Below are 112,167 nucleotides of genomic sequence, written 5' to 3'. Positions count from 1 at the left end.
GCTCCCCCGCGGCGTGCGCGTCCTCCACCGCCGGCAGCTGTTCCAGCGCCCGCCCGGTGCGCACCACCTGCGAGGCGGCGGTGTTCAACAGCCGGCAGTGCCCGCGCAACCACGACTGCGCCGTGGCCATCCCGTCCCCGGCGAACGCCCGCTTGCTGTCCGCGACGCGCACGGTGCGGGCCAGCTCGGCGTCGATCCGGTTCCGCAGGGCGACCAGTGCCCGGGTGCGGTCGAGCAGCTGCGGGCCCGACAGGGCCTGCAGCGCATCCTCCGACGGCACCTCCACGACAGCTCCTCCGTACTCGAACGTCTGTACGAAGAATAGCCGTCAAGGAGCCGCCCCGCGACCCGAATCCCCAGGTCAACCGGTTGTCCACAGATCTGGAATCGCTCTTGACGACGGCGGTGGCCAGCACGCGGACGGCCTCGCCCGGCTCCAACGGCACGGGGTGGAGTCCGGGCGGGGCCGAGGATGAAGGCCGCCCCTACCGGGCGCCGACGGTCTCGCTCATCCGGGCCAGCACGTCGGCGTTGAAGGTGTCGGTGGCCTGCACATACGCCCATCGCTTCTGCGCCCGGGCGCCGAACCGCGCCTTCTGCAGGTCCGCGCTCATCCCGTAAAGCACCCGCGAGGTGCCGTGCCGCTGCGCGCTCCGCAGCGCCTGGAACAGCAGCTGCTGGTAGCTGTGGTGGGTCGGCACGAAGGCGTAGTCCAGCCCCACGAACAGCGGCGCGACGTGTCCGTCGTCCCCGGGGACGACGTGCTGGACGGCGAACGCGACCGGTCCGGCCGCCCGGTCGGGCAGGTGCAGGAGGACGACCTCCCAGGCCGGCGACTCCAGGACGGCATCGACGATCCGCCGCGGCAGCGGGAAGACGTTCAGGTCGTACGCACGCGCGTGAACAGAGCGGTACATCCGGTACAGCTCGTCCCGGGTGGACTCGGCGAGCGCCCGTGCTTCCGGACTGCCGCCCCGCAGCACCTCCACCCGGTAGGCGTCCTCCCACGCGAGCACCCGGGTTCGCTGGTGGTAGCGGTGCTTGCGGGTCAGCCCGGCCAGGAACCCCTCGTCGTCGGCGAAGTCGACCTCGCGCACCCAGGTGGGCAGGATCGGCAGCCGCAGCAGTCCCTCGCCGAGCAGGAAGGCGTGCAACTCGTCGTCCCCGTGCGGCAGGTCGCGCAGGACGACGGCGGCGGCGCCGGCGAGGTCCTCCTCCCGGCGGGCGGCCTGGAGGATCAGCCGCAGGCCGCCCTGCCAGTCGCGGCTGCGGTCCAGCCACAGGTGGTCGCCCTCGGTGAGCAGCGACCCCATGCCGATCATCGGCGAGGTCAGGTAGTAGCTGTCGGCGTTCTCCGACCGCCGCCGCTCCACCTCCTGGGAGATCGCCGCCGAGGAGAGCATGTCGTCCTTCCACAGCGCGGTCGTGAAGAACGTGGCCGCGACCGGCGCTCCTGACCGGTCCCGTGCGATCAGGTAGTGGAAGTCCCAGGCGTCCTCGGTCTGGCCTGCGCCGCCCGTGCCGCCGATGTCGAAGACCGACTCGTAGGTCCGCAGCGCGGCGGAGTCGAAGGCGCCGCGGCCGCCGAGGAGCCGGTCCCACTCGACCGTGTCGAGGTCGGCGATCGAGCGGTGGTGCTCCAGCCGGAGCGCCGGCTGCGGAACGGCGTCCGCCTCGGCACCGAGCACGTGCCGGCCGCGCAGCTGGCGGGCGAACGCGCGGTGCAGGTCGGCGACGGAGGCGCCCTCGTCGGAGATCGCGGCGGGCAGGTGCTCGGCCAGGGCGGCCACGATCCCGGCGACGTCGTCCACGGTGTGGTGGGCGGTGATGGTCAGCCTGGCGCCGCTGCGCTTGGCCGGGACGGCGGGGAACGACGCTGTGTTCACGTGGAAGCCCGCCGACCGCAGCCGCTCGACCAGCCGGTAGGCCACCGCTGACACCCCGGCGCCCACGCAGCGGATCGGCGTCTCGGACTCCGACACCACCGGCAGGCCGGCCTCGGCGGCGAGCGAGTTGAACAGCCGGATCCGGTCGAGCAGCAGCTCCTGGCGCTCGTCGATCTCCGGGGTCAGGTGCAGCCGCGCCGAGGCGAGGATCGCGCCCAGCATCGGCGGCTGGACCGGGCCGGAGAAGATCAGCGGCCCGCCGACGCGCAGCACCCGCCCCCGCGTCTCCTCGTCGGGGAAGGTGATCGCCCCGCCGGACGCGGCGAACGACTTGTTCAGCGACGCGGCGACGACGGTGCGCGCCAGCGTGGCCGGGGCGAGGTGCTCCAGCGCATGACCGCGGCCGTGCCGGCCGGTCCAGGAGACCGCGTGCGCGTCGTCGACGTAGAGCCACAGGTTCTCGTGCCGGGCGGCCAGCTCGTCGAGCTCGCGCGTGGGCATCAGATCGGCGTACATCGAGTACAGGCCGTCGGCGGCGTACCAGACCCGCCGGTGCGTGCGGCGGTAGCTCTCGAGCCGCTTCTCGAGGGTGCGCAGGTCGCCGTGCGGGATCAGCTCGACCCGGGCGCCGCCGGCCTGGACCAGCTTCGCGGCGGTCTGCACGGAGTTGTGCACCTGGTGGTCGAGCAGCAGGACGTCGCTGCTGCCGATCAGCGTCGGCATCGCCGCGATGTGCCCCATCGTGGTCGACGGCGTGACGATCGTGCCCCGCCCGAACAGCCGGGACAGCGTCTCCTCGACCTCCCGGTACAGCGGTGCCGAGGCGTAGACCCGGGAGGACGAGAACTGGGTGCCGAAGCGATCCACCGCCTCGTGCACGCCCGCCCGCAGCTCCGGATGCATCTCCAGCCCCAGGTACGAGCAGGAGCCGAAGTTCACCATCCGCCGGCCCTCGATCGTGACGTGCCGGCCGTCGAGCGCGCCGTCCTCCACGTCGTTGTGCAGCAGTCCCCGCCGCACGCCGTCCGACACGACCTCGTCGACCGCGTCCAGAACCTGTTCCGCAGTGGCCACGACAATCTCCCCCTCCGGCTGCCCTCCGACGTCCGTGCCAGCTGTGGGCAGCGAGAAGATCTTCCGCCGCGGATCAGCCGCTGAGGGCCAGTCCTGTGGCGAGCATCACCCCGCTGAGCAGGGTCAGCAGCCCCGTAGCCTGCAGCGCGGCGATCAGCGCCGGCCCCTGGCCGCCGCCCAGGACGGCCCGCGCCGGACGGACGGCGAGGGGTGCGGCCAGCAGGCCGAGCAGGGCCCATGGCCGCGCGACCCCGATGAGGACGACGACGGCGAAGGCGGCCACCAGCAGCCCGACGTAGCCAAGCCGCGTCGCTCGGTCACCGACGACGACCGCCAGCGTCCGCTTGCCGACGGCGGCGTCGCCGGCGATGTCCCTCAAATTGTTGACAACGAGGATGGCCACGATGAGCAGCCCGATCGGCACGGAGGCGGCGAACGCCAGCCCCTCCAGCGAGCGGGTCTGCACGAACGTCGTCCCGACGACGGCGACCAGGCCGAAGAACACGAAGACGAAGACCTCGCCGAGCGCGCGGTAGCCGTAGGGCAGCGGACCGCCGGTGTAGGTCCACGCGGCCGCGATGCAGACCGCCCCGACGGCCAGGAGCCACCAGCTCGACAGCGCGGCGAGGGCCAGCCCGGCGACGCCCGCGACGGCGAAGGCGAGCGCGGTGGCGAGCAGCACCTGCCGCGGCGTCGCCGCCCCCGAGCCGACCAGCCGCATCGGGCCCACCCGGTCGGCGTCGGTGCCGCGGATGCCGTCGGAGTAGTCGTTGGCGTAGTTCACCGCCACCTGCAGGGCCAGCGCGACCACGAGCGCGAGCAGGGCGGGGACGAGCCGGAAGCCGTCCAGCGCCGCGGCGGCGCCGGTGCCGACGAGCACCGGGGCCACGGCGGCGGGCAGGGTGCGCGGGCGGGCGCCGGCCAGCCACTGGGCGGGAGTCGCCATCACGCGCCGATCGCCATCGCGACGGCACGCCGGTCGGGCTTGCCGGTGTGCAGGGTCGGCACGGTGGCGATCACGTGCAGTTCGCGGGGCGCGGCGGGCCCGCCCAACCGGTCGGCGACCCACGGCCGCAGCGCGGCCAGCGACGGCTCGGCGCCCGGCGCCGGGACGACGGCGGCGACCACCCGCTGCCCCCACTCGTCGTCCGGCCGGCCGAACACCACCGCGTCGCGGACGTCGGCGTGCTCGCGCAGCGCTGCCTCCACCGCCTGCGGCGCGACGTTGACGCCGCCGGTGATCACCACGTCGTCCAGCCGGCCGTGCACGGTGAGCCGGCCGGCCTCGAGGGTGCCCGCGTCGCGGGTGCGGAACCAGCCGCCGGCGAACGCCTCGGCCGTGGCTGCCGGGTCCAGCCGGTAGCCCAGCGCGAGCGTCGGCCCGGCCACCTCGATCCCGCCCTCGGCCACCCGCACGCGGACGCCGTCCAGCGGGACGCCGTCGTAGACGCAGCCGCCGGCGGTCTCGGTCATGCCGTAGGTGGTCACGACCGCGACGCCCGCGGCGCGCGCCCGCGCGAGCAGGGCCGCGTCGGTGGCCGCGCCACCGGCCAGGACGGCGTCGAACGCCGCCAGCGCCCCCGGCTCCTCGTCGAGGTGGCGGCGCAGCTGGGTGGGCACCAGCGCGGTGTAGCGCCGCCCCGCGGGCATGCGCTCCAGCGCGGCGGCCAGCGTCTCGCCGTCGCCGAGCACGGTCGGACGGCGCCCCGCGACGACACCGCGGCAGAGCACCTGCAGGCCGGCGATCGCCGAGGCAGGCAGCGCGAGCAGCCAGGACCCGGGCCCGCCGAGCCGGTCGAGCGTCGCCTCGGCCGAGGCGGTGAGCGCCGCCGCGGACAGCAGCACGCCGCGGCCGTCCCCGGTGGAGCCGGACGTCACGACGGCCAGGTCGGCGCCGTCCTCCAGCGGTTCCTCCGGGCGGAGCACCGCGCGCGCGGCCTCGACGGCGGCCAGCGGACCGGCGGGGAGGACGGCGAGCGGTGCGTCGCCGGCCAGGCAGGCGCGCACGGCGGGCTCGACCGACGTCCGGATCGCGTCCTCGGAGCGGCCGGGCGCGGGGACGAGGGTGAGCTGCCGGGCCACGAACGGCAACCCTACGTCGCTGCCGAACCAGGGCGGGTCTGACGGATCTCCAGCCTCGGTAGCGCCGACCGGGCCGCGGGGCGTCCGCCTGGACGTCGCTCCCATCGGCATGGATCCGTCTGACCCGCCCTAGGCTGGCCGCCGTGACTGCCACGGCCGACCCTGAGCTGTCGGCCGAGGTCTACCGCGTGCCGATGCGCACCCGCTTCCGCGGAATCGACGTCCGCGACGGGGTGCTCGTGCGCGGGCCGGCCGGCTGGGGCGAGTTCTCCCCGTTCTGGGACTACGACGTCGCCGAGAGCCGCCGCTGGTGGGCCGCGGCGGTCGAGGCGGCGGTCGACGGCTGGCCGGCGCCGGTGCGCGACGCCGTCCCCGTCAACGTCACCGTGCCCGCGGTCGACGCCGAGCGGGCGCACGCGATCGTGGCCGCCTCCGGCTGCCGCACCGCCAAGGTGAAGGTCGCCGAGCCCGGGCAGACGCCGGCCGATGACCTCGCCCGCGTGGAGGCGGTGCGCGACGCGCTGGGACGGGGCGGCGCGATCCGGGTCGATGCCAACGCCGCCTGGGACGTCGACACCGCCGTCAGCCGGATCAAGGAGCTGGACCGGGTGGGGCTCGAGTACGTCGAGCAGCCTTGCGCGTCCCTGGCGGAGCTGGCCGGCCTGCGCCGGCGGATCGACGTCCGGATCGCCGCCGACGAGGTGGTCCGCCGGTCGGCCGACCCGCTGGCGGTGGACCTGCGTGAGGCCTGCGACGTCGTCGTCCTCAAGGTGCAGCCGCTGGGCGGGGTGCGGGCGGCGCTGCGCGTGGCGGAGGCGCACGGCCTGCCGTGCGTCGTGTCGAGCGCGCTGGAGTCCTCGGTCGGCATCGCCGCCGGGGTGGCGCTGGCCGCGGCGCTGCCGGAGCTGCCGTTCGCCTGCGGCCTGGCCACGGTCGCGCTGTTCACCGCGGACGTCACCAGCACGCCGCTGCTGCCGGTGGACGGCGCCCTGCCGGTGACCCGCCCGCAGCCGGACCTGCTGGCCGAGGTGGCCGCCGACCGGGAGACCGCGGCGCGGTGGCGCGCCCGGCTCGAGGCGGTGCGGGCCGCGTGAACCCGTCCACCGCGTTCGCCCGCGTGCTCGTCGACGAGATGCTCCGGGGCGGGGTCACCGACGCCGTCCTGGCCCCGGGCTCGCGCTCGGCCCCGGTCGCGCTGGCCTTCGCCGCCGCCGAGCGGGCCGGCCGGCTGCGCCTGCACGTGCGCATCGACGAGCGGACGGCGGCCTTCCTCGCCCTCGGCCTGGCCAAGGCCTCCGGACGCCCGGTGCCGGTGCTGACCACCTCCGGGACGGCGGCGGCGCACCTGCACGCCGCCGTGCTGGAGGCCGACGCCAGCGGGGTGCCGCTGCTCGCCCTCACCGCCGACCGCCCGCCGGAGCTGCGGGCGACCGGCGCCAACCAGACGATCGAGCAGGCCGGGATCTACGGCGGCGCGGTGCGCTGGGCGGTCGACGTCGGCGTGGCCGAGGCCGGGCGGGAGGCGGCGCAGAACCGCGACTGGCGCTCGGTGGCGGCGCGGGCGCTGCTCGTCGCGCGCGGGGCGCTGTCGGCCGACCCGGGCCCGGTGCACCTCAACCTGCCGCTGCACGAGCCGCTGCTGCCGGACGCCGAGCCGCCCGACGAGCCGGCCGGCCCCTGGGCGGGGCGGGACGAGGGGCGGCCCTGGACCGAGGCCGCCCCCGCGCCGGTGGCCGTGCGGTCGGCGCCGTCGGGGGTCGCGCGCACCCTCGTGATCGCCGGCGACGCCCCCGACGCGCTGGGCCGGTCGGCCGCGGTGCTCGCCGACACCAGCGGCTGGCCGGTCGTGGCCGAGCCCAGCAGCGGGGCGTGGGGCGCGTCCGGCGCGGTCCGGAGCGGGGCCCTGCTGCTCGGGGCCGCGGCCTGGCTGGCCGAGCACCGGCCCGAGCGGGTGCTCGTCGTCGGGCGGCCGACGCTGTCCCGGCCGGTGTCCGCCGTCCTCGCCGACCCGTCGGTGCGGGTGGAGACGGTGGCGGCGCGCCCGCGCTGGGCCGACGCGCCGCGCAGCAGCGAGCTGGTCTCCCTGGGGACGTCGGTCGACCCGCCGGCCGGCCCGATGGCCGAGGGCTGGCTGGACGACTGGCGCGACGCGGGCGCGCAGGTCGGCGCCGCGGTCGACGCCGTCCTCGATGCCGCACCCGTGCTGACCGCGGCGCGGCTGGCCCGCGACGTCGTCGCCGCCCTGCCGCCCGGCGCCCTGCTGGTGCTCGGCTCCTCGACGCCGGTGCGTGACGTCGACCGGCTGGCCGCGCCGCGCGGCGACGTGACCGTGCTGGCCAACCGCGGGGTCGCGGGCATCGACGGCACCGTCTCCACCGCCGTGGGCGCCGCGCTCGTGCACGACGGGCCGGCGGTCGCGCTGATGGGCGACCTCACCTTCCTGCACGACCTCACCGGCCTGCTCGCCGGGGAGGGGGAGCAGCTGCCCGACCTCACCGTCGTCGTCCCGGACAACGACGGCGGCGGCATCTTCGCCCAGCTCGAGCCGGGGGAGGAGCGCTACGCCGCCGACTACCGCCGCGTCTTCGGCACGCCGCACGGGCGGGACCTGGTGCCGATCGCGCAGGCCCTGGGCTGGACGGCGACGGCCGTCTCGGTGGCCGAGGAGCTGCCCGCCGCCCTGGCGCTGGGCGGGCCGCGCGTGGTCGTCGTCCGCACCGACCAGCGCGCCGAGGCCGACCTGGCCCGGGAGCTGCGGGCGGCCGCCGCCGAGGCCCTGCGCTAGCCGCCGCAGCCGACGGCGGACGCCGGGCGGGGGCTCAGCCCTCGAGGGCGGCCTGGAAGGCGGCGAACTTCGCCTGGGTCTCGGCCAGTTCGGCCTCGGGCTGCGAGCCCGCGACGATGCCGCAGCCGGCGAACAGCCGGGCGGTGCACGGGTCCTCGGCCGACACCTCCGCGCAGCGCAGCGCCAGGCCGAACTCACCGTCCCCGCGGGCGTCGAGCCAGCCGACCGGGCCGGCGTAGCGGCCGCGGTCCATGCCCTCGAGCTCCCCGATCAGCGCCACCGCCTCGCGAGTCGGCGTGCCCCCGACGGCCGCGGTCGGGTGCACGGCGCCGATCAGCTCGAGCAGCCCGGCCCGGCTGTGCCGCCGCTGGATCCCTCGGACGTCGGTGGCCAGGTGCCGCACGTTGGCCAGGGCGAGCAGCTCCGGCTCGTCGGGCGCGGTGAGGGACGCGCAGTAGGGCTGCAGCGCCCGGACCAGGGAGTCGACGGCGAATGCGTGCTCGGCGCGGTCCTTGGCCGAGCCCAGCAGCGCCGCGGCCAGCCGCTCGTCGTCGGCGCCGGCGCCGCGCGGGGCGGTGCCGGCCAGCACCCGCGCGGACAGCTCCCGGCCGGTGCGGCGCAGCAGCAGCTCCGGGGTGGCGCCGAGCAGGCCGTCGACGGCGAAGGTCCAGCACCCGGGGAAGCGGCCGGCGAGCCGGCGCAGCAGCAGCCGCGGGTCCAGCGGGACGTCCGAGGTGACCAGCAGGTCGCGGGCCAGCACGACCTTGGCCAGGTCGCCCGCGGTGATCCGGCGCACCGCGGTGGCGACGGCGGCGCACCAGCTGGCCGGGTCGAGCGCACCGTCGGCGTAGCGCAGCCGCAGCGGCGCGTCGTCCGCCGCGGCCCGGGGCGCGGCCGCGAGGGCCCGCCGCGGGTCGGCGCCGTCCGTCGTCGTCACCCAGCCGACGCCGTCCCGCAGGCCGACCACGACCTGGGGAACGACGAAGACCGACGTTCCCACTGACGGGTCGAAGGCGATGCCGGCGAACAGCACCGGACCCGAGCCGGGGACGCCGAGCCGGTCGTCGACCCGCGCGTCCGCGGTGTACGCCGCCCACCACTCGGCCGCCTCGGCCAGCGCGCGCGGGCCGGAGACCTCCAGCCGGGCGGCCTCGCCCCAGCCGACCAGCCCCTCGCCGTGGCGCACCCAGGACAGCGCGCCGTCGGCCGGCAGCAGGTCGAGCAGGGCGGCGGAGTCGTCGATCCGCAGCGTGGCGAACGCGGGCGCGGCAGTGCCTGGAGAGCTCACGGCCGCCGCAGTCACCGCCCCAGCCTAGGAGCCCCGGTAGCGTCGCCGCCGTGGGAGACCGGGGAGACACCGAGCACACGGAGGGCTTGCGGGCCGGCCTGGACAAGGAGCCGGCCGAGGTCGCGGCCATGTTCGACCGGGTCGCCCGCCGCTACGACCTCACCAACACGGTGCTCTCCGGCGGGCGCGACGCCGCCTGGCGGCGGGCCACCCGCGAGGCGCTCGACCCCCGCCCCGGGCAGGTCGTGCTCGACGTCGCGGCGGGGACGGCGGTCTCGACGGTGGAGCTGGCCGCGGGCGGCGCCACCGCGATCGCGCTCGACTTCTCCCAGGGCATGCTGCACGCCGGCGCCGACCGCCCGGTGCCGAAGGTCGCCGGCGACGCCATGGCGCTGCCGCTGGCCGACGAGAGCGTCGACGGCGTGGTCATCTCCTTCGGCCTGCGCAACGTCGCCGACACCGACGCCGCGCTGCGCGAGTTCCGCCGCGTCACCCGGCCCGGCGGCACGCTGGTGGTCTGCGAGTTCTCCAGCCCCACGTGGGCGCCGTTCCGGACCGTCTACACCGAGTACCTGATGCAGGCGCTGCCGCGCATCGCCCGCGCGGTCAGCAGCAATCCCGAGGCCTACGTGTACCTGGCCGAGTCGATCCGCGCGTGGCCCGACCAGCCGGCGCTGGCCGGGCGGCTGCAGGCGGCCGGCTGGGCCGACGTCGGCTGGCGCAACCTCACCGGCGGGGTCGTGGCCCTGCACCGCGGCCGCCGCGCCTGAGCCCGCGTCACGCGGCGGGGCACTCCGGCAGGCCGAGACCGCCGCGGTCGTCCGCGTCCACCCACACCTCGGACAGGTAGCCCAGGCCGCCGTCGGGCAGCGGGACCCCGTACCAGAGGGTCGAGGAGTAGAGGCCGGGGTTCGCGTCGTCGGCCGTCGTGGAGTCGTCGCCGTTCGTCGTCCGGTCGCCGGCGACCTGGCAGGAGACGGTCACGCGGTCCGACGTGCGGTACTCCGGGCCGCCCTCGACGGCGCAGCCGCGGCTCTTGCAGTAGATCTCCGGCCGGGTGGACAGGTAGGCGGTGGTGTCCTCGCGCATGGCGGTCGCCCCGTCGGTGACGACGTTGTGCACCACGACCTCCTCGCCGTCCGCGGCGGCCGCCGACGCCGACGGCGCCGCCGCGCTCGGGGCGGCGTCCGCGTCGTCGGTGACGTCGCCCAGCAGCAGGCCGACCAGGACGCCCATCGCCACGAGCAGCACGGCGGCCGCGGCGAGCAGCCAGGGACGGCGCCCCGCGGAGCGGTCCTCGCCCGCCTCGGGCGGTGCCGCGGACCGGTCCGGCGCCGCGGGGGCGTCCGGAAAGGTGTCGTGCCAGCGCCGCGTCCACTCCTGCGGATCGGAGCCCAGCGCCTGGACGAGCGCCTGGACGACCTCGAGCGAGGGTCGCGAGCGCCCGCTCAGCGCCGCGGACAACGTGGAGTCGCTGAAGCCGGTGCGCTGCTGCAGCACCCGCAGCGTCGGGTTGCCGGCTTCCGTTCGCAGCGTCCGCAGCGACCGCGCGAAGTCGGCGGCAGGCGACCGATCAGTCGGATCGATCGCGCGTTCAGGCCGGCCCATGGTGCCCCCGTGGCGGATATGCCGTTGTCCGGTTGTCCGGGCATGTCTATCCGAGGGTGCGCCTGCGTGGCCGGAAAACGGACGTTTCGTTACCAATTTCCCCATGTCTCCCGCCCTGACCCGCGGGAGACGGGCCATGCGGGGGCGGACGGCGGCGCGATTTCCGCGCCGCCGTCCGGCGCCGCTGCCCGGCGGTGCGGGCGGGACTAGCGTCGGTCCATGACGATGCCGCCGCCGGAACCGCCGGGTGGCCCCCAGCCGCCCACCCCGATCGACCCGCTGCCGCCGCCGGAGCCCGCGCCTCCCACACCGGTGCCGAATCCGACCGACCCGATCGCACCGCCGCCCTCCGGCCCGCAGCCGGTGTAACCGGGGAGCCGGCCATGGGGCGGCGCAGGCCCTTCGCCGACCGGCGCGAGGCCGGTCGCGCGCTCGGCGCGGAGCTCGCCGCGCGGCTCGGCGACGACACCGGCGAGGTCGTCGTCCTCGGGCTGCCCCGCGGCGGCGTGATCGTGGCCGCCGAGGTCGCCGGCGCCCTCTCCGCCCCGCTCGACCTGGTCGCCGTGCGCAAGCTCGGGCTGCCCTGGCAGCCGGAGCTGGCCATGGGTGCGATCGCGGCCGCCGGCGACGCGGTCGAGGCGGTGCGCACCGAGGCGGTCCTGTCCCGGGTCGACGTCGACCCGCAGAGCTTCGAGGCCGTCCGGCAGCGCGAGCTCACCGAGCTGCGCCGCCGGGAGGCGGCCTACCGGCACGGCCGGACGCCGGTGCCGCTGGCCGGCCGCACCGTCGTCGTGGTGGACGACGGGCTGGCCACCGGCGCGACGATGCGCGCCGCCGTGGCCGCCGTCCGCCGCTCGCAGCCGTCGCGGGTCGTGGTCGCGGTGCCCGTCGGCTCGCCGCACACCTGCGCCGACCTCGCGCCGCTGGTCGACGACGTGGTGTGCCTGTGGTCCCCCGACGCGTTCTCGGCCGTCGGCCAGGGGTACGCCGACTTCTCCGCGACCAGCGACGACGAGGTGCGCGCCGCGCTCGGCGCGGCCTTCAGCGGCTGAGCCCGTCCGGCGGCTGCCGGGGTGGTTCCCGGGGGTCGGTGTTCCCTGCGACACATACGGGCCTAGACTCGGGACGGCGGACTTTGTGAACCTTTTCACAAAGTCCCGGGACCCTCAGTGCCGGGAAGGGGTGTGCGGTGCCGACGACCGACGTGTCCGGCTCCGGGCAGTCGCGCGCCGACGTGCTGGTCGTCGGCGCCGGCCCGGCGGGCTCGGCCGCGGCCTGGACCCTGGCCACCGCCGGCCTCGACGTCGTCGTCCTCGAGAAGGCGCTGTTCCCCCGCGAGAAGGTCTGCGGCGACGGCCTCACGCCGCGCGGGGTCAAGGCGCTCGACGACATGGGCATCGACACCTCGCCGGCGGCCGGCTGGGTCCGGCACAAGGGGCTGCGCGTCTTCGGCGGGGGGCAGGTCGTCGAGGTCGACTGGCCGACGCTGGACCGCTGGCCCGGCTACAGCCTCGCCCGCCCCCGCCGCGACCTCGACGCCATGCTGGCCCGGCACGCGGCCGCCGCCGGCGCGCGCGTGCACCACGAGGTGACCGTCACCGAGCCGCTGCTCGACGACGCCGGCCGCGTGGCCGGGGTCCGCGCGCAGGCCGGTCCGGGCAAGGAGCCGGTCACCTGGCGCGCGCCGCTGGTCGTCTCCGCCGAGGGGCTCTCCGGCCGGCTGGCCAAGTCCCTGGGGCTGGTCCGCCGCGAGGACCGCCCGCTCGGCGTCGCCGTCCGCCGCTACGTCGCGACCCCGCGGACGCACGACGACTACCTCGACATCTCCTTCGACCTGTCCGCCGACGGTCCCGACGCCGACTCGATGCCCGGCTACGGCTGGTCGTTCGGCATGGGCGACGGGACGGCGAACGTCGGCTTCGGCCTGCTCGACACCCGCCGCGCCGCCAACTCCGACCACCGCGCGGTCTTCCGCCGGTGGCTGACCACGCTGCCGCCGGAGTGGCAGCTCGACGAGCAGCACGCGGTCACGCCGGTGCGCGGCGCCGGGCTGCCGATGGCGCTGCACCGCGGGCCGGCCTACACCCGCGGGCTGCTGCTGGCCGGCGACTCGGCCGGCACGGTCAACCCGTTCAACGGCGAGGGCATCAGCTACGCGATGGAGACCGGGCGGATGGCCGCCGAGACCGCCGTCGCCGCGCTGGCCCGCCCGGCCGGGCCGGCCCGTGAGGCGGTCCTGCGTGGCTACCCCGACCGGCTGCGCGCCGAGTACGGCGCGCACCACCGGCTGGGCACCGTCTTCCTCGCCCTGCTGGCCCGCCCCGACCTGGTCCGCTTCGCCACCGCGCACGGGCTCAAGCGGCCCGCGCTGGTCCGCGGCGCGCTGCGGCTGATGGGCAACCTGTCCGACGGACGGCGAGGTGACGGCGTCGACCGCGCCCTCGACGTCCTCCACCGACTCGCCCCGGCGGTTTGACGTGGTCCATCTCACACGCCGGATACATGTCGACACGCTGGGTGCAAGCGCGGCCGTTTACCGGAACGTGATCGACCTCACCGTAGGGTGCCGCTGATGCTCTCGACCTACGTCCCGATCCTCGGGCTGTTCGCGCTCGCCGCCGCGTTCGCGCTCTTCTCGGTGACCCTCGCGCCGTTCGTCGGGCCGCGCCGGTACAACCGGGCCAAGCTCGAGGCCTACGAGTGCGGCATCGAGCCGGTCGACCAGCCGCTCAGCGGCGGGCGGTTCCCGGTCCGCTACTACCTCACGGCGATGCTCTTCATCGTCTTCGACATCGAGATCGTCTTCCTCTACCCCTGGGCCGTCGCCAACGACGCCCTCGGGGTGTTCGGGCTGGTCGAGATGGTCGTCTTCATCGCCACCGTCTTCCTCGCCTACGCCTACGTCTGGCGTCGCGGCGGGCTCGACTGGGACTGAGAAGGGGCACTCACGATGGGTCTCGAGGAGAAGCTCCCCGGCGGCGTCCTGCTGACGAGCGTCGAGAAGCTCGTGAACTGGACGCGGAAGTCCTCGCTGTGGCCTGCCACCTTCGGTCTCGCCTGCTGCGCGATCGAGATGATGGCCACCGGCGCCGGCCGCTACGACCTGGCCCGGTTCGGCATGGAGGTCTTCCGCGCCTCGCCGCGGCAGGCCGACCTGATGATCGTCGCCGGTCGGGTGAGCCAGAAGATGGCGCCGGTCCTGCGCCAGATCTACGACCAGATGCCCGAGCCGCGCTGGGTGCTGGCCATGGGCGTGTGCGCCAGCTCGGGCGGCATGTTCAACAACTACGCGGTCGTGCAGGGCGTCGACCACATCGTGCCGGTGGACATGTACCTGCCCGGCTGCCCGCCGCGGCCGGAGATGCTCACCGACGCGATCCTCAAGCTGCACCACAAGATCATGAACGAGCCGCTCGGCCCGAAGCGGGCGCGCCAGCTGGTCCGCGACCAGGAGGACGGCACCGCCAAGGACCTCCTGGTCGAGATGCCGTCGACCGTGCGCGCGAACAAGGAGCTGCGCCGCGCCTACGAGCAGGCCGCGGCCGAGGGGCGCACCGGCCAGTTCCTCATCGAGGAGCGGAACGGCAACGCCGTCCTGCTGCCCGAGGAGCGTCCCACGGGCCTCGGAAAGGCCTGGCGATGACGACAGGTCCCGGAGTCGAGCAGGAGGTGCAGCGATGACCGGCCCCGGCGACCGCAGCGGGCGCGAGGAGGCCTCGGAGGGCGCCACGGCGCCCGGCGGTGGCTTCCGCAAGGGCGCGTTCGGCGTCAGCGGCAGCGGTGACACCTCCGGCTTCGGCGGGCTGGTCCGCGTCGAGCCCGGCGGCGCGGTCGCGCTGCACTCGACCGACCGGCCCTACGGCGGCTACTTCGACGAGGTCACCGACGCGCTGATCGAGGCGGTGGGCCAGGCCGTCTACGACGCGGCAGTGCTGCGGGTGCTGGTCGACCGCGGCGAGATCACCTACTTCGTCGTCCGGGAGCACCTGCTGACACTGGTGCAGGCCCTCCGGGACGACGAGGCGCTGCGCTTCGAGCTGCTCTCCAGCGTCTCCGGCGCGGACTACCTCGACAGCGGCGGCCCGGCGGCGACGCCGGAGCGCCCGCGGCTGCACGCCGTCTACCACCTGACCTCGATGACCTACCGCCGGCGGATCCGGCTGGAGGTGGCGGTCACCGCCGAGGACCCGCACGTCCCCTCGGTCACCGGCATCTACCCGACGGCGGACTGGCACGAGCGCGAGACCTACGACATGTTCGGGATCGTCTTCGACGGTCACCCGGCGCTGACCCGGATCCTCATGCCCGACGACTGGGACGGCTTCCCGCAGCGCAAGGACTACCCCCTCGGCGGCGTCCCCGTGGAGTACCACGGCGCGACGATCCCGCCGCCCGACACCCGCCGCGCCTACCGGTGACCGGGGAGAACTCATGACCACGACATCCGATCCGTACGCCGGCTCCTACGACACCACCGAGGGCCGCGTCTACACCGTCACCGGCGGCGACTGGGACACCACGCTCGGCGCCGACCCGATCGACGCCGAGCGGCTCGTCGTCAACCTCGGTCCGCAGCACCCGTCGACCCACGGCGTGCTGCGGCTGGTGCTCGACCTCGAGGGCGAGACCGTCACCAAGGCGCGGGTGGTCATCGGCTACCTGCACACCGGCATCGAGAAGAACACCGAGTACCGCACCTGGACGCAGGGCACGACGTTCGTGACGCGGATGGACTACCTCTCCCCGCTGTTCAACGAGACCGCCTACTGCCTGGCCGTCGAGAAGCTGCTCGGGGTGGAGGCGCCGCCGCGGGCGCAGACGATCCGCGTCCTGGTCATGGAGCTCAACCGGATCGCCTCGCACCTGGTCGCCCTGGCCACCGGCGCCATGGAGCTCGGTGCGCTCACCGGCATGACCAACGGCTTCCGCGAGCGGGAGATCGTCCTCGACCTCCTCGAGGAGATCACCGGCCTGCGGATGAACCACGCCTACATCCGCCCCGGTGGCCTGGCCCAGGACCTGCCCGAGGGCGCGGTCGAGCACCTCCGCGAGTTCCTGCGGATCATGCCGGCGCGGGTGGCCGGCCTGCACAAGCTGCTCACCGGTCAGCCGATCTGGCAGCGGCGCCTGAAGGACGTCGGCTACCTCGACGTCACCGGCTGCGTCGCGCTCGGCGCCACCGGACCGATCCTGCGCGCCGCCGGCCTGCCCTGGGACCTGCGCAAGGTGGAGCCGTACCTGGGCTACGAGACCTACGACTTCGAGGTGCCGACCGCCGACACCTGCGACGCCTGGGGCCGCTACCTGGTGCGCGTGGCCGAGATCAGCGAGTCGCTCAAGCTGATCGAACAGGCGCTCGACAGGCTCGAGCCGGGTCCGGTCATGGTCGAGGACAAGAAGATCGCGTGGCCCGCGCAGCTGTCCCTGGGCGCCGACGGCATGGGTAACTCCCTCGACCACGTCAAGCACATCATGGGCCAGTCGATGGAGGCCCTGATCCACCACTTCAAGCTGGTCACCGAGGGCTTCCGGGTGCCGGCCGGGCAGGTCTACGTGCCGATCGAGTCGCCCCGCGGCGAGCTCGGCTACCACGTGGTCAGCGACGGCAGCACCCGCCCGTGGCGCGTGCACGTGCGCGAGCCCAGCTTCGTCAACCTGCAGGCGACGGCCGCGATGAGCGAGGGCGGCATGATCGCCGACGTCATCGCCGCGATCGCCTCGATCGACCCGGTGATGGGTGGTGTTGATAGGTGAGTGCGCTCCCCGGATCGGCCGAGGGGACGGCGGTCACCGGGCTCGACTCGAGCCCGGTCGAGCCCGCCCCCGCGGACCTGCCGGAGATCCCCGAGCGGGCCCGCGCCGAGGCCGCCGAGATCATCGCCCGCTACCCGGTGCCGCGCTCGGCGCTGCTGCCGATGCTGCACCTGGTGCAGAGCTACCAGGGCTACGTCTCGCCCGAGGGCGTGGCGTTCTGCGCCGGGCAGCTCGGCCTGACCAAGGCCGAGGTGGGCGCGGTCGCGACCTTCTACACGATGTACAAGCGCCGCCCCACCGGCCGGCACCTGGTCAGCGTCTGCACCAACACGCTGTGCGCCGTCCTCGGCGGGCAGCGGATCTTCGACGCGCTGTGCCAGGACCTCGGCGTGCACCACGACGAGACCGCCGCCGACGGCTCGATCACCCTCGAGCACGCGGAGTGCCTCGCCGCCTGCGACTACGCGCCGGTGGTCACCGTCGACTACGAGTTCTACGACCAGCAGGACGTCGAGAGCGCCCGCGCCCTGGTCGCGGCGCTGCGCCGCGGCGAGAAGCCGCACCCCACGCGCGGCGCCCCGCTCACCGACTTCCAGGGCATCAGCCGCCAGCTCGCCGGCTTCTCCCAGCACGCCGACACCGCCGCCCGCGACGCCGCGATCGACGCGCCCGGCGAGCTCGGCCCGACCCTGGTCGGTGTGCGGCTGGCCGCACAGCGCGGGGAGGCGGCGCCGTTCCTGCCGGGCGCCGACAACCCGGACGACCCCGCGCACACCCGGCTCGTCGGCGAGCCGCGCGCCGCCACCGGCCCCCATGGCCCCGTCCAGGACACCGCCGCGAGTTCGCGACCGGTGGGTGGGACGGGGTCCTTCCAGGGGCAGACCCACGACAAGGAGGCCGCCGACGCGCGCGTGGCCGCGGCGGACACCCTGGCCGAGCGCTCCGGCGCCGCCGGGGCGCACCCGCAGGCGCCCGAGCCGGCGGGCCGGGAGCTCGCCGACCGCGACTCCGGCACCGAGACCCCCGCAGGCACCGAGCCGGGCACCTCCGGCCAGGGCCCGCAGAAGGAGGCCTGAACCCCGTGCCCCTCACCCCCGTGCTCACCTCCCGCTGGGACGCCGACCGGTCCTGGCGGCTGTCGACCTACGAGTCCCTCGACGGCTACGTCGGCCTGCGCACGGCGCTGACGATGACGCCGGACGAGCTGGTCACGGTGGTCAAGGACTCCGGGCTGCGCGGCCGCGGCGGCGCCGGCTTCCCGACCGGCATGAAGTGGAGCTTCATCCCGCAGCCGAAGCCGGGGGAGACCCCGACCGGTCCGGCCGCGATGCCCAAGTACCTCGTCGTCAACGCCGACGAGGGCGAGCCGGGCACCTGCAAGGACCTGCCGCTGATGATGGCCGACCCGCATTCGCTCATCGAGGGCGTGATCATCGCGGCCTATGCGATCCGGTCGCACTTCGCCGCCATCTACGTGCGCGGCGAGGCGGTGCACGCCCACCGCCGGCTGGTCAGCGCCGTCGAGGAGGCGTACGCGGCCGGTTACCTCGGCCGCGACATCCTCGGCTCCGGCTACGACCTGGAGCTGGTCGTGCACGCCGGCGCCGGCGCCTACATCTGCGGCGAGGAGACCGCGCTGCTCGACTCGCTCGAGGGCTACCGCGGCCAGCCGCGGCTCAAGCCGCCGTTCCCGGCGGTCGCCGGCCTCTACGGCGCGCCGACGGTGATCAACAACGTCGAGACGCTGGCCAGCGTCCCGTTCGTCGTCCGCGGCGGCGCGGACTGGTTCAAGGAGTTCGGCCCGGAGAAGTCGCCCGGCCCGAAGATCTACTCGCTGTCCGGCCGCGTCGTCCGGCCCGGGCAGTACGAAGCCCCGATGGGGACGACGATGCGCGAGCTGCTGGAGATGGCCGGCGGCGTCCGCCCCGGGCACGAGCTGAAGTTCTGGACGCCGGGCGGCTCCTCGACGCCGTACTTCACCGCCGAGCACCTCGACGTCCCGCTCGACTTCGACTCCGTGGCCGCGGCCGGCTCCATGCTCGGCACCACCGCGCTCATGGTGTTCGACGAGACCGACTCGATCGTCGAGGCCACCCTGCGGTTCACCGAGTTCTACGCGCACGAGAGCTGCGGCAAATGCACCCCGTGCCGCGAGGGCACCTACTGGCTGGTCCAGATCCTCGAGCGGCTGGTCCACGGCAAGGGGACGGCGGCCGATCTCGACCTGCTCGTCGACACCTGCGACAACATCCTCGGCCGCTCGTTCTGCGCGCTCGGCGACGGCGCGACGAGCTGCATCGCCAGCTCGCTGAAGTACTTCAAGGACGACTACGTCGCCCTGCTGCCCCCGGAGGAGCAGGCCCGGCTGGGCCGCTCGCTCCCGATCGAGCCGGTGAAGGTCGGAGCCGCATAGTGGCCGAGCTTGCGAGGACATCGACGAGCAGAGTGACCGAGGGCGCTGGGACGAAGAGCGCCAGCGAGGAGACCCAGTGACCGTCCAGCCCACGTCGCCGGTCCCTGCGCCCGCGGTGCCCCCCGGCGCCCCCGGCCCGCACACCCCGCCGGACGCCGTCCACTGCGTCATCGACGGCTTCGACGTCGCCGTCCCCAAGGGGACGCTGATCATCCGCGCCGCCGAGATGATCGGCGTGCAGATCCCGCGGTTCTGCGACCACCCGCTGCTCGAGCCGGTCGGCGCCTGCCGGCAGTGCCTGGTCGAGGTCGAGGGCCAGCGCAAGCCGGTCGCCTCCTGCACGATGCCGGTCACCGAGGGCATGGTCGTGAAGACCCAGCTCTCCAGCCCGGTCGCCGACAAGGCGCAGCAGGGCACGATGGAGCTGCTGCTGATCAACCACCCGCTGGACTGCCCGGTCTGCGACAAGGGCGGCGAGTGCCCGCTGCAGAACCAGGCGATGAGCAACGGCCGCACCGAGAGCCGGTTCATCGACGTCAAGCGGACCTATCCCAAGCCGCTGCCGATCTCCTCCCAGATCCTGCTCGACCGCGAGCGCTGCGTGCTCTGCGCGCGGTGCACCCGCTTCTCCTCGCAGGTGGCCGGCGACCCGTTCATCGAGCTGTTCGAGCGCGGCGCGCTGGAGCAGGTGGCGATCTACGAGGACGAGCCGTTCGAGTCCTACTTCTCGGGCAACACCACGCAGATCTGCCCGGTCGGCGCGCTGACCAGCGCCGCCTACCGGTTCCGCGCCCGGCCGTTCGACCTGCGCAGCGAGCCCAGCGTCTGCGAGCACTGCGCCTCCGGCTGCGCCCAGCGCACCGACTACCGGCGCGGCAAGGTGCAGCGGCGGCTGGCCGGCGAGGCCCCCGCGGTCAACGAGGAGTGGACCTGCGACAAGGGGCGCTACGCGTTCCGCTACGTCACCGCCAACGAGCGGCTGACCACGCCGCTGGTCCGCCGCGACGGCGTGCTGGAGCCCGCCTCCTGGCCGGAGGCGTGGGCGGTGGCCGCCGAGGGGCTGCGGCGGGCGCGGGCCTCCGGCGGCGTCGGCGTCCTGCCCGGCGGCCGGCTGACCCTCGAGGACGCCTACGCCTACGCCAAGTTCGCCCGCCTCGCGCTGCACACCAACGACGTCGACGCCCGAGCCCGCGCGCACTCGGCCGAGGAGCTGGCGTTCATCGAGGCGGAGGTCGCCGGCACCGGACCGTGGACCGGCGGGGTCACCTACGACGATCTCGCCGCGGCGCCGGCGGTCCTGCTCGTGGCCTTCGAGCCCGAGGAGGAGTCGCCGATCGTCTTCCTGCGGCTGCGCAAGGCGGTGCGCAAGGGCGGCCTGACGGTCTTCGACCTGGCCCCGTTCGCCACCCGCGCCGCCGAGAAGCTGCGGGCCACCGTGCTCACCACGCTGCCCGGCGCGGAGGCGCGGTCGCTGGCCGCCCTCGCCGACGGCACCTGGGGCGGCGCGGCGGTCGACGCGCTGCGGCAGCCCGGCGCGATCGTGCTGGCCGGCGAGCGGCTGGCCGAGATCCCCGGCGGCTTCTCCGCGGTCGCCGCGCTCGCCCGCGCCACGGGCGCCCGCGTCGGCTGGGTGCCGCGCCGGGCCGGCGAGCGCGGCGCGGTCGAGGCCGGCGCGCTGCCGACCCTGCTGCCGGGTGGGCGCAGCGTCGCCGACCCGGTCGCCCGCGCCGACGTCGCCGCCCGCTGGGGCGCCGACCCGGCCGACATGCCGGCCACCCCGGGCCGCGACACCACCGGCATCCTCACCGCCGTCCGGGACGGCGAGCTCGCCGGCCTGCTGGTCGGCGCCGTCGACCCCGCGGACCTGCCCGACCCGGCGCTGGCCGCCGAGGCGCTGCGGGCGGCGGGCTTCGTGGTCAGCCTGGAGCTGTTCCCCAGCGCGGTCACCGAGGTCGCGGACGTCGTCCTGCCGGTCGCGGCCGCACCGGAGAAGGCCGGCACCTACCTGGACTGGGAGGGCCGGGCCCGCCCGTTCGACGCCACGCTGCACGGCACCGGGCCGCTGCCCGACGGCCGCGTGCTGCAGGGCCTGGCCGACGAGCTGGACGTCGACCTGCGGCTGCCCGCGGTGGAGACCGCCCGCGCCGAGCTCGCCTCCCTGGGCGCCGCCCGCACCGGCGAGGCCGCCGTCCCCACCGTGGTCGCGCACGCCGGCGCCGAGCTCGCCGAGGACGAGGCGCTGCTGGCCTCGTGGCGGCAGCTGCTCGACGTCGGCACGCTGCAGCGCGACGAGCCCGAGCTGGCCGGCACCGCCCGCCCGCCGGTGGCCCGCCTCGGCAAGGACGCCGCCCGCCGGCTCGGCCTGGCCGACGGCGACCGGCTGACGGTCACCGGGCCGGCCGGCGCGATCAGCTTGCCGGTGCGGATCACCGAGATGCCCGACCAGGTGGTCTGGCTGCCGATGCGGGCGCCGGGCAGCGAGGTCCGCGCGCAGCTCGGCACCGGCCCCGGCGGCGTCGTGACGCTCAGTGCCGGAGGTGCCGCGTGAACGTCCTCGCCACCGCGAACCAGCCGACGCTCGAGGACTTCGGGCACGACGTCTGGTGGATCGTGCTCATCAAGATCGTCGGGATCTTCGTGGTCCTCGTCGTGATGACGCTGTTCGCGATCGTCTTCGAGCGCAAGGTCGTCGCCCGCATGCAGCAGCGGGTCGGCCCCAACCGGGTCGGCCCCCGCGGCTACCTGCAGAGCCTCGCCGACGGCCTGAAGCTGGCGTTCAAGGAAGACATCATGCCGGCGCTGGCCGACAAGCCGGTGTACTTCCTGGCGCCGGTCATCGCCGCCGTCCCGGCCTTCCTCGCCTTCTCGGTCATCCCGCTGGGCCCGACGGTGAGCCTGTTCGGCCACCGGACGCCGCTGCAGCTCACCGACGCCCCGATCGGCGTGCTGATCGTGCTGGCCTGCTCGGCGATGGGCGTCTACGGCATCGTGCTGTCCGGCTGGTCCTCCGGCTCGACCTACCCCCTGCTGGGCGGCCTGCGCAGCGCGGCGCAGATGGTCAGCTACGAGATCGCGATGGGCCTGTCGATCGTCGCGGTGTTCCTCTACGCCGGCACGATGTCGACCTCGGAGATCGTCGCGGCGCAGGCGAACGGCAACCAGCTGAACTTCTTCGGCGCCACGCTCACCGGCCCGAGCTGGTTCGCCGTCCTGCTGCCGGTCTCGTTCGTCATCTACTGCATCGCCGTCGTCGGCGAGACCAACCGCGCGCCGTTCGACCTCCCCGAGGCCGAGAGCGAGCTGGTCGGCGGCTTCCACACCGAGTACTCGTCGCTGAAGTTCGCGCTGTTCTTCCTGGCCGAGTACATCAACATGGTCACCGTCTCCGCGCTGGCGGCCACGCTGTTCCTGGGCGGCTGGCGGGCGCCGTGGCCGATCTCGATCTGGGACGGCGCGAACACCGGCTGGTGGCCGATGCTCTGGTTCTTCCTCAAGGTCGTCGTCGCGCTGTTCGTCTTCATCTGGCTGCGCGGCACGCTCCCGCGGCTGCGCTACGACCAGTTCATGCGCTTCGGCTGGAAGGTGCTCGTCCCGGTCGCGCTGCTGTGGATCCTCGCCGTCGCCACCATCCGCACCATCTCCCGCGAGGCGAACCTGCAGACCGGTGAGGTCGCGCTCTACGTGGGCGTGCCGATCGCGATCGTCGTGCTGGCCGCGCTGCTCGTGGCCGGGCGGGTCAGCAACGCCGGCGCCCGCAAGATGGCCGCCGCCGCGGCGGCCGGCTCCGTGCACGCCACCGAGCCCGAACCCGAGCCGCAGGTGCTGCCGCCCACCGGGCCGCGGCGCCGGGCGACGGGTGCGCCCAGCCGATCCGAGGGCGGGTTCCCGATCCCGCCGATGGACCTCGTCGTGCCGCCGTCCCCGCGGCTGCGCAGCCGGGAACCGGTCGGGGCCACCCCGCGCCCGGACGGCGCGGTCGTGAGCACCGGCCGGCGCGGCACCTCCGTTGCCGAGGAGGGCGACGATGACCGATAACACCCCCGCACGCCGCAGCGGCGGCGAGGTCGCGCGCCCGTCGAAGGACGGGCGCCCGGGCAAGCGCAGCATCCTGCCCGCGCCGGGACAGGGCTTCGGCGTCACCTTCGCGCAGATCTTCAAGAAGGTGACGACGGAGGAGTACCCGTTCGAGCCCAAGGTGACCAAGCCGCGCTACCACGGCCGGCACGTGCTCAACCGGCACCCGGACGGGCTGGAGAAGTGCGTCGGCTGCGAGCTGTGCGCCTGGGCCTGCCCGGCCGACGCGATCTACGTCGAGGGTGGCGACAACACCGAGGAGGAGCGCTACTCGCCCGGTGAGCGCTACGGGGCCGTGTACCAGATCAACTACCTGCGCTGCATCTTCTGCGGGCTGTGCATCGAGGCCTGCCCGACCCGCTCGCTGACGATGAGCAACGACTTCGAGCTGGCCGACGACAACCGCCGCGACCTGATCTACACCAAGGAACAGCTCATGGCGCCGCTGCTGCCCGGCATGGAGGCCCCGCCCCACCCGATGCGGCTGGGCGACGACGAGAAGGCCTACTACGTGCGGGAACCGCAGGCCGGGTCGGCTGCCGACGCCGTCGGGGTGGAGTGGGCGGGTGGAGCCACCGTGGGGGAGACGGTATGAACGTCCTCGCCGCGGCGGCCGCCGACACATCGGTCCAGCTGGGGGACGGCGAGGCCGTCGTCTTCTGGATCCTCGGCCCGCTCGCCCTCCTCGGCGCGCTGGGCATGGTGTTCGCCCGCAACGCCGTCCACTCGGCGCTGTTCCTCGTCGTGACGATGCTCTGCCTGGGCGTCTTCTACGTGACGCAGGAGGCGCCGTTCCTCGGCGCGGTGCAGATCATCGTCTACACCGGCGCGATCATGATCCTCTTCCTGTTCGTGCTCATGCTGGTCGGCCGCGACTCCTCCGACTCGGTCGTGGAGACCCTGCGCGGGCAGCGGGTGGCGGCCACCGTGCTGGGCATCGGCTTCGCCGGCCTGGTCGGTGCCGGGATCGCCGAGGCCACCCGGGACACGCCCGTCACCGGGCTGGACGCCGTCCAGGGCGGCGACGTGAACAACATCGAGGCGATCGCCGCGCTGCTGTTCACCCGCTACCTGCTGGCCTTCGAGGTGACCAGCGCGCTGCTGATCACCGCCGCGGTCGGGGCCATGGTGCTCGCGCACATCGAGCGCGAGCCCGGCACCCGGCGCACCCAGAAGGAGCTCTCGCGGGCCCGGTTCCTCACCGACCGGCCGCAGACGTTCCCCGGCCCGGGCGTCTACGCCCGCGCCAACTCGGTCGCCACGCCGGCCCGGCTGCCCGACGGCGGCTGGGCGGAGAGCAGCTTCGCCACCGGCATCGAGCCGGTGGAGGTCGAGGAGCTGCCGCGGCCCACCGGCCGCCGGCAGCTCGGCAGCCCGGACGACGCGCTCGGCACCCTCGAGGGCACGCCCAGCGCGATCCCCGGCGGCACCGGCGGCGGCAACCTCGACCAGGGGGAGTCCCGATGACGCTGAGCTACTACCTGGTGCTGGCCGCGATCCTGTTCACCATCGGCGCCGTCGGCGTCCTGGTGCGGCGCAACGCGATCGTCGTGTTCATGTGCGTCGAGCTGATGCTCAACTCGGTCAACCTGACGCTGGTCACCTTCGCCCGCGCGTCCGGCACCGTCGACGGCCAGATCATCGCGTTCTTCGTGATGGTGGTCGCCGCCGCGGAGGTCGTCGTCGGCCTCGCGATCATCATGTCGATCTACCGGACCCGCCGGTCCGCCTCGGTCGACGACGCCAACCTCCTCAAGTACTGACCGGGGTCTACCTCATGGAGAAGCGACGTGCCTGACGCGCTGCCCGCCACCGGGCTGCTCGCCGCCTCCTGGCTGCTCATCGTGCTGCCGCTCGCCGGCGCCGCGGTGCTGCTGCTCGGCGGACGGCGCACCGACCGCTGGGGCCACCTGCTCGGCTGCGCCACGGTGCTCGCCGCGTTCGTGCTCGGTCTGCTGTGCACCTTCCAGGTCGCCGACCTGCCCGAGCGCTCCGCGAACCTGGACCTCTACACGTTCATCTCGGCCGGGAACCTCGACATCCGGCTGGGGCTGCTGCTCGACCCGCTGTCGATGGCGTTCGTGCTGCTGATCACCGGGGTCGGCTCGTTGATCCACATCTACTCGATCGGCTACATGGCGCACGACCCCGGCCGCCGCCGGTTCTTCGCCTACCTCAACCTGTTCGTCGCGGCGATGCTGCTGCTCGTCCTCGGCAACAGCTACCTGGCCCTCTACGTCGGCTGGGAGGGCGTCGGTCTGGCGTCCTACCTGCTGATCGCGTTCTGGTACACCCGCCCGGCGGCGGCCACCGCCGCCAAGAAGGCGTTCATCATGAACCGCGTCGGCGACGTCGGGCTGGCGATCGCGATCTTCATCATGTTCGCCCAGCTCGGGACGACGTCGTTCGAGGGCGTCCTCGGCAACGTCGGCCTGCTGGCCGGGGGCGTGGTCACCGCCCTCGGTCTGCTCCTGCTGCTCGGCGCGTGCGGCAAGTCCGGCCAGTTCCCGCTGCAGGCGTGGCTGCCCGACGCCATGGAGGGCCCGACCCCGGTCTCGGCGCTGATCCACGCGGCGACGATGGTCACCGCCGGCGTCTACCTCATCTGCCGGTCGGCGCCGATCTACGACGCGACGCCCACCGCCCGCACCGTCGTCCTGGCCGTCGGCGCGATCACGCTGCTCATCGGCGCGATCAGCGGCTGCGCCTACGACGACATCAAGAAGGTGCTGGCCTGGTCCACGGTCAGCCAGATCGGCTACATGTTCCTGGCCGCGGGGCTGGGCCCGGTCGGGTACGTGGCCGCGCTGGCGCACCTGTACGCGCACGGCTTCTTCAAGGCCGGGCTGTTCCTCGGCGCCGGATCGGTCATGCACGCGATGAACGACCAGGTGGACATGCGCCGCTTCGGCGGGCTGTGGAAGAAGATGCCGGTCACCTTCTGGACCTTCTTCGCCGGCTACCTGGCGCTGATCGGGCTCATCCCGTTCTCGGGCTACTGGACCAAGGACGCGATCGTCGAGGCGACCTTCGACCGCGGCGACGCCTGGGGCTGGGTCCTCGGCGGGGCCGCCGTCCTCGGCGCCGGGCTGACCGCCTTCTACATGACCCGGCTGATGATCATGACCTTCTGGGGCCGGCCGCGCTGGGACGAGGGCGTGCACCCGCACGAGTCGCCGGCGGTGATGACGCTGCCGATGGTCGTGCTCGCCGTCGGGTCGGTCGCGGCCGGCTTCCTGCTCGTCCAGGCCTTCCCGCTGTCGGACTGGATGGCACCGGTGTTCGGCGAGCCGGAGGAGGCCGAGCACGTGATCGCGCCGCTCACCTTCGGCATCGGCATCACCGTGGTGGCCCTGCTGGGCGTCCTGCTGGCCTGGCTGTTCGTCGGCCGCCGCGAGGTGCCGGTCGTCGCGCCGGCCCGCGTCTCGCCGCTCGTGCGGGCCGCCCGCCACGCGCTCTACGGCGATGCGATCAACGAGTCGCTGTTCATGCGCCCCGGCCAGTGGCTCACGCGGGCACTGGTGTTCTTCGACAACCGCGGCGTGGACGGCGCGGTCAACGGCCTCGCCGCGACCATGGGCGGCTCCTCCGCACGGCTGGGCCGGCTGCAGACCGGCTTCGTCCGCAGCTACGCGCTCGGGATGCTCGGCGGCGCCGTGATCGTCGCCGGTGCGCTGCTGGCGGTGACGGCCGGATGAGCGGGCTGACTTTCCGAAAGGGCGCAGATCGTGGCTGACTTCCCCTGGCTCGTGCTCATGATCGTCGTGCCGGCGGTGGCGGCCGCGGTCCTCCTCGGGTTGCCGAAGGGGCGGGAGGAGCTGGCCAAGCAGGTGACGCTGGGTGTGAGCCTGGTGGTGCTGCTGCTGGCGGTGCTCGCGACGGCCGCCTTCGACCCGGACGGCGACCGGTTCCAGCTGACCACCTCGGTCTCGTGGATCCCGCAGTTCGGGGTGGACTTCGCGCTCGGGGTCGACGGCATCGCGCTGTCGATGCTGCTGCTCATCGGCGTCCTCGTGCCGCTGGCCGTCCTCGCCTCCTGGCGGGACACCTCGCCGGGCAACCGGTCGATGCGCACCTTCTTCGCCTGGCTGCTGCTGCTCGAGGCGGCGATGGTCGGCGTCTTCGCCGCGACCGACGTCTTCCTGTTCTACGTCTTCTTCGAGGCGATGCTCGTCCCGATGTACTTCCTGATCGGCAGCTTCGGCGGGCCGCGCCGGCAGTACGCCGCGATGAAGTTCTTCGTCTACAGCCTGGTCGGCGGCCTGATCATGCTGGCGGCGGTGATCGGCCTGTTCGTGGTCAGCAACAGCCAGCTGGGTCAGGGCACGTTCGCCTTCGACGCGCTGCGGCAGCTCGACATCGACCCGGGCGTGCAGAAGCTGCTGTTCCTCGGCTTCTTCGTCGCCTTCGCGATCAAGGCGCCGCTGGTGCCGCTGCACACCTGGCTGCCCGACGCCGGTGCCGAGGCGCCGATCGGCGGCGCGGTGCTGCTGGTCGGCATCCTCGACAAGGTCGGCACCTTCGGGTTCATCCGCTACTGCCTGCCGCTGTTCCCCGACGCCTCCCGGGACTTCGCGCCCTGGGTGCTCGGCCTGGCCGTCGCGGGCATCCTCTACGCCGCGCTGCTGGCGATGGGGCAGAGCGACATGAAGCGGCTGATCTCCTACACGTCGGTCTCGCACTTCGGCTTCATCGCGCTGGGGATCTTCGCCTTCACTACCGAGGCGGCCACCGGCGCGGTGCTGTACATGGTCATGCACGGCATCACCATCGCGCTGCTGTTCCTGGTGGTGGGCATGCTCATCAGCCGCGGCGGCTCCCGGGACATCCGCGACTACGGCGGGGTGGCCCGGTTCGCGCCGCTGCTGGCCGGCAGCTTCCTCGTCGCGGGCCTGGCCACGCTCTCGCTGCCCGGCACCAACAGCTTCGTCAGCGAGTTCCTCACGCTGCTGGGGGCCTTCCCGGTCCGGCCGGTCTTCACGGTGATCGCGACCGTCGGGATCATCCTGGCCGCGATCTACGTCCTGCTCATGTACCAGCGGACCATGCACGGCCCGCCCAAGGGCGTGCTGCTCGAGCCCGACGACGTGACCCCGCGGGAGGCGGCGGCGCCGGCCGGCCACGGGGCCACCGCGGTCCTCGAGGCGCCCGCGGCCACCCCGCGCCTGCGCGTCGCGGACCTCGACCGCCGCGAGCTCGCCGTCGTCACCCCGCTGATCGCGCTGATCATCGCCCTGGGCGTCTACCCGCAGCCGCTGATCGACCTGATCCGGCCCGCGGTGAGCGCCACGATGAGCGACGTCGGCGCGCCCGACGGGATCACGCCCTCCACGACCGACGCCGCACCGACCTCCGAGCGGGGTAACTGATGCCCGACATCTCCGCGCCGACCATCTCCGTGGCGGCCCTGGCGCCGCTGCTGTGCGTCTTCGGCGCCGCCTGCGTCGGCGTGCTGGTCGAGGCCTTCGCCCCCCGCCAGTCCCGGCACACGGTGCAGGTCGCCGTGGCGCTGGTCGGCACGCTGGGCGGCCTGATCGCCACCCTGCTGCTGGCCGGCACCCGGGAGGTCACCGCCGGCGGGGCGCTGGCCGTTGACGGCGCCGGGCTGTTCCTGCAGGCGGTGCTGACCGCGCTGGGCGTGCTGTCGATCCTCATGTTCGCCGAGCGGTCGCTGGACCCGGCGCGATCGGCGTTCGTCGCGATGGCCGCCGTCCCCGCCGGCAGCCCGCGCGACCGGGAGCTGCTCACCGAGCCCCGCGTGCAGACCGAGGTCTACCCGCTGGCGACCTTCGCCCTCGGCGGCATGATGCTGTTCGTCACCTCGAACGACCTGCTGGTCATGTTCGTGGCGCTCGAGGTGCTCAGCCTGCCGCTGTACCTGATGTGCGGCCTGGCCCGGCGGCGCCGGCTGCTGTCGCAGGAGGCGTCGGTCAAGTACTTCCTGCTGGGGGCGTTCGCCTCCGGGTTCTTCCTCTACGGCCTGGCGCTGGTCTACGGCGCCACCGGCAGCGTGCGGCTCTCGACGATCCGCGCGGCGGCGACCGCGGACACCGGCATCCTGCTCGTGCTCGGCCTGGCCCTGCTGATCGTCGGCCTGATGTTCAAGGCCAGCGTCGCGCCCTTCCACACCTGGACGCCGGACGTCTACCAGGGCGCCCCGACGCCGGTGACCACCTTCATGGCCGCCTGCACCAAGGTGGCCGCGTTCGGCGCGATCCTGCGGCTGCTCTACGTCGGCTTCGGCACCAGCGAGTGGACATGGCGGCCGATCATCTACGGCATCGCGATCGTCTCGATGGTCGTCGGCGCCGTCCTCGGCCTCACCCAGACCGACGTCAAGCGGATGCTGGCCTACTCCTCGATCGCGCACGCCGGGTTCCTCCTCACCGGCGTGATCGGCCTCGGTGGCTCGGGCCTGTCGGCGACGCTGTTCTACCTGCTCACCTACGGGGTGACGACGGTCGGCGCCTTCGCCGTCCTCACGCTGGTGCGCGACGGCGACGGGGAGGCCGGGCACCTCTCCCAGTGGGCCGGGCTGGCGCAGCGCTCCCCGGTGATCGCCGCGGTGATGACCCTGTTCCTGCTCTCGCTGGCCGGCATCCCGCTGACCGCGGGCTTCACCGGCAAGTTCGCAGCCTTCCGGGCGGCGGTCGAGGTGGGGGCCTGGCCGCTGGTCGTGGTGGCCGTGCTGGCGAGCGCGGTGGCCGCGTTCTTCTACCTGCGGGTCATCGTGCTCATGTACTTCTCGCCGCCCGCGGCAGACGGCCCGACCGTCGGCGTGCCCGGCCTGGCGACGACGATCGTCCTGGCGATCACCGCGACGGCGACACTCGTCCTGGGGATCGTTCCCGGGTCCGTTCTCGATCTGGCCGATCGGGCGGCTAGATTCGTCGGTTGATGACCGGAGCCCGCACCGCCCTCGACGGCGGCACCTCCGCCGAGCTCAGGCACCGGATCTCCACGCCGGCGTCGACCATCGGCCCCTGGCTGCCCGACGGCGCCCTCGGCGAGTCCCTCGCGGAGGGGCTGGCGCGAGTGGAGTCGGCGCTGATCGGCGCCGTCGGCAGCGAGCACCCCTTCGTGAGCGAGGCCGCCGGCCACCTCATGGCCGCCGGCGGCAAGCGGTTCCGGCCGATGCTGGCGCTGCTGGCCGCGCAGCTCGGCGACCCGACGGCGCCCGACGTCGTCCGCGCCGCGGTCGTGTGCGAGCTGACCCACCTGGCCACGCTCTACCACGACGACGTCATGGACGAGGCCGCCCTGCGGCGCGGGGCGCCCAGCGCGAACAGCCGGTGGGGCAACAGCATCGCGATCCTCACCGGTGACCTGCTCTTCGCCCGCGCCTCGAACCTGCTGGCCGACCTCGGCCCCGACGCCGTGCGCATCCAGGCGCGCACCTACGAGCGACTGGTGACCGGGCAGCTGCGCGAGACCGTGGGCCCGCAGGCGGGCGAGGACCCGATCGCCCACTACCTCGAGGTGCTGGCCGACAAGACCGGCTCCCTGGTGGCGACCTCCGCCCGCTTCGGGGCCGCCTTCGCCGGCGTCGACGAGCCGCTGGTGGCCGCGCTGACCGCCTTCGCCGAGGAGGTCGGGGTGGCGTTCCAGATCTCCGACGACCTGCTCGACATCGTCAGCGCCGACGGCGCCTCCGGGAAGGCGCCGGGGACCGACCTGCGCGAGGGCGTGGCCACCCTGCCGGTGCTGTTCGCCCTGGCCGGCGACGACCCCGCCGAGGCGCGGCTGCGCGAGCTGGTCGCGGGCCCGATCACCGACGAGGCCGAGCACGCCGAGGCCCTGGAGGCGCTGCGCTCCTCGGCGGCCCTGGCCCGCGCCACCGCCGTCCTGGGGGAGTACGCCGATCGGGCGAGGGAGCGGCTCGCCGTCATCCCTGCGGGTGACGTCCGGGACGCCCTCTCGGCACTCTGTGACTATGTCGTGACCCGCACCAGCTGACCGTCGCGCATCCTGGGTCCATGCGGACCGTTTTCGCGCTGGTCGGGGCGGTGCTGGTGCTCGCCGGGTGCACGGCCGGATCGGACTCGGGCAGCGCGGCCGCGGGGACGACGAGCGCGCAGCCGCCGCCCACGTCCGCTCCGCCCGCCGCGCCGGCCCTCGACGTGACCGCCGTGGCCGACGGCCTCGACCACCCCTGGGACGTCGCGCAGGCGCCCGACGGGACGCTGCTGTTCGACGAGCGCGGCGGCGGGCTGACCGCCGTTCTGCCCGACGGGTCGGTGCAGGAGGTCGCCGCCGACTTCGACGACCTGTTCGCGCGCGGCGAGACCGGCCTGATGGGTCTCGTCCTCGACCCTGCCTTCGCGGACAACCGGCGCTTCTACACGTGTCAGGGGCGCCAGGCGGGGGAGACCCCGGACATCGCCGTCATCGCCTGGACAGTCGACGACGACTGGCGCAGCGCCACCCGCGTCGATGACCCGCTGCTCGGCGGCATCCCGGTCAACGGCGGCTCGGGCCGGCACGGGGGCTGCCGGCTGCGGTTCGCGCCCGACGGCGCCCTGCTCGTCGGCACCGGCGACAACGCGAAGGGCAGCAACCCCCAGGACCGCGACACGCTCGCCGGCAAGGTCCTGCGCATCGACGCCGCCACGGGCGACCCGGCCGAGGGCAACCCGTTCCCCGGCCCCGGGCCGTCGGCGTTCGTGCTGAACTACGGCCACCGCAACGTGCAGGGCCTCGCGATCCGGCCCGGCACCGACCAGATCTACAACGTCGAGCAGGGCACGTCCCGCGACGACGAGGTCAACCTGCTGCAGCCCGGCGCCAACTACGGCTACGACCCGAACGGCGCCGACGGCAGCTACGACGAGAGCGTGCCGATGACCGACCCGGGGATCCCCGGCGCCGTCGCAGCCGTGTGGTCGTCGGGCCCGGAGACGATCGCCACCTGCGGCGGCACCTTCCTCGACGGCGAGCAGTGGGGCGCCTACGACGGCCTGATGCTGGTCGCCGTCCTCAAGGGCGAGGGCATCCTGGCCCTCCGGCTGGCCGACGACGGCACCCTCCAGGAGCAGTTCCGGCTGCCCGAGTTCGAGGGCACGCACGGCCGGATCCGCACCGTGCAGCTCGGCACGGACGGCGACCTGTACGTCACCACCGACAACGGCGACGACGACCAGGTCCTCCGGGTCACGCCCCGCGGCTGAGCGGTTCCGTCCCCCGGACCGGCCGGTCCTTTGGTCCCGTTCCCGCGGGGTTGTTGGGCCCTGTGACCCCGATCACAACGCCAGGAGCGTTGCGGCCGTACCGGTCACTCGGCCGCACCGTCGGCCGGCTCTGAGGGGGAAGCAATGAAAGCTGCACGTCTGCTCGTCGTACCCGCCGCTGGGGCGCTCCTGTTCAGCGGGATGGCCCCCGCGGTGGCCGACCCGGGCGGCCACGGCGGGCGCGTCCAGGCCGAGGTCGTCAGCATCGACGACACGGCGCGGGCCAACCGCGACGGCGACGAGGTCTGGGTGAAGTTCACCTACAAGTGCCGTGGGGACGACGACCGCATCAAGACCACGGTCAGCCTCCGCCAGGACGGCGCCCGCTTCCGGACCTCGTTCTACGGCGATCTCTACTGCAACGGTCACCGGCAGACCGACACCGTCGGGCTGGCCCAGCGTGGGAACAGGGACCTGGAGAACGGCCGCGCCGACGCGACCGTGTCGTTCGACACCAACCGCCGCAACCTGGACTACCTGACCGAGTCGGTCCAGGTCAGGGGCGTGCGGCACCACGACAACCGCGACAACCGCGACAACAACAACCACCACAACTACTGACGCCCGCGGATACTCCTCAGCCGGCCAGCAGCGACCGACGCCACGAACCAGCAGGGCCCGCCTCCCCTTCGGGAGGCGGGCCCTGGCGCTGTCGGGTCTGGGGCTGTCGGGTCAGGCGGAGACGGTCCAGGTGTCGCCACCGGCGAGCAGGCCGGCGAGATCGCCCGGCTCGGCGGTCCGCGCCTCGTCGAGCTGGTCGGCCATCATCCGGTCGTAGGCCGGCCGCTGCACGGCGCGGAAGACGCCCATCGGGGTGTACCGGAGGTCCTGGCTGGAGAGCCGGGAGAGCGCGAACGCGTAGGACGGGTCCTGCCGGTGGGCGTCGTGGACGACGATCTCGGCCCGGTCGACCTGGCTGGTCTCGGCGATCCGCAGCCCGCCGAACTCGTCGCGGACCACGCAGGAGGCGCCGTCCGGGCCGAAGACCAGCGGCTCGCCGTGCACCAGCGGGATCGTCCACTGCGGACCGGTGGCCGGGTCCTTGAGCAGCTCGAAGGCGCCGTCGTTGAAGATGTTGCAGTTCTGGTAGATCTCCACCAGCGCGGTGCCCTGGTGCTCGGCGGCCTGGCGCAGCACCTCGGTGAGACCCTTGCGGTCGGAGTCCATCGCGCGGCCGACGAAGGTGGCGTCCGCGCCGAGGGCCAGCGAGACCGGGTTGAACGGGTGGTCCAGCGAGCCCATCGGCGTCGACTTGGTCACCTTGCCCACCTCGGAGGTGGGGGAGTACTGGCCCTTGGTCAGCCCGTAGATCCGGTTGTTGAACAGCAGGATCGTCAGGTTCACATTGCGGCGCAGCGTGTGGATCAGGTGGTTGCCGCCGATGGACAGCGCGTCGCCGTCGCCGGTGACCACCCAGACCGACAGGTCGGGGCGCGCGGCGGCCAGGCCGGTGGCGATCGCCGGGGCACGGCCGTGGATGGAGTGCATCCCGTAGGTGTTCATGTAGTACGGGAAGCGCGACGAGCAGCCGATCCCGGAGACGATGACCATGTCCTCGCGGGCGATCCCGAGCGAGGGCAGGAAGCTCTGGACCGCGTTGAGGATGACGTAGTCACCGCAGCCCGGGCACCAGCGCACCTCCTGGTCGGTCTTGAGGTCCTTGGCCTTGAGCTCGGTCTGCTTCTCGCCGGCGCCGGTCGCGGCGGCGATGGGATCGTTCCCCGGCAGGCCGAGGTCGACGGTGGTCACTTCGTGCCTCCAGTGAGGGCGGCGGCAGGGGTTCCAGCGGTGGCGGAGTCGATGGCGCCCTGCAGGACGGCGGCGAGCTCGGCCGCGCGGAAGGGCAGGCCGCGCACCTGGGTGTGGCTCTCGACGTCGACGAGGTACTTCGCCCGCAGCAGCAACGCCAGCTGCCCGAGGTTCATCTCGGGGCAGATCACGCGGTCGTAGCGGGCCAGGACCTCGCCGAGGTCGGCGGGCATCGGGTTGATGTGGCGCAGGTGGATCTGCGCGATCGACCGGCCGGACTGGCGCACCTGCCGGCACGCGGCGCCGATCGGGCCGTAGGTGGAGCCCCAGCCGATGACCGCGACCCGCGCGTCGCCGTCGGGGTCGTCGACCTCGGTCGGCGGCACGGTCGCGGCGATGCCGTCGACCTTCGCCTGCCTGGTGCGGGTCATGAAGTCGTGGTTGTCCGGGTCGTAGGAGATGTTGCCGGTGCGGTCGGCCTTCTCCAGCCCGCCCACGCGGTGCTGCAGCCCCGCCGTCCCCGGGATGGCCCAGCTCCGGGCCAGCGTCTCGGGATCGCGCGCGTAGGGCAGGTACTCGCCGTCCTCGCCGTTGGGCTCGGTGGCGAACTCCACCGTCAGGTCCGGCAGCGACTCGACGTCCGGCACGGCCCACGGCTCGGCGCCGTTGGCCAGGTAGCCGTCCGACAGCAGGATCACCGGCGTGCGGTAGGCCAGCGCGATGCGGGCGGCCTCCAGCGCGGCGTCGAAGCAGTCGCCCGGCGATCGCGGCGCGATCACCGGCAGCGGCGCCTCGCCGTTGCGGCCGAACATCGCCTGCAGCAGGTCCGACTGCTCGGTCTTGGTGGGCAGGCCGGTCGACGGGCCGCCGCGCTGCACGTCGACGACGACCAGCGGCAGCTCGAGCATGACCGCCAGGCCGATCGCCTCGCTCTTCAGCGAGATGCCCGGGCCGGAGGTGGTGGTGACGCCCAGCGCGCCGCCGAAGGAGGCGCCGATCGCGGCGGAGACGCCCGCGATCTCGTCCTCGGCCTGGAAGGTGCGCACGCCGAAGTTCTTGTGCTTGGACAGCTCGTGGAGGATGTCCGACGCCGGCGTGATCGGGTACGCGCCGAGGAACACCGGCAGCCCGGAGCGCTGGCCGGCCGCGACGATGCCGTAGGCCAGCGCCTGGTTGCCGGAGATGTTGCGGTAGGTGCCCGGCGCCATCGGGGCGGGCTTGACCTCGTAGGAGACGGCGAAGGCCTCGGTGGTCTCGCCGTAGTTGAAGCCGGCGCGGAACGCGGCGATGTTGGCCGCGGCGATCTCGGGCTTGCGGCGGAACTGCCGCTCCAGGAAGCGGATCGTGCCCTCGGTCGGCCGGTGGTACATCCACGACAGCAGGCCGAGCGTGAACATGTTCTTGCTCCGCTCCGCCTCCTTCTTGCCCAGGCCCGAGTCGGCGAGCGCGTCGAGGGTCAGGCTGGTCAGCGGCACGCTGACCACCTGCCAGCCCTCCAGGGAGCCGTCCTCGAGCGGGTTGGTGGCGTACCCGACCTTGGCCAGGTTGCGCGGGGTGAACTCGTCGGAGTCGGCGATCAGCAGGCCGCCGCCGGGCAGGTCGGCCAGGTTGGCCTTGAGCGCGGCGGGGTTCATCGCGACCAGCACGTCCGGGGCGTCGCCCGGGGTCATGATGTCGTGGTCGGCGAAGTGCAGCTGGAAGCTCGAGACGCCGGGCAGGGTTCCCGTGGGGGCCCGGATCTCGGCGGGGAAGTTGGGCAGCGTCGACAGGTCGTTGCCGAAGGACGCCGTCTCGCTGGTGAACCGGTTACCGGTCAGCTGCATACCGTCGCCGGAGTCGCCGGCCAGCCGGATGACCACGCGGTCCAGGGCGACGACGTCCTTCACCAGGCCGCCGTTCGTCGCGCCGTTCGTCGAGCCGTTGGACGTGCCGACCGCCGTCGCGGGCTCGTCGGGCAGGGTGCTGCCAGTCATCAGTGGTCCACCTCCACCGGGCGAGGTTACGTGCGTGTGTCCACGCCTGGTTGTGCAACCCGACACGCCGTACCCACGACCGCTCGAACGAATGGCCGTTCCGGCCGTCGTCGGGGCCAACCCGTCGGGGGGACGGCGTCATTCCCGCCGGGAACGGCGGTCCCGGTGGTCGCGTTGGTCCGGGCGTGCAGCGCTGGAGCAACGGACTCAAGACCGCCCTGCTGCTGGGGCTCATGGGTGCACTCATCCTCGCCGCCGGCGCCCTGATCGGCGGTCGCGGCGGCCTCCTCATCGCACTCGTGATCGCGCTGGCGGTCAACGGCTTCGCCTACTTCAACTCCGACAAGCTGGCGCTGCGGGCGATGCGGGCCTTCCCGGTGACCGAGACCCAGGCGCCGCAGATCTACTCGATCGTCCGGGAGCTGGCCACCGAGGCCCGCCAGCCCATGCCGCGGCTCTATGTCAGCCCCACCGCGGCGCCCAACGCCTTCGCCACCGGCCGCAACCCGCGCAACGCCGCCGTCTGCTGCACCCAGGGCATCCTCGAGCTGCTCGACCGCCGGGAGCTGCGTGCGGTGCTCGCGCACGAGCTCTCGCACGTCTACAACCGCGACATCCTGATCAGCTCGGTGGCCGGGGCGATGGCGACGGTCATCACCTACCTGGCGCACATGGCGATGTTCGCCTCCCTCTTCGGCGGCCGGTCCGACGACCGCGAGGGCGGCAACGCGCTCGGCAGCCTGCTGCTGATCGTGCTCGGCCCCATCGCGGCCGGCCTGGTGCAGATGGCGGTCAGCCGCAGCCGGGAGTACCAGGCCGACGCCTCGGGCGCGCGGCTCACCCAGGACCCGCTGGCGCTGGCCAGCGCCCTGCGCAAGATCGACCGCGGGACGGCGATCCGGCCGCTGCCGCAGGACGACCGGCTGGTCACCCAGAGCCACCTGATGATCGCCAACCCGTTCCGAGGGCAGGGCCTGGCCTCGTGGTTCTCGACTCACCCGCCGATGCCCGAGCGGATCAGCCGGCTCGAGCGGATGGCCAAGGAGCTCGGGCAGTTGTAGCTCGTCCCGGCGGTCAGGTCGCGGCCGGGCCGGGCGTCCCCGTGGCGGGGCGCTCTGCACCGGCCGCCCGGGGCTCCGGGATCGGTGGGCGTGGCGGTCCCGGCGTGCCGCGGAACGCCGCCACCGCGTCGAGCAGGTTGGGATAGATGCGCTCCGGCGGGATCCAGCGGTCGAGCCCGTGCACCCTCAGCAGGGCGAGCAGCGACGCGTCCGCGCGCGCCAGCGCGATCGTGATGTCGCGGGCCCGGAGGTACTCGCAGAGGCCGCGGAGGCTGAGCCCCGCCGAGTAGTCGATGTCGCTGATCGCCGACGCGTCCAGGATCACCCACCGCACCGGGTCGGGGGCGTGGTCGACGAGGGCCTCCACGTCGTCGACGAACCGGTTGGCGTTGGCGTAGAAGAGCTCGGCGTCGTACCGGAAGACGAGCAGCCCGGGCTCGCTCTGGTGGCCGGGCGCGGCCGACTGGTACGTCGGAGCCCCGCGCATCACCCCGATCACGAAGTCCTTGGGGCGGTACTGCCGCCGGATGATCTCGAGGATCGAGATCACGACCGCGAGGACGATGCCCTGCTCGACGCCCCATGCGAAGACCACGACGCCCGTCACGACGGCGATGACCAGCTCGCTGCGCCGGCGCGCCCCCACCCGGCGCAGCCCGGCGACGTCGATCAGGTCGACCCCGACGACGAAGACGATGGCGGCCAGGACGGCCTCGGGCATGTCGGCGAGGGCGGTGGTGAAGAACAGGGCGACCAGCAGGACCAGCCCGGCCATGGTCAGGTTGGCCACCTGGGTACGGCCCTTCTGGCCGTCGAGGATCTGCGTCTTGGTGGGGCTGCCGTTGACCACGAACGTGCCGCTCAGGCCGGCGGCCAGGTTGGCGGCGGACAGCCCCACGAGGTCGCGGTTGATGTCCACCCGGTCCCCGCGCCTCATCGCGAAGCTGCGGGAGGTGGCCGCGCTCTGCGCGATGATCAGGACGAAGCACGAGACGGCCACCGGCAGGACGGCGCGCAGGTGCTCGACCGTGATCCCCGAGGGCAGCCCGAGCGGCGGGAGGCCGCTGGGGACGCTGCCCACCACCGCGACACCGTGCGCGGCGGCATCGGTGGCCGCGGAGACGACGATCAGCCCGACGACGGCGACGATCGCCCCCGGCACCCGCCGCACGAAGCGCCGGAACCCCACGATGATCGCGAGGGCGCTGACGGCGAACGCGGCGGTGGTCCAGGAGATCCCGGTCAGCCCGGTCAGCCAGGCCCACTGCTGCTGGAACCAGTTGCCCGACCCCTTCGGGATCCCGAGCATCGCCGGGATCTGCCCGGTGAGGACGGAGATCCCGACCCCGGAGAGGAACCCGACCAGCACCGACGCCGACAGGAAGTCACCGAGGAAGCCCAGCCGCAGCAGGCGCGCCAGGATCAGCAGGACGCCGCAGACCAGGGCGGTCAGGCTGCAGAGCGCGACCCACTCGGGCGACCCGGGAGTGAGCCCCGAGACGCCGCTCGCCGCGAGCAACGAGGCGAGGATCGCCGCGGTGGCGGAGTCGGCGCCCACGACGAGCAGCCGCGAGGCACCGAGCAGGGCGAACGCGGCGGTCGGCAGGATGACCGTGTAGAGGCCGGTGACCACGGGCGTCCGGGAGATCGTGGTGTAGCCCATCACCTCCGGGATCGCGACCGCGGCGAGGGTGAGTCCGGCGGTCACGTCGGCCGCGAGCCAGGACCGCTGATAGCCGCGCAGTGCCACCGGGAGAGGGCGCGGCATCCGGTGCGTGCGCCACGCCGCCGGCGCGTGTCCGGCCGTCGGGGTCGATCCCATGAGTCGTCCTCGTGCGTCGGCGCTGCCCGTGACACCCCCCGGACGAGGCTGCGACGGGGGAGTCGCCGGAACATCGTCCCGCGGGGGTGAGTCGGACGCCGCGGGCCGCTCCGGGGCCCCTGACGGGACTAGCGTCGCCGCCATGTGCGGCGGCGACGACGCGGTCACGACCGCGGCCCCCCGGCCGGCACCGGGACCCGCGGTGGACCCGATCGCCCTGGAGCCGGTCGACGAGGTCGTGATCACCACCCTGGTCGACAACGTCTTCGACGGGCTGCTCACCGGTGGCGACCGGGTGGCCCGGCCCTCGCTGGCCACCGGCCGCGTGGCCGCGCCGCAGTTCGAGGGCGGCCTGACCGCGCCGGGGTTGCGCGCCGAGCACGGCTTCTCCGCGCTCGTCACGGTCCGCCGGGGGACGTCGCGCACCACCCTGCTCTTCGACACCGGCATCTCGCCCGACGGCATGACCGAGAACGCCCACCGGCTGGGCATCGACCTGGGGGGGGTGCAGGGCGTCGTCCTCAGTCACGGGCACTTCGACCACGCCGGCGGCGTGGCCGGTCTCGCGGCCCGGCGGGGCGGCCTGCCGATGACCGTGCACCCGCTCGTGTGGACCCGTCGCCGGCTGGCGGTGCCCGGAACGGACGCCGTCGAGCTGCCGACGCTCTCCCGGCGCGCGCTCGAGGGCGACGGATTCGAGGTGGTCGAGCGGCGGCAGCCGTCGCTGCTCGTGGACGGCTGCGTGCTGATCACCGGGGAGGTCGACCGGACGACGGACTTCGAGCGGGGCATGCCGCCGCCGCACCAGGCCTGGGACGGCGCGGACTGGCGGCACGACCCGCTGGTGCTCGACGACCAGGCGCTGGTGGTGCACGTCCGCGACCGGGGGCTCGTCGTCCTCACCGGGTGCGGCCACGCCGGCGCGGTCAACACGGTGCGCCACGCGATGCGGCTGACCGGCGTGGACCGGCTGCACGCCCTCCTGGGCGGCCTGCACCTGTCGGGCCCTGCCTTCGAGCCGATCATCGCCCCGAGCGTGGCCGCCCTCACCGAGCTGGCACCGGACCTGGTCGCCCCCGGGCACTGCACCGGCTGGCGGGCCCAGACGGCCCTCGCCGCGGCGCTGCCCGACGCCTTCGTGCCGAGCAGCTCCGGGACGCGCTACACGCTGGCCGCCTGAGTCCCCGCGCTGCCGGACGGCCGCAGAGGCTCGTGGAGGTAGCGCTGGACGGTCGCCCCGACGTTCGCGGCGATCACGTTCGGTGGCATCGCGTCGAGGGGAGGTAGCGCCAGGACGAAGCGGGTCAGCGCCAGGCCGAGGATCTGACTGGCCACGAGGGCCGCGCGCTGCGGCGCCTCGGCCTCGTCGGTGACCAGGCGGCGCAGCGCGGGCACGAGCTGGCGGGCGAAGAGCTCGCGCATGCCGGCCGCCGCGTCGGCATCGCTGGCGGCGGAACGCAGCAGGCTCAGCAGCACCTGGCCCTCCAGGGTCCCCGCGTCCCACCGGGAGAGGAAGTGCTCGACGAGGCGTTCCCCGTGCTCGTCCGCGGGCCCGTCGGCGAGGTCGGGGATGCGCAGGTCGATGTCCATGGCGGCGGCGAACAGCCCGGTCTTGGAGCCGAAGTAGCGCACCACCAGGGCCGCGTCGACCCCGACGTCCCGGGCAACGGCCCGGAGGGACGCCGAGCGGTAGCCCTCGGCGGCGAAACGGGTGCGCGCCGCGGCCAGGATCGCGGCCTTCGTCTCCACCGCTCCGCGCGTCCGGGTCACGCCGGCCAGGCTATGTCAACACCCGTTGACCTCGCCAGGCGGCCGCGTCTACCCTGCGGTCAACACTCGTTGACTTGGGGGTGTGCCATGAGAATCCCGTCGGCCGCAGTCGGCAGTCTCGCCTGGCTGGTGGTGGCCCCGGGCACCGTGTGCGGCCTGGTGCCCTGGCTGATCACCGGGTGGCGGCGACCCGGCGATCCGGTGCCGTGGGTCGACGCCGTCGGCGGGCTCCTCGTCCTGGCCGGTGCGGCGGTGCTGGTCCACGCGTTCGTCGCCTTCGCCTGGCACGGGCGGGGGACACCCGCGCCGGCGGCGCCGACCGAACGGCTGGTCGTCACCGGCGCCTACCGGCACGTGCGCAACCCGATGTACGTCGCGGTCGAGGCGGTCGTGCTCGGCCAGGTGCTGCTGTTCGCCAGCGGGGGACTGCTCGCCTACCTCGTGATCATCAGCATTGCCATGGCCGCGTTCGTGCACGCCTACGAGGAGCCCACGCTGCGCGAGGCCTACGGCCCGGCGTACGACGAGTTTCGCGAGAACGTGCCCCGCTGGCTACCGCGCGTCACTCCCTGGAGGGGAGCCGACCACGGCGCCGCTCAGCGGTAGTTGTCGAACTGCAGCGCGACGTCGAGGTCCTTGCCGCGCAGCAGCTGCTGCACCGCCTGCAGGTCGTCGCGCTTCTTGCCGCTGACCCGGAGCTGATCGCCCTGGATCTGCGCCTGCACGCCCTTCGGGCCCTCGTCGCGGATGATCTTCGCGATCTTCTTGGCCGTGTCGGACTCGATGCCCTGCTTGATGCGGGCGCTGATCTTGTACGACTTGCCCGAGGACTGCGGGTCGCCGGCGTCCAGGGACTTCAGCGAGATCTTCCGCTTGACCAGCTTGTCCTTGAAGACGTCGAGCGCCGCCGCGACGCGCTCCTCGGTGTCGGCCTGCAGGACGACGGCCTCCTCGCCGGACCACGCGATGCTGGCGTTGGTGCCGCGGAAGTCGAACCGCTGCGTCAGCTCCTTGGCCGCCTGGTTGAGGGCGTTGTCGACCTCCTGCCGGTCCACCTTGCTCACGACGTCGAAGGACGAATCGGCCATGGTCTTCCTCCCGCTTCGGGGGGACGCGCCCTCGGGGCCTCGAAGGCGTCGTCGCCCGTTCTTGTACGCTGCTCCGGTACCACCGCACGGCGGGTTGCCCGAGTGGCCAAAGGGAGCGGACTGTAAATCCGTCGGCTCAGCCTACGAAGGTTCGAATCCTTCACCCGCCACGCCTCGGTACGACGGCCCCCGACCGGTTCCGGTCGGGGGCCGTCGCCGTTCAGGGGATCGTCGGGGCGCGGGCACTGGCGACGGCGGTGCGCTCCAGTGGCTCGCCGCCGAGGAAGAGCCAGCCGAAGGCGATGTCGGCGTAGCGCGTGCACCGCACGGTCACCTCCGCGCCGTCGGTCTCCGCCGACCACGCGTCCAGGCGGGTTCCGCCGTCCGCCAGCTGGTCGGCCACGGCCGCCTGCGCGGCCGCGCGGGTCAGCGGCAGCTCGGTGCCGACGCCGGTGGCGTAGACGGCGGCCTCGTCGGCCTGGTCCGCGGCGGCCAGGGCGGCGCCGTCGCAGATGGACTGCACCTCCTGCTGCTCCAGGAAGGCGTCGGAGGCGGCGATGGCGCCGAAGGCCATGAGCGCGGCGACGGTCCAGCAGACCAGCACGAAGGGCAGGCTCGAGCCGCGCTCGCCTTGTTGTTCCGATACCGCCCCGTCCGGTCGCACGCGGGGCAGCGTAGATCATCTCCGTCGTCGTCCACAGTCTGTGGACGACCGCTGTGGACGGTGTGGACGACGGAGCCCCGGCCGTGGCCGCCCGCGGGAAGGCCTGTGGACGGCGCCCCCGCGGCCGTGCTCCGCGCCGCCACACTCCGGCGCATGACGATCGAGGTGCCGCCCGAGCAGCTGTTCGCGCTCGCCGACGCGCTGCGCGCCCAGGGCGAGGAGGCCGGCGAGGTCGCCGTGCGGCTGGCCGGCGTTCCCGCGGTGCCGGGGCGGCTGGGGCCGGCCGTCGAGGCGTTCCTGGAGGCGCACCGCACCGCCGGCACGGCCGTGGCGGGGGAGCTGCACTGGCTCGGCTCCACGGTGGCCGCCGTCGCGGACTCGTGGCTGGGGCTCGACCGCCTCCTCCTGCCGACGCGCGACCGGGCGGTGCCGCGGTGACCGCGCCCCTGCCCGTGCCGCTCGACCAGCCGGGCGATCCCGCCGCGCTGGCCGACCTCGGCGCCGCCGTCACGGGGGCGGCCTTCCGCACCGGGGTGCTGGCGGCGCACCTCGCCGGGCCGGCGTCCTCGGCGCCCGGGTGGCTCGGCGCCGACGCCGCCACGGCCGCGGAGCAGGTGACCGCCGTGACGGCGCTGGCGCGCGAGCTGCACGGCTCGCTGACCACGGCGGCCGACCGGCTGGCCGTGCACGCGGCGGTGCTCGACGACGTCCGCCGGCGGATCGCGGCGCTGCAGCGGGCTCAGGAGGACGACTTCGCCGCGCTCTCGGCCCGCGCGGTGGCGCTGGCCGACCCCGACGCGCTGATCCCGGCCGTGGAGGAGCTGGCCGCGGCCGAGGCGGCCCGCCGCCGGGAGCACGCGGCCCTGCTGGCCGAGCTGGACGCCGATGCGGCGGCCACGGCGGGCACGCTCGCCCGCGCGGTCACCGGCCTCGGCGGGACGGGAGCGCCGGGGCAGGAGGCCCGGGTCCGGGTGCGCCTGGCCGCCGTCCTGCCGGGCTGGGGCGACGGCGAGCTCGGCGCGCGCGGCTGGTCGGCCGCGGCCGGCCTCGGCGGCCCCGCAACCGCCGAGGAGATCGACCGCATCGCCCGCGAGGACCTGCCGTACGCCGCGAGCCCCGCCTACGCCGGGGCGCTGCTGGCGAACCTCGGCGTCGACGGCGTCCGCTACCTCCTCGTGGTCCTGGGGCGGGAGCGGTCGCCGTCCCCGGAGCTGGCCCGCTTCCTGGCGACGGCCTTCGGGGCCGCCCGCGTCCCGGAGTCCGGCGCGGGGCCGCTCGCGGACGTGCTCGCGGCCGGCTACGTCGACGCCGCCGACCCCGACGGCGTTCCCGACCAGGTGGCCGCTGGGCTCGCCGCCCTGCTGACCGCCGTCCCGGCCTCGGCCGGCGGCGTGCGGGCGGGGACGGCGGCCGGGTGGGGGGAGCAGATCCTCGTCCGCGAGCGCCGACAGGGGGTCTCCGCCGCCGACCGGCTCGGGTTCGTGGGCGGCGACCCGGTCGAGGCCGTCCTGCAGCGCGTGGGCGCCGATCCCGCGGCCGGCGCCGTCCTGCTGCGCGAGCGGGAGACGTGGGACGCACTCCTCGCCCGCCGCTGGACCGACGAGGGGGAGGCGCTCGCCACCGTGGTCGAGGCCGCGGGAGCCGAACCGGGCCCGGCGGGGGACGCCGCCGTCCGCGCCGGGCTGGCGGCGCTCGGCCACGGCCTGTCCCCGGAGGGCTCGGGCACGTGGACCGTGGACCGCCAGACCGCGGCGCAGGTCGCGCCGGCGCTGGGCTCCGCCGTCGCGGCGCACGCCGGGGTGGTCGCCGGCCTGCTCGGCGCCGCCGGGGCGGGCCACCCGCTCGCGCTGCCCGACGACGAGGTCCTGCGCGGGCTGGGCCACCTCACCGTCGACCCGGAGGCGGCCGACGCCGTGCAGTCCGCGCTCGACGCCGGGACGGCGACGGCACCGCTCGACCTCGCGGGCTCCAGCCCCACCGAGCCGCTCGACGCCGTGGCGGTCCGGAGTGCGCTGGTGGCCGTCCGGGAGTACGGCCAGCGGCTGGACCACGCCCTCGACGGGTTCGCGGCCATGACCGCGGCCGTCGACCGCCAGTTCACCTTCGACGTCACCGTCCGGTTCGCGGCCTGGGCGTTCGACCAGGTCGTCGGCCGGAACCCGGCCGGCGAGCTGGGAACCGCGATCCTCGACGCCGGGGTGGACGGCCTGGCGGCGCTGCTGGACGCCGACGGCAGCTGGGAGCTGCCCCCGGACGACGGGCTGGTGTTCGGCCGGGAGGACGCCGCCGCGGCCGCGCTGGCGCTCGCGCCGGCCGACGACCCGGGGGTGGCGGTGGAGGTCGGCCGGCAGGCGCGGGCCGCCTTCGACCGCGCGACGCGAGCGCTCGGCGCGCCGCGACCGCCGGACCCCGAGGCCGACATCCGCGATCTGCTGCACGAGGACGATCAGAGGGACCTGCGCCACGCCTACCTCGAGCAGATGCCGCACGGTCCGCGGTGACACGCCGTGTCCGGCAGTTGCGGAGGCAGCAGGCGCGCGTTCCCAGGATGACACCGGTGTCTTTCCGCACGTGCGAGGGGTGGCACGTCGGGGGAGCGCAGGTCGGCCGTCGGGGTGGGGGTGTTCCAGCTCACACCGCCTCCCCCAAATTGGTGACTTGCCGTCTGTCTCGCATTACAGAAAGTGACGGCGCGACTGTGTGTCACTCGACCGTGATCATCGGTGCTTGTCCCGATGGGGTGACGGGAAGCAATGTCTCCGGCGCGGTCCGTACCGAACGACGCTCTGCCCCCGCGCGTGGGTGACTGCCGCACCATCGCGGTCGTTCATGCCTGAGGAGGCGTCATGAGCAGCACACAGCAGCGCAGTGGCCGGTGGAGCCGGTCGGGTCGGTGGAGCCGGTCGGGTCGCTGGAGCTGACCCAGCCCTGCTGAAAGCAGGCCCACGAAGGGGGCAGGTGGTCGTCCGACCGCCTGCCCCCTTCGAGTTGCAAACGCATGGTTGCGGGGCGTAACGCTGTTAGCCTCGGCGCGGTTTTCTTCCCCCCTCCCCCCAGAAACGGGTTCCGTTGGCCGAGCCGGAAATGTGGGCGCCCCCGCGCGCCCACCTGCTGCGCAATCCGTGGGGCGCCGCCGCGGTCGCGGGCGCGCTTGCGGTGCCCGCGCTCGTCTTCGTCCTCGGGGCCGCCCGCCAGCCGCTCGAACTCTTCCCGCTGCTCGGTGTCTTCCTCGTCTTCCTGGCCACCGAGTCGATCCCACTGCACTTCGAGTTCCGCAAGCAGACGTTCTCCTGGTCGGCCAACGAGCTGGCGATCATCGTGGGTCTGTACGAGGTCGGTGGCGCGTGGAGCGTCGCGGCGCGGCTCGCGGCGGTCGCGATCGTGCTGGTGGTCCAGCGCTACTCGGGGGCCAAGCTCCTGTTCAACCTCGCGATCGCGGTCATCGAGCTCGGTGTCGCGGTCGCCGTGCTCTCGGTGCTGCGGGTCGAGGACCTCTCCTCCCCGATCACCTGGCTGTCGTACCTGCTCGCCACGGTCACCGCCGACGCGGTCGGCGCGCTGCTCATCGCGATGGCCATCACCCTGACGCAGGGCTATCCGGGGCGCGCGCTCTGGGCGACGCTGCTCATCCCGATCGTCGTCGTCGCCCCGATGTCGGTGATCGTCGGCCTCGGCGCGCTGATGCTGCTGCACCAGACCCTGTGGTCCTGGCTGCTCCTGCTGCCCGTGCTCACCTGCCTGGGCCTGCTCTACCGGCGCTTCGGCCAGGTGACCCGCGAGGGCGACAGCCTCGAACGGGTCTACGAGTTCGCGCGGCGGGTCGAGCAGATCCCGGCCGACGAGGACGGCGCCCGGCAGATCGTCCTGGCCGTCCGCGACCTGCTCAACGCCGAGCGCGTCGCCCTCTGGCTGCCGCCCTACCTCGACGAGGAGCCGCGGCTGGTCGTCGCCGCCGAGGACGGCGCCGTCTGGTACGACGGGCCGGGCGATCCCGACGACTTCTTCCGTCGCCGCGCCGTGGACGCCGCCGCCGAGGGGCCGGTGCACGCCTCGCTGGCCCGGGGCGACGAGCAGGAGGCGGCCGCGCTGGGTCGCCGCAACGCCTCCGACCTCCTCGGCGCCGCGGTGGTCACCGCCGCCGGTGAGCCCGGCTACCTCGAGGTGTGCGACCGGCGCAGCGACGTCGTCAGCTTCGGGGAGGGCGACCGCGCCGCGCTGGAAAGCATGCTCACCCACGTCAACGCCGCGATCCGCCAGCAGCAGCTGCTGACGCAGATCCGCTACGACGCCGACCACGACCGGCTCACCGGCCTGCCCAACCGGCAGCGGCTGGCGGGGGAGATCGACGCGCTGCTCGCCGCCGACCCGGTCGCCGCGCGGGTGGGGCTGATCCTCGCCGCGCTGGACAACTACACCGAGGTCACCGACACGCTCGGCCACGCCGCCAGCGACGAGCTGCTGCTGGTGACCGCCGGCCTGCTCCGCGAGCACGCGCCGCCGCAGGCCCTGCTCGCCCGGATGGAGGGCGAGCAGTTCGCCGTCCTGCTGCCGGGCCTGTCGCTGGCCGCCACCGAGCGCGCCGCCCGCCGGCTGCGGGAGGCCGCGTCCACCCGGGCCCGCGTGGCGGGGCTGGACCTGGAGGTCACGCTGTCCATCGGCGTGGCCGCCGCCCCGGTGCACGGCACCGACGCCGGCACGCTCATGCAGCGGGCCGACGTCGCCCTGCTGGCCGCGTCCGGCTCCAGCGGCGTCGCCAGCTACCACCCGGTGCTCGACCAGCAGAGCCTGCGCCGGCTGCAGCTGGGCACCGAGATCGAGCAGGCCATGGCCGACGGGCACATCACCGTCGTCTTCCAGCCGATCATCGACGCCCGGACGTCGGACATCGTGTCCGTGGAGACGCTCGTCCGGTGGGCGCACCCGCGCTACGGCGCGATCCCGCCGGACGACTTCATCCACCTCGCCGAGCAGATCGGCCGGATCGGCCCGCTCACCGACCACGTGCTGGACCTGGCGCTGGCGCGCTGCCGCCGGTGGCTGGACCAGGACATCGCGCTGTCGGTGGCGGTCAACCTCTCCGCCCGCTGCCTCACCGAGCCCGACCTCGTCGAGCGGGTGCGGCGGGCGCTGCGCCGGCACGGCGTGCCGGGGGAGCTGCTCACCCTGGAGCTCACCGAGGGCAGCGTGATCGACGACACGGTGCGCAACAGCTCCGTGCTGGCCGACCTGCACTCGCTCGGCCTGCGGCTGTCCATGGACGACTTCGGCACCGGCTACTCGTCGCTCTCGCAGCTGCGTCAGCTGCCGATCGACGAGGTGAAGATCGACAAGTCCTTCGTGCTGGGGATGTCCACCAGCCAGGGGGAGTCGTTCATCGCCCGGTCGATCATCGAACTGGCCCACAACCTGGGGCTGCGGGTGGTCGCGGAGGGCGTCGAGGACGAGCTCACCCGCAACCTGCTGGCGGAGATGGGCTGCGACAAGCTCCAGGGCTTCCTCGTCAGCCGCCCGCTGCCCGACGAGCGGCTGGAGAGCTGGCTGCTGGCGCGCACCGGCGTCCGGTCCGCCGCGCCCGGCGCCACCCACCGCCGGCTGTTCGTCCGCACCTGAGAGCCGGCGGCGGGTCCCTGCAGGGCGGCCGAAGGCGTCAGGTAGAGTCTTCGACGGCTCCTCGGAGCACGCCCCTTTAGCTCAGTCGGCAGAGCGTCTCCATGGTAAGGAGAAGGTCTACGGTTCGATTCCGTAAAGGGGCTCTGGACAACGATCACGGCGGTGTAGCTCAGCCAGGCAGAGCAAGCGGCTCATAATCGCTGTGTCACCGGTTCAAATCCGGTCACCGCTACTTCCCACGGACCCCCTCGGGGGTCCGTCGTCGTGTCGGCAATCCCGCCGGCACGCGGGTCGCCCCGGGCGGCCCGACCGACAAGGCTAGGAGCACACCGTGGCAGCCACCGACATCCGTCCGAAGATCACCCTGGCCTGCCAGGAGTGCAAGAACCGCAACTACATCACCCGCAAGAACCGGCGCAACGACCCCGACCGGCTCGAGCTGAAGAAGTACTGCCCGCACGACCGCAAGCACACCGTGCACCGCGAGACGCGCTGACGCGTCCGGAGCGGGAGCGGAGGGCGGGAGCATGGCGCTGGACCCAGGACTGGTCGGGCGCAGCTACCCGCCCTCTGCCGTCTACGAGGTCGGGCGGGCGAAGATCGCCGAGTTCGCCGCCGCGATCGGTGACCCCGACCCGGTCTACCGCGACGCCGAGGCGGCCCGGGCGGCCGGCCACCCGGACGTCATCGCGCCGCCGACGTTCGCCATCGTGGTGAGCCTGGAGGCCGCCACCTCCGTGCTCGACGACCCCGACGTCGGCATCGACTACAGCCGCGTCGTGCACGGCGAGCAGAAGTTCGCCCACCACCGCCCGATCCGCGCCGGCGACCGGCTGGTGGCACGGACGACGATAGAAACCGTCAGGCACGTGGGTGGAAATGATCTGCTGACGACCCGCGTCGACCTCGCCACCGAGGACGGCGAAGCGGTGTGCACCGCCACCTCCATGCTCGTCGCGCGCGGTGCGGCATGACGCTCGAGGTGGGCGCCGAGCTGCCCGAGCAGACCTTCCCGGTCACCCGCGCGGACCTGGTCCGCTATGCCGGCGCCTCGGGGGACTTCAACCCCATCCACTGGAACGAGCGGGTCGCGACCTCGGTGGGTCTGCCGAACGTGATCGCGCACGGCATGTTCACGATGGCGCTCGCCGGCCGCGCCGTCACCGCCTGGGCCGGCAACCCGGCGGCGCTGGTCGAGTACCACGTCCGCTTCGGCCGGCCCGTCGTCGTCCCGGACGACGAGACCGGCACGACGGTGACCGTTCGTGGCAAGGTCGCCGCCGTGCTCGACGACGACCGCTACCGCGTGGACCTCACCGTCACCAGCTCCGGCGAGAAGGTCCTCTCCCTCGCCCGGGCCGTCGTCCACCTGCCGTGAGGCCACTGCGGGGCCTCTCGCTGGCCGCCGCACTGCTCGCACTCCCCGGCTGCACGTCGTTCGTCGAGGGCATGGCCACCGCGGCCGCCCCCGCGCCGACCACCGCACCGGAGGACGGAGCGTTCCGCTGCCCCGCCGAGCGGGCCGAGCCCGACGCCGACCGGCCGGTCGTCGACCTGGACTTCCGGCTCGCCGACGACGGCGGGAGCGTCACCGGCACCGAGACGGTCACCTTCACCCCCGACCTCGTCACCGACCGGCTGGTCTTCCGGCTCGTGCCCAACGGGCCCGGCTCCGCCGCGGCGGGCAACCGGCTCACGGTCGACGGGGTCCGGGGGGACGACGTCGACGAGGGCCGCTACGTCGCCGCGGAGGGCGCCGACCCCGGCGGCCTCTACGAGGTGCGGCTGGACGACGAGCTGGCCGCCGGCGACTCCACCGAGGTGGAGCTGGACTTCAGGCTGACCCTGGGGCGGGGCGGGTTCGACCGGTTCGGCACCGCCGGCGGGCTCTCCTGGTGGGCCAGCGGCGCCCCGCTCTTGGCGTGGGAGCCCGGCGTGGGCTGGGCCGAGGACCCGTTCGTGCCGCTGCTCGGCGAGACCGCCAGCAGCCCGGTCGCCGACACCACGATCAGCGTGTCGGTCCCGGAGGCGCTGACCGTGCTGATGACCGGCGCCCAGGAGCCGCCGTCGGCGCCGGTCGGGGGCCGGCGCACGTGGACCTCGGCCGAGCCGGTCGCCCGCGACGTCAGCGTCGCCGTCGGCTCCTTCACCACCGAGGAGCGCACGACGCCCGACGGCGTCCGGGTGACCGTGGGCGTGCTGCCCCGCGGCGACCTCGAGGTGGGGCGGCTCGCCGACTGGACGCTGGCGGCCATCGCCGAGCTGGAGGCGCGCTTCGGGCCGTTCCCGTACCGGACGCTCAGCGTGCCGCTGCTGCCGGACTTCGGCGGCGGCATCGAGTACCCCAGCAGCATCCTGCTGGCCGCGCCGAGCCAGCAGGTGCTGGTCCACGAGGTCGCGCACATGTGGTTCTACGGGATGGTCGGCGACTCGCAGTTCCGCGACCCGTGGCTCGACGAGGCCTTCGCGACCTACGCCGAGTCCGTCGACGACTCACCCAGCCCGGCCGGCATCGACCGGGCGCTCGAGCTGCCGGGGGAGGTCGGCGGCTCGATGGCCGACTTCGGCGACGACGGCGAGTACTTCTCCACGGTCTACGGCAAGGGCGGGGCCGCGTTGCTGGCCGCGCGCGACGCCGCCGGCGCCGAGGCGTTCGACGCGGCGATGCGCTGCTACGTCGACGCCAACGCGTGGACGATCGCCACGCCGGCCGACGTCGCCGCGGCCTTCACCTCCGTGCCCGCGGCCCGCGACGTCCTGCTGCAGGCCGGAGCGCTGCAGCAGGACGACCTGCCGGATTGAGGACCCCGATGCAGGGGCCTAGCCGGCCGAGCCCAGCAGCCGCTGCAGCCGCGAGACGCCCTCGATCAGGTCCTCGTCCCCGAGCGCGTAGGACAGCCGCAGGTACCCCGGGGTGCCGAACGCCTCGCCCGGGACGACGGCGACCTCGGCCTGCTCGAGGATGATCTCGGCGAGCTCCACCGTGTCCTGGGCGGTCCGGCCGTTGACCGGCCGCCCGAGCAGTCCCTTCACCGACGGGTAGACGTAGAAGGCGCCCTGCGGCTCGGGGCAGGCCACGCCGGGGATCTCGCGCAGCATGCCGACGATCGTCTGCCGGCGCCGGTCGAAGGCCTCCCGCATCGTGGCGACCGCGGACAGGTCGCCGGTGAGCGCCGCGATCGCCGCGGCCTGCGAGACGTTGGCGACGTTGCTGGTCGCGTGCGACTGCAGGTTGGTGGCGGCCTTCACGACGTCGGCGGGGCCGAGGATCCAGCCCACCCGCCAGCCGGTCATCGCGTAGGTCTTGGCGACCCCGTTGACGACGACGCAGCGGTCGGCGAGCTCGGGCACGAGCACGGGCATCGACGGGGCGCTCACCCCGCCGTAGGTCAGGTGCTCGTAGATCTCGTCGGTGAGCACCCACAGCCCGTTGTCCAGCGCCCAGCGGCCGATCTCCTCGACCTGCGCGGCGGGGTAGACCGCGCCGGTCGGGTTGGACGGCGAGCAGAACAGCAGCGCCTTCGTGCGCGGGGTGCGGGCGGCGTCGAGCTGGGCGGCCGAGACGAGGTATCCGCTCTGCTCGTCGGCGACGACCGGCACCGGCACGCCGCCGGCCAGGCGGATCGCCTCGGGGTAGGTGGTCCAGTACGGCGCGGGCAGCAGCACCTCGTCACCCGGGTCGAGCATCGTGGCGAACGCCTCGTAGACGGCCTGCTTGCCGCCGTTGGTGACCAGGATGTTGGCCGGGGTCGCGGACAGCCCGGAGTCACGGGCGGTCTTGGCCACGATGGCCTCCTTGAGCGCCGGCAGCCCACCGGCGGGGGTGTAGCGGTGCATCGCCGGCTGGCGGCAGGCGGCGACGGCGGCCTCGACGATGTAGTCCGGCGTCGGGAAGTCCGGCTCCCCGGCGCCGAAACCGATCACCGGCTTGCCGGCCGCCTTCAGCGCCTTGGCCTTCGCATCGACGGCCAGGGTCGCCGATTCGGTGATCGCGGCGATGCGGCGGGAGACGCGGCGCTGCGCGGGCGGCAGCTCGGACAGGGCGGACTCCGAGGAGGAGACGGCGGTCATGCGCTCATGGTGTCAAAGATGGGTGCCGACCCGCCCGCGAGGACCGCAGTCCGGCGGGCGTTGGCTGTCCTGGGAGACGGTCCCGTACACTGGCAGCACTGGGGCAGTTGACCCCGCCACCGGCGTGCCCCGGATCCTTCCTCGGGCCCGCGCTGTGGTGGCGAGGTGTGCCGTCCCGGGCCCTGGGCAGGGCACTAGGGGTGTAGCTCAATTGGCAGAGCAGCGGTCTCCAAAACCGCAGGCTGCAGGTTCAAGTCCTGTCACCCCTGCTCGTGCCGTCGGTCCTCTCCGGCGACCAGCACGCGCCCACAGCACGACCCGCAGGACACAGCACGGCACCGACAGACGGCCCGCCTGGGGCGGCCACCACGACGAGGCGAGCGAGGCGCAGTGAGCGACGAGAAGCCGGGGCGCGACGACGACGCGGCCGTCTCCGACGCCGAACTGACCGACGAGCAGCTCGACGCGGACGCTCCCGGCGTGGACGACGCCGCCGAGCTGGAGGCCGCCGAGGCCGAGGTCGCTGCCGAGGCCGAGGACGACGAGGACAAGGTCGTCGCCGGGCGCCCCGGTCGCCGGCGCGGCCGGATCACCGCGGCCGACGACGACGAGGACGACGAGCCGGCGGTCCCGAGCCGGCGGGCGGCGCGCGAGCGGACGTCGTCCCGCCCGGCCGCCCGTGCCGGATCGGGCACCCGGTCCCGCGCGGCCGCCGAGAAGGCCCGGGCGGGCGAGGTCCGGCAGCGGCGGAGCCTGCGCCGCTTCCTGCGCGAGGTGGTCGCGGAGCTGCGCAAGGTCATCTGGCCGGGCCGCCGCGAGCTGATCACCTACACCACCGTCGTGATCGTGTTCGTCGCGTTCATCGTCGCGCTGGTGGCGGGCCTGGATCTGCTCTTTGCCAAGGGAGTGCTCGCCGTCTTCGGCTGAGCGCCCCGCGACCGAACGTCCCAGACAAGGAAGAGATCTCCGTGACCGACCCCCGCGAGCCCTTCGACACCGACAGCGCCGTCGAGGCCACCGACCTCGACGACGCGCGGTTCGACGTGCGCGGATCCGTGGACATCGACACCGACGCCGGTGAGCCCGGCACGGCGGAGAGCTCCAGCGACACCGCCGACCTCGACACCGCGACCGAGGTCGCCGACGCGACCCCGGAGATCGAGGGCGGCGACCCCGACAGCCTGGTCACCGACCCGCTGGTGGCGCCGGCCCCGTCGAGCGACGACGGTCAGGTGGAGGAGGAGGACGGCGACCCCGTCGAGGCGATGCGCAAGAAGCTGCGGATCCTGCCCGGCGACTGGTACGTCGTGCACTCCTACGCCGGCTACGAGAACAAGGTGAAGACCAACCTCGAGGCGCGGATCCAGTCGCTGGACGTCGAGGACTACATCTATCAGATCGAGGTGCCCACCGAGGAGGTCACCGAGATCAAGAACGGCAAGCGCGCGCAGGTCAACCGCAAGGTCCTGCCGGGCTACCTGCTGGTCCGCATGGAGCTCAACGACGAGTCCTGGGGCGCGGTGCGCAACACCCCCGGGGTCACCGGCTTCGTCGGCGCGACCTCGCGCCCCTCGCCGCTGACCATCGAGGAGGTCGTCAAGATCCTCGCCCCCGCGGTCGCGCCGCAGGCCGCGAAGGCCGCCGAGGCCGCCACCACCGGTGGCGCCGCCGCGGCCGCGACCACGACCGCCGTCGTCGAGTTCGAGGTCGGCGAGTCGGTCACCGTCATGGACGGGCCGTTCGCGACCCTGCCCGCGACGATCAACGAGATCAACGCCGAGCAGCAGAAGCTGCAGGTGCTCGTCTCCATCTTCGGCCGGGAGACGCCGGTCGAGCTCTCGTTCAACCAGGTCAGCAAGATCTGACCCGGTTCCCAGCACGCGTCTCAGAGCACTCACCAGAAGGAAGTCATGCCCCCCAGGAAGCGGTTGACCGCGGTCATCAAGCTCCAGATCAACGCCGGTGCGGCCACCCCCGCGCCGCCCGTGGGTCCGGCGCTGGGCCAGCACGGCGTCAACATCATGGAGTTCTGCAAGGCGTACAACGCCGCGACCGAGTCGCAGCGCGGCAACGTCATCCCGGTCGAGATCTCGGTCTACGAGGACCGCTCGTTCACCTTCGTCACCAAGACCCCGCCGGCCGCGCGCATGCTGCTCAAGGCCGCCGGCGTCGAGAAGGGCTCGGGCGAGCCGCACAAGACCAAGGTCGCCACCGTGACGCGTGACCAGGTCCGCGAGATCGCGCAGACCAAGATGGCCGACCTCAACGCCAACGATCTCGACCAGGCCGAGAAGATCATCGCCGGCACCGCCCGGTCGATGGGCATCACCGTCACCGGCTGAGCGTTGCACCACCCGGACCCCGACGGGTCCGGTCCAGCACCTGTGGGAGGGCCGCGCCAGGCCCGCGCACCACATGAACTCCCGGTCACCTGAGCCGGGGGAGAGGAATCACCATGGCGAAGCACGGCAAGAAGTTCCGCGCCGCGGCCGAGAAGGTCGACCGGGACAACCTGTACTCCCCGCTCCAGGCCGCCTCGCTGGCCAAGGAGACGTCGCCGACCACCTACGACGCCACCGTCGAGGTGGCCATGCGGCTCGGCGTCGACCCGCGCAAGGCCGACCAGATGGTCCGCGGCACGGTGAACCTGCCGCACGGCACCGGCAAGACCGCCCGCGTCATCGTGTTCGCGACCGGTGACAAGGCCGCCGAGGCCGAGTCCGCCGGCGCCGACGTCGTCGGCTCGGACGACCTGATCGAGCGCATCCAGGGCGGGTTCCTGGACTTCGACGCCGCGATCGCGACCCCCGACCAGATGGCCAAGGTCGGCCGGATCGCGCGCATCCTCGGTCCGCGCGGCCTGATGCCGAACCCGAAGACCGGCACGGTGACCCCGGACGTCGCCAAGGCCGTCAACGACATCAAGGGCGGGAAGATCAACTTCCGCGTCGACAAGCAGGCGAACCTGCACCTGGTCATCGGCAAGACGTCGTTCCCCGAGACCAAGCTGGTCGAGAACTACGCCGCCGCCCTCGACGAGGTCCTGCGGGCCAAGCCGGCCGCGGCGAAGGGCCGGTACCTGAAGAAGGTCACCATCTCCACGACGATGGGCCCGGGCATCCCGGTCGACCCGAACCGCACCCGCAACCTGACGGTGGACGAGCCGTCCGCCTGACCGACGCGCGCCAGTGGCCCTCTCCCCTCGCGGGAGGGGGCCACTGGCGTGTGTGCGTCCCCTGGCCGGCCGCCGGACCGCCGCCGGACGCGTGTACCCTTGTCGACGTTCCCCCCAAGACCGCTGGTCGTCGCACGTCCGCGTGTGATCGAAGGTCCCGGAGCTCCGGGCGGCCCGCGCAGGAGGACGGTTCGATCGACGGGCGCCGTGCGCCCGTCCCTCGCCCCGTGCGTCCTGCGCCGGGGCGTTCCTCGTCTCCGGGGGCCGATCACCCGCTCTCGCGCTTCCTCCGGTGGTCGCCCGACCGACGAGAGGAGGCCCATGCCCACGCAGGCCAAGGCCGCCGTGATCGACGAGATCACCGAGCGGTTCCAGAAGTCCAGCGCGGCCGTGCTCACCGAGTACCGCGGGCTGACCGTGGCCCAGCTGACCCAGCTGCGCCGCTCCCTCGGTGAGGGCAGCAGCTACGCCGTCGTCAAGAACACCCTGACGAAGCGGGCGGCGGAGGAGGTCGGCTACGCCGACCTCGCCCCGCTGCTCACCGGCCCGACCGCCATCGCCTTCATCGAGGGCGACCCGGTCAACGCCGCCAAGGCCATCCGCGACTTCGCGCGCGCCCACCCGCTGCTCGTCGTCAAGGGCGGCGTGGTCGAGGGCCGCACGGTCGATGCCCGCGAGGTCACCCGCCTCGCCGACGTCGAGAGCCGTGAGGTGCTCCTCGCCAAGCTCGCCGGCGCGATGAAGGGCAACCTGACCAAGGCCGCCGGGCTGTTCCAGGCCCCGCTGTCGCAGGTCGCCCGCCTGGCCGCCGCGCTGCAGGAGAAGAAGCCCGCGGAGGCCGCCCCGGCCGCCGAGGCTCCCGCCGCCGACGCCGCTGCTGACACCACCCCCGACACCGACTCCGCTGCCGCCGACGACGCGGCCAGCACCGACTGACCCAGAAGGAGAGAACCATGGCCAAGCTGTCCACCACGGAGCTGCTCGACGCGTTCAAGGAGATGACGCTGCTCGAGCTGTCCGACTTCGTGAAGCAGTTCGAGGAGACCTTCGAGGTCACCGCTGCTGCCCCGGTCGCCGTCGCGGCCGCTCCCGCCGCCGGTGGCGGCGGTGGCGGTGGCGAGGAGGCCGCCGCCGAGCAGGACGAGTTCGACGTCATCCTCGAGAGCGCCGGCGACAAGAAGATCCAGGTCATCAAGGAGGTGCGCGGCCTGACCTCGCTCGGCCTCAAGGAGGCCAAGGACCTGGTCGACGGCGCGCCGAAGCCGGTTCTGGAGAAGGTCGCCAAGGACGCCGCCGAGAAGGCCAAGGCCGCCCTCGAGGGCGCCGGCGCCACCGTCACCGTCAAGTGATGGACCCCGCTGCACCCCACGCTCGGCGCGGGACCCTGCAGCGGGGCCGGTCCAGCCGGTGAACGCCGGCTAGTACCACCGCACGTCCCGCAGGGGCCGTCCTCCACCCGGAGGGCGGCCCCTGCGGCGTTCAGGCGTGTCGCTCGGCTGGGTGACGGTTCCGATTTGCAGGGTGACCTGCGTAACCCCCACGATGAGCGGTCGTTACTGACGAGTAGAGGTCAGGCGCCGGAACCGGCGGTGCAGCCGGAGCGGGAGGGGCAACGTGGGCGTCGCGGTCGAGGTCCGGGGACTGACCAAGTCCTTCGGCAGCCAGAACATCTGGAGCGACGTCACGCTCACCCTGCCGCCCGGTGAGATCTCCGTCCTGCTCGGCCCGTCGGGCACCGGCAAGTCGGTGTTCCTCAAGTCGCTGGTCGGCCTGCTCAAGCCCGAGCAGGGCTCGATCGTCATCGACGGCACCGACATCGTGCGGGCCGGCGAGCACGACCTCTACGAGATCCGGAAGCTGTTCGGGGTGCTGTTCCAGGACGGCGCGCTGTTCGGCTCGATGAACCTCTTCGACAACATCGCCTTCCCGCTGCGCGAGCACACGAGGAAGAGCGAGACGGAGATCCGCGGCATCGTCCTGGAGAAGATGGAGATGGTCGGTCTCCAGGGCGCCGAGGGGAAGCTGCCTGGGGAGATCTCCGGCGGCATGCGCAAGCGCGCCGGCCTGGCCCGGGCCCTGGTCCTGGACCCCGAGATCATCCTGTTCGACGAGCCGGACTCCGGCCTCGACCCGGTCCGCGTCGCCTATCTCAACCAGCTGATCGTCGACCTCAACGCCCAGATCGACGCGACCTTCCTCATCGTCACCCACGACATCGGCACCGCCCGCACGGTGCCCGACAACCTCGGCCTGCTCTTCCGCCGGAACCTGGTCATGTTCGGCCCGCGCGAGCAGCTGCTCACCAGCCAGGAGCCGGTCGTGCGGCAGTTCCTCAACGGCCGGCGCGAGGGCCCGATCGGCATGAGCGAGGAGAAGGACGTCGCCCAGGTCGAGGCGGAGATGGCGGCGCTGGAAGCCCGGGGCGGCGACGCGCACAACGGCGTCGGTCCCAAGGGCGCGACCGGCGGGGACGCCGTCCCGCCGCAGCTGGATCCCTCGCCCGGGCTGCCGGAGCGCCAGGCGCAGCGGCGCCGCCAGGAGCGCGTGGCCCGGATGCTGCACGAGTTCGACGAGGACACCGCCGAGGCGATCCGCACCTCGCTGCCCGTCGACCTGCTCGCGCACGTCGACGCCGGCAGCTTCCTGCCCGCGCAGGGCTCCCGCGGACGGCACTGGGCGCCCGAGCCCGAGCCCGACGCCGTCCCCGAGCCCGAGCCGGCCGCCGTCGGCACCCGGTGGTGGGCCCGCCCGCGAGGCGAGGAATGACGGCCACCGGCAAGCCCAAGGCCCCCGGCCTGTTCGACGGCAGGTTCTCGCCGACGCGGCCGCTGGCGGCCAGCGGCAACCTGTTCGCCTTCGCCCTCGACACCCTCCGGGCGCTGCCGCGGCGGCCGTTCCAGCTGCGCGAGTTCGTGCAGCAGACCTGGTTCGTCGCCAGTGTGACGATCCTGCCGACGGCGCTGGTCGCCATCCCGTTCGGCGCGGTCATCGCCCTGCAGCTGGGCTCCCTGACGCGGCAGCTGGGCGCGCAGTCGTTCACCGGGTCGGCGGCGGTCCTGGCGGTGCTGCGCGAGGCCAGCCCGATCGTCACCGCGCTGCTCATCGCCGGAGCCGGGGGCTCGGCGATCTGCGCCGACCTGGGCGCCCGCAAGATCCGCGACGAGATCGACGCCATGGAGGTGCTGGGCATCAGCCCGATCCAGCGCCTCGTCGTGCCGCGGGTGCTCGGCGCGATGATCGTCGCCGTCCTGCTCAACGGCCTGGTCAGCGTCGTGGGCGTCGCCGGCGGCTACTTCTTCAACGTCATCCTCCAGGGCGGCACGCCCGGCGCCTACCTGGCGTCGTTCAGCGCGCTGGCCCAGGTCGCGGACTTCTGGACCGGGGAGATCAAGGCGCTGATCTTCGGGGCGATCGCCGCGATCGTCGCCGCCTACAAGGGGCTGCGGGCCGGCGGCGGCCCCAAGGGCGTCGGCGACGCGGTCAACCAGTCCGTCGTCATCACGTTCCTGCTGCTGTTCGCGGTCAACTTCGTGATCACGGCGATCTACTTCCAGCTCGTGCCGCCGAAGGGGCAGTGATGGCCCTTCTGTCGCCCACGGACCGGCTGCGGGTCCGGCTCCGCCGGCTCAAGCGGGTCTACCGCACGCCGCTGGCCTCCCTCGAGGACCTGGGCGACCAGCTGAGCTTCTACGGCCGGGCCCTGGCGTGGACGCCGCGCACGCTGCGCCGCTACAAGAAGGAGACCGTGCGGCTGCTGGCCGAGGTCACCTTCGGCACCGGCGCGCTCGCGGTCATCGGCGGCACGGTCGGCGTCATCGCGTTCCTGTCCTTCTTCACCGGCACCGAGGTCGGGCTGCAGGGCTACGCCGCCCTCGACCAGCTCGGCACCTCGGCGTTCACCGGGTTCCTCTCGGCGTACTTCAACACCCGCGAGATCGCGCCGCTGGTCGCGGGCCTCGCGCTGTCGGCCACGGTCGGCTGCGGCTTCACCGCGCAGATCGGGGCCATGCGGATCAACGAGGAGATCGACGCCCTCGAGGTCATGGGCGTGCCCTCGCTGCCGTTCCTGGTGACGACGCGCATCGTCGCCGGCTTCATCGCCGTCGTCCCGCTCTACGTCCTGGGACTGCTGACCAGCTACTTCGCCACCCGCACGATCGCGACCCAGGCCTACGGCCAGTCGGCGGGGACCTACGACCACTACTTCAACCTCTTCCTGCCCCCGCAGGACGTGCTGTGGTCGTTCGTCAAGGTGCTGGTCTTCTCGGTCGTGATCATCCTGACCCACTGCTACTACGGCTACCGGGCCAGCGGCGGGCCGGCGGGCGTCGGCCTCGCGGTCGGCCGGGCGGTGCGCTTCTCGATCGTCGCGGTGAACGTGATCGACCTGTTCCTGTCCCTGGCCATCTGGGGCTCCACCACCACCGTGCGGATCGCGGGGTGAGCCGGCGATGACGTCGACGCGGGCCATGACCGTCCGCCGCCGGCTGCAGGGCGTGGCGTTCCTCGTCGTCCTCGCGGCCCTCCTCGGGCTGTCCGTGGCGATCTACGGCAAGGCGTTCACCGACGTCGCCACCGTGACGCTGCAGGCGGACACGGCCGGCAACCAGCTGCAGGAGGCCTCGGACGTCAAGGTGCGCGGGGTCATCGTCGGCGAGGTGCGCGACGTCCGGGCCGACCTGGACGGCGCCACCATCGAGCTGGCCATCGCGCCGGAGCACCTCGCGCAGATCCCGGCCGACGTGACCGCGCGGCTGCTGCCCAAGACCTTGTTCGGCGAGCGCTTCGTCAGCCTGGTCCCGCCGGAGAACCCGTCGTCCCGGCCGCTGGCCGACGGCGACGTCATCGGCCAGGACCGCACCGAGAACGCCATCGAGCTGCAGCGGGTCATCGACGACCTGCTGCCGCTGCTGCAGGCGGTGCCGCCGCAGGACCTCTCCTACACCCTCGGCGCGGTCGCCGACGCGCTGCGCGGCCGCGGTGACTCGCTGGGGGAGAACCTGGCGACCGCCGGCAGCTACGTGGGCCAGGTCAACACCGTGCTGCCGCAGCTGCAGGCCGACATCTCCGGCATGGCCGACGTCGCCGACACCTACGACTCGGCCGCCGACGACCTGCTCGCCGTCCTGGACGACCTGGCCGTCACCAACACGACGATCGTCGACCAGGCCGAGCAGCTGCGGCGCACCTTCACGGTCGGCGGCCGCTCGGCGACCACGGCGGCGCAGTTCCTGGAGAGCAACGAGCCGAACCTGATCTCGCTGGCCGCGACCTCGCTGCCGGTGCTCGGCGTCTTCGCGAAGTACTCGCCGGAGTACCCGTGCCTGCTGAACGGGCTGGCCCGGTTCGACCCGATGATCACCGAGGCCTTCGGCGGGGACGGCGACCCGGCGCTGAACCTGAACATCTCGGTGACCCTGCCGCCGCGCAACCCGTACGTGCCCGGGGACCAGCCCGCCTACGCCGACCGGTCCGGGCCCGACTGCCAGGGCCTCGACGACGTCGACGCGCTCATCGCGGCGGCCGCGCAGGGCGAGTACTACTGCCCGACGCCACCGGCCGACGGCGTGGACTCCGCCGACAGCCCCACGTCCGGCAACCCGCGCTGCCTCGGCGGCTCCGGGCCGGACGACGTCCCGGCGGGCGCGGGCGACCCCAACCCGGCCGCCGGCCGGTCGGTGGGCCTCGCGCTGGCGGGCTCCACCGCGGAACTGGACTTCGTGAAGAACATCCTCGGCTACCAGACCGGGCTCGCCCCGGGCGAGGTCTCGGACCTCTCCGCCACCACGCTGGCGCCGCTGCTGCGGGGGACGCAGGTGGTGCTCCAGTGAGAGGACTTGCCGGGCCGCTGACCAAGCTGGCGGTCTTCGCGCTGGTCACCGTGCTGGCCAGCTACGTGCTCGTCACGACGATCACCAACGCCGGCTACGGAGACCAGCTGACCTACCGCGCCCAGTTCACCGACGTCGCCGGCCTGGTCGAGGGTGACGAGGTCCGCATCGCCGGCGTCCGCGTCGGGCAGGTCACCGGGATCGGGCTGGCCGAGGGTACGGACGACCCGGCCGCCGAGGTGGAGCTCGAGGTGGCGGAGGACGTGCCGCTGCCCGCCGCGGTGGAGGCCACCATCCGCTACCGGAACCTGGTCGGCCAGCGCTACGTCGCGCTCACCGAGGGCCAGGGATCGGCGGGGCGGAACCTGCGGGAGGGCGCGGTCATCCCCGTGGGCCGCACCCATCCGGCGCTGGACCTGACCACCCTGTTCGGCGGCTTCCGGCCGCTGTTCCAGGCGCTCTCGCCGGCCGACGTCAACCGCCTCTCGTTCGAGATCATCCAGGTGTTCCAGGGCGAGGGCGGCACGGTGCAGAGCCTGCTGTCGCACGTCGCGTCGCTGTCGTCGTCCCTGGCCGACAAGGACGCGGTGATCGGCAGCGTCATCGACAACCTGACCACCGTGCTGGGCAGCGTCGCGGCGCGCGACCAGCAGCTGTCGGACCTGATCGTGAGCCTGCAGCAGTTCGTCACCGGCCTGGCGGCGGACAAGGACGCGATCTTCGACTCGCTGCAGACCATCGACACCCTCGCCGACACCACGGCCGGGCTGCTGGTCCGGGCCCGCCCGCCGCTGACCGCCGACATCGAGCAGCTCGGCGCCCTCGCCGGCAACGTCGCCGACTCCGGCGACGTGCTGGAGGGCTTCCTCCAGCTGGCGCCCACCAAGATCGACCTGATCACCCGCACCGCGGTCAACGGCAGCTGGTTCAACTTCTTCATGTGCGGCGCCTCGGGCTTCGTCGTCCTGCCGGGCACCGGGCCGGACACGACCAACGGGATCACCGTGCCGGCCGGCGGCCTGAACAGTGGAGAGGCGGGGTGCGGCTGATGGCTCGTCGATCCACGCCGTTCCGCGACCGCAACCCCGTGGTCATCGGGGCGATCAGCCTGAGCGTGATCGCGGCGCTGGTGCTGCTCGCGTTCAACGCGCAGTCGCTGCCGCTCATCGGTGGCGGCACGGTCTACCGGGCCCAGTTCTCCGAGGCCGCCGGGCTGCAGCCCGACGACCCGGTCCGCGTCGCCGGCGTCAAGGTCGGCAAGGTCGAGGGCCTGTCGCTGGAGCACGGCGCGGTCATGGTCGAGTTCCGGGTCAAGGACGCCTTCGTCGGCGACCGCTCCGAGGCGGCCATCAAGATCGAGACGGTGCTCGGTGCCAAGTACCTCGCGCTGGTGCCGCGCGGCGCGTCGGCGCTCGACCCGGACCAGCCGATCCCGCTGGAGCGCACGGCCTCGCCCTACGACGTCGTCGAGGCCTTCGCCGACCTGTCGACGACGATCGACCAGATCGACACCGCCCAGCTGGCCGGCTCCTTCGAGGTGCTCTCGCAGACCTTCGCCGACACCCCCGACGAGGTGCGCACGTCGCTCGCGGGGCTGTCCCGGCTGTCGGACACGATCGCCTCCCGCGATCAGCAGCTGCGCGACCTGCTGGCCGCCACGTCGCGGGTCACCCAGGTGCTCGCCGACCGCAACGGCGAGTTCACGAAGCTGATCGTCGACTCGAACACGCTGCTGCAGGAGGTGCAGGAGCGCCGGGCACTGATCGACGCGATCCTCACCCACACCCAGGAGCTGGCCACCCAGCTCTCCGGCCTGGTCGCCGACAACCGGGCGGTGCTCACGCCGGCCCTGCAGCAGCTGTCGACGGTCACCGACATCCTGTCCCGCAACCGCGCGGCGCTGGGGCAGACGGTGGCCAACCTGGCCCCGTTCGTCCGCGTCTTCACCAACACCCTCGGCAACGGACGCTGGTTCGACAGCTTCGTCGAGAACCTGATCCCCGGCGTGCTGGGCTCGGCCGTCTGCGGCGGCGCGGCGCAGACCCCGGTGCCGGTCGGCTGCGGCACGGGGGGCAACTGATGACCGGCACCCTGCAGCGGGGCATCGCGATCGCCTCCGCCGTCGTCCTGCTCGCCGCGATCGGCTGGACGGTGCTGCGCCCGGTGGGCTCGTACCGGGTGACGGCGTACTTCGACCAGGCGGTGGGCCTGTACGAGGGCTCCGACGTGCGCATCCTCGGCATCCCGGTCGGCACGATCACCGCCGTCGTCCCCCAGGGCGGCCGGGTGCGCGTGGACATGGAGATCGAGGACGACTACGACATCCCGGCCGAGGCCGACGCGGTGATCCTCGCGCCGTCGCTGGTGTCCGACCGGTACGTGCAGTTCGCGCCGGTCTACGACGGCGGCGCCACGATGGCCGACGGCGCCACGGTCCCGCTCGAGCGCACCGCCACCCCGGTCGAGCTGGACGAGGTCTACGGCGCCCTGGACGACCTGTCCGCGGCGCTCGGCCCGACCGGCGCCAACGAGGACGGCGCGCTCTCGGACCTGATCGACACGGGCGCGGCCAACCTCGACGGCAACGGTGCTGCACTCAACTCCACGCTGACCGGCTTCTCGCAGGCGGTGCGCACCCTGGCCGAGAACCGCGACGACCTGTTCTCCTCCCTCGACAACCTGCAGACGTTCACGACGGCGCTGGCCACGGTCGACACCCAGGTGCGCCAGTTCAACGACAACCTCGCCGGGGTGGCCGACCAGCTCGCCGGCGAGCGGGAGGACCTCGCCCGGGCCGTCGATCTGCTGACCCAGGCCCTGGGGGACGTCGCCGACTTCGTGCGGGACAACACCGCGCTGCTCACCGGCAACGTCGACAAGCTCGCCGACGTGACGCTGACCCTGGTGCAGCAGCGGCAGGCGCTGGCCGAGGTGCTCGACGTCGCGCCCGCGGCCCTGGGCAACCTGGCGCACGCCTACAACCCCGACTACGGGACCCTCGACACCCGCGACAACTCGCTCGGCTCCACGAACGCCGACGTGATCGTCTGCCAGATCCTCGCGCAGGCGAACCGGCTGGAACTGCCGGCCGGGCTGGACCTGGACGATCCCCTGCAGGTGCTCGGCCTGCCGCCGACGGAGCGGATCTGCGCCCGGCTGCTCTCCGGGGACGCCGACGCGAACGGCGTGCTCGACGACCTCGACGGCAACGGGGTGTCCGACCTGCAGGAGCTGCTGACCTCGGTCTTCGGCGGGGGCAGCGGTGCCGCCACGGCCGGCAGCCGGCTCCCGGGGCTGCCCGCGGTGGGAGGCCGGTCGTGAACCGCCGCGTGAGCGCGCTCGCGGCCGGGCTGCTGCTGCTCTCCGGCTGCGGGTTCCGCGGCGCGTACTCCTTCAGCCTGCCCGGCGGCGCCGACGTGGGGGACCAGCCGTACACGGTGCAGATCCAGTTCGCCGACGTCCTGGACCTGGTGCCGCAGTCCGGCGTCCGCGTCGCCGACGTCCCGGTCGGCCGGGTCACCGACATCGAGCTGTCCGACGACTGGACGGCGGTCGTCACCGTCACCGTCAACGGGGACGTCGACCTGCCGGCCAACGCGGTGGCGATGATCGGTCAGTCCTCGCTGCTGGGGGAGAAGTACGTGGAGCTGGCCGCGCCGGGCAGCGAGCCCGCGCGGGGGCGGCTCGAGGACGGGTCGCTGATCACCCTGGACCGGACCAACCGCAACGTCGAGGTCGAGGAGCTGCTCGGCGCACTGTCGCTGGTGCTCAACGGCGGCGGCCTGGCCCAGCTGCAGACGATCACCCACGAGCTCGGCGACGCCATGCAGGGCCGGGAGGACGAGCTGAAGGACACGCTCGACCAGCTCGACACGTTCATCGGCGGCCTGGACGACCAGCGCGCCGAGATCGGCCGGGCGCTGGACAGCGTCAACGCGCTCGCGGCGAGCCTGGCCGAGCGCACCGGCACGATCGAGACCGCGCTCGACACGATCGGCCCCGGGCTGGACGTGCTCAACCAGCAGGAGGACCTGCTGGTGTCGATGCTCGACAGCCTGGCCCGCCTCGGCGACGTCGGGACCCGGATCATCAACCAGGCCGGGCAGGACACCGTGCAGGACCTTCAGCTGCTCCAGCCGATCCTGAGCCAGCTGGCCGCGGCCGGCTCCGACCTGACGGGCTCGCTGGATCTGCTGCTGACCTATCCGTTCCCCGCGAGCTCGCTGTCCGCGCTGAACTACCGGCCCGACTCGCGCACCGGCGGCTACGGCCTGTTCACCAACATGACCGCGACGCTGAACATCGACCTGCGCGAGATCCTCTGCCGCTACGCCGTCGACCCCGTCACCGGCGCATTGAAGATCGAGCCGCAGGAGCTGGTCGGCGACACCTGCGGCCAGGTCGGCTCCCCGCCGGGCAACCAGCCGCGGACCCCCACCACCGCGACCGCGCTCAGCCTGCCCGGGCTGCCGGCCGATCTCGTGGGCAGCGTCGTCGGGGGTGCCGCTGGCGGCGCGACCGGGCTCCCGGGCCTGCCGGGCATCCCGGGAGGCACGCCGTGATCACCCGCGGGACCAAGCTCAAGCTGGTCGCCTTCCTCGCCCTCGCCGTCCTCGGTATGGCCTACCTCGGCTTCAACTACGTCGGCCTGGACCGCGTGCTGCTCGGCACCGGCTACGACGTCGCGGCGGACTTCGCGGACTCCGGCGGCATCTTCGTCAACGCCGAGGTCACCTACCGCGGCGTCTCCGTCGGCCGGGTCACGGACATGCAGCTCACCGACGACGGCGTCCGCGTGACGCTGACCATCGAGCCGGACAGCACGCCCATCCCGGCCGACGCGCGGGCGGTCGTGGCCAACCGCAGCGCGGTGGGGGAGCAGTACGTCGACCTGCGCCCGGACGACGACGACGGGCCGTTCCTCGCGGACGGCTCGGTCATCCCGCAGAGCCGGACCGCCATCCCGATCCCGGTGGAGCAGCTGCTGCTCGACGTCGACCAGCTCGTCGGCTCGCTGGACGTCGAGGACCTGCGGACCGTGGTCGACGAGCTCGGCAAGGCCTTCGCCGGGGCCGGCGACGACCTCGGCCGGCTGATCGACAACGGCGACCTGCTGCTGGCCCGCGCCGAGCAGTCGCTGCCGCAGACCCTGCAGCTGATCACCGACGGGCAGACCGTGCTCGAGACGCAGGTGGCCAGCCGCTCGGCGATCCAGGACTGGGCGGCGAACCTGCGCCTGGTGTCGGACACGCTGGTGGAGATGGACCCCGACCTGCGCACCCTGGTGGTCAACGCGCCGGACGCCGGCGACGCCCTGCAGGAGCTGGTCGACAACGCCGGCCCGGGCCTGGGCTCGCTCGTGCGCAACCTCGACATCCTCAACGGGGTCACCATCCCCCGGCTGGACGGCGTCGAGCAGATGCTGGTCACCTACCCCGACGCCGTCTCCGGTGGCTTCAGCGTGGTCCGCAACGACGGCGGCACCATGCGGGCGCACTTCGGGTTCGTCCTCAACGCCGGCGACCCGCGGGCGTGCACCAGCGGCTACGTCTCCACGGGGCAGACCCCGAGCCCGGGCGCCGTCTCGAGCGTGGACACCGACGGGGTGCGCTGCGCGGTGGTGAACGGGGCCGACCCGAACCCGGGTGACGGGGTGGACGAGTCGGGCTCCGACATCCGAGGCGAGCAGAACATCGGCCGCAGCGGCGGCGTGGGCTCGCCCGGCCCGCAGGGCGGGCTCGCCCAGGGCGGCGAGGTGGTCACCGGGATCGTCGACGACGTCCTCGGCGGGATCTTGTCCGCCACCCCCTTCTCCCGCTCGATCGGGTGATCGTGGCCGAACGGGCAGGCCGGGTGCAGGAAACGACCGAGAGGATGACAGAGGTGACGAGCGAAGCGCGCGGGCGCGCGCTGGCCGAGGACGACGCCGTCCCCGGCGCCGTGGACGAGCGGATCCCGGACGTCGAGCCGGTGGTGCTGCGCCGCCGGCGGGGTGCCGACGACGATCCGGCGGAGGAGCCGGCCGGAGAGGACCGCCGCGCCCGGATCTCCTTCCCGCTGGTCCCCGTGCTGGCCGTGCTGCTCGTGCTGCTGCTTGGCGCCGCGGGGTGGCTGTGGGCCACCCGGCCCGCGCCGTCGTCCATCACCACCGGGGACTACGTCGACGTGCTGCAGGCCGCCCGCTCCGAGGTGGTCGACCTGACCTCGTTCGACTACGTGACCCTCGACGAGGACATCGAGCAGGCCCGCCGGATCACCACCGGTGACCTGCGTGACGAGGCGGTCGCCCAGCTCGACGACAACCGGCAGCAGCTGACCGACACCGAGGCGGTCGTGCAGACCGAGGTCGTCGGCGCCGCAGTCACCCGGGCCGACGCGGAGCACGGGACGGTGCTGCTGGTGATCCAGTCGACCCAGAAGACCAACGCCGACGAGCAGGCCCAGGTGATCCGCTACCGGATCCAGGCCGAGCTGACCGACGTCGACGGCCGCTGGCTGCTCTCCGGGCTGACGGGGCGGTGAGGGACGTGCCCGAGACCCCCGACGAGCGCCCCCGCCCGACTCCGCGGCCCCGGCCCGGCGCCGCCGTCCGCCCCAGCCCCCGCCCGCGGGTGGCCGGCAGCCGGCGGGACCGGGACGACGCGGCGTCCCGCGCGGTGCCGATGCCGCGCACCCGCCCGGCCCGGCCGGCCCCGGCCCGCGCCGACGAGAAGGCGCCGATGCGGGCCCCGAAGCCCGCCGCCCGGCGAACGGCGCGCTCCGCGGGCGCGGCCGAGCAGCCGCGGCGGGGCGGTGGCCGGGCGCTGGCCCTCGTCCTCGCCGTCCTGTGCCTGCTCGCGGCCGCCGGTGCCGGCTACCTTTACTGGCAGCGCACCTCGCCGCGCTACGTCTCCGCCACGGTGCTCGACGCCACCCGTGACGGCATCGAGGCGATCTACGCCTTCGACTACCGCGACTCCGAGGGCAGCGTGCAGCGCAAGCTCGACGTCCTCACCGGCGACCTGCGCGACCAGTACCGGACCGACCTGTCGCAGGGCGGGATCATCGACACCTACGAGCAGGTCTCGGCGACCACCAGCTACGAGGTGCTCGACGTCGGGCTGCAGCAGATCAACGACGCGCAGGACGCGGCCACCCTGGTCGTGTTCGGCCGGTACGTGGTCAAGTCCGTCAACAGCGGGGACCAGCCGGCGCCCGACGGCTCGGAGTGCGAGGTCACGCCGGAGGGCGCGCAGGCGTGCACGCAGACCGTCCAGGTGCACGTCGTCCGCGTCGACGGGGACTGGAAGATCAGCGAGCTGACGGTCCTGACCACCAGCTGACGCGGCGGGGCGGGCGGCGGAGCAACCAACAAGTAGCGGCGTGGCAGTGCCCAAGCGGGCCCGAGCCTGGCATCATGGCTCCCACGAACGGCCCGGCGAGCCCCTGCTCGGCGGATCCGCTGTCGTTCCGGGTGTGGCGCTCGTCGCGTGCCGGCCCCCCGACGTGGACAGCGTGCGCCAGCAGGGGTAGGGTCTCCTGTTGCGCTGCCCCCTGACTGCCTGCCCGCTACTGACGGGTCACATGTGGTGCCCGGGATCCTTCCCGGACCCCCGGATGACCCCCTGGTGCAGGACGGACGCGGACAGCCCCGCCGTTACCGACTTTCGACCCAGGACGAAATCCCGCACCCACCGGCCGCACGTCGTGAGTCCTTGGAAGGACGCATCTTGGCAGGCTCTCGCCCCACCAGCATCAACCCCAGCACCACCGAGTCCGGCACCACCCAGCATGACCCCGAGGTCCCTCAGTCCGGTACGCACACCGGTGAGACCGACCTGCAGAAGATCCCCGGCGCTCCGCTCCGGGTCTCCTTCGCCAAGATCCACGAGCCCCTCGAGGTGCCCGATCTGCTGGCGCTGCAGACCGCCTCCTTCGACTGGCTCATCGGCAGCCCGGAGTGGCGGGCCACCCTCTCGCCCGAGGAGCAGGCCGGCGCCGTCGGCGGCCTGGCCGAGATCCTCGAGGAGATCAGCCCGATCGAGGACTTCAGCGGCTCGATGTCGCTGTCCTTCTCCAACCCGCGCTTCGAGGACGTCAAGGCGTCGCTCGAGGAGTGCAAGGACAAGGACATGACCTACGCGGCGCCGCTGTTCGTCACCGCCGAGTTCATGAACAACACCACCGGCGAGATCAAGAGCCAGACGGTGTTCATGGGCGACTTCCCGATCATGACGAACAAGGGCACGTTCGTCATCAACGGGACCGAGCGCGTCGTCGTCTCGCAGCTCGTCCGCAGCCCGGGCGTCTACTTCGACAAGGCCCTGGACAAGACGTCGGACAAGGACGTCTTCAGCGCCAAGGTCATCCCCAGCCGCGGTGCGTGGCTGGAGTTCGACGTCGACAAGCGGGACACCGTCGGCGTCCGCATCGACCGCAAGCGCCGCCAGCCGGTCACCGTGCTGCTCAAGGCCCTCGGCTGGACCGAGGACCGCATCCGCGAGCACTTCCAGTGGTCGCCCACGGTCCTCGCCACCCTCGAGAAGGACCACATCGCCGGGCAGGACGAGGCGCTGCTGGACATCTACCGCAAGCTGCGGCCGGGCGAGCCGCCGACGCGGGAGAGCGCCCAGGCGCTGCTGGAGAACCTCTTCTTCAACCCGAAGCGCTACGACCTGGCGAAGGTCGGCCGCTACAAGGTGAACAAGAAGCTCGGTGTCGAGGTGCCGCAGAGCACCCTGACGCTGACCGAGGACGACATCGTCGCCACCATCGAGTACGTCGTGCGGCTGCACGCCGGCGAGCCCGACCACGGCGTCGACGACATCGACCACTTCGGCAACCGGCGCCTGCGCACCGTCGGCGAGCTGATCCAGAATCAGATCCGGGTCGGCCTCTCCCGCATGGAGCGCGTCGTCCGCGAGCGGATGACCACCCAGGACGTCGAGGCGATCACGCCGCAGACCCTGATCAACATCCGGCCGGTCGTCGCCTCCATCAAGGAGTTCTTCGGCACCAGCCAGCTGTCCCAGTTCATGGACCAGACCAACCCGCTCGCGGGCCTGACCCACAAGCGCCGCCTGTCGGCGCTGGGCCCGGGTGGTCTGTCCCGTGAGCGGGCCGGCATGGAGGTCCGCGACGTGCACCCGAGCCACTACGGCCGGATGTGCCCGATCGAGACGCCGGAAGGCCCGAACATCGGCCTGATCGGCTCGCTGTCGGCCTTCGGCCGGGTCAACGCCTTCGGCTTCATCGAGACCCCGTACCGCCGGGTCGAGAACGGCGTCGTCACCGACCGGATCGACTACCTGACCGCCGACGAGGAGGACCGCTTCGTCGTCGCCCAGGCGAACTCGCCGCTGGACGCCCAGGGCCGCTTCGCCGAGGACCGCGTCCTGGTCCGCACCAAGGGCGGTGAGGTCGACTACCTCGCCCCGGAGAACGTCGACTACATGGACGTCTCGCCGCGGCAGATGACCTCGGTCGCGACGGCGATGATCCCGTTCCTCGAGCACGACGACGCCAACCGCGCGCTCATGGGCGCGAACATGCAGCGCCAGGCCGTGCCGCTGCTCCGTTCCGAGGCGCCGCTGGTCGGCACCGGCATGGAGCTGCGCGCCGCGGTCGACGCCGGCGACGTCGTGGTGGCCGAGAAGGCCGGTGTGGTCGAGGACTCCACCGCCGACTACGTCACCGTCATGGCCGACGACGGCACCCGGCAGACCTACCGGCTGCTGAAGTTCCGCCGCTCGAACCAGGGCACCTCGATCAACCAGTCCCCGGTCGTCGAGGAGGGCCAGCGGGTCGAGGTCGGCCAGGTCATCGCCGACGGGCCGTGCACCGACCAGGGCGAGATGGCGCTGGGCAAGAACCTGCTCGTCGCCTTCATGCCGTGGGAGGGCCACAACTACGAGGACGCGATCATCCTGTCGCAGCGCCTCGTGCAGGACGACGTCCTGTCCTCGATCCACATCGAGGAGTTCGAGGTCGACGCCCGCGACACCAAGCTCGGCGCCGAGGAGATCACCCGGGACATCCCGAACGTCTCCGAGGAGGTCCTCGCCGACCTCGACGAGCGCGGCATCATCCGCATCGGTGCCGAGGTCGTCCCCGGCGACATCCTCGTCGGCAAGGTCACGCCCAAGGGCGAGACCGAGCTGACCCCCGAGGAGCGGCTGCTCCGGGCGATCTTCGGTGAGAAGGCCCGCGAGGTCCGCGACACGTCGCTCAAGGTCAAGCACGGTGAGTCCGGCAAGGTCATCGGCGTCCGCGTGTTCTCCCGCGAGGACGGCGACGAGCTGCCCGCCGGCGTCAACGAGCTGATCCGGGTCTACGTCGCCCAGATGCGCAAGATCTCCGACGGCGACAAGCTCGCCGGCCGCCACGGCAACAAGGGCGTCATCTCGAAGATCCTGCCGCAGGAGGACATGCCGTTCCTCGAGGACGGCACCCCCGTCGATATCGTCCTGAACCCGCTCGGCGTGCCCGGCCGCATGAACGTCGGCCAGGTGCTGGAGACCCACCTCGGGTGGGTCGCCAAGTCCGGCTGGCAGGTCGAGGGCGACCCCGACTGGGCGAAGAACCTCCCGGTGACCGCGCACTCCGCCGCCCCCGGCACGCGGACCGCGACCCCGGTGTTCGACGGCGCCAAGGAGGAGGAGATCGTCGGCCTGCTCGGCTCGACGATCCCCAACCGCGACGGCGAGCGGATGGTCAAGGAGACCGGCAAGGCGCGGCTGTTCGACGGCCGCTCCGGGGAGCCCTTCCCCGAGCCGATCTCGGTGGGCTACGTCTACATCCTGAAGCTGCTGCACCTGGTCGACGACAAGATCCACGCCCGGTCCACCGGCCCCTACTCGATGATCACGCAGCAGCCGCTGGGTGGTAAGGCGCAGTTCGGTGGCCAGCGCTTCGGTGAGATGGAGTGCTGGGCGATGCAGGCCTACGGCGCGGCCTACGCGCTGCAGGAGCTGCTGACCATCAAGTCCGACGACATCCTCGGTCGCGTCAAGGTCTACGAGGCGATCGTCAAGGGCGAGAACATCCCCGAGCCGGGCATCCCCGAGTCGTTCAAGGTGTTGCTCAAGGAGCTGCAGTCGCTCTGCCTGAACGTCGAGGTCCTCTCCGGCGACGGGCAGGCGATCGAGCTGCGCGACACCGACGACGAGGTCTTCCGGGCCGCGGAGGAGCTGGGCATCGACCTGTCCCGCCGCGAGCCGTCTTCCGTCGAAGACGTGTGATCCTCCGCCGGCCGGCCCCGGGTACCCGGGGCCGGCCGGCCACCCCACTTGGTCAAGACAGAGAACTAGCCCCTGAAAGGGGTCATCACTTTGCTCGACGTCAACTTCTTCGACGAGCTCCGCATCGGTCTGGCCACCGGCGACGACATCCGCCAGTGGTCGCACGGTGAGGTGAAGAAGCCCGAGACCATCAACTACCGCACGCTCCGTCCGGAGAAGGACGGCCTCTTCTGCGAGAAGATCTTCGGTCCCACCCGGGACTGGGAGTGCTACTGCGGCAAGTACAAGCGCGTCCGCTTCAAGGGCATCATCTGCGAGCGCTGCGGCGTCGAGGTGACCCGCGCCAAGGTGCGTCGTGAGCGGATGGGCCACATCGAGCTGGCCGCGCCGGTCACCCACATCTGGTTCTTCAAGGGCGTCCCCTCGCGCCTGGGCTACCTGCTCGACCTGGCGCCCAAGGACCTCGAGAAGATCATCTACTTCGCCGCCTACCTGATCACCACGGTCGACGACGAGTCGCGCCACCGCGACCTCCCGACGATCGAGGCCGAGATCAGCGCGGAGAAGCACAACCTCGAGTCCCGTCGCGACGCCGACGTCGAGGCCCGCCAGCAGAAGCTGGAGGCCGACCTGGCCGAGCTCGAGGCCGAGGGCGCCAAGTCCGACGTGCGCCGCAAGGTGCGCGAGGGCGGCGAGCGCGAGATGCGCCAGCTGCGCGACCGCGCCCAGCGGGAGATCGACCGCCTCGAGGAGGTGCTCGACACCTTCCGCAAGCTCGAGGTCAAGCAGCTCATCGCCGACGAGGGCCTCTACCGGGAGCTGCGCGACCGGTTCGGGGAGTACTTCGAGGGCGGCATGGGTGCCGCGGCGCTGCAGAAGCTGCTCGCCGACTTCGACCTCGACGCCGAGGCGGCCTCGCTGCGCGAGACCATCCGCACCGGCAAGGGCCAGCGCAAGCTGCGCGCGCTCAAGCGGCTCAAGGTCGTCGCGGCGTTCCTGCAGACCCGCAACTCGCCCATGGGCATGGTGCTGGACTGCGTCCCAGTCATCCCGCCGGACCTGCGCCCGATGGTGCAGCTCGACGGCGGCCGCTTCGCGACCAGCGACATGAACGACCTGTACCGCCGGGTCATCAACCGGAACAACCGGCTCAAGCGGCTGCTGGACCTCGGCGCGCCCGAGATCATCGTGAACAACGAGAAGCGGATGCTCCAGGAGTCCGTGGACGCGCTGTTCGACAACGGCCGCCGCGGCCGGCCGGTCACCGGCCCGGGCAACCGCCCGCTGAAGTCGCTGTCCGACCTGCTCAAGGGCAAGCAGGGCCGGTTCCGGCAGAACCTGCTCGGCAAGCGCGTCGACTACTCCGGCCGGTCGGTCATCGTCGTCGGCCCGCAGCTGAAGCTGCACCAGTGCGGTCTGCCCAAGCAGATGGCGCTGGAGCTGTTCAAGCCGTTCGTCATGAAGCGGCTGGTCGACCTCAACCACGCGCAGAACATCAAGTCCGCCAAGCGGATGGTCGAGCGCGCGCGTCCGGTCGTGTGGGACGTGCTGGAGGAGGTCATCACCGAGCACCCGGTGCTGCTCAACCGGGCGCCGACGCTGCACCGCCTCGGCATCCAGGCCTTCGAGCCGCAGCTGGTCGAGGGCAAGGCCATCCAGATCCACCCGCTCGTCTGCACCGCGTTCAACGCGGACTTCGACGGTGACCAGATGGCCGTGCACCTGCCGCTCTCGGCCGAGGCGCAGGCCGAGGCCCGCATCCTCATGCTGTCGAGCAACAACATCCTGAGCCCGGCCGACGGTCGTCCGATCACCGCGCCGACCCAGGACATGGTGCTGGGCCTGTACCACCTGACCACCCTGGTGGCCAGCCGCGAGGAGGCCGACGGCGGGGAGCCGCGCGCGTTCTCGTCGGCCGCCGAGGCGGTCATGGCCTACGACGCCGGGGCGCTGGGGCTGCAGGAGCGGGCCCACATCCGCCTCGACGAGGTGTTCGGCGTCGACAACGGCGCGGTCAACGAGCCGTGGGAGCAGCCGGAGGACTGGACGCCGGGCGGTCCCGCCACGGTGCTGACCAGCCTGGGCCGGGTGCTGTTCAACGAGGCCCTGCCCGAGGACTACCGCTTCGTCAACTACCAGGTGCCGAAGAAGGAGCTCGTGGCGATCGTCAACGACCTCGCCGAGCGCTACCCCAAGGTGCAGGTCGCCGCGACCCTCGACGCCCTCAAGGCGGCCGGGTTCCACTGGGCCACCCGCGCGGGCATCACGATCGCCATCGACGACGTGGTGACCCCGCCGGCCAAGCAGGAGATCCTCGACCGGCACGAGGAGGAGGCGCGCAAGATCGAGCGCCAGTACGAGCGCGGCGTCATCACCGACGCCGAGCGTCGTGGGGAGCTCATCGAGATCTGGACCCGCGCGCGGGCCGAGGTCAGCCAGGCGATGGTGGACAACTTCCCGACCACCAACCCGGTCTGGGTCATGGTCAACTCGGGCGCCCGAGGCAACATGATGCAGATCAGCCAGATCGCCGGCATGCGCGGCCTGGTGGCCAACCCGAAGGGCGAGATCATCCCGCGGCCGATCAAGGCCAACTTCCGGGAGGGTCTGTCCGTGCTGGAGTACTTCATCTCCACGCACGGTGCCCGCAAGGGTCTGGCCGACACGGCGCTGCGCACCGCGGACTCCGGTTACCTGACCCGCCGGCTGGTCGACGTCTCGCAGGACGTCATCATCCGCGAGGAGGACTGCGGCACCGAGCGCGGTGTCATCATGCCGATCGGCACCGTCGTCGACGGCCGGGTCACCCGTGACGCGCACGTCGAGACGAGCGTCTACGCCCGCTCCCTGGCCGCCGACGTGGTGGCCGAGGACGGCACGGTCATCGCCGAGGCCGGCGCCGACCTGGGCGACGTCCTGATCGGGCAGCTCATCGACAACCAGGTCGCCGAGGTCAAGGTGCGCTGCGTCCTGACCTGCGAGTCGCTGCTCGGCACCTGCGCCACCTGCTACGGCCGGTCGCTCGCGACCGGCAAGCTGGTGGACGTCGGCGAGGCGGTCGGCATCATCGCCGCCCAGTCGATCGGTGAGCCCGGCACCCAGCTGACGATGCGCACCTTCCACACCGGTGGTGTCGCGGGTGAGGACATCACCCACGGTCTGCCGCGTGTGGTGGAGCTCTTCGAGGCCCGCGTCCCCAAGGGCAAGGCCCCGATCGCCGAGCTGGCCGGCACGGTCCGCATCGAGGACGGCGAGCAGTTCCGCAAGCTGACCATCACCCCGGACGACGGCTCCGACGAGGTCGTCTACGACAAGCTGTCGCGCCGGTCGCGGCTGCGGGTCGAGGACGGCGCGCACGTCGAGGTCGGCGAGCAGCTCACCGAGGGAGCTGTGGACCCGCACGAGGTGCTGCGGATCATGGGCCCGCGCGAGGTGCAGCTGCACCTGGTCCGCGAGGTCCAGGAGGTCTACCGCAGCCAGGGCGTGTCGATCCACGACAAGCACATCGAGGTGATCATCCGGCAGATGCTCAAGCGGGTGACCATCATCGACTCGGGCGCGACGGAGTTCCTGCCCGGTGCGCTGGTCGAGCGGACGCTGTTCGAGACCGAGAACCGCCGCGTCGTCGCCGAGGGCGGCGAGCCGGCCTCGGCCCGCCCGGTGCTCATGGGCATCACCAAGGCCTCGCTCGCGACCGAGTCGTGGCTGTCGGCCGCCTCCTTCCAGGAGACGACCAAGGTGCTCACCGACGCCGCGATCCAGGGCAAGAGCGACAGCCTGCTCGGGCTCAAGGAGAACGTGATCATCGGCAAGCTGATCCCGGCGGGTACGGGCATCAGCCGCTACCGGAACATCACGGTCGAGCCGACCGAGGAGGCCCGCGCCGCGGTGTACACCATGGCCGGCTACGACGACGGGCAGTACTACAGCCCGGACGTCTTCGGTCAGGGCACCGGCGAGGCCGTGCGCCTGGAGGAGTACGACTGGCGCGGCTGAACGCCGTAGCGCAGGAGGGCCCCGCGACCGTCAGGTCGCGGGGCCCTTCCGCGTTCTCCTGGCGGCCACGATCAGCTCAGCTGATCGCAACGGTTCCTGGCTCACGGTGTGACGTGAGCCAGGAACCGTTGCGGTGAGCCAGGACGTCAGCCGAACTCCGGCTGGGTGGCCGTGAAACGGGCCTCGACCGTCGCGGACACCGTCTGCGGCACCGGCTGCACGTCGAACGTGACCTCGTCGGCCACGCTGTCGTGCGCGGCGGTGCGGAACATCGCCGCAGGTGCTGCCGCGAACGTCTCGGGCCCCGACATCCCGACGTCGGCGATCTCCACCAGGCCGGTCAGCCGAGCGCCGGCCGCGGCGGCGTACTCCTCGGCCCGCCGCCGGGCGTCGCGGACCGCCTCGGTGCGCGCCCGCCGGTAGGCCTCGCTGTCGGGCCGCAGCGCCCAGAAGGGACCGGTGAGGGCCACCATGTCCCGGTCGGCGAGCCGCAGCAGCAGGTCGCCCAGCACGCCGAACTCCACGACGGTCGCGGTCACCTGCACACCGGCCAGGTAGCCGGTCACCCGCTCGCGCGGCTTGCCGTCCTTGAACTGCGGCCGCACCCACACGGCCCCGGCCGCCACCGACTCGACGGCCGGGCCGTACGCCTCGAGCGCCGTCCGGACCTCGTCGGTCCGCCGGGTCAGGTCACGCAGGGCCTGCGCCCGGTCGGCGGACCGGCCGCCGACCGAGACGCTCACCCTGGCCAGCTCCGGCGGCACGTCGGCGGTCCACGAGCCACGGACGGCGACGGTGGCGGGGGCCTGCTCGGCCACGGTCAGCCGGCCAGGCGGCGCATGGTCTCCACGGTGCGCAGGCGGCCCTCGCGGCTGCCGTCGAGCGGTTGCAGCGCCAGCGTGGTGACGCCGGCCGCGTCGAAGGCGGCGATCCGCTCGGCGACGTGCCCCTCCGGCCCGATCAGCGACACGGACCGCACGAGCTCCTCCGGCAGCGCGGCCGCGGCCTCGTCCTTCTTGCCGGACAGGTAGAGGTCCTGGACCTCCTTGGCCTCCTTCTCGTAGCCGTAGCGGCAGGCCAGGTCGTTGTAGAAGTTCTTGCCCCGCGCGCCCATCCCGCCGACGTAGAGCGCCAGGTGCGGGCGCACCTGGTCGTGCAGGTGGTCGACGTCGTCGCCGATCGCCACCGGGACGCCGACGACGATCTGCAGCTCCCCGAGCGACGCGTCGCGCTTGGCCTTGCCCGCCGCCAGGGACTCGCCCCAGACGTCGCCGGCCTTCTCCGGCTGGAACCAGATGGGCTGCCACGCCTCGGCGATCTCGGCCGCCAGCTCGACGTTCTTGGGACCGAGCGCGGCCAGCATCACCGGCACCCGCTCGCGCACCGGCGTGTTGATCAGCTTCAGCGGCTTGCCCAGCCCGGTGCCCTGGCCGGCCGGCAGCGGGACCTGGTACTTGGCGCCCTCGTGCACGACCCGCTCGCGCCGCCACACCTGCCGGCAGATCTCGACGACCTCGCGGGTGCGCTGCAGCGGCGCGTCGTAGGGGACGCCGTGCCAGCCCTCGATCACCTGCGGCCCGGAGGCGCCGAGGCCGAGGATGAACCGGCCGCCGGAGACGAAGTCCAGCCCGGCCGCGGTCATGGCGGTCAGCGTGGGGGTGCGGCTGTAGATGGGGAAGATCGCGCTCATCAGGTCGACGCGCTCGGTCACGGCCGCGAGGTAGCCGAGCTGGCTGACCGCGTCGAAGGTGTAGACCTCCGACACCAGCGCGACGTCGAGCCCGGCGGCCTCGAGGTCACGGATCTCCGCCGCGGTCTCCTGGAAGCCCCCGCTGTAGCTGGCCTGGATGCCGATGCGCACGTGCACTCCTCCGGTCGTCGGCGCCCTGGTCGGCGCCGTCCGCGACCGTAGTCGCCCGCTCAGAGCGCCCGGACGCCCCCGACGACCTCGGTGACCACGCGCACGCCGTCGATGTCCCCGGGGACGCGGCTGGCGGCTCCGGCGTCGGCCAGGTCCACCTTGACCACGTAGCCGGTGTCGCGGCGAGCGAGACCGATCCCGACGACGCCCGGCTCCGCGGCCAGCTGCGCGGCGAGCGTGCTCTTCGCGGCGCGCGCCGTCGCTCGGTCGGTCACAGCAGCCATGGTGCCCCGTCGGGGCGTTCCAGGACAGCCGGACCGGCCAGTTCCGCCCGACCGAGGGGGTACGGATCAGGCAGCAACCCATTCGACGCCGAGGGTCTCGACCACGGTGGCCAGGGGGTTGGCGAACGTCACGCCGCCTCCCGCGCTGCCACCCTCCTCGCTGCCGGCGAACAGCAGGCCCAGCGGCGCCCGGTCGGAGCTGCGCCAGATCACCGACCCGCTGTCCCCGCCGGCGCTGAAGGCACCCGTCAGACCCTCGATCTCGATCTGGTCGTCGAAGGTGTGCAGCGCCTCGTCGTACTGCACCCTCACCCCGTCGACCTCCACCGCGGAGATCCGCCCCCTGGTGTGCCCCGTGGTGCGCCCGACCTTCTCCACGAGGTCATCGGGGTCGATGTCGGCAGCCGCGGCCACGACGCCGGTCAACCGGCCGCCGGGGAGGTCCCCCGGGGTGGCGGACACGCCGTCGTCGAGCACGGCGACCGCGGCGTCGACGAGGTTGCGCCGCTCGCCGGTGAAGCGCCGGAAGGCGGCCAGGGTGCCGATCCGGTCGGCGGCGTCCCCGCCGTCTGCAGGACCCGGCTGGAGGACGGCGTCGCCGATCTCCGCCGCGTCGCTCGCCGCCAGCACGTGATTGTTGGACAGAATGGCCAGCCGGCCGCCGAGCCGCACGAAACCGCCCAGGGTTCCCGCCGTGACGGAGGAGTGGGCCACCGAGAGCCCCGGCCGCAGGGGACGCACCCGGCGCTGGAGGTCGGCGGGAGCGGGGGACGACAGCGCTCTGACCGGACCGATGATGCGCACGTCGAGCTGGGCCTCGGCGGCCGCTCCGAGGTCGGGCAGGAGCGCCGCGTCGGCCGGTTCCCCGAGCCGCACCGCGACCCGGGCCCGGCCGGCACCGGCCGGCGCCAGCCCGACCGCCACCCACGGGCGGCGCCCGGGCTCACCCGCCCGCTGCGCGACGGGGGGCACGGCTCGGAGGAACGCCAGGATGCGCATCTTCAGTTCGCGCGCGGTATCGGGGTGCATCGTGGCCTCCGAATGCAATCCGTGTCCCTCGAAGCACTCAACGTAGTTCGGGGGTAGGACAGTTGCGCGCAGGTTCCCCCGAGCGGTGGACACGGCACATCGGCCGCCGGGGGTACCGTCCAGGCTGTCCCGGAGAGCCACGGCACACCGGGAAGAGGTCCGGGAGGCCGGCTGTTGTCTCCCGTGCGACCAGCGCTGCGTCGGTGTGACGAAGGGCCCCCTGTCGACTTGGGGACCCGGTTTGCACCGGTCTTCGCGGCGCGGGTATCGTGGTCAGCCGTGCCCAGGGTGCCCTGGGCCTGCTCCCGTTCGCGGTGCGCCTGGGTGGCCGGAGGATCGCTCCTCCTGACACCGGGGTCCACCTCCCGGCCGAGTGCCGGGGGTGGCGACGCCGAGTCGCGAGGGGCGACCGAGTCCGGTCCGTCGACAGCGGCCGGCTCCGGGGAAGGGCGACACGCCCGACCGCGTGGGTCGGACGGTGACTGACGACCTGGACCGGGGTAGGCCCGAACAGGGCCGGCACCACCGAGCACGACAGCAGAGCACCACATCGAGAGCACGACCCAGCGCAGGTAGGAGATCCAGGCCGCTCATGCCCACGATCAACCAGCTGGTCCGCAAGGGCCGCGAGGACAAGGTCGAGAAGACCAAGACCCCGGCGTTGAAGGGTTCCCCTCAGCGCCGCGGCGTGTGCACGCGCGTCTACACCACGACGCCGAAGAAGCCGAACTCGGCGCTGCGCAAGGTCGCTCGCGTCCGCCTCACCAGTGGCATCGAGGTCACCGCCTACATCCCGGGCGTCGGCCACAACCTGCAGGAGCACTCGATGGTGCTCGTGCGCGGCGGCCGCGTGAAGGACCTTCCCGGCGTGCGCTACAAGATCATCCGCGGCTCGCTGGACACCCAGGGCGTCCGCAACCGCAAGCAGGCTCGCAGCCGGTACGGCGCGAAGAAGGAGAAGAGCTGACATGCCGCGCAAGGGCCCCGCGCCGCGCCGTCCGCTGGTCGCCGACCCGGTCTACCAGTCGCCGCTGGTCACCCAGCTGGTGAACAAGGTCCTGGTCGACGGCAAGCGTTCGGTCGCCGAGTCGATCGTCTACGGCGCCCTCGAGGGCTGCCGGGCGAAGACCGACACCGACCCGGTCGTCACGCTCAAGCGGGCGCTGGACAACGTCAAGCCGGCCCTCGAGGTCCGCAGCCGCCGCGTCGGTGGTGCGACCTACCAGGTCCCGGTCGAGGTCCGCGCCTCCCGCAGCACCACGCTCGGTCTGCGCTGGCTGATCCAGTACAGCCGCGCGCGTCGCGAGAAGACGATGACCGAGCGCCTGATGAACGAACTGCTCGACGCGAGCAACGGTCTGGGTGCAGCGGTCAAGCGCCGTGAGGACACGCACAAGATGGCCGAGTCGAACAAGGCCTTCGCGCACTACCGCTGGTAACGCAGGTCCAGCGGCGCCCGCTGCACGCGGGACGGCCGGGTCACCCCCGGCGCCCGCGCACGGACATCCCGCACGTGGACTGACGCAAGAGGAGTAAGGACATGGCCGACACCAAGGCCCAGCTCGCCAACACCCGCAACATCGGGATCATGGCGCACATCGACGCGGGCAAGACCACGACGACCGAGCGCATCCTCTTCTACACCGGTATCAACTACAAGATCGGTGAGGTCCACGACGGCGCCGCCACGATGGACTGGATGGAGCAGGAGCAGGAGCGCGGCATCACCATCACGTCGGCCGCGACGAAGTGCTCCTGGAACGGCCACGACATCAACATCATCGACACCCCCGGGCACGTCGACTTCACCGTCGAGGTGGAGCGGTCGCTGCGCGTGCTCGACGGTGCGGTCGCGGTCTACGACGGCGTCGCCGGCGTGGAGCCGCAGACCGAGCAGGTGTGGCGCCAGGCCGAGAAGTACGGCGTCCCGCGGATGTGCTTCGTCAACAAGCTCGACCGGACCGGCGCGGACTTCTTCCGCTGCGTCGACATGATGGTCGAGCGGCTCGGCGCCAACCCCGTGGTGCTCCAGTTGCCGATCGGTGCCGAGGCCGACTTCATCGGCGTCGTCGACCTGGTCGGGATGCGCGCCCTCACCTGGCGCGGCGAGACCCAGATGGGCGAGGACTACTCCGTCGAGGAGATCCCGGCCGAGCTGGCCGACCAGGCCGCCGAGTACCGCGAGAAGCTGCTCGAGGCCGTCGCCGATACCGATGACGCCCTCATGGAGGCCTACCTCGGTGGCGAGGAGATCTCCGTCGAGACGCTGAAGGCCGCCATCCGCAAGGCGACCATCTCCGGCCAGGTGAACCCGGTGCTCACCGGCACCGCGTTCAAGAACAAGGGCGTGCAGCCGCTGCTCGACGCGGTCGTCGACTACCTGCCCAGCCCGCTGGACATCGAGGCGATCGTCGGCACCGCGCTCGACGGCGAGACCGAGGTCGTGCGGCACGCCGACGAGAGCGAGCCGTTCGCGGCGCTGGCCTTCAAGATCCAGACCGACCAGCACCTCGGCAAGCTGACCTACGTCCGCGTCTACTCCGGCCGGCTCTCCTCCGGGTCCCCGGTGCTCAACAGCACCAAGGACCGCAAGGAGCGGATCGGCAAGATCTACCAGATGCACGCCAACAAGCGCGAAGAGCGCGAGGGTGTGGGCGCCGGTCAGATCGTCGCCGTCGTCGGCCTCAAGCAGACGACCACGGGCGACACGCTGTCCGACCCGCAGAACCCGGTGATCCTGGAGTCGATGACCTTCCCGGCGCCGGTCATCTCGGTCGCCATCGAGCCGAAGACCAAGGGCGACCAGGAGAAGCTCGGCACCGCCATCCAGAAGCTGGCCGAGGAGGACCCGACCTTCCAGGTCCGCCTCGACGAGGAGACCGGCCAGACGGTCATCTCCGGCATGGGCGAGCTCCACCTGGAGATCCTGGTCGACCGCATGCGGCGCGAGTTCAAGGTCGAGGCCAACGTCGGCAAGCCGCAGGTGGCCTACCGGGAGACGATCCGCAAGGCCGTCGAGAAGTTCGACTACACCCACAAGAAGCAGACCGGTGGTTCGGGGCAGTTCGCCAAGGTGCAGGTCACCCTGGAGCCGCTGCCGATCAGTGGCGACAGCCCGACCTACGAGTTCGAGAACGCCGTGACCGGTGGCCGCATCCCGCGGGAGTACATCCCCTCGGTCGACCAGGGCATCCAGGACGCCATGCAGTACGGCATCCTCGCCGGGTACCCGCTGGTGGGCGTGAAGGCGATCCTGGTCGACGGTCAGTACCACGAGGTCGACTCCTCGGAGATGGCCTTCAAGATCGCCGGCTCGATGGTCTTCAAGGAGGCCGCGCGCAAGGCCGACCCGGCCCTGCTCGAGCCGCTCATGGCCGTCGAGGTCGTCACGCCCGAGGACTACATGGGCGACGTCATCGGCGACCTGAACTCCCGGCGCGGGATCATCCAGGCGATGGAGGAGCGCTCCGGCGCCCGCGTCGTCCGGGCCCTGGTCCCGCTCTCGGAGATGTTCGGCTACGTGGGCGACCTGCGCAGCCGCACCCAGGGGCGGGCGAGCTACACCATGGTGTTCGACTCGTACGCCGAGGTCCCGCAGAACGTGGCCAAGGAGATCATCGCCAAGGCCACCGGCGAATGACCCCGCCGGCGGGATAGCCCGCCGGCCCCCGAGCACCGCCCACCCCTAGAGCACGCACCACCTGCGTCACCACGAGGAGAGGAACCCAGTGGCCAAGGCCAAGTTCGAGCGGACCAAGCCGCACGTCAACATCGGCACCATCGGGCACATCGACCACGGCAAGACCACGCTGACCGCGGCGATCACCAAGGTGCTGCACGACAAGTACCCGGACCTCAACGAGGCGTCGGCCTTCGACCAGATCGACAAGGCGCCCGAGGAGAAGGCCCGCGGCATCACGATCTCGATCGCCCACGTCGAGTACCAGACCGAGAACCGGCACTACGCGCACGTCGACTGCCCCGGTCACGCCGACTACATCAAGAACATGATCACCGGTGCGGCGCAGATGGACGGCGCCATCCTGGTGGTCGCGGCCACCGACGGCCCGATGCCGCAGACCAAGGAGCACGTCCTCCTGGCCCGCCAGGTCGGCGTCCCCTACATCGTCGTGGCGCTGAACAAGGCCGACATGGTCGACGACGAGGAGATCCTCGAGCTCGTCGAGCTCGAGGTCCGCGAGCTGCTCTCCGAGTACGAGTTCCCGGGCGACGACGTCCCCGTGGTCCGCGTCTCCGCCCTGAAGGCCCTCGAGGGCGACCCCGAGTGGGCCGACAAGCTCATGGAGCTCATGAACGCCGTCGACACGGCGATCCCGGAGCCCCAGCGCGAGATCGACAAGCCGTTCCTCATGCCCGTCGAGGACGTCTTCACGATCACCGGTCGTGGCACCGTCGTGACCGGTCGCGTCGAGCGCGGCATCGTCAAGGTGTCGGAGGAGGTCGAGATCGTCGGCATCCGTCCGTCGTCGACCAAGACCACCGTCACCGGCGTCGAGATGTTCCGCAAGCTGCTCGACCAGGGCCAGGCCGGTGACAACGTCGGCCTCCTGCTCCGCGGCATCAAGCGCGAGGACGTCGAGCGCGGCCAGGTCGTCGTGAAGCCGGGTTCGATCACCCCGCACACCAACTTCGAGGGCTCGGTCTACATCCTCTCGAAGGACGAGGGTGGCCGCCACACGCCGTTCTTCAACAACTACCGTCCGCAGTTCTACTTCCGGACGACGGACGTGACGGGCGTCGTGACCCTGCCCGCCGGCACCGAGATGGTCATGCCCGGCGACAACACCGAGATGACGGTCGAGCTGATCCAGCCGATCGCCATGGAGGAGGGCCTGCGGTTCGCCATCCGTGAGGGTGGCCGCACCGTCGGCGCCGGCCGCGTCACCAAGATCATCAAGTAGCACCCCCGCAGACGGGCGGCGGCCTGAACCGGTCGCCGCCCGTCTCCCGGGTCCACGCGGACCCACCGGTTCGTCCGGACCCACTCAAGCCAGAACCACCCGATCGGCAGGAGCGAAGAACAGCGATGGCGGGACAGAAGATCCGCATCCGGCTGAAGGCCTACGACCACGAGGCGATCGATGCCTCGGCGCGGCGCATCGTCGACACGGTGACCAAGACCGGTGCGCGCGTCGTCGGCCCGGTGCCGCTGCCGACGGAGAAGAACGTGTACTGCGTCATCCGCTCGCCGCACAAGTACAAGGACTCGCGCGAGCACTTCGAGATGCGCACGCACAAGCGCCTCATCGACATCCTCGACCCGACCCCGAAGACGGTCGACGCGCTCATGCGCATCGACCTGCCGGCCTCGGTCGACGTCAACATCCAGTAAGGGCTTTCAGCAGACATGGCGAGCACATTCCGCGGGCTCCTCGGAGAGAAGCTGGGCATGACCCAGGTCTTCGACGAGAACAACCGCATCGTGCCGGTGACCGTCGTCAAGGCCGGGCCGTGCGTGGTCACCCAGGTGCGTACTCCGGAGCGTGACGGCTACTCGGCCGTCCAGCTCGGTTTCGGTGAGATCGACCCCCGCAAGGTGAACAAGCCCGAGGGCGGGCACTTCGCCAAGGCGGGCGTGACGCCCCGGCGGCACCTGGTCGAGCTCCGCACCGAGGACGCCTCCACCTACGAGGTCGGCCAGGAGCTGACCGCCGAGGTGTTCGACGGCGTGGCCAAGGTCGACGTGATCGGCACCAGCAAGGGCAAGGGCACCGCCGGTGTCATGAAGCGTCACGGCTTCCGCGGCCTGGGCGCCGCCCACGGCACCCAGCGCAAGCACCGTTCGCCCGGCTCCATCGGTGGCGCGTCCACCCCGGGCCGCGTGTTCAAGGGCCTGCGCATGGCCGGCCGCATGGGCGCGGTGAAGACGACGACGCTCTCGCTCAACGTCCACAAGGTGGACACCGAGCGCGGGCTGCTGCTGATCAAGGGCGCCATCCCGGGTCCGAAGGGCGGCCTCGTGCTCGTCCGTTCGGCCGTCAAGGGCGGCCCCGTGGGGAGTGACAACCAGTGACCTCGGCGACCCAGACCCGGACCGACCGGCAGGTCGACGTCCGCACGCCGGCGGGGGAGACCTCCGGCAGCGTGACCCTGCCCGGTGAGCTGTTCGACGCGACGGCCAACGTCTCGCTGATGCACCAGGTGGTCGTGGCCCAGCTGGCCGCGGCCCGCCAGGGCACGCACGCGACGAAGACCCGTGGCCAGGTCAGCGGTGGTGGCGCGAAGCCCTACCGCCAGAAGGGCACCGGCCGCGCCCGCCAGGGCTCGACCCGCGCACCGCAGTTCGAGGGCGGTGGCACGGTCCACGGCCCGCAGCCGCGCGACTACAGCCAGCGGACGCCCAAGAAGATGAAGGCCGCCGCCCTGCGTGGCGCCCTCTCCGACCGCGCCCGCGAGGACCGCGTGCACGTGGTGACCACCTTCGTCGACGGGGACACCCCGAAGACCAAGGCCGCGATCGCCACGCTCGACGCGGTGACCGGCGCCAGGAAGGTGCTCGTCGTCCTCGACCGGGACGACGTCCTCAACTGGGTGAGCCTGCGCAACGAGCCGCGGGTGCACCTGATCGAGGCCGGCCAGCTCAACACCTACGACGTGCTCAACGCCGACGAGGTGGTCTTCACCGAGACCGCGCTCGCCGAGTTCGTCGCCGGTCCGGGCAAGGGGGCGGCCGTCGACAAGCCCGACCTGACGACGCCGGACGTCCCCGGCGCGGTGCCGTCGATCGCCCCCGCCGAGGGCGAGGGCACCGTCGACACCGACGACACGGCCACGGCCGCCGCCCCGGCGCGGGCCAGGAAGGCCGCGCCGACGACCGGCGCCGCCGCCCCGGCCACCGCCGCCGAGGCTGCCGCCGCTCCGGCCGGGCAGGCCGAGGCCGCCAACGCTGGCGCGGACGCCACCGCGCCGACCGAGGACGGCACCACCGACGCGAGCACCGAGGAGAAGGCATGACCGTCCGCGACCCCCGGGACGTCCTGCTCGCCCCGGTCATCTCGGAGAAGAGCTACGGGCTCCTGGACGACAACCAGTACACGTTCATCGTGCTGCCCGAGGCCAACAAGACGCAGATCAAGATCGCTGTTGAGCAGGTCTTCAACGTGAAGGTCACCGGCGTCAACACGGTCAACCGCCAGGGCAAGCGCAAGCGCAGCCGCGGCACGCGGATGGGCAAGCGCAAGGACACCAAGCGCGCCATCGTGTCGCTCGCGCCCGGCGACCGCATCGAGATCTTCGGGGGTCCGGGCGCCTGACGCGCCCGGACGGACCAGGGATAGAAGACAAGGGACAGTTCGATGGCTATCCGCAAGTACAAGCCGACGACGCCGGGCCGCCGTGGCTCCAGCGTCGCCGACTTCGCCGAGGTCACCCGTGACCACCCCGAGAAGTCGCTGGTCCGGCCGCTGCACGGTCGTGGCGGGCGCAACGTCCACGGCAAGGTCACCGCGCGGCACCAGGGTGGCGGGCACAAGCGCGCCTACCGGGTGATCGACTTCCGCCGGGCCGACAAGGACGGCGTGCCGGCCAAGGTCGCGCACATCGAGTACGACCCGAACCGCACCTCGCGGATCGCGCTGCTGCACTACGCCGACGGCGAGAAGCGCTACATCCTGGCGCCGGCCCGGCTCAAGCAGGGCGACCTCATCGAGTGCGGCCCCTCGGCCGACATCAAGCCGGGCAACAACCTGCCGCTGCGGAACATCCCCGTCGGCACCGTTGTTCATGCCATCGAGCTGCGACCGGGCGGCGGGGCGAAGATCGCCCGCTCGGCCGGGACCAGCGTCCAGCTCGTCGCCCGTGAGGGCCGGCTGGCGCAGCTGCGCATGCCGTCGGGGGAGATCCGCAACGTCGACGTGCGCTGCCGCGCGACCGTCGGCGAGGTGGGCAACGCCGAGCAGTCCAACATCAACTGGGGCAAGGCCGGCCGGATGCGGTGGAAGGGCAAGCGCCCGACCGTCCGTGGTGTGGCCATGAACCCGGTGGACCACCCGCACGGTGGTGGTGAGGGCAAGACCTCCGGTGGTCGCCACCCGGTGAACCCCTGGGGCAAGCCGGAGGGCCGGACGCGCAAGCGGAAGGCTAGTGACGCCATGATCGTGCGCCGCCGGCGCACCGGCAAGAAGCGCTGAGCGGGTAGAGGAGTCCGACAGACATGCCACGCAGCCTGAAGAAGGGCCCGTTCGTCGACGACCACCTGCTCGCCAAGGTGGACGCTCAGAACGCCAAGGGCACCAAGACCGTCATCCGCACCTGGTCGCGGCGCTCGACGATCATCCCCGACATGCTCGGGCACACGATCGCCGTGCACGACGGCCGCAAGCACGTCCCGGTCTTCGTGACCGAGGCCATGGTCGGGCACAAGCTCGGCGAGTTCGCGCCCACGCGCACCTTCCGTGGGCACGTCAAGGACGACCGCCGGTCGCGTCGCGGCTGAGGTAGAGAGAGATCACCATGACTTCCCAGTTGGGACAGGAGGCGCCGGTCGCCCGGGCTACGGCTCGGTTCGTCCGCGTGACCCCGATGAAGGCCCGCCGGGTGGTGGACCTGATCCGCTACCTGCCCGCCGACGAGGCCCTGGCCCTGCTGCGCTTCGCGCCGCAGGCAGCCAGCGAGCCGGTCGCCAAGGTCGTCGCCAGCGCGGTGGCCAACGCGGAGCACAACCTCCGGCTCGACCCGGCGGCTCTCGTGGTGAGCGCCGCGTACGTCGACGAGGGCCCCACGATGAAGCGGATCCGGCCGCGCGCCCAGGGCCGCGCGTTCCGCATCAACAAGCGGACCAGCCACATCACCGTCGAGGTCAGCGAGGTGGCGGTCAGCGCCGAGCTGGCGGCCAAGTCGCGCAAGGCGCGGCGGGAGACCGGCCAGTCCGGTCCGGCCACGCAGCAGACCGGTCGTAAGGGCAACACGAGGGGAGGGACCCGCTAGTGGGTCAGAAGGTCAACCCGCACGGGTTCCGGCTCGGCATCACCACCGACTACAAGTCCCGGTGGTACGCCGACAAGCTGTACAAGGACTACGTCAAGGAAGACGTGGCCATCCGCAAGCTCATGAGCAAGGGCATGGAGCGGGCCGGCATCTCCAAGGTGGAGATCGAGCGCACCCGTGACCGTGTCCGCGTCGACATCCACACCGCCCGGCCGGGCATCGTCATCGGCCGCCGCGGCGCGGAGGCCGACCGCATCCGCGGCGAGCTGGAGAAGCTGACCGGCAAGCAGGTGCAGCTGAACATCCTCGAGGTGAAGAACCCCGAGGCCGACGCCCAGCTGGTCGCCCAGGCCGTGGCCGAGCAGCTGTCCAGCCGCGTGAGCTTCCGCCGCGCCATGCGCAAGGCGATGCAGTCGGCGCAGCGCAGCCCGCAGGTCAAGGGCATCCGCGTGCAGTGCTCCGGCCGCCTCGGCGGCACGGAGATGAGCCGGTCGGAGTTCTACCGCGAGGGTCGTGTGCCGCTGCACACGCTGCGGGCGAACATCGACTACGGCCTGTACGAGGCCCGGACCACCTTCGGCCGTATCGGCGTCAAGGTCTGGATCTACAAGGGCGACGTGAGCGGCTCGCGGGCCGAGCGCGAGGCTCTCGAGGCCCTCGCCGCCCGCCAGCAGCGCCGTGAGCGCCAGCAGCGCCCGCGCCGCTCGGGCTCCTCCGGCACCACCGCCGGCGGTACCGAGGCCGGCCGCGCGGCCGCCGAGGCCCCCGAGGCCCCCGAGGCCCCGGTCGCGACCGACGTCGACACCACCACCAGCGCCGTCGCCGCCACCTCGGGCGACGTCGCGCCCGCGCAGAGCGTCGGCGAGGCTGCCGGCGCCGAGGGCACCGCCGCGGCCGAGACCGCTGGTGCCGAGAACACGGAGGCCTGATCCCCATGCTGATCCCTCGGCGGGTCAAGCACCGCAAGCAGCACCACCCGGACCGCTCCGGGCGGGCCAAGGGCGGCACCGCGATCAACTTCGGTGACTACGCCATCCAGGCCCTCGAGCCGGCGTACGTGACCAACCGGCAGATCGAGTCCGCCCGTATCGCCATGACCCGGCACATCCGCCGTGGCGGCAAGGTGTGGATCACGATCTACCCGGACCGTCCGCTGACTAAGAAGCCGGCCGAGACCCGCATGGGTTCCGGTAAGGGTTCGCCGGAGTGGTGGGTCGCCAACGTCAAGCCCGGCCGCGTGATGTTCGAGCTGTCGGGTGTCGCCGAGCCGGTGGCCCGCGAGGCCATGCGCCGCGCGATCCACAAGCTGCCCATGAAGTGCCGCTTCATCACGCGCGAAGGAGAGGTGTGATGGCCGCCGGCCTGACCGCCCCGGAGCTGCGCGAGCTCTCCGCTGAGGAGCTCGCCGCGCGGCTGCGTGAGCACAAGGAAGAACTGTTCAACCTGCGTTTCCAGGTGGCCACCGGCCAGCTGGACAACAACCGGCGACTGCAGACGGTCCGCCGCGACATCGCACGGATCTACACGATCATGCGCGAGCGCGAGCTGGGTCTGTCCGTCGCCCCGAACGAGGGTGTGGCATGAGCGAGGTCAACGAGTCCGTCGCCACGGGCCCCGGCCTGGCCGGCCGCGGCTACCGCAAGGTCCGTGAGGGCCTCGTGGTCAGCGACAAGATGGACAAGACCATCGTCGTCGAGGTCGAGGACCGCGTGAAGCACGGCCTCTACGGCAAGGTCATCCGCCGCACGAGCAAGCTGAAGGCCCACGACGAGCAGAACGTCGCGGGCATCGGCGACCGCGTGCAGATCATGGAGACCCGGCCGCTGTCGGCCACCAAGCGGTGGCGGCTGGTCGAGGTCCTGGAGAAGGCGAAGTAGGCAGCGGGTACCGTGGTCGGTCGGCCCACATCGGGCCGACCGCTTCCACGGACCGGACGGCCGCAGGGCTGTGCACCTCGTGTGCTCGCCCCGGCCGTCTCCGCATGAAGGTGACGGCGTGAGCCGGGTGCCGAACCCGCGACCGGGCCGGCGCCACAGCAGAAGTTCGAAGACATAGGAGTAGGGACGTGATCCAGCAGGAGTCGCGACTGCGAGTCGCCGACAACACCGGGGCAAAGGAGATCCTCTGCATCCGGGTGCTCGGCGGTTCCGGGCGACGCTACGCGGGCATCGGCGACGTCATCGTCGCCACCGTGAAGGACGCGCTGCCCGGTGCCGGGGTCAAGCGGGGTGACGTGGTCAAGGCCGTCGTCGTCCGCACGGTGAAGGAGCGCCGTCGTCCCGACGGTTCCTACATCCGCTTCGACGAGAACGCCGCGGTCATCATCCGCGACAGCGGCGACCCGCGCGGGACCCGCATCTTCGGCCCGGTCGGCCGCGAGCTGCGCGACAAGCGGTTCATGCGGATCATCTCGCTCGCCCCGGAGGTGTTGTGACCATGGCCGCCCACAAGGTGAAGAACAGCCGGGCCAAGGCGCCGTCGATGAAGGTCAAGAAGGGCGACACCGTGCTGGTGCTGTCCGGCAAGGACCGCGGCGCCAAGGGGCGCGTCATCGCCGCCTACCCGCAGACGCAGAAGGTGCTCGTCGAGGGTGTCGGCCGCGTGAAGAAGCACACCCGGATCAGCACCAGCCAGCGCGGCGCCCAGCAGGGCGGGATCGTCACGCAGGAGGCGCCCATCCACGTGAGCAACGTGATGGTGATCGACTCCGAGGACAAGCCGACCCGGGTCGGCTACCGCAAGGACGAGGAAGGCCGCACGATCCGGGTGTCGCGGCGCACCGGTAAGGACCTCTGAGAACGATGAGCGCACCCACCCGTGAGCTGCCCCGGCTGCTCGCCCACTACCGCGAGGAGATCGCGCCCGGGCTGCAGTCGGAGTTCGGCTACAGCAACGTGATGCAGATCCCGCGGCTGACCAAGATCGTGGTCAACATGGGCGTCGGCGAGGCCACCCGTGACGCGAAGCTGATGGACGGCGCGGTCCGCGACCTCACCGCCATCACCGGGCAGAAGCCGGCCGTCGTCCGCGCCCGCAAGTCCATCGCGCAGTTCAAGCTGCGCGAGGGCATGCCGATCGGCGCCAAGGTCACCCTGCGCGGCGACCGCATGTGGGAGTTCCTCGACCGGCTGCTGTCGCTGGCGCTGCCCCGCATCCGTGACTTCCGCGGCCTGAACGCCAAGCAGTTCGACGGCCACGGCAACTACACGTTCGGGCTGACCGAGCAGTCGATGTTCCGCGAGATCGACGTCGACAAGATCGACCGGCCTCGCGGCATGGACATCACGCTGGTCACCACGGCCACCAACGACGACGAGGGTCGCGAGCTGCTCCGCCGGCTCGGCTTCCCCTTCGCCGGCCAGCCCGTCGTCGTGACGACCACCCGCTGACGGGTCGAGGAGAAGACCGATGGCCAAGAAGGCTCTGATCAACAAGGCGGCCCGCAAGCCCAAGTTCGCGGTCCGCGGCTACACCCGCTGCCAGCGGTGCGGCCGGCCGCACGCGGTCTTCCGCAAGTTCGGCCTCTGCCGGATCTGCCTGCGGGAGATGGCGCACGCCGGGGAGCTCCCCGGCGTGAGCAAGAGTTCCTGGTAAGGCACCACCCCCACCGATAGAGCACCACCGATCGCCGAGAGGCCCGGCGCCAAGTCATCGCGACCCAGCGCACGAGGAACCGCGGCGAGAGAGGCACCACACACGCCATGACGATGACCGACCCGATCGCGGACATGTTGACGCGGCTGCGCAACGCCAACGCCGCCTACCACGACTCCGCGACGATGCCGTCGTCGAAGTTGAAGACGCACATCGCCGAGATCCTCCAGCAGGAGGGCTACATCGCCGGCTGGAGGGTCGACGAGGTCGAGGTGGACGGGACCGTCCGCAAGGAGCTCGTCGTCGACCTGAAGTACGGCCCCAACCGCGAGCGGAGCATCGCCGGTGTCCGGCGCGTCTCCAAGCCCGGTCTGCGGGTGTACGCCAAGTCGAACTCCCTGCCCAAGGTGCTCGGCGGCCTCGGGGTGGCGATCATCTCCACCTCCACCGGGCTGCTGACCGACAAGCAGGCGACCAAGAAGGGCGTGGGCGGGGAAGTCCTCGCCTACGTCTGGTAAGAGGAGCGAGCGAAGATGTCACGGATCGGACGACTCCCGATTCCGGTGCCCGGCGGTGTGGACGTCACCATCGACGGCCGAACGGTCAACGTGAAGGGCCCCAAGGGCGCCCTCACGCACACCGTCGCCGCGCCGATCACCGTCGAGCGCGACGAGGACGGCACGCTGCGCGTGGTGCGTCCGGACGACGAGCGGCAGAACCGCGCCCTGCACGGGCTCTCGCGGACGCTCATCGCCAACATGATCACCGGCGTCACGCAGGGGTACACGAAGACCCTCGAGATCGTCGGCGTCGGTTATCGCGTCCAGGCCCGCGGGTCCGACCTGGAGTTCGCGCTGGGCTTCAGCCACCCGGTGCCGGTCAAGGCGCCGGACGGCATCACGTTCGCCGTCGAGACGCCGACCCGCTTCCGGGTCGAGGGCATCGACAAGCAGCGGGTCGGTGAGGTTGCGGCCAACATCCGCAAGCTGCGCAAGCCCGACCCGTACAAGGGCAAGGGCGTGCGGTACCAGGGCGAGGTCGTGAAGCGCAAGGTCGGGAAGACGGGTAAGTGATGGCTCAGGCAGACAAGACCGCGCGGGGGCACAAGCCCGTCGGCACCGACGTCAGCACTGCGCGCCGCGTCTCGCGGCTGCGCCGGCACACCCGGCTGCGCAAGCGTGTCTCGGGCACGCCCGAGCGCCCCCGCCTGGTGGTCAAGCGCAGCTCGCGGCACATCCACGTGCAGGTCGTCGACGACACCGTCGGCCGCACCGTGGTCAGCGCCTCGACGCTGGACGCCAGCATCCGCGGCACCGAGGGGAACAAGTCCGACCTCGCCCGCAAGGTGGGTGCCCTGGTGGCCGAGCGCGCCAAGGCCGCCGGTATCGCCGCCGTCGTCTTCGACCGCGGTGGCAACCGGTACGCCGGGCGGATCGCCGCCCTGGCGGACGGCGCCCGCGAGGGCGGGCTGGACTTCTGATGCACATTTCTGAGCGAATCGAGAGGGACGTCTGATGCCAGGACCACAGCGACGCGGCGGCGGCGCCGGCGGCGGCAACGACCGCCGTGACCGTCGTGACGGCGGCCGGGGCCAGGGAGGCGCTCCCGCCGAGAAGAGCAACTACATCGAGCGCGTGGTCGCCATCAACCGCGTGTCCAAGGTCGTCAAGGGCGGTCGGCGCTTCAGCTTCACCGCGCTGGTGGTCGTGGGCGACGGCGACGGCACCGTGGGCGTCGGCTACGGCAAGGCCAAGGAGGTGCCCGCGGCGATCGCCAAGGGCGTCGAGGAGGCCAAGAAGCACTTCTACCGGGTGCCCCGGATCGCCAGCACCATTCCGCACCCCGTGCAGGGTGAGGCGGCGGCCGGCGTCGTGCTGCTCAAGCCGGCCAGCCCCGGTACCGGTGTCATCGCCGGTGGCCCGGTGCGCGCCGTCCTGGAGTGCGCCGGCATCCACGACGTGCTCTCCAAGAGCCTGGGTTCGTCGAACCCCATCAACATCGTGCACGCGACCATGCAGGCGCTGAAGGAGCTCGTGCGCCCCGAGGAGATCGCGGCCCGCCGCGGCCTGCCCCTCGAGGACGTCGCTCCGGCCGCGATGCTGCGGGCGCGGGCGGGTCAGGGGGTCTGAGATGGCGCAGATCAAGGTCACCCAGATCCGGTCGGCGATCGGCACCAAGCCCAATCAGCGGCAGACGCTGCGGTCCCTGGGCCTGAAGCGGATCAACGACTCGGTCGTGCAGGAGGACCGTCCCGAGATCCGCGGGATGGTCGCGACGGTGCCGCACCTGGTCACCGTCGAAGAGATCTGAGCAGGGATTCCACATGACTCTCAAGGTCCACCACCTGCGTCCTGCCAAGGGCGCCCACACCCCGAAGACCCGCGTGGGTCGCGGTGAGGGCTCCAAGGGCAAGACCGCCGGTCGAGGCACCAAGGGCACCGGCGCCCGCGGCAACGTCTCCGCCCGCTTCGAGGGCGGCCAGACGCCGCTGCACATGCGGCTGCCCAAGCTGTCCGGGTTCAAGAACCGGAACAAGGTCGTCTTCCAGGTCGTCAACCTCGACCGGATCGCCTCGCTGTTCCCGCAGGGCGGTTCGATCAACCCCGACAGCCTGGCCGACGCCGGCGCGGTCCGCCGCGGCCAGCCGGTCAAGGTCCTGGGCACCGGCGACCTCGGCGGCATCGAGGTGCACGTGCACGCGCACGCCTTCTCCGGCTCCGCGGCCGAGAAGATCAGCGCGGCCGGGGGCAGCACCACCCTCGTCTGATCCGCGGACGACCCCCGGGGCCTTGAACGGCTCCGGGGGTCTTCCGCTGCCCGCCCTCCCGTACGGACGGCGGGTCGATTGCTAACCTCGATCCGACCGAGCAGGGGAGGGCACGTGCTGCAGGCGTTCGCCGCGGCGTTCCGGACGCCAGACCTCCGGCGCAAGCTGTTGTTCTCCCTGGCGATGATCGCCGTCTACCGGCTCGGCGCCAGCGTGCCCGGCCCCGGTGTTTCCGTGCAGGCGATCAACACCTGCCTGGACCAGGCCAGCCAGGGTGCCCAGCGGGACGTCTACTCGCTGGTGAACCTGTTCTCCGGCGGTGCGCTGCTGCGCTTGTCGGTGTTCGCGCTCGGGATCATGCCGTACATCACGGCCAGCATCATCATCCAGCTGCTGGTCGTGGTGATCCCGCGCTTCGAGCAGCTGAAGAAGGAAGGGCAGTCGGGCCAGCAGAAGCTGACCCAGTACACCCGCTACCTGACGATCGCGCTGGCGATCCTGCAGAGCACCGGGATCATCGCGCTGGCCCGCAGCGGCCAGCTCTTCCCGAACTGCAACCAGGACATCATCCCGTCCGACTCCGTGTGGACGACGGTCGTGCTGGTGGTCTCGCTGACCGCCGGCACCGCGGTGATCATGTGGCTGGGCGAGCTGCTGACCGAGAAGGGGATCGGCAACGGCATGTCCGTGCTGATCTTCACCTCGATCGCGGCGCGCATCCCCGCCGAGGGCGGCGCCATCCTGCAGACCCGCGGCGTCCTGGTCTTCACGCTCATCTGCCTGCTGGCTCTGCTGGTCATCGGCTCCGTGGTCTACGTGGAGCAGGCGCAACGCCGCATCCCGGTGCAGTACGCCAAGCGGATGGTCGGCCGCCGCATGTACGGCGGGACGTCGACCTACCTGCCGCTGAAGGTGAACCAGGCCGGCGTCATCCCGGTCATCTTCGCCTCCTCGCTGCTCTACCTGCCGCAGCTGATCACCCAGCTGCAGGGGAACGAGACCGGCCCGGTCCGGCAGTTCTTCGAGACCTACGTCATCGACCAGAGCAGCCCGGTCCACATCGCCCTGTACTTCGGGCTGATCGTGTTCTTCACGTACTTCTACGTGTCGATCACCTTCAACCCGGAGGAGCGGGCCGACGACATGAAGCGCTACGGCGGCTTCATCCCCGGCATCCGCCCCGGCCGCCCCACGGCCGAGTACCTGCAGTACGTGCTCTCCCGGATCACCCTGCCCGGGTCGATCTACCTGGGGCTCGTGGCAGTCTTGCCGAACCTGTTCCTGTCGATCACCCAGCAGGGACAGAACCAGAACTTCCCGTTCGGCGGGACGGCGGTGCTGATCATGGTCGGAGTGGGGTTGGAGACGGTGAAGCAGATCGAGACGCAGCTCAACCAGCGCAACTACGAAGGGTTCCTGAAGTAGTGCGCGTCGTGCTGCTCGGCCCCCCGGGGGCGGGCAAGGGGACCCAGGCGCAGATCATCGCCGGAAAGCTCGGCGCCCCGGCGATCTCGACCGGCGACATCTTCCGCGCCAACGTCAGCGGCCAGACCGAGCTCGGCAAGCAGGCCAAGGTCTACATGGACGCCGGCGACCTGGTGCCCGACGAGATCACCGTGGCCATGGTGAGCGAACGGCTCGCCGAGCCCGACGCCAAGGCCGGGTTCCTCCTCGACGGCTTCCCGCGGACCATCCCGCAGGCCGAGCAGCTGCGCTCGTCCCTCGCCGACCTCGGCACCGGCCTCGACCGCGTGCTCGAGATGGTCGTCGACGAGGACGAGCTGGTCCGGCGGCTGTCGGGCCGCCGCATGCTCGTCGACGGCGAGTGGGTGCAGCGCGACGACGACAAGCCCGAGACCGTGCGCCACCGGCTGCAGGTCTACCGGGAACAGACCTCGCCGCTGTCGGGGTTCTACGAGTCGGAAGGGCTGCTCTCGCGGATCGACGCGATCGGCGAGATCGACGAGGTCACCGCGCGTGCCATGGCGGCGCTGGGACGGCCGGACGGCACGCAGCCGCACGCGGACTGAGGAGCAGCGCCGGAACATGAGGGCCGGGGGAGGGATCCTTCCGCGCATCCCGCTGCTGGCGAAGTGGAGTGGACGCATGATCCAGATCAAGACAGCGCAGGAGATCGAGCTCATGCGGGCCGCGGGGCTCGTCGTCGCCGGCGCGATCAAGGCCGTGCGCGCGGCCGTTCGGCCCGGTGTCAGCACCGGTGAGCTCGACGCCATCGCGGAGGACCACATCCGATCGGCCGGCGCCGTCCCGTCGTTCCTGGGCTACCACGGCTTCACCGGCAGCATCTGCGCCTCGATCAACGACGAGATCGTGCACGGCATCCCCAACCGTGACCGCAAGCTCGCCGAGGGCGACAACATCTCCATCGACTGCGGCGCCATCCTCTCCGGCTGGCACGGGGACTCCGCCGTCACGGTCACCGTCGGCCCGCCGTCGACCGAGGACGCCGCGCTCATCGACGTGACCGAGCGCTCGATGTGGGCAGGTCTGGCCAAGGCTCTCGCCGGCGGCCGGCTCACCGACATCAGCGCCGCGGTCGAGCAGGTCGTCACCGCCGAGACCCACGCGTACGGCATCGTCGACCACTACGGCGGGCACGGCATCGGCACCGAGATGCACCAGGACCCGCACGTGCTCAACTACGGCCGGCCCGGCCGCGGCCCGCGGCTGGTCCCGGGCCTGGCGCTGGCGATCGAGCCGATGGTCACCGTGGGCGACCCGGCCACCGCCGAGCTCGAGGACGGCTGGACCGTCGTCACCAAGGACGGCTCGCGCGCCGCGCACTTCGAGCACACGGTCGCCATCACTCCCGAGGGCCCGTGGGTCCTCACCGCCGAGGACGGCGGGGTCGAGGGGCTGGCGCCCTTCGGCATCACCGTCCGGCACTGAAGCAGCACCCCGGGCCGGGCCGCTGCGGTCTCCGTCACCGCCCCCTGGGTTGGTGACGGAAGGGTCAGCGGGGTACAGTGGCCGGTGGCGCTCGCGCCGTCCTGTTGTCGTGCTGTGGCCGCGCGACGCGGGACGCCCTCGCGAGAGCGTCTGCACCACCAGTTCTGCAATCACCGAGCGTCCAGCCGGGTTCCGGCGTGGGCGCGCATCGAGTCAGGGAGGCCGTGTCGGGCATGGCGAAGAAGGACGGGGCCATCGAGGTCGAGGGTCGCGTCGTCGAGCCGCTGCCCAACGCGATGTTCCGGGTCGAGCTGCAGAACGGACACCGGGTGCTCGCCCACATCAGCGGCAAGATGCGCCAGCACTACATCCGCATCCTGCCCGAGGACCGCGTGGTCGTGGAGCTCTCGCCCTACGACCTGACCCGCGGTCGCATCGTCTACCGCTACAAGTAACCCGCCGGCCCGGGGATGCCCCGAGCAGACACACGTCAACGGCACACGATCTGAGGAATGAGGGGCGGCACCGGTGAAGGTCCAGCCGTCGGTGAAGAAGATCTGCGACAAGTGCAAGGTGATCCGCCGGCACGGCCGGGTCATGGTCATCTGCGACAACGCCCGGCACAAGCAGCGCCAGGGCTGAGGGAGTACCTGAAACATGGCACGACTGGCCGGCGTCGACCTGCCCCGCGAGAAGCGGATGGAGATCGCGCTCACCTACATCTACGGCATCGGCAAGGCCCACGCCAAGGAGACCCTGGCCGCGACCGGCGTCAGCCCGGACCTGCGCGTCAAGGACCTCGGCGACGAGGACCTGCTGAGGCTGCGCGACTACATCGACGAGCACTTCCGCGTCGAGGGTGACCTGCGCCGCGAGGTGGCCGCCGACATCCGCCGCAAGGTGGAGATCGGCTGCTACCAGGGGCTGCGCCACCGCCGCGGGCTGCCCGTCCACGGTCAGCGCACCCGCACCAACGCGCGCTCGAGCAAGGGCCCGCGCAAGACCATCGCCGGCAAGAAGAAGGCCGGCAAGAAGTAAGCCGCGAAGCGCGCCGTCGCAGCGACCCGGGAGGGCGGGAGCGACGGCGCGCCGCGTGCTGTTCCCAGGCCATCACACGTAAGGGATCAGAAGAGACTCATGCCTCCCAGGGCTCGCACCGCGGCCGGTGCCAAGAAGGTCCGCCGCAAGGAGAAGAAGAACGTCGCCCACGGCGCCGCGCACATCAAGAGCACGTTCAACAACACGATCGTGTCGATCACCGACCCCAACGGGAACGTGATCAGCTGGGCCTCCGCCGGCCACGTCGGCTTCAAGGGCTCGCGCAAGTCGACGCCGTTCGCCGCGCAGATGGCGGCCGAGAACGCCGCCCGCAAGGCGCAGGAGCACGGCATGCGCAAGGTCGACGTCTTCGTCAAGGGCCCGGGCTCGGGCCGGGAGACCGCGATCCGCTCCCTGCAGGCCACCGGCCTCGAGGTGGGGCAGATCCAGGACGTCACCCCGCAGCCGCACAACGGCTGCCGCCCCAAGAAGCGCCGCCGGGTCTGACCGGCCACTGACGAGACGAACGAGGTAGAGAACCGTGGCCCGTTACGCCGGAGCCGACTGCCGACTGTGTCGGCGCGAGAAGATGAAGCTGTTCCTCAAGGGCAGCAAGTGCGAGTCCCCGAAGTGCCCGATCGAGATCCGGCCCTACCCGCCGGGCGAGCACGGGCGGGGCCGCAGCAAGGACAGCGAGTACCTGCTGCAGCTGCGTGAGAAGCAGAAGGCCCGCCGCATCTACGGCGTGCTGGAGAAGCAGTTCCGCGGCTACTACGAAGAGGCCAACCGCAAGACCGGCAAGACCGGTGAGGTCCTGCTCCAGATCCTGGAGTCGCGGCTGGACAACGTGGTCTACCGGGCCGGCTTCGCCGAGTCCCGCGACATGGCCCGCCAGCTGGTCCGCCACGGGCACATCCGGGTGAACGGCCGCAAGGTCGACATCCCGTCGTACCGCGTGAGCGAGAACGACATCATCGAGGTGGCCGAGAAGTCCAAGGCGATGGTGCCCTTCCAGATCGCCCAGGCCCGGGCCGGCGAGCGCCCGGTGCCGCCGTGGCTGGAGGTCATCAGCAGCCAGCTCCGTGTCCTGGTGCACAGCATCCCGGCGCGCCAGGTGATCGACACGCCGGTGCAGGAGCAGCTGATCGTCGAGCTCTACTCCAAGTAGGCAGAAGGACCCCCCGCCCCCACCGCTCGCAAGCTCGCGGTGGGACCCTGCAGGGGGCCACGGCTCCGGCGGGCGGACAGATGCCCGCCGGAGCCCGCACCACCCCCTCACGGCGTCATATGGCGGGTGCCGGAGGACCTGAAGGAGAAGCACCATGCTCATCGCACAGCGCCCCACGCTGACCGAGGAGACCATCTCGGAGCAGCGCTCGCGGTTCGTCATCGAGCCGCTCGAGCCGGGTTTCGGCTACACCCTCGGCAACTCCCTGCGGCGCACGCTGCTGTCCTCGATCCCCGGTGCGGCTGTCACCAGCATCCGGATCGAGGGCACCCTGCACGAGTTCACGACCGTGCCGGGCGTCAAGGAGGACGTCACCGAGATCATCCTCAACCTCAAGGGCCTCGTGGTCAGCTCCGACTCGGACGAGCCGGTGACCATGTACCTGCGCAAGCAGGGCCCGGGCGAGGTGACCGCCGCAGACATCGCGCCGCCGGCCGGTGTCGAGGTGCACAACCCCGAGCTGCACATCGCCACGCTCAACGGCAAGGGCCGGCTGGAGATCGAGCTGGTCGTCGAGCGGGGCCGCGGCTACGTGCCCGCGCCGCAGAACAAGCAGCCGGGCCAGGAGATCGGGCGGATCCCCGTCGACTCGATCTACTCGCCGGTGCTCAAGGTGACCTACGCCGTCGAGGCCACCCGTGTCGAGCAGCGCACCGACTTCGACCGCCTGGTCGTCGACGTCGAGACCAAGCCGTCGATCGCCCCGCGCGACGCGATCGCCAGCGCCGGCTCGACGCTGGTCGAGCTGTTCGGCCTGCTGCGCGAGCTGAACATCGACGCGGAGGGCATCGAGGTCGGCCCGAGCCCGGCCGAGGCCGCCGACATCGCGAACTTCTCGATGCCGATCGAGGACATGGACCTCACCGTCCGGTCCTACAACTGCCTCAAGCGCGAGGGCGTGCACACCGTCGGTGAGCTCGTCACCCGCTCCGAGGCCGACCTGCTCGACATCCGCAACTTCGGGGCCAAGTCCATCGACGAGGTCAAGATGAAGCTGGCGGCCATGGGCCTGGCGCTCAAGGACAGCCCGCCCGGGTTCATCCCCACCTCGGTGGAGAGCTACGACGAGGGCTACGAGACCGACGCCTACCACGGCACCGCCGAGTACGGCACGGACTATGGCCAGGTCCAGTACGACGACGGCACCTACCAGGAGACCGAGCAGCTTTGAGCTGCACCGGCCGGGCGGCGTCACCCCGCCGCCCGGCCGGGTCTCCCGGCCCGCCACACTGAACAGCGACTCAGCACCACGGAACTGCAGCCCGGCACCGCCCCGCCCGGCCGCCTGAGGAAGGACCGACATGCCCACCCCCACCAAGGGCCCCCGTCTCGGCGGGTCCCCCTCGCACGAGCGGCTGATGCTGGCCAACCTGGCCACGTCGCTGTTCGAGCACGGGCGGATCACCACCACCGAGGCCAAGGCCAAGCGGCTGCGCCCGTACGCCGAGAAGCTGGTGACCTTCGCCAAGCGCGGTGACCTGCACGCGCGTCGTCAGGTCATGACGGTCATCCGGGACAAGGACGTCGTCCACGCGCTGTTCGCCGAGATCGGTCCCCGCTACGAGAACCGGACCGGCGGCTACACCCGCATCACCAAGGTCGGCAACCGCAAGGGCGACAACGCCCCCATGGCGGTCATCGAGCTGGTCGAGGCCCTGACCGTGGCGCAGCAGGCGGTCGGCGAGGCCGAGCGCGCCCGCGGCACCCGGTTCGCCTCCGGCGCCGGCGCCGCCTCCGGCGCCGGCGCCGCCTCCGCCGCCGGTGAGGTCACCGCCGACGCCGTCGAGACCCCCGAGGGCGAGGAGAGCCCGGAGGAGGTCGTCGACGACGTCTTCCTGCCCGACGACGAGCGGCAGGACGACGGCGACGTGACGCCGGAGCCGGAGCGCGAGAACGCCGCGGTCGTCGACAGCGACAACGTCTCGCCCGAGGTGGCCGCCGCGGCCGCCGCCGAGGTGGAGGCCGCCGAGCTCGGCGACGCCGCCACCGCGGGCACCGACGCCCCGGGTGGCGAGTCGGCGCCCGACCCCAAGTGAGCGTCGGCTGACGTTCCCGCAGCATCCCGACGAGCCCGCCACCGGTACCGGTGGCGGGCTCGTCCGCGTTCGGCTCGACATCTCCTACGACGGCACGGCGCTGCACGGCTGGGCGCGCCAGCCCGGGCAGCGCACCGTGCAGGGCGAGCTGGAGGCGGCCCTGGCCACCGTGCTGCGCTGCCCCGTCGCCCTGACCGTGGCCGGACGCACCGACGCCGGTGTGCACGCCACCGGTCAGGTTGCTTCCGCCGACGTGCCGCTGGAGGCCTGGGTCGAGCAACGGGAGAAGCTCGTGCGGCGGCTGAGGGGCGTCCTGCCGGCCGACATCGCTGTCCCCCGGGTGCAGGAGGCGGCGCCGGAGTTCGACGCCCGCTTCGGCGCCCTCGCCCGGCACTACGTGTACCGGCTCACCGACGCCCCTGGCGGCCCGTCGCCGCTGCGCCGCGCCGACACCGTCGGCTGGCCGCGCACCCTCGACGAGCGGGCCATGGCCGCCGCCGCCGTCCTCCTGCTGGGCGAGCACGACTTCGCCGCGTACTGCCGCCGGCGGGAGGGGGCCACGACCACGCGCACGATGCTCGGGCTCGACGTCGCGCGCGACGGGGACCTGCTGACCGTGGCTGCGTCCGCGGACGCCTTCTGCCACTCGATGGTCCGCAGCCTGGTCGGCGCCCTCCTGCAGGTCGGCGAGGGACGCCGGCCGCCGGAGTGGGCGGCCGGGCTGCTGGCCCGCAGCCGGCGGGCCGACGAGGTCCCGGTGGCGCCGGCCGGAGGACTCACGCTGGTCCGGGTCGACTACCCGCCGGACGACATGCTCGCCGCCCGCGCCGCGGTGACCCGCGCCCGACGCGGCGGTTAGGGCAGCGCCGCGACCGCCTGCTCGATCGGCGTCGCCCCGCCGATCAGCTCCACCACGTCGTTGGTCTTCCCGGTGCGGAGGAACTCGGCGAGCACGGCGGCGACGTCGTCCCGGGTGACCTCCCCGAACTCCAGGACCCGGCCGAGGGCGACCCGCCCGGTGCCCGGATCGTCGGTGAGCCGGCCCGGCCGCACGATCGTCGTGTCGAGGCCGGGGCGGGGGAGGATCTGGTCCTCGGCGCGCAGCTTGGCCTGCAGGTAGACGGCGAAGACCGGGTCCATCCCGCGCGGGGTGCCCTGCCGGGCCCGCTCCACGCCCATGGAGGAGACCAGCAGGTAGGAGCGGACGCCGGCCCGCTCGGCGGCGTCGGCGAGCAGCACGGCGGCGGCGTGGTCGACGGTGTGCTTGCGGGCGGCTCCGCTGCCGGGCCCGGCGCCGGCCGCGAACACGACCGCGTCCGCGCCGGTGAGCACCCCGGCGACGTCGTCCACCGACGCCTGCTCGAGGTCGAGGACCGCCGGTTCCACGCCGTCGGACTCCAGGTCGGCGCGGTGGCCGGGGTTGCGGACGATGCCGACGACCGTGTCGCCGCGGGCGGACAGCAGGCGGCCGAGGCGGCGGGCGACCTGCCCGTGGGCCCCGGCGACGACGACGCGCATGACGCCGTTCTACTCCCGCGGAGGGCGGAATCCCGGTACCGGCGGGCCGGACCGGCGCAGCCGCTCGGCAGCCTCCCGGGCGCGGGCGAGGTCCGCGGGGGTGTCGCAGTCGGTCCACGGCGGCGGCATGCCGGGCTCGACGACCGGGCGGTACCGCCGCACGGCCAGCGGCGCCAGCACCTTGCGCATCGACGTCGGTCCCGTCACGTCGGCGACGGCGGCGCGCAGCACCGCCGTCCGCCAGACGCCCAGCAGCAACTGATCCTGGCCGGTGTCGTCGACCACGAGGACGCCGTCGCCGGTCAGCCGCTCGCGCAGCGACCGGATCAGGCCGGCGGTGAGGAACGGCAGGTCACCGGCGAGAACGGCGACGACGTCGGTCGGCACCTCGGCGAGGCCCGCCCGCAGCGCCGCCACGGGCCCGCCGCGGGGCGGCTCCTCGCGGACGACGAGGACCCCCGGTGGCACCGGCTGCGGCGGTCCCACGACCACGCGCGGCTCGGCGGCGGCGACGGCGGCGAGGACGGCGGCCAGCATCGTCCGGCCGCCGACGGCCAGCTGCGGCTTGGCCTGACCGCCCAGCCGCGCTGCCCGGCCGCCGGCCAGCACCACCGCGGCGTACGGCGGAAGCGGAACGACCGGGTCCATGACCTGCACGGTAAAGGCCTACTCGTGGGTACCGTGCCCCTCGTGGGACGAGTCACCAGCCGCACGCCCGTGCTGCGGATCCGCGGGGCCGCGCACAGCACCCGGCCGGACACCGTCGCGGCCGAGGAGCCGCTGGAGATCCGGCTCGGCGGCGCGCCCCTGGCGGTCACCATGCGGACGCCCGGTGACGACTTCGACCTGGTGCACGGCTTCCTCGCGACCGAGGCGGTGATCGGCTCGGCCGACGACGTCGCCGGGCTGCGCTACTGCAACTCGGTCGACCCCGACGGGCGCAACACCTACAACGTCGTCGACGTCGACCTCGCCCCGGGCGTCGAGGCGCCGGACACCGCGCTGGACCGGAACTTCTACACGTCGAGCTCCTGCGGCGTGTGCGGCAAGGCCAGCATCGACGCGATCCGCACGCGGACCCGCTTCGACGTCGCCGCCGACCCCGTCCGGCTGCCGCTGGAGGTCCTCCTCGCCCTGCCCGACCGGCTGCGCGCCGCCCAGCAGGTGTTCGACAGGACCGGCGGGCTGCATGCGGCCGGGCTGTTCACCGCCGACGGCGAGCTGGTCGCGCTGCGGGAGGACGTCGGCCGGCACAACGCCGTCGACAAGGTCGTGGGGGACGCCGTCCGCGCGGGGCGGCTGCCGCTGGCGGGTCACGTGCTGATGGTCAGCGGCCGGTCCAGCTTCGAGCTGACGCAGAAGGCGGCCATGGCCGGCATCCCGGTGCTGGCGGCGGTCTCGGCGCCGTCGTCCCTCGCCGTGGAGCTCGCCCGCGAGGTCGGCCTCACCCTCGTCGGCTTCCTGCGCGGCGACGGCTGCAACGTCTACACGTGCCCCGAGCGGCTGGTCCTGCCCGTGAGCCAGGGCTGCGAGGACAGGAGCCAGTAGACCTCTGTCCACTGCTGAGCAGGATCGTCGTCGTGCGGGCCGTAGATCTCCCAGCGGGTGCCGTCGGGGCGATGCCCGTTCGGGCAGGTGCAGCGAAGCAGCTCGCGGCCATGGCCGAGGAGCTCGCCCGCGAGGTGGCCCCGAGCGGCTGGTCCTGCCTGCGAGCCGGCACCCACACGGCATGGCTCAGGTGATCTTGGGGTATTCCGCACGAATGAGGACCAGAAGCGGCAGACGGACGAGCAGCATCGGTCTCGTGCTGGTGCTGATCTGGCTGGTCATCGGTGCGCTCGCGGCCGGCCAGCGGGGTTACTTCACCAGCGGAGACACCAGCTGCGCCGGCACGACCACGATCATCGTGACGATCCTGGCCGGACCGCTGAACTACGTGGGCGTCAATCCGCAGGTCCAGTGCCCTGAGCTCCCGCAGCCCAGCCAGTAGGGCTCAGGTGCGCTGCGCCCGCACGGCAGCTAGCCGTGGACGAGGCAGAACGGGTGGCCGGCCGGGTCGGCGAACACCCGGAAGCCGCTCTCGCGTTCCGCGGGGAGCCGGCGGGCGCCCAGGGCCAGGACCGCCCGCTCGGCGGCGTCGACGTCGTCCACCCGGATGTCCAGGTGCTCCTGCTGCGGGCGGCGCGGGTCCGGCCACTCGGGTGGGACGTAGTTCTCCGCGCGCTGGAACGCGAGCTCTCGCATGCCGGGCTCGCGGCCGATGACCACCCAGTCGTCGCGGTCCTCGTTGACACGCATGCCGAGGACCTCGGCGTAGAACGCGGCGAGGGCCCGCGGGTCCGGGCAGTCCAGGACCGTCTTCTCCAGCCGTCCGATCACCCGCGCAGCATGTCCCGAGGCCGGTCGACGCGCAGCCCGACCAGCACGCCGCGGCGACCTCCACTCAGTGGTCGCCGCCGCGCAGCTGGCTGACCACGTGGGGGAGCAGTGGACCGAGCACGGCGAGACCGTCCTTCACGCCGCCGGTCGAGCCGGGCAGGTTGACGATCAGCGTCCGCCCGGCGGTGCCCGCGATGCCCCGGGAGAGCACCGACGTGGCGACCTTCGGCTCGCCGTACCGGCGGACCGCCTCGGCGATGCCCGGCGCCTCGCGCTCCAGCACCCGGAGGGTCGCCTCCGGCGTGACGTCGGTGGGGGAGAGCCCGGTGCCGCCGGTGGTGAGGACGACGTCCGCGCCGGAGGCGACCGCCTCGCGCAGCACCTCGGCCAGCTCCTCGACGTCGTCCGGGCGGACGTGCGGGCCGTCGACCGCGAACCCGAGCTGCCGGAGGCCCTCGGCCAGCGCCTGTCCGCTCCGGTCCCCGTAGACCCCGGCCGACGCGCGGTTGGAGGCGGTGACGACGACGGCGCGGGCATCGGGTGGGAGGCCGCTCACCGGACCCAGTCCCCGCTCTTGCCCCCGGACTTGGCCAGCAGCCGGACGTCGGTGATCGACGCCCGCGGGTCGACCGCCTTGACCATGTCGATCATGGTCAGCCCGGCGACGGCCACCGAGGTGAGCGCCTCCATCTCCACGCCGGTGCGGTCGGCCGTGCGCGCGGTCGCGGTGATCTCCACCGCCTCGTCGGTGACCTCCAGGTCGACGGTGACCCCGTGCAGCGCGATCGGGTGGCACAGCGGCACGAGGTCCGGCGTCCGCTTGGCCCCGGCGATCCCGGCGATGCGGGCCACCGCCACCGCGTCGCCCTTCGGCACGCCCTCGCCGCGCAGCAGCGCGATCACCTCGGGGCTGACCAGCACCCGCCCGGCCGCGGTCGCCACCCGGGTGGTGACCGCCTTCTCCGAGACGTCGACCATCCGGGCCGCGCCCTGCTCGTCGACGTGGGTCAGGCGCGGGTCGGTCACTGCAGCGCTCCTTCGATCAGGACGACGTCCACCTCGGCGCCCTCGGGCAGTTCGGTGACGTCCTCGGGGACCACGACGAGGCAGTTGGCCCGGGCCAGGTGGGCGACCAGGTGCGAGCCCGGGCCGCCGACCTGCGAGACCAGCCCGCCGTCGTAGCGGCCCCGCAGGAACTGCCGCTTGCCGGCGGGGGAGCGCAGCGGCGCGGTCAGCCGGGCCGGCGCCCGCAGCCGGCCGGGCGCCGCGTGCCCCAGCGCCCGGCGCAGCGCCGGCCGCACGAAGACCTCGAACGACACGAACGAGCTCACGGGGTTGCCGGGCAGCGTCACGATCGGGACGCCGTCGACGGTGCCCGCGCCCTGCGGGCCGCCGGGCTGCATCGCCACCTTGACGAACTCCACGGTGCCGAGCCCGGACAGCGCGTCCTTGACCACCTCGTACGCACCCGCGCTCACCCCGCCGCTGGTGATCAGCAGGTCCGCCGAGTCCAGCTCCGCGCGCAGGGTGCCCAGGAACTGGTCGACGTCGTCGGGGACGAAGTGCAGCCGCCGCGCCTGCCCGCCGGCGTCCTCCACAGCGGCGGCCAGCAGCCGCGAGTTGGACTCGTAGATCTGCCCCGGGAGCAGCCGCGTGCCGGGCTCGACCAGCTCGCTGCCGGTCGACAGCACCAGCACGCGGGGGCGCCGGCGCACCGGCAGCGTCGTCACCCCCACCGCCGCGGCCAGGCCGAGCTGGGCGGCGCCCAGGGGCGTTCCGGCGGCCAGGGCGACCGCGCCGGCCGCGATGTCCTCGCCGGCGTAGCGCAGGTGGGTGCCCTTCGCGGGCGCCTCCCGGATCTCCACGACGTCGGTGCCGCGGTCGGTGAGCTCCACGGGGACGACGACGTCCGCGCCGGCCGGCAGCGGCGCCCCGGTCATGATCCGCTGCACGGTGCCCGGCTCGAGCGGGCGGACGGCGGTGCGGCCCGCCGGGATGTCGTCGGCGACCGGAAGGCGGACGGGCAGCTCGGCGAGCTCCGCCGAGCGGGCCGCGTAGCCGTCCATCGCGGAGTTGTCGAAACCGGGCAGCGCGACCGTCGCCGCGACGTCCCGGGCCAGCACGCGGCCGTGCGCGTCGGCCAGGTCGACGTCCTCCTCGGCCAGCTCGGTCAGCAGGGCATCGACCACCGCCTGGTGTTCCTCGACCGTCCGCACGGACTCATCCTGCGCGAACGGGCCGACGCCGGGTAAGGCGGGAGGCATGGCGGACGTCGTGGTGGTCGGGCAGGTGGGGCGGGACCTGGTCCTGCGCGTGGCCGAGCTGCCGGGTGCAGGCGGGGCGGTGCCGGCGGCCGAGCGGCGGGAGCTGCTGGGCGGGAAGGGCGCCAACCAGGCGGTCGCGCTCGCCCAGCTGGGCGTCCCGGTCGCTCTCGTCGGCGTCGTCGGCACCGACCGCGCCGGGGACGAGGCCCGCGCGCAGGCGGCCGCGGACGGCGTCGACGTCTCCGCCGTGGTCCGCCGTCCGGGCGTGGCCACGGCACTGCTGCTGGACCTGGTCGAGGACGGCGGCCGCCGCCGGCTGGTGGAGGCGGTGCCGGTGGAGGTGCGGCTGACCGCCGACGACGTGCGCGCCGCCGCCGGCCAGCTCGCCGCCTGCGCGGCGGTGATCCTGCAGCTGCAGACCCCGGGGGCGGCCGTGCGGGCGGCGCTGGACGCCGTCCGGCCGGACACGGTGGTGGTCTGCGACGGGGCGCCCGCCGACGACGCCACCCGGGCGGCGGTGCTGGCGCGCGCCGACGTCGTCCGCGCCGACGCCGCGGAGGCCGCGCAGCTGGTCGGACGCGACCTGGCCGGGCCGGACGACGTCCGCGACGCCGCGGCCGGGCTGCTGACCGCCGGCCCCCGGCTCGTCGCCCTCGGCACGGGCAAGGAGGGCGACCTGGTGGCCTGGCGGGCCGGCCCGCGTCTGGGCGTCGCCGCCGAGGAGCTCGAGGTGGACCCGAGCTGGGCCGACGGCGACCTGCTCCTGCCGCTGCTCGGCGACGCGCCGGTCGACCCGACCGGCGCCGGCGACTCCTACGTCGCGGCGCTGACGGCCGCGCTGCTGGGCGGCGCGGCACCCGAGGACGCCGCCTGGGCCTCCTCCGCGGCGGCCGCGCTCTGCGTCGTCCGGGCGGGGGGACGGCCGGAGCTCTCGCCCGCGGCCCTGGGGGCGGCGGTCCGCCGGTTCCGCGGGCCCTGAGCGGCCGGGCTACTGTTCGGCCGGTCCAGGCGTGACGGAGGTGGCGATGTCGGAGATCGACAAGATGCTGGCGGCCAACGAGGAGTGGGCGGGCCGGTTCCCCGGGTCCAAGGACACCCGCCCGGCGCGCAAGGTCGCCGTGGTGGCCTGCATGGACTCGCGGATGCCGCTGTTCCAGATGCTGGGCCTCGAGGTCGGGGATGCGCACGTCATCCGCAACGCGGGCGGGGTGATCACCGAGGACGTCGTCCGCTCGCTCACCGTCTCCCAGCACGTGCTGGGCACCCGGGAGATCCTGCTGGTGCACCACACCAAGTGCGGCCTGCAGGCGACCGACGACAACTCCTTCGCCGACCTCGTCGAGCAGGCGACCGGGCGGCGTCCCGCGTGGGCCCTACGGGCCTTCCGGGACGCCGACGCCGACGTCCGCGAGTCGATGCGGTTGATCAGGGAGAGCCCGTACCTGCTCTCCCGCGAGGTCCGGGGCACCGTCTACGACGTCGAGACCGGCCGGCTGCACGAGGTCAGCTGAGCTCCCGGCCTGCGGCGGGCCGGTGTGTGACCGGCTGGTATCGTGGTCGGCTGGCGCGCGGGCCGGCTGGTGTCCGCGCGCGCTGCACCGTCTCCCGTGCTCGGTGAGGCGATCCCACCAGCCGTCCCGACGACGACGGAGGACACGAGCGCCGTGCGCACGTACACCCCGAAGCCCGGCGAGGTCGCCCGGGCCTGGCACGTCATCGACGCCACCGACGTGGTGCTCGGTCGACTGGCCAGCCAGACCGCGCAGCTGCTGCGCGGCAAGCACAAGCCCCAGTACGCCCCGCACGTGGACGTCGGCGACTTCGTCGTCATCGTCAACGCCGGCAAGGTCGCCCTGACCGGCACCAAGCGGGAGACCAAGAACGCCTACCGGCACTCCGGCCACCCGGGCGGCCTGAAGACCATCAACGTGGGCGACCAGCTGCGCACCCACCCCGACCGCGTGATCGAGCGGGCCGTCAAGGGGATGCTGCCGCACAACAGCCTCGGCCGGCAGATGCTGAAGAAGCTGAAGGTGTACGCCGGGCCCGAGCACCCGCACACCGCGCAGCAGCCCCAGACCTTCGAGATCAAGCAGGTGGCCCAGTGACCTCCGCCCTGTCCGTGACCGACGCCGAGGGGCGTCCCGTCCAGACCGTCGGCCGGCGCAAGGAGGCCGTCGTCCGCGTGCGACTGCTGCCCGGCACCGGCCAGTTCAAGCTCAACGGCCGGACCCTCGAGGAGTACTTCCCGAACAAGGTCCACCAGCAGCTCATCCGTGAGCCGTTCGTGACCCTCGAGAAGGCCGAGCAGTACGACGTCGTCGGCATCCTCCGGGGCGGCGGCGTCACCGGCCAGGCCGGCGCGCTGCGCCTGGCGATCGCCCGCGCCCTCATCGAGGTCGAGGCCGAGGACCGCCCGGCGCTGAAGAAGGCCGGCTTCCTCACCCGTGACGCGCGGGTCAAGGAGCGCAAGAAGTACGGCCTGAAGAAGGCCCGCAAGGCGCCGCAGTACTCGAAGCGCTGACCCTTCGTGGGTCGCCTCTTCGGGACCGACGGGGTCCGGGGTCTGGCCAACGCCGACCTCTCCCCGGAGCTGGCTCTCTCGGTGGCGCGTGCCGCCGCCGGCGTGCTCGCCGACCGCGACGGGACGCAACGTCCCGTCGCGGTCGTCGGCCGTGATCCCCGGGCCAGCGGGGAGATGATCGAGGCCGCCGTCGTCGCCGGGCTGACCAGCGCCGGCGCCGACGTGCGGCGCGCGGGTGTGCTGCCGACCCCGGCCCTGGCGTTCCTCACCGCCTCGACCGGCGCCGACCTCGGCGTGATGATCTCGGCCAGCCACAACCCGATGCCCGACAACGGCATCAAGCTGTTCAGTCGCGGCGGGCACAAGCTGCCCGACGCCGACGAGGCGGTCATCGAGCGCCTGGTCACCGGCCACGTGGACGGCGGACACCGGCCCACGGGCGGCGGCATCGGCCGGGTCACCGACCTGCCCGGCGCCGTCGACGACTACGCCGAGCACCTGCTGTCGACGCTGGACCAGCCGCTCGCCGGCCTGGACCTGGTCGTCGACTGCGCGCACGGCGCCGCGGCGGCCATCGCCCCCGAGGTCTACCGACGCGCGGGCGCCACCGTGCACACGATCGGCACCACCCCCGACGGCTGGAACATCAACGACGGCGTCGGCTCCACCCACCTCGGGCCGCTGACCGAGGCCGTACGGGAGCGCGGCGCGCACCTCGGCATCGCCCACGACGGGGACGCCGACCGGTGCCTGGCCGTCACCGCCGCCGGCGACGTGGTGGACGGCGACGCGATCCTCGCCGTCTGCGCGCTGGCGCTGCACGAGCGCGGCACCCTCAAGCAGGAGACCGTCGTCGCCACGGTGATGAGCAACCTGGGCTTCCACCACACGATGCGCGACGCCGGCATCACCGTGCAGACCACCGCGGTGGGGGACCGCTACGTGCTCGAGGCGCTGCGGGCGAACGACCTGTCGCTGGGCGGCGAGCAGAGCGGCCACCTGGTCTTCCTCGACCACGCGACGACCGGCGACGGGCTGCTGACCGCGCTCTCGCTGATGTCGCGCATGGCGGCGACCGGTGCGTCGCTGGCCGACCTCGCCTCGGTCGTGGTCAAGTTGCCGCAGGTGCTGATCAACGTGCCCGTGAGCGACCGTCTCGCCGTCGTCGAGAGCGACGCGGTCGCCGACGCGGTCAACTCCTGCGAGGCGGAGCTCGGCGACGCCGGCCGGGTGCTGCTGCGCCCGTCGGGCACCGAGCAGCTGGTGCGGGTGATGGTCGAGGCGCCCAGCCAGGAGCAGGCCGACGCCGTCGCCGCCCGCCTCGCCGACGTGGTCGCCGCCGTCAGCTGATCTCCGGTTGCCGCCGTCGTGATCCCGCCCACGACCCGTGACCGGAGTGACGGGTGCGGCCCCGAACGGGCGATCGGGGACGGAGCGTTCCCCCTCCACCGGTACCCTCGGTGAAATGTGCGGCATCGTGGGTTACGTCGGCCCGCAGCAAGCCCTGGACGTCGTCCTGGAGGGCCTGCGGCGGCTGGAGTACCGGGGCTACGACTCAGCGGGCGTCGC

General features: G+C 72.7%; 117 protein-coding genes, 4 tRNA genes and 1 pseudogene (2 of these 122 only partly in view). 99 read left to right on the top strand and 23 right to left on the bottom strand.

The features are described 5' to 3' along the window. From AB3388_RS24375 to menE, 4 genes and pseudogenes are all read right to left on the bottom strand, one after another. Positions 1-172, bottom strand: a pseudogene (locus tag AB3388_RS24375) (DUF222 domain-containing protein); its annotated part reaches 353 nt to the left of the window's first position; the annotation flags it as partial. 313 nt (positions 173-485) lie between these two features. After that, complete coding sequence (locus AB3388_RS24370; RefSeq protein ID WP_495407899.1) at positions 486-2,960, bottom strand: aminotransferase class I/II-fold pyridoxal phosphate-dependent enzyme; 2,475 nt, start codon at positions 2,958-2,960, stop codon at positions 486-488. A gap of 73 nt (positions 2,961-3,033) precedes the next feature. Continuing rightward, positions 3,034-3,906 (bottom strand): 1,4-dihydroxy-2-naphthoate polyprenyltransferase, encoded by an 873-nt coding sequence (locus AB3388_RS24365; protein ID WP_495407897.1) that lies wholly within the window; start codon positions 3,904-3,906, stop codon positions 3,034-3,036. Beyond that, positions 3,906-5,042, bottom strand: a complete 1,137-nt coding sequence (menE, locus tag AB3388_RS24360; protein WP_495407896.1) for an o-succinylbenzoate--CoA ligase — start codon at positions 5,040-5,042, stop codon at positions 3,906-3,908. The genes AB3388_RS24365 and menE overlap by 1 nt, the downstream gene beginning before the upstream one ends. 143 nt (positions 5,043-5,185) lie before the next feature. Between menE and AB3388_RS24355 the strand changes: the two genes are divergently transcribed. Further along, positions 5,186-6,136, top strand: coding sequence for an o-succinylbenzoate synthase (locus AB3388_RS24355; RefSeq protein WP_495407895.1), 951 nt, complete (start codon positions 5,186-5,188; stop codon positions 6,134-6,136). After that, positions 6,133-7,827 (top strand): 2-succinyl-5-enolpyruvyl-6-hydroxy-3-cyclohexene-1-carboxylic-acid synthase, encoded by a 1,695-nt coding sequence (gene menD, locus AB3388_RS24350; protein ID WP_495407894.1) that lies wholly within the window; start codon positions 6,133-6,135, stop codon positions 7,825-7,827. The genes AB3388_RS24355 and menD overlap by 4 nt, the downstream gene beginning before the upstream one ends. 34 nt (positions 7,828-7,861) lie before the next feature. Here the strand turns inward: menD and AB3388_RS24345 are convergent, their stop codons facing one another. Then, positions 7,862-9,130, bottom strand: coding sequence for an isochorismate synthase (locus AB3388_RS24345; protein ID WP_495407893.1), 1,269 nt, complete (start codon positions 9,128-9,130; stop codon positions 7,862-7,864). A gap of 35 nt (positions 9,131-9,165) precedes the next feature. Between AB3388_RS24345 and AB3388_RS24340 the strand changes: the two genes are divergently transcribed. Continuing rightward, complete coding sequence (locus AB3388_RS24340; RefSeq protein WP_495407892.1) at positions 9,166-9,885, top strand: demethylmenaquinone methyltransferase; 720 nt, start codon at positions 9,166-9,168, stop codon at positions 9,883-9,885. Positions 9,886-9,892: 7 nt separating this feature from the next. Here AB3388_RS24340 and AB3388_RS24335 read toward each other — a convergent pair whose 3' ends face one another. Next, positions 9,893-10,723 carry a helix-turn-helix domain-containing protein gene (locus AB3388_RS24335; RefSeq protein ID WP_495407891.1) on the bottom strand — a complete coding sequence of 277 codons (831 nt, stop codon included), beginning with the start codon at positions 10,721-10,723 and terminating at the stop codon, positions 9,893-9,895. 383 nt (positions 10,724-11,106) lie between these two features. Here AB3388_RS24335 and AB3388_RS24330 point away from each other — a divergent pair, with 383 nt between their 5' ends. The 19 genes from AB3388_RS24330 to AB3388_RS24240 all read left to right on the top strand — a co-directional run bounded on the left by AB3388_RS24330 (position 11,107) and on the right by AB3388_RS24240 (position 32,752). After that, positions 11,107-11,775, top strand: a complete 669-nt coding sequence (locus tag AB3388_RS24330) for a phosphoribosyltransferase (protein WP_495407890.1) — start codon at positions 11,107-11,109, stop codon at positions 11,773-11,775. A gap of 137 nt (positions 11,776-11,912) precedes the next feature. After that, complete coding sequence (locus AB3388_RS24325; RefSeq protein ID WP_495407889.1) at positions 11,913-13,199, top strand: geranylgeranyl reductase family protein; 1,287 nt, start codon at positions 11,913-11,915, stop codon at positions 13,197-13,199. Positions 13,200-13,295: 96 nt separating this feature from the next. Next, positions 13,296-13,658, top strand: coding sequence for an NADH-quinone oxidoreductase subunit A (locus tag AB3388_RS24320; protein WP_495407888.1), 363 nt, complete (start codon positions 13,296-13,298; stop codon positions 13,656-13,658). Positions 13,659-13,673: 15 nt separating this feature from the next. After that, positions 13,674-14,366, top strand: a complete 693-nt coding sequence (locus AB3388_RS24315) for a NuoB/complex I 20 kDa subunit family protein (protein ID WP_495407887.1) — start codon at positions 13,674-13,676, stop codon at positions 14,364-14,366. Positions 14,367-14,400: 34 nt separating this feature from the next. Continuing rightward, on the top strand, positions 14,401-15,141 hold the full coding sequence (locus AB3388_RS24310; protein WP_495407886.1) for an NADH-quinone oxidoreductase subunit C: 741 nt from the start codon (positions 14,401-14,403) through the stop codon (positions 15,139-15,141). 13 nt (positions 15,142-15,154) lie between these two features. Next, on the top strand, positions 15,155-16,477 hold the full coding sequence (locus AB3388_RS24305; protein ID WP_495407885.1) for an NADH-quinone oxidoreductase subunit D: 1,323 nt from the start codon (positions 15,155-15,157) through the stop codon (positions 16,475-16,477). Beyond that, positions 16,474-17,553: an NADH-quinone oxidoreductase subunit NuoE gene (gene nuoE, locus AB3388_RS24300; RefSeq protein ID WP_495407884.1), complete on the top strand. Its 1,080-nt coding sequence runs from the start codon at positions 16,474-16,476 to the stop codon at positions 17,551-17,553. Before AB3388_RS24305 ends, nuoE begins: the two co-directional genes overlap by 4 nt. A gap of 5 nt (positions 17,554-17,558) precedes the next feature. Continuing rightward, positions 17,559-18,890 carry an NADH-quinone oxidoreductase subunit NuoF gene (nuoF, locus tag AB3388_RS24295; protein ID WP_495407882.1) on the top strand — a complete coding sequence of 444 codons (1,332 nt, stop codon included), beginning with the start codon at positions 17,559-17,561 and terminating at the stop codon, positions 18,888-18,890. A 76-nt stretch (positions 18,891-18,966) separates the two neighbouring features. Beyond that, complete coding sequence (locus tag AB3388_RS24290; protein WP_495407881.1) at positions 18,967-21,438, top strand: NADH-quinone oxidoreductase subunit G; 2,472 nt, start codon at positions 18,967-18,969, stop codon at positions 21,436-21,438. Then, positions 21,435-22,925 (top strand): NADH-quinone oxidoreductase subunit NuoH, encoded by a 1,491-nt coding sequence (gene nuoH / locus AB3388_RS24285; RefSeq protein WP_495407880.1) that lies wholly within the window; start codon positions 21,435-21,437, stop codon positions 22,923-22,925. The genes AB3388_RS24290 and nuoH overlap by 4 nt, the downstream gene beginning before the upstream one ends. Further along, entirely contained in the window at positions 22,915-23,559 is a 645-nt protein-coding gene (nuoI, locus tag AB3388_RS24280; protein ID WP_495407879.1) for an NADH-quinone oxidoreductase subunit NuoI, read from the top strand. The genes nuoH and nuoI overlap by 11 nt, the downstream gene beginning before the upstream one ends. Continuing rightward, on the top strand, positions 23,556-24,431 hold the full coding sequence (locus tag AB3388_RS24275; RefSeq protein ID WP_495407878.1) for an NADH-quinone oxidoreductase subunit J: 876 nt from the start codon (positions 23,556-23,558) through the stop codon (positions 24,429-24,431). Before nuoI ends, AB3388_RS24275 begins: the two co-directional genes overlap by 4 nt. After that, the gene (gene nuoK, locus AB3388_RS24270; protein WP_495407877.1) at positions 24,428-24,727 is read left to right on the top strand and encodes an NADH-quinone oxidoreductase subunit NuoK; all 300 of its coding nucleotides are present in this window, start codon (positions 24,428-24,430) and stop codon (positions 24,725-24,727) included. Before AB3388_RS24275 ends, nuoK begins: the two co-directional genes overlap by 4 nt. A gap of 27 nt (positions 24,728-24,754) precedes the next feature. Then, positions 24,755-26,662: an NADH-quinone oxidoreductase subunit L gene (gene nuoL / locus AB3388_RS24265; protein ID WP_495407876.1), complete on the top strand. Its 1,908-nt coding sequence runs from the start codon at positions 24,755-24,757 to the stop codon at positions 26,660-26,662. 30 nt (positions 26,663-26,692) lie between these two features. Then, on the top strand, positions 26,693-28,333 hold the full coding sequence (locus AB3388_RS24260) for an NADH-quinone oxidoreductase subunit M (RefSeq protein WP_495407875.1): 1,641 nt from the start codon (positions 26,693-26,695) through the stop codon (positions 28,331-28,333). Next, positions 28,333-29,862 (top strand): NADH-quinone oxidoreductase subunit NuoN, encoded by a 1,530-nt coding sequence (nuoN, locus tag AB3388_RS24255; RefSeq protein ID WP_495407874.1) that lies wholly within the window; start codon positions 28,333-28,335, stop codon positions 29,860-29,862. Before AB3388_RS24260 ends, nuoN begins: the two co-directional genes overlap by 1 nt. Beyond that, positions 29,862-30,920, top strand: a complete 1,059-nt coding sequence (locus tag AB3388_RS24250) for a polyprenyl synthetase family protein (RefSeq protein ID WP_495407873.1) — start codon at positions 29,862-29,864, stop codon at positions 30,918-30,920. Before nuoN ends, AB3388_RS24250 begins: the two co-directional genes overlap by 1 nt. 20 nt (positions 30,921-30,940) lie before the next feature. Beyond that, on the top strand, positions 30,941-32,131 hold the full coding sequence (locus AB3388_RS24245) for a PQQ-dependent sugar dehydrogenase (protein WP_495407872.1): 1,191 nt from the start codon (positions 30,941-30,943) through the stop codon (positions 32,129-32,131). 144 nt (positions 32,132-32,275) lie between these two features. After that, entirely contained in the window at positions 32,276-32,752 is a 477-nt protein-coding gene (locus AB3388_RS24240; RefSeq protein WP_495407870.1) for a hypothetical protein, read from the top strand. 111 nt (positions 32,753-32,863) lie between these two features. Here AB3388_RS24240 and AB3388_RS24235 read toward each other — a convergent pair whose 3' ends face one another. Both AB3388_RS24235 and AB3388_RS24230 read right to left on the bottom strand, forming a co-directional pair. After that, complete coding sequence (locus AB3388_RS24235; RefSeq protein WP_495407869.1) at positions 32,864-33,940, bottom strand: 2-oxoacid:ferredoxin oxidoreductase subunit beta; 1,077 nt, start codon at positions 33,938-33,940, stop codon at positions 32,864-32,866. Next, entirely contained in the window at positions 33,937-35,913 is a 1,977-nt protein-coding gene (locus AB3388_RS24230) for a 2-oxoacid:acceptor oxidoreductase subunit alpha (RefSeq protein ID WP_495407868.1), read from the bottom strand. The genes AB3388_RS24235 and AB3388_RS24230 overlap by 4 nt, the downstream gene beginning before the upstream one ends. A gap of 185 nt (positions 35,914-36,098) precedes the next feature. Here AB3388_RS24230 and htpX point away from each other — a divergent pair, with 185 nt between their 5' ends. Continuing rightward, the gene (htpX, locus tag AB3388_RS24225) at positions 36,099-36,974 is read left to right on the top strand and encodes a zinc metalloprotease HtpX (protein ID WP_495407867.1); all 876 of its coding nucleotides are present in this window, start codon (positions 36,099-36,101) and stop codon (positions 36,972-36,974) included. A gap of 13 nt (positions 36,975-36,987) precedes the next feature. Here htpX and AB3388_RS24220 read toward each other — a convergent pair whose 3' ends face one another. After that, positions 36,988-38,796 (bottom strand): SulP family inorganic anion transporter, encoded by a 1,809-nt coding sequence (locus AB3388_RS24220; RefSeq protein WP_495407866.1) that lies wholly within the window; start codon positions 38,794-38,796, stop codon positions 36,988-36,990. 142 nt (positions 38,797-38,938) lie between these two features. On the opposite strand from AB3388_RS24220, the gene AB3388_RS24215 reads away from it, so the two are divergent. Beyond that, complete coding sequence (locus AB3388_RS24215; RefSeq protein WP_495407865.1) at positions 38,939-39,976, top strand: MBL fold metallo-hydrolase; 1,038 nt, start codon at positions 38,939-38,941, stop codon at positions 39,974-39,976. Here AB3388_RS24215 and AB3388_RS24210 read toward each other — a convergent pair. Then, positions 39,958-40,566 (bottom strand): TetR/AcrR family transcriptional regulator, encoded by a 609-nt coding sequence (locus AB3388_RS24210; RefSeq protein ID WP_495407864.1) that lies wholly within the window; start codon positions 40,564-40,566, stop codon positions 39,958-39,960. The two genes, AB3388_RS24215 and AB3388_RS24210, sit on opposite strands and share 19 nt — an antisense overlap. 87 nt (positions 40,567-40,653) lie before the next feature. Here AB3388_RS24210 and AB3388_RS24205 point away from each other — a divergent pair, with 87 nt between their 5' ends. Further along, positions 40,654-41,172, top strand: a complete 519-nt coding sequence (locus AB3388_RS24205; RefSeq protein ID WP_495407863.1) for a methyltransferase family protein — start codon at positions 40,654-40,656, stop codon at positions 41,170-41,172. Here AB3388_RS24205 and AB3388_RS24200 read toward each other — a convergent pair. After that, positions 41,163-41,654, bottom strand: coding sequence for a YajQ family cyclic di-GMP-binding protein (locus tag AB3388_RS24200; RefSeq protein ID WP_448626804.1), 492 nt, complete (start codon positions 41,652-41,654; stop codon positions 41,163-41,165). The genes AB3388_RS24205 and AB3388_RS24200 overlap by 10 nt on opposite strands. 88 nt (positions 41,655-41,742) lie before the next feature. Here AB3388_RS24200 and AB3388_RS24195 point away from each other — a divergent pair. Continuing rightward, positions 41,743-41,824 (top strand) — tRNA-Tyr (locus tag AB3388_RS24195). Positions 41,825-41,874: 50 nt separating this feature from the next. Here the strand turns inward: AB3388_RS24195 and AB3388_RS24190 are convergent. Then, positions 41,875-42,318 carry a pilus assembly protein TadG-related protein gene (locus tag AB3388_RS24190; RefSeq protein WP_495407862.1) on the bottom strand — a complete coding sequence of 148 codons (444 nt, stop codon included), beginning with the start codon at positions 42,316-42,318 and terminating at the stop codon, positions 41,875-41,877. A 153-nt stretch (positions 42,319-42,471) separates the two neighbouring features. Here AB3388_RS24190 and AB3388_RS24185 point away from each other — a divergent pair, with 153 nt between their 5' ends. The 9 genes from AB3388_RS24185 (at position 42,472) to AB3388_RS24145 (ending at position 50,730) form a co-directional block, all read left to right on the top strand. Further along, positions 42,472-42,756: a hypothetical protein gene (locus AB3388_RS24185; RefSeq protein ID WP_495407861.1), complete on the top strand. Its 285-nt coding sequence runs from the start codon at positions 42,472-42,474 to the stop codon at positions 42,754-42,756. After that, the gene (locus AB3388_RS24180) at positions 42,753-44,819 is read left to right on the top strand and encodes a hypothetical protein (RefSeq protein ID WP_495407859.1); all 2,067 of its coding nucleotides are present in this window, start codon (positions 42,753-42,755) and stop codon (positions 44,817-44,819) included. The genes AB3388_RS24185 and AB3388_RS24180 overlap by 4 nt, the downstream gene beginning before the upstream one ends. A 568-nt stretch (positions 44,820-45,387) precedes the next feature. After that, on the top strand, positions 45,388-47,928 hold the full coding sequence (locus AB3388_RS24175) for a putative bifunctional diguanylate cyclase/phosphodiesterase (RefSeq protein WP_495407858.1): 2,541 nt from the start codon (positions 45,388-45,390) through the stop codon (positions 47,926-47,928). A 70-nt stretch (positions 47,929-47,998) separates the two neighbouring features. Further along, a tRNA-Thr gene (locus AB3388_RS24170) sits at positions 47,999-48,071 on the top strand. Between the two features lie 15 nt (positions 48,072-48,086). Then, a tRNA-Met gene (locus AB3388_RS24165) sits at positions 48,087-48,160 on the top strand. 99 nt (positions 48,161-48,259) lie between these two features. After that, positions 48,260-48,424 (top strand): 50S ribosomal protein L33, encoded by a 165-nt coding sequence (gene rpmG / locus AB3388_RS24160; RefSeq protein ID WP_448626809.1) that lies wholly within the window; start codon positions 48,260-48,262, stop codon positions 48,422-48,424. Positions 48,425-48,455: 31 nt separating this feature from the next. Next, positions 48,456-48,902, top strand: coding sequence for an FAS1-like dehydratase domain-containing protein (locus AB3388_RS24155; protein WP_495407857.1), 447 nt, complete (start codon positions 48,456-48,458; stop codon positions 48,900-48,902). After that, positions 48,899-49,306: a MaoC family dehydratase gene (locus AB3388_RS24150; RefSeq protein WP_495407856.1), complete on the top strand. Its 408-nt coding sequence runs from the start codon at positions 48,899-48,901 to the stop codon at positions 49,304-49,306. The genes AB3388_RS24155 and AB3388_RS24150 overlap by 4 nt, the downstream gene beginning before the upstream one ends. Continuing rightward, complete coding sequence (locus AB3388_RS24145) at positions 49,303-50,730, top strand: gluzincin family metallopeptidase (protein WP_495407855.1); 1,428 nt, start codon at positions 49,303-49,305, stop codon at positions 50,728-50,730. Before AB3388_RS24150 ends, AB3388_RS24145 begins: the two co-directional genes overlap by 4 nt. 18 nt (positions 50,731-50,748) lie before the next feature. On the opposite strand, the gene AB3388_RS24140 is transcribed toward AB3388_RS24145, so the two are convergent. Then, entirely contained in the window at positions 50,749-51,999 is a 1,251-nt protein-coding gene (locus AB3388_RS24140) for a pyridoxal phosphate-dependent aminotransferase (RefSeq protein ID WP_495407854.1), read from the bottom strand. Positions 52,000-52,195: 196 nt separating this feature from the next. On the opposite strand from AB3388_RS24140, the gene AB3388_RS24135 reads away from it, so the two are divergent. From AB3388_RS24135 to AB3388_RS24040, 20 genes are all read left to right on the top strand, one after another. Then, positions 52,196-52,268 (top strand) — tRNA-Trp (locus tag AB3388_RS24135). A gap of 121 nt (positions 52,269-52,389) precedes the next feature. Further along, positions 52,390-52,926: a preprotein translocase subunit SecE gene (gene secE, locus AB3388_RS24130; RefSeq protein WP_495407853.1), complete on the top strand. Its 537-nt coding sequence runs from the start codon at positions 52,390-52,392 to the stop codon at positions 52,924-52,926. A 41-nt stretch (positions 52,927-52,967) separates the two neighbouring features. Then, positions 52,968-53,864: a transcription termination/antitermination protein NusG gene (gene nusG / locus AB3388_RS24125; RefSeq protein WP_495407852.1), complete on the top strand. Its 897-nt coding sequence runs from the start codon at positions 52,968-52,970 to the stop codon at positions 53,862-53,864. Positions 53,865-53,909: 45 nt separating this feature from the next. Then, positions 53,910-54,341 carry a 50S ribosomal protein L11 gene (gene rplK / locus AB3388_RS24120; RefSeq protein WP_456540959.1) on the top strand — a complete coding sequence of 144 codons (432 nt, stop codon included), beginning with the start codon at positions 53,910-53,912 and terminating at the stop codon, positions 54,339-54,341. 113 nt (positions 54,342-54,454) lie between these two features. Beyond that, on the top strand, positions 54,455-55,174 hold the full coding sequence (gene rplA, locus AB3388_RS24115) for a 50S ribosomal protein L1 (RefSeq protein WP_495407851.1): 720 nt from the start codon (positions 54,455-54,457) through the stop codon (positions 55,172-55,174). A gap of 321 nt (positions 55,175-55,495) precedes the next feature. Beyond that, on the top strand, positions 55,496-56,110 hold the full coding sequence (gene rplJ, locus AB3388_RS24110; RefSeq protein ID WP_495407850.1) for a 50S ribosomal protein L10: 615 nt from the start codon (positions 55,496-55,498) through the stop codon (positions 56,108-56,110). A gap of 17 nt (positions 56,111-56,127) precedes the next feature. Beyond that, entirely contained in the window at positions 56,128-56,523 is a 396-nt protein-coding gene (rplL, locus tag AB3388_RS24105; RefSeq protein ID WP_448626819.1) for a 50S ribosomal protein L7/L12, read from the top strand. Between the two features lie 265 nt (positions 56,524-56,788). Continuing rightward, positions 56,789-57,940 (top strand): ABC transporter ATP-binding protein, encoded by a 1,152-nt coding sequence (locus tag AB3388_RS24100; protein ID WP_495407849.1) that lies wholly within the window; start codon positions 56,789-56,791, stop codon positions 57,938-57,940. Next, positions 57,937-58,752: an MlaE family ABC transporter permease gene (locus tag AB3388_RS24095; RefSeq protein ID WP_495407847.1), complete on the top strand. Its 816-nt coding sequence runs from the start codon at positions 57,937-57,939 to the stop codon at positions 58,750-58,752. Before AB3388_RS24100 ends, AB3388_RS24095 begins: the two co-directional genes overlap by 4 nt. After that, entirely contained in the window at positions 58,752-59,618 is an 867-nt protein-coding gene (locus tag AB3388_RS24090; protein WP_495407846.1) for an MlaE family ABC transporter permease, read from the top strand. Before AB3388_RS24095 ends, AB3388_RS24090 begins: the two co-directional genes overlap by 1 nt. 7 nt (positions 59,619-59,625) lie before the next feature. After that, positions 59,626-61,005: an MCE family protein gene (locus tag AB3388_RS24085; RefSeq protein ID WP_495407845.1), complete on the top strand. Its 1,380-nt coding sequence runs from the start codon at positions 59,626-59,628 to the stop codon at positions 61,003-61,005. Beyond that, positions 61,002-62,054 carry an MCE family protein gene (locus AB3388_RS24080; protein ID WP_495407844.1) on the top strand — a complete coding sequence of 351 codons (1,053 nt, stop codon included), beginning with the start codon at positions 61,002-61,004 and terminating at the stop codon, positions 62,052-62,054. Before AB3388_RS24085 ends, AB3388_RS24080 begins: the two co-directional genes overlap by 4 nt. Further along, positions 62,054-63,085 carry an MCE family protein gene (locus tag AB3388_RS24075; RefSeq protein ID WP_495407843.1) on the top strand — a complete coding sequence of 344 codons (1,032 nt, stop codon included), beginning with the start codon at positions 62,054-62,056 and terminating at the stop codon, positions 63,083-63,085. The genes AB3388_RS24080 and AB3388_RS24075 overlap by 1 nt, the downstream gene beginning before the upstream one ends. Next, a complete protein-coding gene (locus AB3388_RS24070; protein WP_495407842.1) occupies positions 63,085-64,326 on the top strand; it encodes an MCE family protein in 1,242 nt (413 codons plus the stop codon). Before AB3388_RS24075 ends, AB3388_RS24070 begins: the two co-directional genes overlap by 1 nt. Continuing rightward, complete coding sequence (locus AB3388_RS24065) at positions 64,323-65,567, top strand: MCE family protein (protein WP_495407841.1); 1,245 nt, start codon at positions 64,323-64,325, stop codon at positions 65,565-65,567. The genes AB3388_RS24070 and AB3388_RS24065 overlap by 4 nt, the downstream gene beginning before the upstream one ends. Continuing rightward, positions 65,564-66,835, top strand: a complete 1,272-nt coding sequence (locus AB3388_RS24060) for an MCE family protein (protein ID WP_495407840.1) — start codon at positions 65,564-65,566, stop codon at positions 66,833-66,835. The genes AB3388_RS24065 and AB3388_RS24060 overlap by 4 nt, the downstream gene beginning before the upstream one ends. Positions 66,836-66,888: 53 nt before the next feature. Then, positions 66,889-67,527 carry an Rv1363c family protein gene (locus AB3388_RS24055; RefSeq protein ID WP_495407839.1) on the top strand — a complete coding sequence of 213 codons (639 nt, stop codon included), beginning with the start codon at positions 66,889-66,891 and terminating at the stop codon, positions 67,525-67,527. Positions 67,528-67,532: 5 nt separating this feature from the next. Beyond that, complete coding sequence (locus tag AB3388_RS24050) at positions 67,533-68,327, top strand: hypothetical protein (protein ID WP_495407838.1); 795 nt, start codon at positions 67,533-67,535, stop codon at positions 68,325-68,327. A 387-nt stretch (positions 68,328-68,714) separates the two neighbouring features. Next, positions 68,715-72,224 carry a DNA-directed RNA polymerase subunit beta gene (gene rpoB / locus AB3388_RS24045; protein WP_495407837.1) on the top strand — a complete coding sequence of 1,170 codons (3,510 nt, stop codon included), beginning with the start codon at positions 68,715-68,717 and terminating at the stop codon, positions 72,222-72,224. Between the two features lie 90 nt (positions 72,225-72,314). Then, the gene (locus AB3388_RS24040; RefSeq protein ID WP_495407836.1) at positions 72,315-76,220 is read left to right on the top strand and encodes a DNA-directed RNA polymerase subunit beta'; all 3,906 of its coding nucleotides are present in this window, start codon (positions 72,315-72,317) and stop codon (positions 76,218-76,220) included. Between the two features lie 146 nt (positions 76,221-76,366). Here the strand turns inward: AB3388_RS24040 and AB3388_RS24035 are convergent, their stop codons facing one another. From AB3388_RS24035 to AB3388_RS24020, 4 genes are all read right to left on the bottom strand, one after another. Continuing rightward, a complete protein-coding gene (locus AB3388_RS24035) occupies positions 76,367-77,038 on the bottom strand; it encodes an SIMPL domain-containing protein (protein WP_495407835.1) in 672 nt (223 codons plus the stop codon). 2 nt (positions 77,039-77,040) lie between these two features. Further along, on the bottom strand, positions 77,041-78,081 hold the full coding sequence (locus AB3388_RS24030; RefSeq protein WP_495407834.1) for an LLM class F420-dependent oxidoreductase: 1,041 nt from the start codon (positions 78,079-78,081) through the stop codon (positions 77,041-77,043). A gap of 59 nt (positions 78,082-78,140) precedes the next feature. Next, on the bottom strand, positions 78,141-78,365 hold the full coding sequence (locus AB3388_RS24025) for a hypothetical protein (RefSeq protein WP_495407833.1): 225 nt from the start codon (positions 78,363-78,365) through the stop codon (positions 78,141-78,143). A 66-nt stretch (positions 78,366-78,431) separates the two neighbouring features. Next, entirely contained in the window at positions 78,432-79,394 is a 963-nt protein-coding gene (locus AB3388_RS24020) for a hypothetical protein (protein ID WP_495407831.1), read from the bottom strand. 592 nt (positions 79,395-79,986) lie between these two features. Between AB3388_RS24020 and rpsL the strand changes: the two genes are divergently transcribed. The 36 genes from rpsL (at position 79,987) to truA (ending at position 102,772) form a co-directional block, all read left to right on the top strand. Further along, on the top strand, positions 79,987-80,361 hold the full coding sequence (rpsL, locus tag AB3388_RS24015) for a 30S ribosomal protein S12 (protein WP_012950487.1): 375 nt from the start codon (positions 79,987-79,989) through the stop codon (positions 80,359-80,361). Between the two features lies 1 nt (position 80,362). After that, on the top strand, positions 80,363-80,833 hold the full coding sequence (rpsG, locus tag AB3388_RS24010; RefSeq protein WP_117375616.1) for a 30S ribosomal protein S7: 471 nt from the start codon (positions 80,363-80,365) through the stop codon (positions 80,831-80,833). 101 nt (positions 80,834-80,934) lie between these two features. Continuing rightward, positions 80,935-83,034 carry an elongation factor G gene (fusA, locus tag AB3388_RS24005; RefSeq protein ID WP_495407830.1) on the top strand — a complete coding sequence of 700 codons (2,100 nt, stop codon included), beginning with the start codon at positions 80,935-80,937 and terminating at the stop codon, positions 83,032-83,034. 88 nt (positions 83,035-83,122) lie between these two features. Beyond that, on the top strand, positions 83,123-84,316 hold the full coding sequence (gene tuf, locus AB3388_RS24000) for an elongation factor Tu (protein ID WP_495407829.1): 1,194 nt from the start codon (positions 83,123-83,125) through the stop codon (positions 84,314-84,316). Positions 84,317-84,441: 125 nt separating this feature from the next. Further along, complete coding sequence (gene rpsJ / locus AB3388_RS23995) at positions 84,442-84,747, top strand: 30S ribosomal protein S10 (protein WP_014742859.1); 306 nt, start codon at positions 84,442-84,444, stop codon at positions 84,745-84,747. A gap of 15 nt (positions 84,748-84,762) precedes the next feature. Further along, the gene (gene rplC, locus AB3388_RS23990) at positions 84,763-85,428 is read left to right on the top strand and encodes a 50S ribosomal protein L3 (RefSeq protein ID WP_495407828.1); all 666 of its coding nucleotides are present in this window, start codon (positions 84,763-84,765) and stop codon (positions 85,426-85,428) included. Next, positions 85,425-86,369: a 50S ribosomal protein L4 gene (rplD, locus tag AB3388_RS23985; protein ID WP_495407827.1), complete on the top strand. Its 945-nt coding sequence runs from the start codon at positions 85,425-85,427 to the stop codon at positions 86,367-86,369. Before rplC ends, rplD begins: the two co-directional genes overlap by 4 nt. Continuing rightward, entirely contained in the window at positions 86,366-86,668 is a 303-nt protein-coding gene (gene rplW, locus AB3388_RS23980) for a 50S ribosomal protein L23 (protein ID WP_495407826.1), read from the top strand. The genes rplD and rplW overlap by 4 nt, the downstream gene beginning before the upstream one ends. Before the next feature lie 42 nt (positions 86,669-86,710). Continuing rightward, on the top strand, positions 86,711-87,544 hold the full coding sequence (gene rplB, locus AB3388_RS23975; protein WP_495407825.1) for a 50S ribosomal protein L2: 834 nt from the start codon (positions 86,711-86,713) through the stop codon (positions 87,542-87,544). A gap of 23 nt (positions 87,545-87,567) precedes the next feature. Then, complete coding sequence (rpsS, locus tag AB3388_RS23970) at positions 87,568-87,849, top strand: 30S ribosomal protein S19 (protein WP_448626843.1); 282 nt, start codon at positions 87,568-87,570, stop codon at positions 87,847-87,849. Positions 87,850-87,866: 17 nt separating this feature from the next. Next, entirely contained in the window at positions 87,867-88,340 is a 474-nt protein-coding gene (rplV, locus tag AB3388_RS23965) for a 50S ribosomal protein L22 (protein ID WP_495407824.1), read from the top strand. Beyond that, complete coding sequence (gene rpsC / locus AB3388_RS23960) at positions 88,340-89,269, top strand: 30S ribosomal protein S3 (RefSeq protein WP_495407823.1); 930 nt, start codon at positions 88,340-88,342, stop codon at positions 89,267-89,269. Before rplV ends, rpsC begins: the two co-directional genes overlap by 1 nt. A gap of 5 nt (positions 89,270-89,274) precedes the next feature. After that, the gene (rplP, locus tag AB3388_RS23955) at positions 89,275-89,691 is read left to right on the top strand and encodes a 50S ribosomal protein L16 (RefSeq protein WP_495407822.1); all 417 of its coding nucleotides are present in this window, start codon (positions 89,275-89,277) and stop codon (positions 89,689-89,691) included. Beyond that, positions 89,691-89,924: a 50S ribosomal protein L29 gene (gene rpmC / locus AB3388_RS23950; RefSeq protein WP_135157999.1), complete on the top strand. Its 234-nt coding sequence runs from the start codon at positions 89,691-89,693 to the stop codon at positions 89,922-89,924. The genes rplP and rpmC overlap by 1 nt, the downstream gene beginning before the upstream one ends. After that, a complete protein-coding gene (gene rpsQ, locus AB3388_RS23945) occupies positions 89,921-90,217 on the top strand; it encodes a 30S ribosomal protein S17 (RefSeq protein WP_495407821.1) in 297 nt (98 codons plus the stop codon). The genes rpmC and rpsQ overlap by 4 nt, the downstream gene beginning before the upstream one ends. A 188-nt stretch (positions 90,218-90,405) precedes the next feature. After that, entirely contained in the window at positions 90,406-90,774 is a 369-nt protein-coding gene (gene rplN / locus AB3388_RS23940; RefSeq protein ID WP_012950472.1) for a 50S ribosomal protein L14, read from the top strand. A 2-nt stretch (positions 90,775-90,776) separates the two neighbouring features. Then, positions 90,777-91,136: a 50S ribosomal protein L24 gene (rplX, locus tag AB3388_RS23935; protein WP_448626848.1), complete on the top strand. Its 360-nt coding sequence runs from the start codon at positions 90,777-90,779 to the stop codon at positions 91,134-91,136. Positions 91,137-91,141: 5 nt separating this feature from the next. After that, a complete protein-coding gene (rplE, locus tag AB3388_RS23930; protein ID WP_495407820.1) occupies positions 91,142-91,729 on the top strand; it encodes a 50S ribosomal protein L5 in 588 nt (195 codons plus the stop codon). Between the two features lie 19 nt (positions 91,730-91,748). Beyond that, the gene (locus AB3388_RS23925; protein WP_113838243.1) at positions 91,749-91,934 is read left to right on the top strand and encodes a type Z 30S ribosomal protein S14; all 186 of its coding nucleotides are present in this window, start codon (positions 91,749-91,751) and stop codon (positions 91,932-91,934) included. A gap of 107 nt (positions 91,935-92,041) precedes the next feature. After that, complete coding sequence (gene rpsH / locus AB3388_RS23920; protein WP_495407819.1) at positions 92,042-92,452, top strand: 30S ribosomal protein S8; 411 nt, start codon at positions 92,042-92,044, stop codon at positions 92,450-92,452. Between the two features lie 15 nt (positions 92,453-92,467). Next, positions 92,468-93,007 carry a 50S ribosomal protein L6 gene (gene rplF, locus AB3388_RS23915; RefSeq protein WP_495407818.1) on the top strand — a complete coding sequence of 180 codons (540 nt, stop codon included), beginning with the start codon at positions 92,468-92,470 and terminating at the stop codon, positions 93,005-93,007. Next, the gene (gene rplR / locus AB3388_RS23910) at positions 93,007-93,414 is read left to right on the top strand and encodes a 50S ribosomal protein L18 (RefSeq protein ID WP_495407817.1); all 408 of its coding nucleotides are present in this window, start codon (positions 93,007-93,009) and stop codon (positions 93,412-93,414) included. The genes rplF and rplR overlap by 1 nt, the downstream gene beginning before the upstream one ends. Before the next feature lie 34 nt (positions 93,415-93,448). Further along, complete coding sequence (rpsE, locus tag AB3388_RS23905) at positions 93,449-94,063, top strand: 30S ribosomal protein S5 (RefSeq protein WP_495407816.1); 615 nt, start codon at positions 93,449-93,451, stop codon at positions 94,061-94,063. Position 94,064: 1 nt separating this feature from the next. Beyond that, positions 94,065-94,244, top strand: coding sequence for a 50S ribosomal protein L30 (gene rpmD / locus AB3388_RS23900; protein WP_179715467.1), 180 nt, complete (start codon positions 94,065-94,067; stop codon positions 94,242-94,244). Positions 94,245-94,257: 13 nt separating this feature from the next. After that, positions 94,258-94,701, top strand: a complete 444-nt coding sequence (rplO, locus tag AB3388_RS23895; RefSeq protein WP_495407815.1) for a 50S ribosomal protein L15 — start codon at positions 94,258-94,260, stop codon at positions 94,699-94,701. A 114-nt stretch (positions 94,702-94,815) separates the two neighbouring features. Further along, a complete protein-coding gene (gene secY, locus AB3388_RS23890; protein WP_495407813.1) occupies positions 94,816-96,126 on the top strand; it encodes a preprotein translocase subunit SecY in 1,311 nt (436 codons plus the stop codon). Then, on the top strand, positions 96,126-96,731 hold the full coding sequence (locus AB3388_RS23885) for an adenylate kinase (protein WP_495407812.1): 606 nt from the start codon (positions 96,126-96,128) through the stop codon (positions 96,729-96,731). Before secY ends, AB3388_RS23885 begins: the two co-directional genes overlap by 1 nt. 76 nt (positions 96,732-96,807) lie before the next feature. After that, complete coding sequence (gene map / locus AB3388_RS23880) at positions 96,808-97,611, top strand: type I methionyl aminopeptidase (RefSeq protein WP_495407811.1); 804 nt, start codon at positions 96,808-96,810, stop codon at positions 97,609-97,611. Positions 97,612-97,844: 233 nt separating this feature from the next. Then, positions 97,845-98,066, top strand: a complete 222-nt coding sequence (infA, locus tag AB3388_RS23875; protein WP_012950459.1) for a translation initiation factor IF-1 — start codon at positions 97,845-97,847, stop codon at positions 98,064-98,066. 73 nt (positions 98,067-98,139) lie between these two features. Next, a complete protein-coding gene (gene rpmJ / locus AB3388_RS23870; protein ID WP_012950458.1) occupies positions 98,140-98,253 on the top strand; it encodes a 50S ribosomal protein L36 in 114 nt (37 codons plus the stop codon). A 15-nt stretch (positions 98,254-98,268) separates the two neighbouring features. Next, the gene (rpsM, locus tag AB3388_RS23865; RefSeq protein ID WP_448626859.1) at positions 98,269-98,649 is read left to right on the top strand and encodes a 30S ribosomal protein S13; all 381 of its coding nucleotides are present in this window, start codon (positions 98,269-98,271) and stop codon (positions 98,647-98,649) included. 99 nt (positions 98,650-98,748) lie between these two features. Then, the gene (gene rpsK, locus AB3388_RS23860; protein ID WP_026857037.1) at positions 98,749-99,156 is read left to right on the top strand and encodes a 30S ribosomal protein S11; all 408 of its coding nucleotides are present in this window, start codon (positions 98,749-98,751) and stop codon (positions 99,154-99,156) included. Positions 99,157-99,190: 34 nt separating this feature from the next. Beyond that, positions 99,191-99,817, top strand: coding sequence for a 30S ribosomal protein S4 (rpsD, locus tag AB3388_RS23855; protein ID WP_495407810.1), 627 nt, complete (start codon positions 99,191-99,193; stop codon positions 99,815-99,817). A 154-nt stretch (positions 99,818-99,971) separates the two neighbouring features. Continuing rightward, on the top strand, positions 99,972-101,048 hold the full coding sequence (locus tag AB3388_RS23850) for a DNA-directed RNA polymerase subunit alpha (protein WP_495407809.1): 1,077 nt from the start codon (positions 99,972-99,974) through the stop codon (positions 101,046-101,048). A 130-nt stretch (positions 101,049-101,178) separates the two neighbouring features. Then, the gene (rplQ, locus tag AB3388_RS23845; protein WP_495407808.1) at positions 101,179-101,913 is read left to right on the top strand and encodes a 50S ribosomal protein L17; all 735 of its coding nucleotides are present in this window, start codon (positions 101,179-101,181) and stop codon (positions 101,911-101,913) included. Further along, positions 101,885-102,772: a tRNA pseudouridine(38-40) synthase TruA gene (truA, locus tag AB3388_RS23840; protein ID WP_495407807.1), complete on the top strand. Its 888-nt coding sequence runs from the start codon at positions 101,885-101,887 to the stop codon at positions 102,770-102,772. The genes rplQ and truA overlap by 29 nt, the downstream gene beginning before the upstream one ends. Here truA and AB3388_RS23835 read toward each other — a convergent pair. Then, the gene (locus AB3388_RS23835) at positions 102,769-103,431 is read right to left on the bottom strand and encodes an NAD(P)H-binding protein (protein ID WP_495407806.1); all 663 of its coding nucleotides are present in this window, start codon (positions 103,429-103,431) and stop codon (positions 102,769-102,771) included. The two genes, truA and AB3388_RS23835, sit on opposite strands and share 4 nt — an antisense overlap. Before the next feature lie 9 nt (positions 103,432-103,440). Further along, the gene (mobA, locus tag AB3388_RS23830) at positions 103,441-104,079 is read right to left on the bottom strand and encodes a molybdenum cofactor guanylyltransferase (RefSeq protein ID WP_495407805.1); all 639 of its coding nucleotides are present in this window, start codon (positions 104,077-104,079) and stop codon (positions 103,441-103,443) included. A gap of 42 nt (positions 104,080-104,121) precedes the next feature. Between mobA and fdhD the strand changes: the two genes are divergently transcribed. Continuing rightward, on the top strand, positions 104,122-104,979 hold the full coding sequence (fdhD, locus tag AB3388_RS23825) for a formate dehydrogenase accessory sulfurtransferase FdhD (RefSeq protein ID WP_495407804.1): 858 nt from the start codon (positions 104,122-104,124) through the stop codon (positions 104,977-104,979). Between the two features lie 256 nt (positions 104,980-105,235). Beyond that, positions 105,236-105,421, top strand: coding sequence for a hypothetical protein (locus AB3388_RS23820; protein ID WP_495407803.1), 186 nt, complete (start codon positions 105,236-105,238; stop codon positions 105,419-105,421). A 29-nt stretch (positions 105,422-105,450) separates the two neighbouring features. On the opposite strand, the gene AB3388_RS23815 is transcribed toward AB3388_RS23820, so the two are convergent. The 4 genes from AB3388_RS23815 to moeA form a co-directional block, all read right to left on the bottom strand. Continuing rightward, positions 105,451-105,810 carry a VOC family protein gene (locus AB3388_RS23815; RefSeq protein ID WP_495407802.1) on the bottom strand — a complete coding sequence of 120 codons (360 nt, stop codon included), beginning with the start codon at positions 105,808-105,810 and terminating at the stop codon, positions 105,451-105,453. A 64-nt stretch (positions 105,811-105,874) separates the two neighbouring features. Beyond that, the gene (locus AB3388_RS23810) at positions 105,875-106,366 is read right to left on the bottom strand and encodes a MogA/MoaB family molybdenum cofactor biosynthesis protein (RefSeq protein WP_495407801.1); all 492 of its coding nucleotides are present in this window, start codon (positions 106,364-106,366) and stop codon (positions 105,875-105,877) included. Then, positions 106,363-106,836, bottom strand: coding sequence for a cyclic pyranopterin monophosphate synthase MoaC (moaC, locus tag AB3388_RS23805; protein ID WP_495407800.1), 474 nt, complete (start codon positions 106,834-106,836; stop codon positions 106,363-106,365). Before moaC ends, AB3388_RS23810 begins: the two co-directional genes overlap by 4 nt. Continuing rightward, positions 106,833-108,026 carry a molybdopterin molybdotransferase MoeA gene (gene moeA, locus AB3388_RS23800; RefSeq protein ID WP_495407799.1) on the bottom strand — a complete coding sequence of 398 codons (1,194 nt, stop codon included), beginning with the start codon at positions 108,024-108,026 and terminating at the stop codon, positions 106,833-106,835. Before moeA ends, moaC begins: the two co-directional genes overlap by 4 nt. Before the next feature lie 46 nt (positions 108,027-108,072). Between moeA and AB3388_RS23795 the strand changes: the two genes are divergently transcribed. From AB3388_RS23795 to glmS, 6 genes are all read left to right on the top strand, one after another. Next, entirely contained in the window at positions 108,073-109,053 is a 981-nt protein-coding gene (locus AB3388_RS23795; RefSeq protein WP_495407798.1) for a PfkB family carbohydrate kinase, read from the top strand. A 46-nt stretch (positions 109,054-109,099) separates the two neighbouring features. Beyond that, positions 109,100-109,585, top strand: coding sequence for a beta-class carbonic anhydrase (locus AB3388_RS23790; RefSeq protein WP_495407797.1), 486 nt, complete (start codon positions 109,100-109,102; stop codon positions 109,583-109,585). A gap of 153 nt (positions 109,586-109,738) precedes the next feature. Further along, on the top strand, positions 109,739-110,182 hold the full coding sequence (gene rplM, locus AB3388_RS23785; protein ID WP_495407796.1) for a 50S ribosomal protein L13: 444 nt from the start codon (positions 109,739-109,741) through the stop codon (positions 110,180-110,182). After that, the gene (gene rpsI / locus AB3388_RS23780) at positions 110,179-110,598 is read left to right on the top strand and encodes a 30S ribosomal protein S9 (protein WP_495407794.1); all 420 of its coding nucleotides are present in this window, start codon (positions 110,179-110,181) and stop codon (positions 110,596-110,598) included. Before rplM ends, rpsI begins: the two co-directional genes overlap by 4 nt. 6 nt (positions 110,599-110,604) lie before the next feature. Further along, positions 110,605-111,948: a phosphoglucosamine mutase gene (gene glmM, locus AB3388_RS23775; RefSeq protein ID WP_495407793.1), complete on the top strand. Its 1,344-nt coding sequence runs from the start codon at positions 110,605-110,607 to the stop codon at positions 111,946-111,948. 115 nt (positions 111,949-112,063) lie between these two features. After that, on the top strand, positions 112,064-112,167 hold the beginning of the coding sequence (glmS, locus tag AB3388_RS23770; RefSeq protein ID WP_495407792.1) for a glutamine--fructose-6-phosphate transaminase (isomerizing). It continues 1,756 nt past the right edge of the window; the window shows 104 of its 1,860 coding nt (coding positions 1-104); the start codon lies at positions 112,064-112,066; its stop codon lies off the right edge, out of view.

Source organism: Geodermatophilus sp. SMS 5-13 (assembly GCF_059428245.1).
The sequence above is the reverse complement of the archived record's forward strand: the minus strand, read 5'-3'. Positions and strand labels throughout refer to the sequence as shown.

What these genes read in the sequence shown, in the direction of transcription:
- AB3388_RS24275 (WP_495407878.1), top strand. Translation starts at nt 23,556, where the DNA reads ATGAACGTCCTCGCCGCGGCGGCCGCCGACACATCGGTCCAGCTGGGG.
- AB3388_RS23925 (WP_113838243.1), top strand. Translation starts at nt 91,749, where the DNA reads ATGGCCAAGAAGGCTCTGATCAACAAGGCGGCCCGCAAGCCCAAGTTC.
- rplV (WP_495407824.1), top strand. Translation starts at nt 87,867, where the DNA reads ATGACTTCCCAGTTGGGACAGGAGGCGCCGGTCGCCCGGGCTACGGCT.
- infA (WP_012950459.1), top strand. Translation starts at nt 97,845, where the DNA reads ATGGCGAAGAAGGACGGGGCCATCGAGGTCGAGGGTCGCGTCGTCGAG.
- AB3388_RS23850 (WP_495407809.1), top strand. Translation starts at nt 99,972, where the DNA reads ATGCTCATCGCACAGCGCCCCACGCTGACCGAGGAGACCATCTCGGAG.
- rplQ (WP_495407808.1), top strand. Translation starts at nt 101,179, where the DNA reads ATGCCCACCCCCACCAAGGGCCCCCGTCTCGGCGGGTCCCCCTCGCAC.
- rplX (WP_448626848.1), top strand. Translation starts at nt 90,777, where the DNA reads ATGGCCGCCCACAAGGTGAAGAACAGCCGGGCCAAGGCGCCGTCGATG.
- AB3388_RS23790 (WP_495407797.1), top strand. Translation starts at nt 109,100, where the DNA reads ATGTCGGAGATCGACAAGATGCTGGCGGCCAACGAGGAGTGGGCGGGC.
- AB3388_RS24025 (WP_495407833.1), bottom strand. Translation starts at nt 78,365, where the DNA reads ATGGCTGCTGTGACCGACCGAGCGACGGCGCGCGCCGCGAAGAGCACG.
- AB3388_RS23835 (WP_495407806.1), bottom strand. Translation starts at nt 103,431, where the DNA reads ATGCGCGTCGTCGTCGCCGGGGCCCACGGGCAGGTCGCCCGCCGCCTC.
- rplA (WP_495407851.1), top strand. Translation starts at nt 54,455, where the DNA reads ATGGCGAAGCACGGCAAGAAGTTCCGCGCCGCGGCCGAGAAGGTCGAC.
- rpsM (WP_448626859.1), top strand. Translation starts at nt 98,269, where the DNA reads ATGGCACGACTGGCCGGCGTCGACCTGCCCCGCGAGAAGCGGATGGAG.
- AB3388_RS24085 (WP_495407845.1), top strand. Translation starts at nt 59,626, where the DNA reads ATGACGTCGACGCGGGCCATGACCGTCCGCCGCCGGCTGCAGGGCGTG.
- rplB (WP_495407825.1), top strand. Translation starts at nt 86,711, where the DNA reads ATGGCTATCCGCAAGTACAAGCCGACGACGCCGGGCCGCCGTGGCTCC.
- AB3388_RS24310 (WP_495407886.1), top strand. Translation starts at nt 14,401, where the DNA reads ATGACCGGCCCCGGCGACCGCAGCGGGCGCGAGGAGGCCTCGGAGGGC.
- rplF (WP_495407818.1), top strand. Translation starts at nt 92,468, where the DNA reads ATGTCACGGATCGGACGACTCCCGATTCCGGTGCCCGGCGGTGTGGAC.
- rplK (WP_456540959.1), top strand. Translation starts at nt 53,910, where the DNA reads ATGCCCCCCAGGAAGCGGTTGACCGCGGTCATCAAGCTCCAGATCAAC.
- rpsE (WP_495407816.1), top strand. Translation starts at nt 93,449, where the DNA reads ATGCCAGGACCACAGCGACGCGGCGGCGGCGCCGGCGGCGGCAACGAC.
- AB3388_RS24315 (WP_495407887.1), top strand. Translation starts at nt 13,674, where the DNA reads ATGGGTCTCGAGGAGAAGCTCCCCGGCGGCGTCCTGCTGACGAGCGTC.
- AB3388_RS24240 (WP_495407870.1), top strand. Translation starts at nt 32,276, where the DNA reads ATGAAAGCTGCACGTCTGCTCGTCGTACCCGCCGCTGGGGCGCTCCTG.
- AB3388_RS24090 (WP_495407846.1), top strand. Translation starts at nt 58,752, where the DNA reads ATGGCCCTTCTGTCGCCCACGGACCGGCTGCGGGTCCGGCTCCGCCGG.
- AB3388_RS24220 (WP_495407866.1), bottom strand. Translation starts at nt 38,796, where the DNA reads ATGGGATCGACCCCGACGGCCGGACACGCGCCGGCGGCGTGGCGCACG.
- map (WP_495407811.1), top strand. Translation starts at nt 96,808, where the DNA reads ATGATCCAGATCAAGACAGCGCAGGAGATCGAGCTCATGCGGGCCGCG.
- rpsJ (WP_014742859.1), top strand. Translation starts at nt 84,442, where the DNA reads ATGGCGGGACAGAAGATCCGCATCCGGCTGAAGGCCTACGACCACGAG.
- nuoI (WP_495407879.1), top strand. Translation starts at nt 22,915, where the DNA reads ATGACCGATAACACCCCCGCACGCCGCAGCGGCGGCGAGGTCGCGCGC.
- rplL (WP_448626819.1), top strand. Translation starts at nt 56,128, where the DNA reads ATGGCCAAGCTGTCCACCACGGAGCTGCTCGACGCGTTCAAGGAGATG.
- AB3388_RS24245 (WP_495407872.1), top strand. Translation starts at nt 30,941, where the DNA reads ATGCGGACCGTTTTCGCGCTGGTCGGGGCGGTGCTGGTGCTCGCCGGG.
- AB3388_RS24230 (WP_495407868.1), bottom strand. Translation starts at nt 35,913, where the DNA reads ATGACTGGCAGCACCCTGCCCGACGAGCCCGCGACGGCGGTCGGCACG.
- rplO (WP_495407815.1), top strand. Translation starts at nt 94,258, where the DNA reads ATGACTCTCAAGGTCCACCACCTGCGTCCTGCCAAGGGCGCCCACACC.
- AB3388_RS24200 (WP_448626804.1), bottom strand. Translation starts at nt 41,654, where the DNA reads ATGGCCGATTCGTCCTTCGACGTCGTGAGCAAGGTGGACCGGCAGGAG.
- AB3388_RS24070 (WP_495407842.1), top strand. Translation starts at nt 63,085, where the DNA reads ATGACCGGCACCCTGCAGCGGGGCATCGCGATCGCCTCCGCCGTCGTC.
- AB3388_RS24185 (WP_495407861.1), top strand. Translation starts at nt 42,472, where the DNA reads ATGACGATCGAGGTGCCGCCCGAGCAGCTGTTCGCGCTCGCCGACGCG.
- rplP (WP_495407822.1), top strand. Translation starts at nt 89,275, where the DNA reads ATGCTGATCCCTCGGCGGGTCAAGCACCGCAAGCAGCACCACCCGGAC.
- rpmC (WP_135157999.1), top strand. Translation starts at nt 89,691, where the DNA reads ATGGCCGCCGGCCTGACCGCCCCGGAGCTGCGCGAGCTCTCCGCTGAG.
- AB3388_RS24075 (WP_495407843.1), top strand. Translation starts at nt 62,054, where the DNA reads ATGGCTCGTCGATCCACGCCGTTCCGCGACCGCAACCCCGTGGTCATC.
- AB3388_RS24205 (WP_495407863.1), top strand. Translation starts at nt 40,654, where the DNA reads ATGAGAATCCCGTCGGCCGCAGTCGGCAGTCTCGCCTGGCTGGTGGTG.
- AB3388_RS24320 (WP_495407888.1), top strand. Translation starts at nt 13,296, where the DNA reads ATGCTCTCGACCTACGTCCCGATCCTCGGGCTGTTCGCGCTCGCCGCC.
- rpsG (WP_117375616.1), top strand. Translation starts at nt 80,363, where the DNA reads ATGCCGCGCAAGGGCCCCGCGCCGCGCCGTCCGCTGGTCGCCGACCCG.
- fusA (WP_495407830.1), top strand. Translation starts at nt 80,935, where the DNA reads ATGGCCGACACCAAGGCCCAGCTCGCCAACACCCGCAACATCGGGATC.
- AB3388_RS24250 (WP_495407873.1), top strand. Translation starts at nt 29,862, where the DNA reads ATGACCGGAGCCCGCACCGCCCTCGACGGCGGCACCTCCGCCGAGCTC.
- AB3388_RS24155 (WP_495407857.1), top strand. Translation starts at nt 48,456, where the DNA reads ATGGCGCTGGACCCAGGACTGGTCGGGCGCAGCTACCCGCCCTCTGCC.
- AB3388_RS24330 (WP_495407890.1), top strand. Translation starts at nt 11,107, where the DNA reads ATGGGGCGGCGCAGGCCCTTCGCCGACCGGCGCGAGGCCGGTCGCGCG.
- AB3388_RS24335 (WP_495407891.1), bottom strand. Translation starts at nt 10,723, where the DNA reads ATGGGCCGGCCTGAACGCGCGATCGATCCGACTGATCGGTCGCCTGCC.
- AB3388_RS24305 (WP_495407885.1), top strand. Translation starts at nt 15,155, where the DNA reads ATGACCACGACATCCGATCCGTACGCCGGCTCCTACGACACCACCGAG.
- AB3388_RS24020 (WP_495407831.1), bottom strand. Translation starts at nt 79,394, where the DNA reads ATGCACCCCGATACCGCGCGCGAACTGAAGATGCGCATCCTGGCGTTC.
- rplC (WP_495407828.1), top strand. Translation starts at nt 84,763, where the DNA reads ATGGCGAGCACATTCCGCGGGCTCCTCGGAGAGAAGCTGGGCATGACC.
- AB3388_RS24150 (WP_495407856.1), top strand. Translation starts at nt 48,899, where the DNA reads ATGACGCTCGAGGTGGGCGCCGAGCTGCCCGAGCAGACCTTCCCGGTC.
- rpsL (WP_012950487.1), top strand. Translation starts at nt 79,987, where the DNA reads ATGCCCACGATCAACCAGCTGGTCCGCAAGGGCCGCGAGGACAAGGTC.
- AB3388_RS23795 (WP_495407798.1), top strand. Translation starts at nt 108,073, where the DNA reads ATGGCGGACGTCGTGGTGGTCGGGCAGGTGGGGCGGGACCTGGTCCTG.
- AB3388_RS24365 (WP_495407897.1), bottom strand. Translation starts at nt 3,906, where the DNA reads ATGGCGACTCCCGCCCAGTGGCTGGCCGGCGCCCGCCCGCGCACCCTG.
- nuoN (WP_495407874.1), top strand. Translation starts at nt 28,333, where the DNA reads ATGCCCGACATCTCCGCGCCGACCATCTCCGTGGCGGCCCTGGCGCCG.
- rpsQ (WP_495407821.1), top strand. Translation starts at nt 89,921, where the DNA reads ATGAGCGAGGTCAACGAGTCCGTCGCCACGGGCCCCGGCCTGGCCGGC.
- rplR (WP_495407817.1), top strand. Translation starts at nt 93,007, where the DNA reads ATGGCTCAGGCAGACAAGACCGCGCGGGGGCACAAGCCCGTCGGCACC.
- rplW (WP_495407826.1), top strand. Translation starts at nt 86,366, where the DNA reads ATGACCGTCCGCGACCCCCGGGACGTCCTGCTCGCCCCGGTCATCTCG.
- rpmD (WP_179715467.1), top strand. Translation starts at nt 94,065, where the DNA reads ATGGCGCAGATCAAGGTCACCCAGATCCGGTCGGCGATCGGCACCAAG.
- AB3388_RS24215 (WP_495407865.1), top strand. Translation starts at nt 38,939, where the DNA reads ATGTGCGGCGGCGACGACGCGGTCACGACCGCGGCCCCCCGGCCGGCA.
- AB3388_RS24140 (WP_495407854.1), bottom strand. Translation starts at nt 51,999, where the DNA reads ATGACCGCCGTCTCCTCCTCGGAGTCCGCCCTGTCCGAGCTGCCGCCC.
- rpsH (WP_495407819.1), top strand. Translation starts at nt 92,042, where the DNA reads ATGACGATGACCGACCCGATCGCGGACATGTTGACGCGGCTGCGCAAC.
- rplJ (WP_495407850.1), top strand. Translation starts at nt 55,496, where the DNA reads ATGCCCACGCAGGCCAAGGCCGCCGTGATCGACGAGATCACCGAGCGG.
- mobA (WP_495407805.1), bottom strand. Translation starts at nt 104,079, where the DNA reads ATGGACCCGGTCGTTCCGCTTCCGCCGTACGCCGCGGTGGTGCTGGCC.
- nuoK (WP_495407877.1), top strand. Translation starts at nt 24,428, where the DNA reads ATGACGCTGAGCTACTACCTGGTGCTGGCCGCGATCCTGTTCACCATC.
- rpsK (WP_026857037.1), top strand. Translation starts at nt 98,749, where the DNA reads ATGCCTCCCAGGGCTCGCACCGCGGCCGGTGCCAAGAAGGTCCGCCGC.
- rpsS (WP_448626843.1), top strand. Translation starts at nt 87,568, where the DNA reads ATGCCACGCAGCCTGAAGAAGGGCCCGTTCGTCGACGACCACCTGCTC.
- AB3388_RS24095 (WP_495407847.1), top strand. Translation starts at nt 57,937, where the DNA reads ATGACGGCCACCGGCAAGCCCAAGGCCCCCGGCCTGTTCGACGGCAGG.
- rplE (WP_495407820.1), top strand. Translation starts at nt 91,142, where the DNA reads ATGAGCGCACCCACCCGTGAGCTGCCCCGGCTGCTCGCCCACTACCGC.